We start from the raw sequence: 81,688 nt of genomic DNA, 5'->3' as shown, positions 1-81,688 counted from the left end.
AAAGCTGCCTGGGTAGAAGCATTAGAGACAACAGATCAGCCGACAGCTTTAATTTTAACCAGACAGAACTTAGAGCATATTCAAAAATATCAGGGGCTGGATAACTTCAATAATGGCGGTTATTTTGTCAGCAGTCCAGAAGAGGCAGATACTATGATTTTTGCCAGCGGTAGTGAGGTTAATCTGGCCGAAGAGAGTGCCAAATTATTAGCGGAAAAAGGTATCAAAGCGGCAGTGGTATCAGTACCGGAAAGAAGAAAGTTCGAAAAATATGCAGCAGAACACAAACTGCCAGAAGTTAAATTAAGAGTTGCCATCGAAGCAGGAGTAACAGATGGCTGGTACAGGCTTGTTGGCAGAGATGGCCTGGTTATCGGACTTGATCGCTTTGGCTTAAGTGGCAAGGGTCAGGAAGTAGGAGAAGAATTAGGTTTTAAGGCAGAAAAAGTTGCAGCCAAGATTGAAGCTGCTTTGGAATAAATCTAATCTGCTTTTAAAAAAATATATTAAATCGGGATTAAAAATGATAAAATCCGTCCAGCATCGATCAGTTTAATGATCAGTTGGACGGATTTTTATTCTTTTAGCTCTATTTTGATTTTAAAAAGTATTTAAAATTTATTAAATATAGTACCAGTTTACCAGAGCAATGATTGCTCCCAGCAGAACACCTGCAAATACTTCAAATGGTGTATGGCCGATTAATTCTTTTAAATCTTCTTTGATTAACTGTTTATCATTAGCAAAACTTTTATCTTCAAGATGTTTAATCAGATTATTTAAAACATTAGCCTGCTGTCCTACAGCACGACGAACACCGCTGGCATCGTAGGTGACAATCAAAGAAAAAACAGTCACTATTGCAAATAAGTCAGAACTAAATCCATATTTTAATCCAACTGTGATTGCCAGAGAAGAAACAAAAGATGAGTGAGAACTGGGCATTCCTCCAGAAGTAAAAAAAGTATAAAAATTCATTGGCCTGATAAAAAATATTTTTAAAAATTGAGCTGCAAAAAGTGAAAATAAAGAAACCTCCAGTAATGACATATAATCTCCCCCATATATTTGGATATTATTTTTTGTTCTTTTTCTTCTTTTTGTGTATAATAATAATAGTGCTTTAATATATTTTAACTTATATTTGCTATTTAATGCAAATAAAGGACTGGAGGAAATTATGGACCCATTTAAATATATAAATTCATTATCATTATTTGGAACAGAATCCGGTTATAATCCCGGTCTGGATAGGATAAAAAGTTTACTTGATTATTTAGGTAATCCCCATCAGAATCTAAATATAATTCATATTGCAGGAACCAATGGTAAAGGTTCAACTGCAGCTATTTTAGAAAGAATTTACAGAGAAGCAGGGTATAAAACTGCACTCTATAGTTCTCCTCATTTTTTTCATTTTAATGAAAGGATAAAAATTAAAGGGAAGGCCTGTTCAACTTATGAACTGGCCGAGATTATTAGTGAAGTAAAGAAAGCTGCAGAAAAGTTGAAAAAAGACTGTTTTATAGAAGCCAGTTTTTTTGAAATTGTGACAGCGATTGCTTTTAAATATTTTAAACAGCATGAGGCAGAAATTGTAATTTTGGAAACTGGCCTGGGGGGCAGGCTTGATGCAACAAATATTATTGAGAAACCACTTTTGTCACTTATAACTAATATCAGCCTGGAACACAGAGAATTTTTAGGGGATACAATTGCAGAAATAGCAGCAGAAAAAGCAGGAATTATTAAAGCAAACTCTAAAGTCATTACTGCTGTTAGTCAGCCAGAAGCTCTTAAAGTAATTGCAGCAAAAGCAAAAGCAGAAAATTCCACTTTTATTAGTTTAGATGAGGAATATCAGCTGATCAAAAGCAAAGGTGGTTTAAAAGAAAACATAATCACTTTAAAAAGGAATGGAATCAGTGAAGAATACAAACTTTCTTTATTGGGTGAGCATCAGGCTCGTAATACTGCTCTGGCTCTGCTGGCTGTAAATGAACTAACTTTGGATTTTGAAATAGACAGAAAAGATATTACAAAAGCTCTGAATGATATTTACTGGCCTGGAAGAATGGAAAAAATTTCTGAAAAACCACTTATTATTCTGGATGGAGCTCATAACCCGGCTGCTTTTAAAGAACTGCTTAAAAATATCAGTCATTCTGATTCTGAATTTAATAATTTACATTTTGTTTTATCAGTGCTTAAAGATAAAGATCTCGATGCAATTTTAGATGAATTTATTTATTTTAATATCAGTCCTGAGTTTTATCTAGCAGAAAATAATTCTTTTAGAACAATAAAAATTAAGGATTTAATTGCAAGTATAAAAGCAAAAGGATTTGAATATCAGAGTTATAATAATTTAATAAAGGCCAGTCAGGCTGCTTTAAAGAAAGCTGAGTTAGACGACTTAATAGTTGCGGCTGGCTCGTTCAATACAGTTTTTGAAGCTGGAATTGAATTTATGTCAAAAAATATTAGAGGTGGAGAAAATGAATAAAAATGAAAAAGGATTTTCTTTAGTTGTGGTAGTTATTTTTATGTCAATAGCTGCTTTATTTATTGGTTATTTAATGGGTAGTTATTTAATTTCTTTTCTGGTAGAAGAAGACTCTACAGATATGGCAGATCAGGAGCAGAACTCAGCTGCCGTCAGTCAACAGCTTCCAGAAAGAAGTGAGGAGAAAGCTGAAGAAACAAATAATAATAAAAATAATCTTACTGCCCCCAGTGAAGAAGAATTAAAGATTGCACCTAATCAGAAAAGTCAAAATGAAACCGAATCAGACTCTGCTTCAGAAAATAATCGAGAAGAAACAACAATCAATAACAGTGATTCTGCTCAAAATGAAGAGACAACAGCTGGTTTTGGAGTCCAGATTGGAGCTTTTTCAAATTATAATAATGCTCTTTCTGTAAAGGAAACTGTTACAGAAATGGGTTACAGAGTTGTAATTACAGATTCTAGCCCGCATCAGGTTCAGGTAGTTGGCTATGAAAGCAGAGCTGAAGCTGAATCAGCAGCGGCAGACCTGGAAAAAGAAGGTTATGCTGGATTCATAGTCATTCGTGAATAAAATCTTTTTCTCAAATAGTGTTGTTCTTATTTAACAATTGGTATATAATAATTTATGGTTTGCATTCTAAATCAAAATTTATAGTAAAAATTTCCATTATAAATTTTCTTAGAAAAAAATATATAAGGGGTGAAATTATATAGTGAAGGCTTTGACTTTTAAACAGGGTATACATCCTGAATATAATAAAGATTTAACCAAGGATAAACCCTTAAAAAATGCTAAACGTCCTGAGGAAGTAATTATTCCTTTAAAGCAGCACATAGGTGCACCACTAAAAGCGCTTGTCAAAAAAGGCGATCAGGTAGATCTTGGACAAAAAATTGCTGATAGTGATAGTTTTGTCTGTGCTCCTATTCATGCTTCTGTTTCCGGGACTGTAAAAGAAATTAGAAAAGTAACAGATCCAGGTGGAAATATTGTTGATGCTGTAGTTATTGAAGCTGCAGAAGAAGACAAGCTTAATTCTGGACTGGAAAAACATGATAGTTTAGATCAACTTGATTCAGCTTCCATTAGAAAAATTATCAGAGAGGCAGGAATAGTGGGTATGGGAGGAGCAATGTTTCCAACCCATGTTAAGGTTTCAATACCGGATGATAAAGAGGTTGATTATGTAATTTTAAATGGAGCAGAATGCGAACCTTATCTGACAGTTGATCATCGAGTGATGGTAGAAAGACCAAAGAGTATAGTTTTTGGTTTAAAAGCTTTAATGAAAGCAGCAGATGCTCCAAAGGGTATTATTGGAATTGAAGAAAACAAACCTGAGGCAATAGAAAGTATGCAGGATGCTGTTGCTGAGGAAAATAATATTGAAGTTCAGACATTAGAAACAAAATATCCACAGGGTGGAGAAAAAATGTTGATTGAGGCAATACTCGGAAGAGAAGTTCCTGCTGGCGGCCTGCCGCTAGATGTTGGTGTTGTTGTAAATAATACCTCAACAGCAGCAGCGGTTGCTGATGCAATTAGAGATGGAAAACCACTTTACGAAAGATCCATTTCAATTACAGGTAGAGGGATTAACTCTCCTCAGAATTTAATTTATCGGATTGGTACAAATATTGGTGATCTGGTTGAAGAGGCCGGCGGCTTAAAAGAAGATGCTGCAAAAGTAATAACAGGTGGACCAATGATGGGGGCTGCTCAGAAGCATTTAAATGTTCCCGGTGTTAAAGGTACATCAGGTATTCTTGTTTTAGTTAGAGAAGAGGTAGAAAATTACGAACCATCTCCCTGTATTAACTGTGCTAAATGTGTAGATGCCTGTCCGATGTTTTTGATGCCAACACAATTGGTTAATTATGCCAAAAATGATATGGTAGATGAACTGGAAGAATGGCAGGTTTTAAGCTGTATCGAGTGTGGTTCCTGTTCTTTTGTCTGCCCGGCTAAAATACCTCTGGTACATCATCTGCGTCTTGGTAAGGCACAGGTTATGGCGAAAAAAAGAGAAGAGAATTAAGGAGGATAATCAATAATGAATAATGAACTAATTGTAACATCCTCACCACATGTCAGAGCCCGTGATTCAGTTCAAAAAATCATGTGGTCAGTTGTTATTGCTCTGCTGCCAGCAGTTTTTGCTGCTGTTTATTTCTTTAAAGCAAGAGCAATTTCAGTAATTCTGACAGCTGTTGCTGGTGCGGTTTTAACAGAATACATATTTCAAAAAATAAGAAAGAAACAAATTACTCTAAAAGATGGGAGCGCAGTAGTAACCGGATTACTGCTGGCACTTACTTTACCACCTGCTATTCCACTCTGGACAGCTTTTTTTGGTTCAGTAGTAGCGATTGGACTGGGAAAACAGGTTTTTGGTGGGATAGGTCAAAACCCATTTAATCCGGCTTTAGTCGGAAGAGCTTTTTTAACAGCTGCCTATCCAGTTTTAATGACCACCTGGACTGTAGATGGTGTTTCTTCTGCAACTCCTTTGAGTCAGATGAAAATGGATGGTATTTCTACAGACTCCTGGAATCTTTTTGTGGGTCAGATTGCTGGTTCTTTAGGAGAAACATCAGCTCTGGCACTTTTGCTGGGTTTTGCTTATTTATTATATAAGGGTTATGTTAACTGGAGAATTCCACTGGCAATGGTTGGAACTGTATTTCTAGGTAGCTTTGCTTTTGGAGCAGATCCAATTTTTCATCTTTTTGCAGGTGGATTGATGTTAGGTGCTTTATTTATGGCAACTGATATGGTTTCCAGCCCGACTACAAAGCTGGGGCGCTGGATATTTGGTCTTGGTGCAGGGCTTTTAGTTGTAATTATTAGACTCTGGGGTGGATATCCTGAGGGTGTAATGTACAGTATTTTATTAATGAACACAGCAGTACCATTAATCAATAGATATACCAGACCTCGCAGTTTGGGAGAGGTGAGATAAATGGAAAAAAATAGTACAAGAAATTTGATTCTTACTCTTGCTGCAATTGGTATTATATCAGCACTGCTTTTAACTTTTGTTTATGAGTGGACAACTCCCTATATTCAGGCCAATCAGGCTAAAGCTCAAAAACAGGCAATAAACGAAGTTTTACCAAATGTGGAAGAGGTAGAAGAAGTAGAGAAAAACGGAAATGTATTTTATGAAGGCTATGATAACAATGGTAACCGGATAGGTGTTGCATTTAAGAACAGCGGTGGTGGTTACAATGGTATGATTGAGGTTATGATTGGCGTGGATCTCAATAATGAAAAAATCTATAAGATTAGTGTTTTAAATCATCAGGAAACTCCTGGACTTGGAGCCAGAATAACTGAAGATGATTTTAAATCTAATTTTGTCAACAAACCTTTTGGAGATTATACAGTTGTAAAAAAACCTCCAACAGAAGATACACAGGTGGAAGCTATTGCCGGAGCAACAATTTCTTCTGAAAGTATTACTAAAGTGATTGAAAATGGTCTTGATAAAATAACTGAAGCATATGGAGGTGGGAATTAATGTCTTTAGATTTAAAACAGATTGTTTCAGATTTTAAAAATGGTCTCTGGGCAGAAAACCCAATTATTCGTCTGGTAATTGGTATGTGTCCGACTCTCGCCGTAACTAATACAACAGAAAATGGTTTAGCTATGGGGCTGGCAACATCTTTTGTTCTAGTTTCTTCAGAAATTGTAATATCTTTAATTAAAAAATTAATTCCAGCCAATGTTAGAATACCAAGTTACATATTAATTATTGCAACTTTTGTAACCTTTGTGGATTACTTTTTGAAGGCGTTTTTTCCTGGAATAGCTGCTTCATTAAGTATTTTTATTCCACTTATAGTGGTAAATTGTCTAATTTTAGGCCGTCAGGAAGCCTTTGCTTCTAAACATTCAACTCCAAGAGCGATAGCCGATGGAATTGGAATGGGGCTTGGTTTTACCTGGGTACTTGTTCTGCTGGGAGCAATTAGAGAATTATTTGGTATGGGTTCCATTTTTGGTTTTACTCTCTTAGGAGAATGGTATCGTCCCATGGTAATTATGGTACTTCCTGCTGGAGCTTTTATCACCCTGGGAATTTTAGTTGGAATTATGAATCAGATCAGCAGGGAGGGTAAATAATGGAAGAATTCACACAGATATTATTATTATTTATTAGTACTGTTTTAATTAATAATTTTATATTAGTTAGGTTTTTAGGGATCTGTCCCTTCTTAGGTGTATCAAAACAGGTTGAAACAGCATTCAGTATGGGATTGGCAACAACATTTGTTATGACTTTAACTGCTGCTGCAACCTGGTTAATTAATACTTTTATTTTAGAAGCATTTAACTTACCATTTTTGCAGTATGTCTCATTTATTATTGTAATTGCTTCTCTGGTTCAATTTGTAGAAATGTTTATTAAAAAAACAAGTCCGGTTTTATATAAAGCACTGGGAATTTTTCTGCCTTTGATTACAACCAACTGTGCAATTATGGGTCTGGCTTTACTGATTCCTCTCAATGGGTACAGTTTTATTGCCAGTGTAGTCTTTGGCTTTGGTGCCGGGGTTGGTTTTACTCTGGCAATTGTATTAATGGCAGGATTAAGAGAAAAACTAGAATTTGGCGATGTGCCGGGAGTATTAAAAGGTGTGCCGGTTACCCTGATCATTGCGGGTATTATGGCTATGGCTTTTATGGGCTTTTCCGGTCTCATCTCAATGTAGTGGAGGTGGCAGTAAATTAAATGAATCCAACATATTTATATTCGTTAATTAGTATGGGGGGGATTGCAGCTTTTTTAGCAGCTGGCTTAGGTTTTGCCTCTGAGCATTTCAAAGTTGAGCAGGATCCCAGAGTCGGTAAAGTCGAAGATGCGCTTCCCGGTGCTAACTGTGGAGCCTGTGGTTATGCAGGTTGTGAAGCTTTTGCAGAAGCGGTAGTCAATGGAGAAGCTCCTGTAGGAGGCTGTCCTGTTGGTGGAGATAAAGTAGCATCTGATATCGCTGATATTATGGGTGCCGATGCAGGTAGTTCTGATAAAGTAGTTGCTGAATTATTATGTGGTGGTGGTATCAAAGAAACGACTAAGTCCGGGAAATACCAGGGCATTGAGACCTGTAAAGCTGCTCATTCAGTTAATGGTGGCGAAAAAGAGTGTCAGTACAGCTGTCTAGGTTTTGGTGACTGCGAAGTTGTCTGTCCCTTTGATGCTATTGAAATGAGTGAGAACGGTTTACCACAGATAAATTATGATAAATGTACGGGCTGTGGAAAATGTGTAGAAGAATGTCCTCGTAATGTTCTGATGCTGGCACCATTATCAGGACAAACTCACATTAGATGTTCCTCCCATAATACAGGGAAAATTGTCCGTAAAACATGTGAAGTTGGTTGTATTGGCTGCAGCCTCTGTGCAAAAGTTTGTCCGGTTGATGCAATCGAAATGAAAGATAATCTGGCAGTTATTGATTATGAAAAATGTGTTAACTGTGGTAAATGTGCAGAGAAATGTCCTACAGGAACAATTGAGTTCCAGGGAAGATGGATCGAAAAAGTCGAAATCAATGATAAATGTGTCGGCTGTACACTCTGTGCTAAAGCATGTCCTGTTGATTGTATAGATGGAGAAGTCAAAAAACTGCACGAAATTGATCAGGAGAGATGTATTCAGTGTGGACTCTGTTATGAAGCCTGTAATGTTGATGCAGTTGATATATTTTATAAAGATGAAAATTAATAGCTGAGTACTTTTAAACCCGTCCTTTTAAAAGGGCGGGTTTTTTGATAGTGCTCATAGTGTGGACATCAGAGGTGAAAGATGTTAAAATATATAGTAATGGTAGTAAAATAGAAATTAGTGGTGAATTTAATTGAAAATAACAGATATTTTAACATTATATGATAAAATTTTAATTGTCTTCGTAATAATTTTAAGTCTCGTTTTATTATTAATTCCTTTTTATTTTTTTGGCGGCTCGGCTGAAGGTGAAGAATTAATTCTAAGGGTTCAGCAGGGAGATGAATTGATAAAAACTGTGGCAGTGGCAGATAGTTACCAGGAGCCAATAATTTTTAAAGTGCAGGGTCCAATTGGAGTTCATACGATAGAGGTTAATCAGGGTCGGGTCAGAGTCAAGGAAGCTCCAGCAGATGATCCACTTAAAATCTGTGAAAAAACGGGTTGGATAGATAGAGAGGGTCCAATTATTGTTTGTGTACCTAATTCATTGAGTCTCTGGCTGGAAAGTACAAACTCAGATATAGACGGAATGAGCTGGTAGGATGAAAAAAACAAAAAAAATTGTAGTAATTTCATTATTAATTTCGCTGGGATTAGTTTTACATCTAGTTGAGAGTTTTTTTCCACTTTCAGCAGTTGTGCCAGGAGCAAAACTTGGTCTGGCTAATATTGTATCTTTAATTGCGATTTCTTTACTTGGTTTTGGTGCTGCTTTTCAGGTTGTGATCTTTAGAGTTGTTCTCGGTTCTCTACTTGCAGGGACTTTTATGACAATTAACTTTTATCTTAGCTTTAGTGGGGGTATTTTAAGTTTTCTTTTAATGTATCTTGCCTATTATTTTTTAAAAGATTATTTTTCTTTGATTGGAATCAGTATAATTGGAGCTGTTGCACATAATACGGCTCAAATTACTGCTGCTTATTTTATTATTGCTAATCGAGGAATATTTTATTATCTTCCATTTTTAGTTCTTTTAGCTCTGCCTACTGGCTTAGGAGTAGGCCTGGTCAGCTTTTTTACTCTTAAACATTTACCGTACTCAATTACTGGGGGTAATTTTAATGATAAAAAAAGCAAATAATATAAAAAGTGATCTTAAATTGGTTTTAGCATCAACCTCTCCCCGGAGAGAAGAAATTTTAACTCAATTAAATTTAAAGTTTACTATTGTACCTTCAAAAATTGATGAATCTAATTTTGATTACAGCAATCCAGTGGAGCTGGTAAAAGTTCTGGCAGAAGAAAAGGCCAGTTCAGTTTCCCAGCTGGTAGAGGATGCAATTATTATTGCTGCTGATACAGTAGTGGTACATAATGAACAAATTCTCGGTAAACCGAACAGTAAATATGATGCAAAAAAAATGCTGAAAAGACTAAGTTCAGATCAACATCAGGTTATAACCGGGGTGGCTGTTTTAAATTCACGTACTGGTGAGAGTTATATTGATTATAATATAACTGAGGTTAAAATGACTTCTTTAACTGAAAATGAAATAAATAATTATGTAGAAACGGGAGAACCTTTGGATAAGGCTGGGGCTTATGCAATTCAGGGTTTTGGCGGACTTTTTATTGAAGAAATAAAAGGGTCCTATTATTCGGTGATGGGACTGCCTATTCATCAGCTTGCTAAATTACTGGAAAAATTTAATTATGGAATCCTATAAGAGAAAGGAGTTTATTTTTGATGGAAGGTCTACAGACCAATTTTACCATCAAAGAACTACCAGCAGAGGAGAGACCGAGAGAGAAATTATTAAAAAAAGGAAGTAAATATTTATCAACTTCAGAACTGCTGGCTTTAATTATCAGGACTGGCAATAAGGAGAGGACTGCTGTAGAACTAGCTCAGGACCTATTAAGTTTTTATGGGGGACTGGAGGGGCTGTTGGATTTAAGCTGTGAGGAACTACAAAAAATTAATGGTATTGGCACTGCCAAAGCTGCTCAGATTAATGCTGTGACTGAACTCAGCCGTAGAATATCTGCTTTAAAAAATCAAAAAAGAGATCTGGTAAGCAACCCGATTCAGGCTGCGGAACTTTTGGCTGGAGAAATGCGTTTTTTAAAACAGGAAGTATTGCGTGTTATTTTACTTGATGTCAAAAATAAAGTGATAGCTGTTCCTGAGATTTCGAGGGGGGGACTTTCAAGTTCCATCGTTCATCCGCGAGAAGTTTTTAAAGAGGCGATTAGACGCAGCAGTGCGGCTATGATTTTAGTTCATAATCATCCCAGCGGTGACCCAAGCCCAAGTGCCGATGATATCAGTATTACCAAAAAACTGGTAAAAACAGGAAAGATAATTGGGATAGAGGTCATGGATCATATAATTATTGCTGGAGATAAATATTTAAGTTTTAAAGAGAAAGCTTTGTTTTAATTTTGAATTTATTTTATTAATTTTAGTCTATTTTTATATAATTTGAAAGGGGTTTTAAGTAAATGGTTTTTAAATTTTTAAGTGCACCATTCTCAAGGGATATGGGTGTAGACCTTGGGACAGCAAATACACTGGTTTATATCAAAGGTAAAGGGATTTTAATTAGAGAACCTTCTGTGGTAGCTCTAAAAAAAGATAAGCAGGAAGTACTTGCTGTTGGTGATGAAGCAAAGAGGATGATTGGTAGAACACCTGGTAATATTATTGCAGTAAGACCAATGAAGGATGGGGTTATTGCAGATTTTGATGTAACTGAATCAATGCTTCGTTATTTTATAACTAAGGCTCATAAAAGAAGTAGGATGGTCAGGCCAAGAATAATTATCTGTGTACCTTCTGGTGTAACTGAGGTTGAAAAAAGAGCGGTAATTGATGCTGCAGTTCATGCCGGAGCCAGAGAAGCATATTTAATCGAAGAACCTATGGCGGCAGCAATTGGAGCTGGGTTACCGGTACATGAACCAACAGGTAATATGATTGTTGATATTGGGGGAGGAACTACCGAAGTTGCAGTTATTTCTCTGGGAGGAATTGTTACCAGTCGCTCAATCAGAATCGGTGGAGATGATATGGATGCTGCAATTGTTCAGTATGTTAAGAGAAAGTATAACCTGATGATTGGCGAAAGAACAGCTGAAGAAATTAAAATTGAGATTGGTGCTGCTTTTAGTGATAATCCTGAAGGAGTAAAAGAAATCAGAGGGCGGGACTTAGTTAGTGGTCTGCCTAAAACTATAGAAATTAATGGGGCGGAAATTCAAAAAGCTCTGGAAGAACCGGTTGTTAATATCATTGATGCAGTTAAAATGACACTAGAAAAAACACCACCTGAGCTTGCTTCTGATGTAATGGATCGTGGTATTATCTTAACTGGTGGAGGTGCTTTATTACAGGGTCTTGATAAATTACTGATTGATGAGACTCAGATGCCTGTACATATTGCAGATGAGCCTCTGGATTGTGTTGCAAAAGGAACCGGTATTGCTTTAGAAGAAATTGATTCTTTGAAAAAGATCTTAATTACACCCAAAAAACTATCATAGGGGGTGTACCTGTTGTTTAATTTTAACAGGAATACTTTAATTGCAGCAGTTTTAATTATTATTTTAATTTTCTTATTTTCTTTTCTTTATTTTAATGAACTCCAATTTTCTTTTATTAGCTGGTTAAGTGATATTATCTATAATACAATTACTCCTATTCTTAATGTGGTCCATCATCTGGTAGAAACCATACAAAGTTATTTTACCACTTTATTTTCAATTGATGAAATAAATCAGGAAATAAAAAATCTGCGTCAGAAAAACGGTACTCTGGAAAGGCAGATACTTTTTTTGGAAAACATAAATAGAGAAAATAAACGTTTACGAGAACTGCTTGGTTTTAGTGAAAAAGTAGATTATCAGATGCAGGGAGCGGAAGTGATTGCAAACTCTCCTTCAATCTGGGAAAAAACTATAACTATTAATCGCGGCAGTAGTGATGGATTAAAAGAAAGAATGCCTGTTATTAGCTATCAGGGCTATCTGGTCGGAAGAATAGATCATCTGGGTAGTCATTCCGCTCAGGTTAGATTAATTACTGATCAGGACTTCGTAGTTGGAGGGATTATCGCCAGAACAGAATCCAGAGAAATAGGTCTGGTGAGAGGTAGTGGTCGTGATGATCAACCCAATATAATGGATAATATAGCCTGGGATGCTGATCTAGAAATCGGTGATATTGTATTAAGTTCAGGTTTGTCAAATAATTTTCCTTCCGGTTTGAAAATAGGTGAGGTTATAGAAGTTGAAACTGATAATTATGGACTTTCCCAGAAAGCTGAGATAAATTTATTTATCAATGATATTACTCTGGAAGAAGTAATGGTAATTAAAAATTTTGATCAGAAAGCCAGCAGTGAAGCTAAGGTTCAGGAAAATGAATCAATTGAGGAAAGTGAAAAAGATGAGAATATTACAAGCTAAAAAAATTAAAGCTACTAATTTGATAATGGAGAGTTTAAATTGAAGAAATATCTTTTTAATATTTTAATATTAGTCATTCTTTTGATCTGTCAGCTAACTATAGCTATCATTTTCCCATCCTTAAAACTGGTACCGGATTTTATTTTAATCTATATTGTAATTAGAGCTATAATTTTTGGTGCAAAAGATGCTATGATTTATGGGGCCATTGGTGGTATTTTTCAGGATGTTTTTTTAACATCTTTTATTGGCTTTTTTACACCGGTTAAAACTGCTGTTGCTTTTCTGGCAGCATTATTATCAGGACGTTTTTTTCCGGAAAACTTATTAATTCCACCCCTGGGAGTATTTATGGCAACGGTGGTTCACGAATTATTATATCTGCTGCTAAAAGAAAATTACTTATTTACTGCTAATTATCTTGTTTTGCTTAAAGAAATAATTTTACCTTTAGCTGCTTTAAATGCCCTGATAACTTTTTTTGTCTACTTAATATATTTTCTCTGGGGAAGGTGGGATTTGAGTGGACAGGCATAAAATTTTAAGAGTAGTTATTTTAGTTATTATTATTATTTTAATGTCCAGAGCCGCTTATCTCCAGCTGGCACGTGGAGATTATTATTATCAACTTTCGGAAGGTAATAGAATTTCTGTAAGACCAATCAATGCCCCAAGAGGTAGAATTTATGACCGACGGGGAGAAATTATTGTTTCTAACAGACTTACCTATAATTTATATTTGATGCAGAATGAAATCCCGCCTGATAGATCAACAAAAGAAATTCTTACTAAACTTTCAGGTTTAAGCAGTCTGGCCGAATCACGTCTCATTTCGAATTATAATAATGCTGAGGCTGATACAGCTGTAGATCCTATTCTTCTGGCTCGCCATTTAAGTAAAGAAGATATGGTAATTATAGCAGAAAACAAAGATATTTTACCTGGACTGCTTGTTAAAGAATCTTCAATGCGAGATTATATTTATCCAACAGAACTGGTTCATGCTACTGGTTATACTGGCGAAATTAGTGAGCAGGAACTTATTTCATATAATGAAGCTGGTTATAATTATCGCGGAGGTGATTTTGTTGGTAAGGGTGGGCTGGAAAAAGAATATGAGTTTTATTTAAATGGTGAACGTGGAGCTGAACAGATTGAGGTTAATAGTAGAGGTCAAAAAATTAAGACTATCGGAATTAAAAAGCCTAAACCCGGTAGTGATTTGGTTTTAAATATTGATTTTTCATTACAGAGCTCGGTTGAAAAACTGTTGCAAGAAAATTATCAGAAATTAAGAGAACTGGCAGCAGAGGATGAAGAAAGGTCAATGCCAACTGGAATTGCTGCTGTAGTAATGGATATTGATACAGGTGGTATTTTGAGTAGTGTCAGTTTACCTGATTATAATTTGAATTTATTTGCTAAAGGGATCAGCAGTAGTGATTATCAGGAACTTGTTAATGATCCTTTAAGACCTCTAATTAACAGAACAACAATGACTGCAGTACCTCCGGGTTCAATTTTTAAATTGGTAACTGGAACTGCAGCTATGGAAGAACTTGGAGTAAGGGCCAATACTACTTTTTATGATTCAAATGGAACTTTTTATATTCCAAACTGGTCAAGACCATTTAGAAACTGGAATCCGGTTGGAGAAGGGAAACTTGATTTTGTTAAAGCAATTGCTCGTTCTAATAATATTGTTTTTTATGAGCTTGGTTATGAGTTATACAAGGAATATAACGGCGAAAAACTGGCAGAATATGCACGCAAATATGGGCTGGGAAGTAAAACAGGTATTGATTTACCTTCAGAAAAAAGCGGTCTGGTTCCAGATGACCAGTGGAAAAGAAATCAGCTAAATGTGGGCTGGTATCCAGGTGATTCGGTTAATCTCTCTATTGGGCAGGGAAGTCTGCTGACAACTCCAGTTCAAATTGCTAGTTTAATTTCTGCTGTTGCAGCTGAAGGACTGGCTTATAAACCGCAGCTTGTTAATAAAATAATAAATGCTGATGGCGAAATAGTTAAAGAATTTAATCCAGAAATTAATATTGATTTGCGTAATCAGATTGACAGTAATGTATTTGCGGCACTTAAGCAGGGGATGTATGATGTGGTAAATAAAAGTTATGGTACTGCCTCCAGACATTTTAGTGATTTTCCTTTAACTGTTGCTGGGAAAACTGGTACAGCTCAGACAGGAGCTTCCAATCATGCCTGGTTCGGTGGTTTTGTTCCTTATGATAACCCACAGATTGCCGTAGTAGTATTTATTGAAAATGGAGATTCAAGTGCTTATTCTGTACCAATTGCCAGAGAAATTATGAAATATTACTTTGGTTTAAAAAATCACCATAATAATAACAAAAAAATCTATTATTACAATAGAGAAGATGATATTGAGTAATTATTCTATTATGTTACAGATATATTCTGGAAGTATTTTAAACAGGTTAGGCAGGATTTTTACTTTTATTAAAGAATATATTTAAAAAGTGTTTAACTGAGGAGAGATCTTATGGCTTCTGTATTTTCGTTTCAGGCAGTTTCAGATGGTATAGTGATGAATTTTCGCGATGGCAGTACCTTTGGTAATATCAAAAAGGCTGTTAGTTTTCATGCTGCTGAAGCTTCTGATTTTTTCACAGGTGTTAACCTGTATTTAAATTTGAGTGGACTGGAATTAGCTTTTGAACAGCTGGAAGAATTAATGGAAATTGTAAAAAACTATAATCAGGTTAATAAAATCTATTTTACAGCCCGAAAGATAAAAAAAGATGAAAAAAAGGACGAACAGTATTCAGATGCAGTTATTATTAACAGAACCCTGAGATCAGGTCAGCGTGTCAAACATCAGGCAAATGTTGTCATAGTGGGTGATGTTAATCCTGGAGCGGAAGTCATAGCGGGTGGTGACGTAATTGTCTTTGGGAGATTGAGAGGTGTAGTTCATGCTGGTGCCGGGGGAAGCAAAAATTCTCAGGTTGCAGCTTTAAAACTGAATCCTACTCAATTAAGAATTGCCTCTTTAATAGCTCGTTCACCTGATGACAGTGATAGTTCTAAATTACAGGCAGAAAGAGCGTTTATTGAAAATGATCAGATTATGGTTGAGAAAATTTAGAATAAATTCAGGGGGGATTGAATTTGGCAGGCAAAACAATTGTTATTACTTCAGGTAAAGGTGGAGTGGGTAAAACTACTTCTTCAGCAAATATTGGTACTGCCCTGGCAATGCAGGGAAATAAAGTTTGTCTGATAGATGCTGATATTGGTCTTAGAAATCTGGATGTCGTAATGGGCTTGGAAAATAGAATAGTCTATGATATTGTTGATGTTGTTGAGAACAACTGCCGTCTGGAACAGGCAATGATTAGAGATAAGCGTTATGATGGTCTTTATTTACTTCCTGCAGCCCAGACGAGGGATAAAACTTCAGTAACACCTTTTCAAATGAAGGAATTAATAGAAAAGTTAAAAGAAGATATGGATTTTATAGTTGTTGATTCTCCTGCGGGAATTGAGCAGGGTTTTAAAAACGCAATTTCGGGAGCGGATAGAGCAATTATAGTTACAACTCCCGAAATATCTGCTGTGCGTGATGCCGATCGAATTATTGGGCTGCTGGAAGCAGAAGGTCTGCGTGATCCAGAAGTTATTATCAACCGGATTAGAGCAGATATGGTTGATCGGGGAGATATGATGGGTATTGAAGATATGATAGAAATTCTCGCCATAGATCTAATCGGGATTGTTCCCGAAGATGAAGGAATTGTGGTTTCTACCAATAAAGGAGAGCCAATTGCTTTAAATGATAATGCTAAAGCAGGTCAGGCATATAGAAATATTGCCCGTAGAATTATGGGTGAGGACTTACCAATGATGAAATTGGAAAAAGATAGTTTTATAACTAGATTTAAAAAATTAGTTGGTTTATCTTAATATAAGGGGGGGAGTAAAATCGATATATTAAAATGGCTCGGTTTAAAAAGTGATGACAAAAAAAGTAAGAGTGTAGCAAAGGAAAGATTACAATTTGTTCTTGTTCAGGATAGAGTAAAATTAACTCCAGATGAAATGGATGCAATGCGTGATGAACTGATAGGTGTCTTAAGTAAATATATAGATGTTGATTCTCAAAAGATTGAGATGGATGTTAAGCGTGAGGATGATATGACAGCCTTAGTTGCGAATTTCCCCCTCAAGGGTTCAAAATAGAGGGGTTGCTCCAATATGAACTGGAATAAAAAATTCCTGCGATATTTGAATTTTAATGTACCACTGGCGGTAATACTTTTGATTATAATTGGTTTTGTCAGCATAAGTTCTGCTGTTGAAATCAATCAAGTTGACAGTGGTGCCTTAAGATTTTTACAGAAACAGGCAGTCTCAGTTGTACTGGGGCTGCTAGTCGTTTTTATTCTGCAGGCTTTTGATTATAAAATTTTTAAAGAATATGCAGCTATTATTTATATTTTGATGCTGCTGATGCTGACTGCAACTATCTTTTTAGGTCAGGGTGTATCCGGAGGAGCTCACTGGATCAGCATTGGAGCTTTTAATCTCCAGACTTCAGAATTATCAAAAATTATGTTAATTCTGGTTCTGGCTGCTGTAATTGATAACAATTCTGATGACATGGGATACTTAAAAGGAATGTTTTTACCGTCAGTTACAGCATTTATACCTTTTGTGCTGGTGATTTTACAGAATGACCTGGGAACAGCTCTGGTTTTATTTTTTATTTATTTAGTGATGCTTTTTGCAGGTGGTGGTAATTTAAAGTATATGGCAGCAGTTTTTGGAGGTGGTTTTTTATTTATTGTTTTACTGATAACCGCTCATGTTATGCTGGATACTCCACTTCCTTTTTTAAAAGAATATCAGTTAAATAGATTAATTGTATTTATTAATCCTAATATAGATCCTCACGGCAGTGGTTATAATATCATTCAATCAATTATTGCTCTTGGTTCAGGTAGGACATTTGGTAAAGGGCTTTTTGCCGGAACTCAAAATCAGCTTAATTTTTTACCGGAGAAACATACAGATTTTATCTTTTCGGTAATTGGAGAGGAGTTTGGTTTTCTGGGTTCAGCAGTTGTAATACTCTTGTTTTTATATTTACTCTGGCAGTTTTTAAATATAGCAGAAAATGCCAGAGACCGCTATGGATATCTGGTTGTAATAGGTGTAATGGCAATGTTTTTATTTCATGTTTTAGAAAATGTAGGTATGACAATGGGAATTATGCCCATTACAGGTATTCCACTGCCCTTTATCAGCTATGGAGGAACTTTTATGCTTACCTCTCTAACTGCAGTGGCAATAGTTATAAATGTAAACTTAAGAAAAAATAAATTAATGTTTTAAATTATGAGGTGGTTTTTTGCAGTATAAGAAAAAAATTATAGAAAATTTATATAAAATATCCAGTCCGGAACGCTACACAGGTAATGAATGGAATTCAATTAGCAAGGACTGGGAACCAGAAAAACTTAAGGTAGCTCTAGCTTTTCCTGATGTCTATGAGATTGGTATGTCACATCTGGGGCTAAAAATTTTATATCATTTAATTAACAGAGAGGATAATATGCTGGCTGAAAGAGTTTATGCACCCTGGCAGGATATGGAGGATTTAATGAAAAAAGAGGATATTCCTCTTTACACTTTGGAGTCCTATCATGAAATAAAAGATTTTGATATTTTAGGTTTTACTTTACAGTATGAAATGAGCTATACCAACATTTTAAATATGCTTGATTTAAGTGGGATTTCTATTTATGCTGATAAAAGAGAGGAAGATGATCCTCTAATAATTGCCGGTGGCTCAACTGTATTTAATTCTGAACCAATAGCAGAGTTTATTGATCTCTTTTTTGTTGGTGAGGCAGAGTCATTTATAATAGATCTTTTAAATAAATACAAGCAGTTAAAAGCTGAGGGTTTAAGTAAAAACAAAATTTTAAATAATTTAAGTAAAATACCTGGAGTTTATGTTCCGTCACTCTATAGTGAAGAGTATGGAGAGCGGGGTGAGGTTTTGTCCCTAAATTCAGCTGCTGGCGTAAAGGGGAAAGTAAAAAAACAGGTGGTTCAGAATCTGGACCAGGCCTTTTATCCAACCGATTTTATAGTTCCTTATCGGGATACAGTGCACGAAAGAGTTGTTTTAGAAATTTCCAGAGGCTGTACCAGAAGCTGCAGGTTTTGTGCGGCTGGTATGGCTTATAGACCAGTAAGAGAAAGAAGTGTTGAGCGCTTAATAGAGCTGGCAGATAAAGCCTTAAAAGCAACCGGATATGATGAGATTTCTCTTACTTCGCTCAGTACTATTGATTATACTGAAGCAAAACAATTGGTTCAAAAAATGACAGAAAGATTTAGTGACAAAATGATTAGTGTTTCTTTATCTTCACTAAGAGTAGATAAATTTTCGGTTGCTCTGGCAGAGGAAGTTAATAAAGTTAGAAAAACAGGTTTAACCTTTGCACCTGAGGCAGGAACCCAGCGTTTAAGAAATGTTATCAATAAAAACATTAGTGAAGAAGATATTTATAGTGCGGCTCGCTCTGCTTTTGAAAATGGATGGTCTAAAATAAAGTTATATTTTATGATTGGACTGCCCACCGAAACTATGGAAGATATTAGTGGTATTGCCGAGATGGCTAAAAAGATAAGAAATATTGGTCAGGAAGTTCGTCGTAACACTAAAAAGAGAATGCGTCGAATTGAAGTTTCTGTCAGTGTCTCAACTTTTGTACCTAAAGTTTTTACTCCTTTTCAGTGGCATCAGATGGATGATATAGAAACAATTATTCAAAAACATGATTACTTACGGGATAATATTAAAGGAAGAAGTTTTTCTTTTAGCTGGAATGATCCCGAACTATCAAGACTGGAAGGTGTTCTTGCCAGAGGTGACAGAAGACTCTCAGCGGTAATCGAATCTGCCTGGAAAAAAGGGAGCCGTTTTGAAGGATGGCATGAGTGTTTTGAGCCAAGAATATGGGGAGAGGCATTTAGGGAAAATGAGATTGATCCCGAAAATTATCTTAGAGAAAGAGGAGAAGAAGAAATTTTTTCCTGGGAAAAACTTGATATAGGAATTCCTAAATCTTTTTTACTGAAAGAATATCAAAACGCTTATCAGGAAGTACTAATAGATGATTGTAGATTTGCTGACTGTCATGGTTGTGCAATCTGTGGTAATTTTGAAGTTGATCTAGAGTTAGTAGGTGGTGGCACAGATGAATTACAGAATTAAATTTGCTAAACTTGAAGATTTAATGTATATTTCACATCTGGAAGTTATTAAAACATTAAGAAGGATTATCAGAAGAGCAGAACTTCCGGCAGCTTTTTCGCAGGGTTATAATCCCCGGATCAATCTTGCTATTGGTCCTCCACTTGCAGTGGGTTTAATCAGTAAAGGTGAGTATTTTGACCTTGAGCTGACGGAAGAATTGGAGGCCGAGGAGCTGTTGTCAAAATTAAACTCTGTCTCACCTGATCATTTGAAATTTTTAAAGGCTGTAGCAGTACCTGATGATATTAGATCTCTTTCATCTTTAGTTGATACTGCTATCTATACCATTAATTTTGAGTATACAGAAGCTAAAAGTTTAGAGACAGAAAAGGAAATGTTAGAAGAATTTATGAGTCAGGACGAAATAATGATTATCAGACACAGAAGAAAAAAAGAAGACAGAAAAATAGATTTAAAGAAAAGAATATTTTCTGCAGAGATAACAGATAAAAATAAATGGAAATTTGCAGTTGTTACAGGGAGTAGAGGAAATGTAAGGCCGGAGGAGCTCAATCGAGCTCTAAGGGACAAATATTCAAAAATAGAAGAATTTTCTCCTCTGCAGGTTGTTAGAGAGGGAGTATTTGTGAGAGATGGAGAAAGTTTTGATCCTCCCTATGCAGAAAAATTCATTGGGAGTTGAGATAGATGAGCAGACAAATAATAATTAATTCGGAATACAGAGAAAGAAGAGCAGCTTTATTAAATAATAATTCTTTAGAAGATTTATTTTTTGAAAGAGATACCTATCATAAAATTGCAGGTAATGTTTATCGTGGACGAGTGCAGGATGTTCTGCCTGGTATGCAGGCAGCGTTTGTTGACATTGGTATTGCCCGTAATGCCTTTATCCATTTAAATGATTTGTATCCTATTTTAAGTAGTGAGCAGAAAAAGAAGTTAAGTCAGAAAAATTTAAATATTAAACATGTACTGCAGCCAGGACAGTGGTTGATGGTTCAGGTTGTTAAAGAACCAATGGGTACTAAAGGGGCAAAGGTTACCTGTAAGATTTCGATCCCGGGTAGATTTTTTGTTTATATTCCATCCGACAATAAAATTGGAATTTCCCGCAGAATTAATGATGATGGTGAAAGAGGACGTTTAAAATCAATTGCTCAGGATTTAAAGAATGGAAAAGAAGGGCTGATTATTCGGACAAATGCCCATGATGAAAGTTATACTAAGCTGCAGAATGATTATAATTTTTTATCGGGAACCTGGAAAAGAATTCGTAACGATTTTTTTCAAAAAAATGATATAGATATTCTTTATCAGGAAGAAGATTTACTCAAAAATTTAATTAGAGATTATTTAGATGAAAATATTGATCGAGTAGTAGTAGATGATAAAAAAGATTACCAGCGTTTAATTGATCTTACATCGGTTTTTGCACCTGACTTAAAAAATAGAATAGCACTTTATCAGCGTAATATACCTATTTTAGCAGCTTATAATATCGAAAAAGAAATAGAAAGCTTGTTGCAGCGTAAGGTCTGGCTAAAATCAGGTGGTTATCTGGTAATTGATCAGACAGAAGCTTTAGTCTCAATAGATATTAATACCGGTAAATTTACCGGTAAGAAAAATCTGCAGGATACAATAGTAAAAACTAATAAAGAAGCGGTTTCGGAGATTGCCCGCCAGATTAAATTAAGGGATATTGGTGGGATAATAATTATTGACTTTATTGATATGAATAACCATTCTGATCAGCAGTCAGTAACTGATCTGCTGGCAAATGAGCTGGAAAAGGATAGAACTAAGACTTCTATTTTAGGTTTTACACAGCTTGGTCTGCTGGAGATGACCCGCAAAAAAGTTCGAGAAGGTTTTGGATCATTGATGCAGAAAGACTGTCCTGTCTGTGGAGGAACTGGTAAAGTTCTATCAGAGTCCACTGTTGCCATGAAGGTTATACGTAAAATTGATGAGATAACAAGCCGCAAAAAATATCCTGCTGTTTCTTTAGAACTACATCCGGAAGTAGCAGCTGTTTTAATTGGAGCTGGTGGAGAAAAGCTGCAGGAACTGGAAAATAAGTTTGGTATTGATATTTTTATCAGCGGCAATGCAGAGCTTAAATATGAGGATATGGTAATTGAAAAAGGAAGCAAAGAAGATCTTCAACCTGAAGTTTTAGATCTGGATGCCGGGGATAGAATAAGCGTAAAGATTGAGGATCAGCATGCCAGTAACGAAAATGCTGGTATTGCAAGAATAGATGGGTACATTATTATTGTTAATGGTGCCGGGAATATGGTAGATAATGAAGTTGAAATTATAATTGATGATATGCATCGCACCTATGCTAGAGCTCATCTGGCTTAATTTAGATAGCAATTTTTTCTGGATATTTATTAATGATTAATAATTTAATCATTTTAGCGAATCCCTTGACTCTGAAGCCGATTTATGCTAGAATTTATATCTGGAGTTATTTATCCAGCCTTCGTTTTGAAGGTGCCAAAACCGCACGGTACAGGTAGTAAAATCTCTTGCAATAAAGGGTGCCTCATCCGGCGAGTCTGAGGTAAGGGAGGTGTAACATATAATGTACGCTATTATTAAAACTGGCGGTAAACAGTACCGCGTTGAAGAGGGTCAGATTATTAAAATTGAAAAGCTTTCTGCTGAGGAAGGCGAAAATGTAGAATTTGATCAGGTTTTAGCTTTATCTGATGATAATGGTTTTAAAGCAGGTTCTCCACTTGTAGATGGAGCTTCTGTAAAAGGAAAGGTAATCGAACAGGGTAAAAATAAAAAGATTGTCGTTTTCAAATACAAACCAAAGATCAGATACCGCAAGAAAACTGGTCACAGACAGCCTTACACTAAGGTTTTAATCGAAGACATTAATGCTTAATTTATCTTATAGATAAGCAGAAATATTAACTTTTAAGTTAGTATTTAACTTTAAAATTTTTAAAAATTTATTTTCTAAGGGGGTGGAGTTAAATGTCCCAGAAGAAGGGTGTTGGTAGTTCCCGGAATGGTCGTGATAGTGAATCGAAACGACTTGGTGTTAAGGAATTCGACGGCGAATTCGTATCAGCTGGTAGTATTTTAGTACGTCAGAGAGGTACTAAATTCAAGCCAGGTTTAAATGTTGGCCGCGGTAGTGATGATACTTTATTCTCCAAGGTTGACGGTTATGTTAAATTTGAAAGAAAAGGTAAAAAGAATCGTCAGATCAGTGTATATACAGAAGATCAGGTAGCAGCTATTGCTAACTAATATTATTGTATAATATCCCTCAGTGCTTTAGGTGCTGAGGGTTTTTTGCTGTTTAATATTTCTGTGATTTTAGGACTTAAATTGCAATTTAAGTCTGCAATTTAAGTTAAACTATTTAATAATTAGCTTTTAAAAACGGAGGTGAATTTGATGTTTATAGATGAAGTAGAATTTAAGGTTAAAGCCGGTGATGGAGGCCACGGTGTAGTCAGTTTTCGTCGCGAAAAATATATTGATCAGGGAGGACCTGATGGCGGTGATGGTGGAGATGGCGGCAGTATTATTCTCAGAGTTGACGAGGGAATGAATACACTTGCAGATTACCGCTACAATAATATTTACAAAGCTGATCGCGGTCAGAACGGTCAGGGTAAAAAAATGCACGGAAAAAATGGAGAAGATCTCTACCTTGAAGTTCCACCGGGTACAATGGTTTATGATGCAGATACTGATCAGTTTCTTGCTGATTTAAAAGAAGCAGGAGATGAGTATACAATTGCAGAAGGTGGAAAAGGTGGTAAAGGAAATGCCAGATTTAAAAAATCAACCCGTAAAGCTCCCCGTTTTTCTGAAAATGGGGCTAAGGGTGAGCTGCGTAAAGTGCGATTGGAGCTTAAAGTTCTTGCTGATGTAGGCCTGGTCGGCTATCCGAATGTAGGGAAATCAACTTTGATTTCTCAGGTTTCGCATGCTAAGCCGAAGATTGATTCCTATCATTTTACAACCTTACATCCCAATCTGGGGGTTGTCAGGTATGGTGAGTATCAATCATTTGTTATGGCAGATATACCAGGTATAATAGAAGGAGCACATCAGGGAACAGGACTTGGTGATGAATTTTTAAAACATCTGGAAAGAACAAGGCTTTTGGTTCATGTAATTGATGTTTCTGGAATTGAGGGCAGAGATCCTCTCGAAGATTTTGAAAAAATTAATAATGAGCTCAATAAATACAATGATTATCTTGCTTCCCTAGAACAGGTTATAGCTCTAAATAAAATTGATCTTGAGGAAGGAAGACAGAATATAGAAACCGTAAAATCTGAATTAAATGATCGCGGCTACAGTGTTTTTCCAATTTCTGCTGCAACTGGTGAGGGCTGTCAGCCCTTAATTTATCATCTGGGACAGCGTCTGGAAGAACTGCCAGAAAGAGAAATCGAAAAAGAGGAAGAGGTAGTAATCAGACCGGATTTTGTTGACGAATTATATATAGATAAGTTAAATAAAGATAAATATGAGATTAGAGGAACTCTGCTGGATTCCTATCTGGAAAAAACTGATTTCAATAATGATGCAGCTGTCCAGAGATTGATGAGGGTTTTAAAGCATTATGGCTTAAATGATATGATGGAAAAAGAAGGTGTCAAAGAAGGAGACACAGTAGTTATCGGTCCTCTGGAATTTGATTATGTGGAGTAAATTAATTCTAAATGTGATAATTTAGTGAAATATAGTATAAATAATTATTTAATAGGAAAGAAGGTGATATAATGTTATCAGGTAAAAATAGAAGTTATCTTAGAGGTGAGGCAAATTCTCTCGATCCTGTAGTGCACGTTGGTAAAGATGGAATTACAGAAGCAGTAATTGAACAATTAGATGCTGCTTTAGAAGATCATGAGCTGTTAAAAATTAGAATTTTAGAAAGTACAGGACGAACAACTCGTTCTGCAGCTGAGGAACTGGCCACAGCAACCGGTGCTGATGTAGTGCAGGTTATTGGAGGTATTGCAGTTTTATTCCGCCAGCGTGATGAAGATTCAAATTTTAAACTTTAAATAACAATTAAACCCGGGGGAGAGTTTCACAGGGAGGAATTTTTATGTCAAAAGTTAAAATAATAACAGATAGCTGTTCTGATTTGCCAGCAGAAATTGTGGACAGTTATGATATTGATTTTTTAAGTATAGAAGTTAACATTAATAACAGAGTTTATTATGATCGCGCTGATTTGCAGCCAGAAGATTTTTATAATTTGATTGAAAAAGAGACTGATGTACCCCGAACATCCAGAATTACTCCGGGCAAATTTTTGGAAGTCTATAAAAAAGGTCTGGCAGAATATGAACAGCTGCTGGTAATTGCTTTCTCTTCTAAATTAAGCGGTATTTTAGAATCAGCTGTATTGGCCAAAAATGAACTGAACAGCGAACAGGAGCGGATTAAAATTATTGACTCCAGAGCGGCTTCTGTGGGACAGGGGCTTTTAGTTTATCAGGCTGCAAAATGGCTGCAGCAGGGAAGAAATTTAGAAACAGTTGTCCAGAATTTAATGGATGATGCTTCTCGACTTGAACATATTTTTGCCGTTGGCGATCTGGAGATGTTAAAGCGTGGTGGCAGAATTTCTAAAACAAAAGCTGTGATGGCCAGTGTTTTGAATATTAAACCAATACTCCATATTCAGGATGGTCAAATCTTACCTCATGATAAAGTCAGAGGAAAAAAAAGAATGATTTCTTATCTATTAAATGAAATTGAGAAGAAGGCTGATCAACCTGAATCGCAAATTATTGCTTTAACTTACTCGCAGAATAAAGAATATGCCTTAAAATTAAAAGATCAAATTGAATCTAGATTTAAACCCCAGGAAATATTTATCAGTGAGATTGGTGCTGCTGTAGGGTCTCACGCTGGACCGGGAACCCTGGCAGTTGTTTTTAAAAATAGCAAAAAAGTTGCAGATCCGGAATTATACTAAATTATATTCTTAAATAAAGTAAAGAGAAAAGTGTGATTAGAGATGGCTATTTTAAATATTAATAATTTAAAAAAAGAATATGGAATTGAAACAGTACTCAAAGATTTTTCACTAAATGTAAATCAGGGAGAATCGGTGGCTTTGATTGGCCCTAATGGTTCTGGTAAGACAACAATTTTTAAAATCATTACTGGTCAGGAACATCTTTCTGAGGGAACAGTTTCGGTTAGAAATGATATTGAGGTTGGCTATCTTGATCAACTTCCTGATTTTAATTCTGAACTCACAATTTATCAGGAATTGGAAAAAGTATTTGCAGAAGTAAAAAAACAGATTAAAGAAATGAAACGACTGGAAGATAAAATTGCTCACCACGGTAAAAAAGCCGAAGAATCTAAATCCCACTCTAATAATCTTAAAGCCACTATGAGTAAATACAGTGCTTTACAGCAGGAATTCGAAAAAGGTATTGGTTATGAATATCAGAGTAAAATTCGTCAGGTTGCAGCTGGTATGGGCTTTGATGAAGAAGAAATCCAGGCAAAAACTTTAGATCAGTTGAGTGGTGGAGAAAAAACACGAGTTGGCCTGGCTAAATTACTTTTAATGGAACCTGATTTGCTGCTTTTAGATGAGCCCACGAATCATCTTGACTTAAAATCTGTAGAATGGCTGGAAAATTATCTTAATTCTTATCTGGGTAGTCTTTTGATTATTTCTCATGACCGTTATTTTCTGGATAATACTATTGAGAGAATAGTAGAGATTAAAAATGGTAAAAATGAGGATTACAGCGGTAATTACAGTTATTATCAAAAAGAACGAAAACGCCGGTATGAACAGCGTCTGCGAGAATATAAAAATCAGCAAAAGAAAATTAAGGAGCTAGAAGATGCGATAGAACAGCTTTATATTTGGGGTCGCTCTCGTGATAGCGAAAAAATGTTTAAAAGAGCAAAAGCGATGGAAAAAAGGTTGGAAAGAATTGACAGATTGGAAAAACCCCGTCTTAAAGGCAGAAAGATGAAGCTGGAACTGGATACTCAAATTAGAGGTGGAGATGATGTTTTATTTGTAGAGGATTTAAGCAAAAGTTTTGCTGATTTGAAACTTTTTGATAATTTAAATTTTGAGCTTCACCGCACTGATAGGGCGGCTATTATTGGTGATAACGGAACCGGAAAATCTACTATTTTACGTATTATTATGGGAGAAATCAATTCGGATCAGGGGAGAGTAAAGATTGGTACCAATGTCTATCCTGCCTATTATCGACAGGAATTTGAAGGATTTAATCCTGAAGATGATCTGATTAGTGCTCTCCAGAGAGAAACAGCTGTTACCAATTCTCAGGCAAGAGATATGCTGGCTTCCTTTTTGTTTACTGGAGAAGATGTTTTTAAAAAAGTAAAACAGCTAAGTGGTGGCGAAAAAAGTAGATTACGTCTGCTGCAGCTGATGAGTGGTAATTATAATTTTTTAATTTTAGATGAGCCAACCAACCATCTAGATCTGGCTTCCCGTGAGGTACTGGAAGAAGCGCTGCAGGATTATCCAGGTACAGTTTTGATTGTTTCTCATGATCGCTATTTTTTGGATAAGGTTGTTGATTATATTTATGAACTTGAAGAAAAGAAATTAAATAAATATTTAGGTGATTACAGTTATTATAAAGAAAAAAAACAGCAGCAAGTTTCTACAGAACAGCAAAAAGAACAGCAGCAAAAAAGCGAGGGAAAACTTGATTATGAGGCACAAAAAGAAGCCCGAAGTCAGGAGTTGAGAAGGCAAAAAAAATTGGAAGAGCTTGAATCTGAAATAGAAAAACTGGAAAAAGAACTTTCACTTCTGGAAACAGAGATGACTGCTGAAAAAAATATTGATGATTATGAACTTCTGCAGCAGTTAAAAGATGATTATCATACTAAAAATAAGAGACTGGAAGAGTTGTATGAGGAGTGGGAACAGCTAATTTAAATTAAACTGAGCATTATGTCGGAATGGGAACCGAATTTTAAAATGTGAGGTAGGGATAATGGAGGATATTTTAGATAAAATAAAAATTAAGGTTGATAATATTAAGATTGCTGAAACTGTTATGCAGCAGTGGCAGCAGTTGTTGGATTTATTGATGGATTTTTCAGAAGCTCAGGACGCACTGATTACCAGCTATCAGGAACCATATTTGCGAATAGAAAAAGGAAGTTCCAATCCAGATAATATTTTTTCTGAGGGTGATCGTTTTAAAGTTGAACAGCTTTATTGTAATCAGGTTATTGATAAGAAAACAGCTCTCGAAATCAACAATGCAGCCAGTATAAAAAAATGGCAGAATTCAATTTATCTGGAAAAGGGTTTAATTGCTTATCTGGGTTATCCGATTTTATGGCCCACGGGCGAGATTTATGGTACAGTTTGTCTCCACGCAAATCAGCAGCTATTTTTTGCTGATTTAGTAAAAAAACAGCTTGGGTTTATAAAAAATTTGATTGAAAGTGATCTGGAGATAATATATCAAAATCATTTAAATATTAGTCTTAGAAAATATTATGCAGAATTAATTGATAATTTACCTGTGGGAGTTATGATTGAAGATCAAAATGGGAAAATTTTAAAGGTTAATAAGGCAATGGAGAAAATTAGTGGCTATGCAAGAGAAGAACTTTTAAAAAGCACAGTCTTTGAAACTGTAGTTCCGGAAGAGCAGGAGCATATAGCTAGAGAAAATATTAAAAAAATTCTGAATGGGGAGCTGATGATTCATGAACTTCCCTCAGCTAACCGCAGAGGAGAAGAAAGATTTATCAGGCTTCAGGAAAGAAAAATAACATTGCCCAACAATGAAGAAGGAATTATTTCAATTCAGAGTGACATTACTGATAAAATTCAAAATGCAGAAAAAATTAAATATGCAAGTTATCATGATAGTCTTACAGATCTTTATAATCGTTCCTATCTTGAAAATAAAATCCAGGATCTGAATCAGAAAAACAAATATCCAGTTTCATTGATTATGGCAGATTTAAATGGATTAAAACTGGTTAATGATACATATGGTCATAATGAGGGAGACAGATTACTAAAAAAAATGGCTGCCATTTTAAAAGATAGCTGTCGTGATAATGATTTGATTGCCCGCTGGGGTGGAGATGAATTTGTTATTCTGCTACCTCAAACTGACGGAGAAGCAGCAAAAAATATAGTAGCCCGGATTAATAAAAAAATTGCCAATACATTTTTAGAATTTGAGGATGGCAGCAGACTACCACTTTCTGCAGCTCTTGGTTATGGGGTAAAAAAGCATTATTTTGAGGATATTTTTGAAATTTTAACTGACGCTGAATCTCAGATGTATAAAAATAAACTGACAGAGAGCAGAAGTATTAAAAGTAATATTTTAAACACCCTTTTAAAAACTTTAAGCGAAAAAAGTCAGGAAACTTCCAGTCATTCTAATAGAATGGCTGATCTAGCCTGTAAACTTGCTCAAAAAATTGCTTTGAGTCAGACTGAAATTAATAAGTTAACTCTTATTGCTAAATTACATGATATAGGAAAGACGGTAATTCCAGAAAAAATATTAAATAAAAAAGATCAGTTGACAGCAGCTGAATGGAAGGAAATTCAGACCCATCCAGCAGTCGGCCATCGGGTTTTAAATGCAACTGAGGAATTTTCTCATATTTCCGAAGAGGTTTTATCTCATCACGAAAATTGGGATGGAAGTGGTTACCCGCGCGGTCTCAAAGGAAAAGAGATTCCCCTACTTGCTAGAATCATAGCAATTGTTGATGCCTATGATGTAATGACTACTGATCAGGTATACAAAGAATCAGTTTCTAAAAAAGAAGCTCTGAGAGAAATTCAGAATAAAGCCGGAAGCCAGTTTGATCCGGAACTGGCAGAGCAATTTATTGAACTTATGTCAGAGTAAAATTTTTATAATAAATGAAGAAAAACCTGCCGAGAGAAGGAAAATCAATCGGACAGGTTTTTCTTGTAGTATAATATTATTTATGTGATAGTTTAATAATATTATCAAATTTAATTAAAGAGCTACTGCACCTTCTTCGCCGGTTCTAATTCTAATTACGTTTTCGATATCAGAAATAAAGATTTTTCCATCTCCAACTTCCCCGGTTTGTACAGCTTCTTTAATCGCTTCAACAATTCTATCTACATCTGTATATTCAACAATTATTTCTACCTTTATTTTTTTACGGAGTCTAATTCGGTAAGTTACACCCCGGTAGGTTTCGGAATGTCCTTTTTGAGCTCCATAACCTTTAATTTCAGTAATGTTTAAACCACTAATTCCTATTTCCTCAAGTCTGTCAATTAATCGATCTGTTTTATCAGGTCTAATAATCGCTTCGATTCGTTTCATTTTAGCTTCCTCCTTTAATTTTGAGCTTTAATATTAACCATAAAGTCCGGATACGATTCTGCACCATGTTCTGAATAATCAAGACCTTCGATCTCATCTTCTTCGGATACTCTCAGTCCGATAACTGAATCAATTACTTTAAAAAGTACAAATCCCAGTCCAAAGGCCCAGAAGAAAACAGCGCCAACACCAATAATCTGGGTAATTAATAAATCAAATCCGCCTCCAAATAAGAGTCCGCCTTCTGTAGCAAAAAACCCAACTGCGATTGTTCCAAAAGCCCCACAGACACCGTGGACAGAAACAGCTCCAACAGGATCATCAATCTGTAATTTATCAAAAAACTCAACCGAGTAAATAACGATAATACCAGCAATTCCTCCAATGATAATAGCGGATAGGTTTCCAACAGCTGCAGTACCGGCTGTAATACCCACCAGACCAGCTAAAGCGCCATTTAGAGTCATACTAACATCAGCTTTGCCATATTTAATCCAGCTGACTATCATTGCCATAACTGCACCTGCAGCAGCCGCCAGATTAGTTGTTACTGCAATTGAGGCGATGGACAAATCGGTACCAGCTACAGTAGAACCAGGATTAAATCCAAACCAGCCAAACCAGAGAATAAAGACACCCAGAGCAGCCATTAAAAGGTTGTGTCCTGGAAGAGCATTCGCGCTACCATCTTTATTATACTTACCAATTCTGGGTCCCAGAACAATTGCTCCCGCTAAAGCAGCCCAGCCACCAACTGAATGAACAACAGTAGAACCGGCGAAATCAACAAGGCCCATTTCTGCTAACCAGCCGCCACCCCAGATCCAGTGTCCTACAACAGGATAAATAAATGCAGTAATCACAACACTGTAAGCTAAGTAGCCAGAAAAGTTAGTTCTTTCAGCCATTGCACCTGAAACAATAGTTGCTGCAGTTGCAGCAAAAACAGTCTGGAAAATGAAGAAAGCTGCAATCGGGATGTCAAGTCCTAAATTTGCAAATGTGTCCTGAAGAAAATAACCTGTATTGCCAATAAATCCATTTCCAGCTCCAAACATAAAGGCGAATCCTACTGCCCAGTAAACTAAAGAACCGGAAGCAAAGTCCATCATATTTTTCATAATTATATTACCTGCATTTTTAGCTCGGGTAAAACCGGCCTCAACCATAGCGAATCCAGCCTGCATAAAGAAAACTAAAAACGCCGCGATTAAAGTCCAGATAGTATCAATTGCAACTGAGTTGGCAGCTGCCTGATCTCCCTGGGCAAAAGCCAGCCCACTAAATAGTATTACCATCATTAATGCCGTCATAATCACCCTAAAAATATCATTACTCATTACTCTACTACTCATAATAATTTCCTCCTCGTGTTAGGTATATGTTAACTATGAGTAGATTATATATATAACTAACATAAAAAGCAAGTGATCTCAGGTTTATATAACAGTATACAGTAATTCAATTAAAAATCTGGTATTGCAGGCAGCTCTAATTTATGGCTGTTAGCGGAAGAAATTTGTTCTATCCTGGCGGCTGTTTCTGCTTCGGCTTCTCCGTCTACAATATAGTAGTCAATTTCTCTATAGCTTAAGCCAATTTCATCTTCATCACTCTGTCCATCCCAGAGACCTGCCGAAGGTGCCTTGGTAATTATTTTCTGGTCAATTCCCATCTCTCGAGCCAATCCACGAACCTCAAGTTTAACTAAATTGCCTAAGGGTGCGATATCTATACCGCCATCACCAAATTTTGTAAAATAGCCAAGTTTGAGTTCACTGCGATTGTCAGTCCCTACAACTAGATAATTATTTAAATTAGCATAGAAATAAAGTAGAGTCATTCTAAGTCGGGGTTTCATATTTGCCAGAGCTAGCTTAAAATTTTCTTGGGCATCCTGCAGCTGCCGCTGACCATTAATTGCTTTTTCTAAATTAATTTCTGAATCACTATTATTTATAGTTTCTAAAAATTGCTGATATGGTTGACTTAGATTTATTTCTTTATATTTTATATTAAATTTTTCAGCATGTTTAATTGCATCAATACGATCCTCTGGACTACTCTGGCAGGGCATAATTAATCCCAGGGTATTATTCGGAAAAGCCTTTTGGCAGAGGAGAGAGGTAACTGAGGAATCAATTCCTCCGGATAGACCAATTACTGCTCCCTGACAGCCGGCTTTATTAACTTTTTCCTGGATCCATTCAACTAAATTATTTTCTATTTCTTTATAATCTCTATCTAACAATTTTAACACCTCATTTTAAGAATTTAATTAATTATCAACATGTAAATTGAGAATAAATATCTAAAAGCATTAACCTCCCAGGAAATATTCAACTGGGAGGCCATTAATTATAGGGGAGTTATTAGTTCTTGTTTCATACTCTTTAAAAAGTAGAAATTTCATTACTCCGATACTCTATTCTCTATTTCATTTTTCAGTAAAACAAATCTTTAATATTCTAATTTTAATTTAGTCTGGCGTTAATTAAAATTTAGTTAGATAACTATCCAGTTCCCACTGGCTGACCTGGGTTCTATATTCATCCCATTCTACTTTTTTAGCTGCTACAAAATGCTCCATCACATGTTCGCCCAGTGCACTCTTAATAACTTCATCTTTTAGTAAAAGTTTCACAGCGTCATTAATATTGCCAGGTAAACTTTCAATACCTAGTTCATTTTTTCGCTCTAATGACATTTCATAAATATTTTCCAATACTTCTTTTGGAGGTTCAATTTCATTTTTAATTCCGTCAAGACCTGCTTTTAACATAACTGCAATTGCCAGGTAAGGATTGGCAGTTGGGTCAGGATTTCTTAATTCTACCCTGGTTCCATTACCACGAGCTGCAGGTATTCTAATTAAAGCACTTCTGTTAGCACTTGACCAGGAAAGATAAACAGGAGCTTCATATCCCGGAACTAAACGCTTATAAGAATTTATAGAAGGATTGGTAATTGCAGCCATTGCTTTAGCATGTTTTAGTAAGCCACCTATATAGTGATAACCAGTTTTACTTAGACCAAGTCGATCATCTTCATCATAAAATGCGTTTTCTCCATCTTTAAATAATGACTGATGAACATGCATTCCTGAACCATTTTCTCCAAAAATAGGTTTGGGCATAAAGGTTGCATGTAAACCGTGTTCATGGGCAATTGCTTTTGTTACAAATTTAAATGTTGCAATATTATCAGCTGTTTTAAGAGCTGGAGCATATTTAAAGTCAATTTCATGCTGGCCGGGAGCTACCTCATGATGTGAGGCCTCAACTTCAAAACCCATTTCTTCCAGAGCTAAAACAATACTGCGGCGGGCGTTGATACCCTTATCAATTGGTCCTAGATCAAAATAACCACCGTCATCATGAGTTTTAGTAGTTGCATCTCCATTTTCGTCTAACTGAAATAAGAAAAATTCAGGTTCGGGGCCAACATTCATATCAAAACCCATTTCGTCAGCTTCTTTTAAAGCTTCTTTTAAAACATTACGGGGACCACCAGAAAAAGGTTTGCCATCAGGAGTATAAACATCACAGATTAAACGTGCAACAGCTCCACCTTCTTCAGGACGCCAGGGAAAAATAGTAAAGGTATCATAATCAGGTCTTAAATACATATCAGATTCCTGAATTCTGGTAAAACCATCAATGGAAGAACCATCAAACATAATTTTGTTATCCAGAGCATCTTCCAGCTGTTTGGCTGTTATTGCAACATTTTTTACTATTCCCAGAATATCAGTAAACTGCATTCTAATAAACTTAACATTTTTTTCCTCTGCCATTTTTAAAATATCTTCTTTGCTGTACTTTGACATTATAATCACTCTCCTAAAATTTTCGTTTTTTAACTTCTGATTTCAGTATAGTGCCTTTTTAATAATTCGTCAATAGAACCGAAATTAGCAAAATAAAGCACGTCAGAGCCGACATAACAGTCTTTGTTAAAAAAATAATTACTTTAAGTCGTATTTTAAATACCTGTATACAGATATAATATTCTTGCGACTGATTCTTGACAATTTTCTAACATTAATGTATAATATACAAAATAAATAATTTAAAAGTTGTGAGAGGGAGGAAAATAATTTTGACTGGTTACAGAGAATCGGATTAGCTGAGAGCCGAGTCCCAGAAAAATTATTTTTGTAGCCTTTGAACTGTAGTTTTGAATAAAGTAGGAACTGCCGGAATCCAGTTTGTTTTGCACCCGTTATCTAGTGCAGAGGTATTGATAATTAATTATATCTAATTTTGGTTCAGTACTTTGAGAGGCTGTTTAAACAGCAAGTTGGGTGGTACCGCGTGAGAGAACTCTCGTCCCGATTAATAGTTTAGCTATTAGTTGAGATGAGAGTTTTTTCTTTATTAGATTATTTTTTATAACATTTATTTTATAATTTTGTATTTCAAAGAGGAGTGAGCAGTATGAGCATTAAGGAAAATGATAGGATAACAGGAGCAGAAATCTTTGTAAAGTCACTGGAAGCAGAGGGTGTAGATACAGTATTTGGTTATATTGGTGCTAAAGTAATTGATATATATGATAAACTCTACGATTCAAAAATTAGGCATATTATGCCCCATCACGAGCAGGGAGGAGTACATGCAGCGGATGGCTATGCCCGTTCGAGTGGGAAAACTGGTGTTTGTATAGCAACCTCAGGACCTGGAGCAGCCAATATGGTAACTGCGCTGGCTACAGCTAATATGGATTCGGTTCCTCTGGTAGCTTTTACAGGGCAGGTTCCAAATACCATGATTGGTACAGATGGTTTTCAAGAGGCTGATATAAAGGGTATTACGATGCCAATTACTAAAAATAATTATATTGTCAATGATGTAGAGGATCTGGCGCGAGTAATAAAAGAAGCTTTTCATATTGCTTCAACAGGAAGGCCGGGTCCGGTTCTGGTCGATATACCTTCAAATATTTTAAAAGCTAAAGCGAAATTTAACTATCCTGCCCAGGTTGATTTACCCGGATACAGCCCAACTTATCGGGCCAATAAACTGCAGTTAAAAAGAGCAGCCGAATTAATTAATCAAGCGGTTAAGCCAGTAATTTATGCTGGAGGAGGTAGTATAATTTCTGGTGCTGATCAAGAGATTAAAGAGCTGGCTCAGAGAGCAGAAATTCCTGTCACAACAACCTTAAATGGAATTGGTATTTTTGATGAAAATTCATATCTTTCTCTGGGAATGCTTGGGATGCATGGAACGACTGAAGCTAATCTGGCAATTTCAAATTCAGATTTGATAATTGCTTTAGGTGCCCGTTTTGATGATCGGGTAACTGGCAAATTAGAAGATTTTGCCGTTAATGCAGATGTTATTCATATTGATATTGATCCAGCAGAAATTGCTAAAATTGTTAAAACTAAAGTTCCAATTACAGCTGATGTTAAAATGGCATTGGAAGAACTTCTCCCCCGGATCAGGGAAGTAAAAAGACCGGGATGGCTTAAAGAAATTGAAGAATGGAGAAAAATTGATCAGCCGGCTGATCCAAAAAAGGCAGAGAAATTACTTCCCTCAGAGATAATAGAAACTTTATATCAGCTAACAGAGGGAAATGCTATTATAACGGCGGGAGTAGGCCAACATCAGATGTGGGCTGCTCAATATTATAAATATTCTAAACCCAGAACTTTTATTAGTTCTGGAGGTCTGGGAACAATGGGATATGGTTTTCCGGCAGCAATCGGTGCCAAACTGGCCAATCCCGATCGGGATGTTTTTGCCCTGGTTGGTGATGGCAGTTTTCAGATGAATATTCAGGAACTGGCAACTGCTGCTAAAAATAGAGTAGCAGTTAAAATTATACTTTTTAATAATCAGTATCTGGGAATGGTGCGTCAGTGGCAGGAATTATTTTACGATAAGCGATATTCTGCAACCTGTCTCCGACGTCAGGAGAACTGTCCACCCCATTGTTCTGCTCCTGGTCAGGATTGTCCGGAAATGATACCAGATTTTATTCAGGTAGCAAAAGGATATGGAATTAAAGGAGAAACAGTAACTGAACGCAGTCAAATTAAAAATGCATTAAAAAATGCCATTAAGGCAAATGAGAGTTATATTCTCAACTTTATGATTGAGGAAGAGGAGAATGTCTTTCCCATGGTTTCGGCCGGTGGTAGTCTTGAAGAAATGATTTTGCGCAAAGATAATAACAACAAATAGGAGGATAAATTTTTATGTCAGATATGTTGGTTAAATTATATGATTTAGAAGCTTTAGAAAATCCGCTAAAATCTTTAAAAGATGATGAGGTTGTAATAAGAAGAGCCATTCCACCTGAAAAAAACTATATTTTAAGCTGGATTAGAGAAAACTTTTCAGAGACTTGGGTTTCTGAGGCTGATATTGCAATGTCAGCCAGTCCTGCAAAAATATTTATTGCGGTTAAAGAAGGGGAGCTTCTCGGATTTGCCTGTTACGACACCAGTGCAAAAGGTTTTTTTGGTCCAACAGGAGTTGGCGAAAAAGCCCGTAAAAAAGGAATTGGAACTTCACTTTTATTGAAATCTATGGAAGCCTTAAAAGAAGATGGCTATGCCTATGCAGTGATTGGAGATGCCGGACCAGTAGATTATTACCAAAAAACATGTTCGGCTCAGGTTATTAAAGGTAGTGGAAAGAGTATTTATCGGGGTATGTTAAAATAAACTGTAGAGATGTCTCTTCCCAGGATTTAAAAAACTATTTATTGATAATTATCAATAAATAGTTTAAGATATAGTTAGCTAGGAATTCTGCAAAACTTTCTCTGTTATAATTAAATATCAGGGGAAGTTTTTTTCTTAAGGAGGGACTAAAATGTTCAGCAGTCTCAAGTTTCGAAAAAGGGACAAATTATTTTTTATTTTTCTCTTAATTGGTTTTTTAATAAAATATAACTATTTTAACTGGTATATTTTTAATGTGCCGTCTCTAAAAATATTACTTTTAAAAAATCTGATTATTTTTATGGCTTTCATCTTGCTTTCTGGTATTATATTGAAAAATAAAAGAAGAAAAATTATAACACTTGTCACTTATCTTATTTTTTCTTTTCTATTTATAGCTAATTTATATTATAATCGTTATTTTGGTAATTATCTGAGTCTGACTGATATGATAATGGGACAGGGTATTAGACCATTTAGAGTATTGACCAGACATTTAATTAATTGGAAGCTTGATCCTTTTTTTATCTTTGATATCCCAATTTTAATATATTTAACTGTAAAATCAAAAGCCGAAACTCCAATTTTAAAAAAATCAGAATTTAGCAGAAAAAATTTACTAAAGAATAATTTTATTTTAGTACTTTTAATAATAATACTTTTTTTTACTCAGCTTATCTACAGCTATAGTTTATTTCCAGCTGACAGTTTAATGGAACTTTTTAATCACAGTACGCCTGCTTTTGTTAATGTCTATGGAATTATTCCTCTTTATCTGGCAGAATATCAGGAACTGAAACATAAGAGTCAGCGGTCCAGAGAAATCTCTAATAAAGATCTGGAAATTGATCTGAGAAAAGTGGAAACAGAAAAGGAATTAAGCAGTGAAGCAGAGCTGGATAATATTAAAAATGTAATTATTATTCAGCTGGAATCACTGGACGCTAAACTTATTGATTATAAATACAATGGTCAGGAAGTAACTCCCTTTTTAAATAAGTTAAAAGATAAGTCTAAATATTTTTCTGATATTTATGCACATCATATTAATGGAAGTTTTGATGCCGAATTTTCTTTCTTTACCTCACTTTACCCAATTAATAGAAATTATACTTTTAGAAGTAATGACATGCGTGAATTTAATACGATAGTTAATGTTCTTCGTCAGGATGGTTATAACACCTATGCTTTTCACGGGAATAAAGAAGGTTTTTTCTACCGGGATAAGGGATATTTAGAAATGGGTTTTGACCGTTTTTACAGTCGAGAAGATTTTTCTGTTAGTGAGGCTGTCATTGGTGAAGATACCTATTTAGGAATTAATGATTATGATCTTTTTGACCAGTCAATTGATTATCTAGACCAGGCAAAAGAACCATTTTTATCAGTTTTTATTACGGTGACCAGTCATACCCCCTTTACTTTTTATCCAGAAGAATATAAAGTAAAAGAGTTCTCAGATATTGAAACCACAATAGTCAGAGATTATTTTAATTCCATGCATTTTGTTGATCATTCACTGGAGATGTTTTTTAAAAAAATTAAAGCAAATTCTATGATGGAGGACACCCTCTTTGTTATTTATTCTGATCATGTAGCTGACATTAATCGAGAGGAGTATAAATCGGGTGACAATTTTGCAAACAACAGAAACATTAAAGAACCTGAGCAGATACCACTTTTTATTTACCATCAGGATATTGAACCAGAAGTAATCAAAAAAAGCGGCACTCATACTGATATTGCACCTACAATTCTTGACATCATGGGTTATCAGGAAAAACCAGAAGGTTTTTTAGGAGTATCTCTTTTAAAAGAAATTGAAAATCCGCTGTTTTTTTTACATGAGATACCTCAGATCATTTATAAAGATCAGCTTTTTATTAGAGTTCCAGCTGGTCCAGAAGAAGAAAGTGAGTTTGAAAAAATTTCCTATAAAAAAAGCACAGGTGATTTAAATGTTGAGCTTCCAGAGAAGGAAAAAGAGCGTTTGAATAATACAATTAATTATATGCAGGAAGTAATGAATAGATTTTTAAGTGAATAATATAAAACTCCTTAGCTGCAAATTAATGTCTGAGGAGATTTTTATTTACTTAAGTTTATGTTATAATATTAATAGAATTTTCGTAAAAATATTATAAGAATTTAAAGAAAGGGGCAAAATATGAAAAAATTCCTGAAAAAGGCCTCGGTTTATCTTTTATTACTACTTTTAATTGCGGCAGGAGTATTTTCTTTAAATTATTTTTTAGGTCACAGACTGACCAGTGATTTGGAGAATGAGATTGAAGAGATTGCTGCAGAAAATAACTATCAGCTCCGCTACTTAAGTATTAAATCTAATCCTCTTTTAAGAAGGGTGGATATTGATACTCTGAGTTTATTAAAAAATAATGAGCAAAGCTATGAAATTAACGGAGCAAAAATAGAATTTAGCTGGCAGCAAATATTTAATTATATAAAAGAAAGAGAATTTTTGACAAAAAAAGATATTAAAGCTGACATAGATAAGTTTAGTTTTTATGACCTACAGCGGAATAACCACTTTGACTTTTTTAATACTGAACTCAGCTATCAGGGGGGGTTTAACTCTGAAGATTTAAAAAAACCGCTGGAACTTATAAAAAATGATCATAAGTTGACAGTTTTAAGTGAAGAATTAAATTATGATTATCCTTTTTACCGTAGTTATGGAATTGATAAAAACAACTGGGAACAAATTTCTACTTTTAACAATTTTGCTTTTGCAGCAGATTATCAGAGTCAGAACAATAGGCTGCTGATAAATGATTTTATGCTTAAAAATGAGTTTATTGATTATGAGCTTAATTTTGAGACTGTTATCGAAAGAAGACTAAATGATACTGGTGCCACCAATCTTGAAACCAAGGCAGAAGACAGTAAAAATCAAAGAGCAGAAGATACTTCAAATAAAACAGCAGCTGATTTTGAGGAAATTGTTATTTACAGTGATCAAGCAGAAAAAATTGTCCTCCAGGAATTAAAAAGCAATTATAGTCTTGCTCTAAATGGCGAGTTTTTAAATATTTCTAAAAATGATTTTTTTAATAAATTTTCGTTTGCGGAGCTAAATCTCGATTCTGATTTTGAAATGTATTTAAACTCTAAAAACAGCAGTTATCAGTTCCAGAAATTTGATCTGGATTTTGATTTGAGTGATTTTCAGCTGGGCCTGCAGGAAAATTTAAGTCAAAGAGTTAATGAAAGCAGTTTTGGTATTTTAGCTCAGAACAAACAATTTCAGCTCAATATTGATTCCCTGAATTATCAACAGAATTACAGTCATCCTCAGGGTAAAAGTCAATTAAACTTAAAATCAAATTTAATTGATGCCGATTTAAATGCTGAATTTAATTTGAATAATGAAATTCCATATATTAGTAATTCGCTGCTTAAATTCAAGTCCAAAAATCAATCTGTAGAACAGTTACTGCTTTTTGCCCAACTTTTATATGGAGATAGTTTTAAACAGGATGATGAAGGTTATTATTATATTGAAAGCTGGGGAAGCCTGGATAATTTGAAGTTTGAATAAAGTTTAACTTTACAACTCAACTTTAAAATGCTAAAATATAAATAGAAAATTGAATATAACTAACGAGGATGGGTGAAATTCCCTACCGGTGGTAAAAGTCCACAAGTCCATTTGGGATTGATCTGATGAAATGCAGAACCGACAGTAAAGTCTGGAAGGGAGTTAGATTATAAATTTATTAATCTAATTTATTTTGTTTAATAATGGGCAAATTTGTTCATTAGTGGGCAAAATTATATTTTGATAAATTTAGTTTAGGTATTTTTGATTATTAAGTCCTTCCAGTACTGGAGGGACTTTTTCTTTTTTAAAGGATGTTTATTAGAAAGAAAAGATTAATAATAACTACTAAAATGAAAAAATTTTAGAAGACTGGGGGTATAAAATGCAAGATTTTTCGATTGATGATCAAAAATACATGGCAAGAGCTTTAAATCTTGCCCGGCAGGGAGAGGGTAGCACTTCGCCCAATCCTATGGTAGGTGCTGTTGTGGTTAAAAATGGAGAAATTATTGGGGAGGGTTTTCATCATAAATATGGTGGTCCTCATGCTGAAGTTTATGCACTTCAAGCTGCAGGAGGTGCAGCAGCCGGAGCAGATATCTATGTCAATCTGGAACCCTGCAGTCATTACGGTAAAACACCTCCCTGTGCTCAAAAGCTTATTGATTCAGGGATAAAAAGGGCTGTAATTGCCATGATTGATCCCAATCCTGAAGTTGCTGGTAGAGGAATAAAAATGTTAAGAGAAGCAGGAATTAAAGTTGAAGTAGGACTATTAGAAGAGAAAGCTCAAAGACTAAATGAAAGTTTTTTGAAATATATTCAAAGTGACTATCCTTTTGTTTATTTAAAAAAAGCTCAGACTCTTGATGGTTATATAGCAAGCAGTACTGGAGATTCCAAATGGATAACTAATTCCAGAGCCAGACTGGAAGGTCACCGACTAAGGCATCGGGTCGATGCAATTATGGTTGGAATTGGGACAGTTCTGGCTGATAATCCTTCTTTAACTGCCAGACTGGAGGCAAAGAATGGAATTGATCCACTTAGAATAATCCTGGATCCAATGCTTGATATTCCAATGGATGCCCGAGTTATCAACCAGAAATCCAGAGCAGATACTTTAATTATCTGTGCCGAAAATTTTCCTCCTGCCAGAGCTGTCGAGGCTCTTGAAAAAAAAGAAATTTTAGCCCAAAAAGAGAAAGTCCAGGTAATGAGTTTTAAAACCGGAGCTGATAATTATTTTAGACTCAAAGATCTCTTGCAAACTCTGCATGACCATAAAATTAGCAGTATTTTAGTTGAAGGAGGAGCCAGATTGAGTCATACTTTTCTAAAAGAAAAGCTGGTGGATAAATTTTATTATTTTATTGCTCCCAAAATTTATGGAGGCAGTGATGGAATTGCTGCCTTTTGGGGCAGTGGCCCAAAAATGATGGCAGATGCAGTAGAGCTTAAGATAATTGAACAGAAAAATTTGGGAGATAATCTATTATTTATAGCCGAAAAGATGCACGATCAGAAGGAAAACTAATTATGGTTAATCTCATTTAACGGGAGGTGTAACTATTGTTTACTGGAATCATTCAGGAAAAAGGATATTTTTTGCGCAGATTTAAAGGCAGTGGCAGCTATCAGCTGGAAATTAAGGCAGATAAAGTTTTAAATAATATTAAAAAAGGGGATAGCATTGCTGTTAATGGTGTCTGCCTGACAGTTGTTGATTTTGGTCAGGATTATTTTAGAGCGGATGTTATGCCGGAGACTCTTAAGGCTACTAATTTAGGTGATTTAAAACAGTCTGAAGCTGTAAATTTAGAACAATCTTTAAAACCGGATGACTTTATTGGTGGTCATTTTGTTACCGGTCATGTCGACAGTACTGCTGCTGTCAGATCAATAAAAAGTGAAGCTAATGCAAAAATTATCAATCTGCAAGTTAATGAGCAGCTTGAAAAATTTATTGTAGATAAAGGTTCTGTGGCTATAAATGGAGTCAGTCTGACAGTGATGGAGATCAAAAGTGGTATTTTAAAAATTTCGCTAATCCCGGAAAGTTGGTCTCAGACAAATCTCTCTCAGCTGGATCCAGGTGACAGTGTCAATATTGAAACAGATATGCTGGGAAAATATGTTTATAAATTGCTTGGAAATATCAGCAATCAAAAAGATGAAAAGTCAAAAATATCAGCAGAATTCTTAGCTGAAAATGGTTTTTTCTAATTTTTAAAATTATCAATAAAACAATTAATCTTTATAGAAATAGTAAAAGCATAGAAATAATAAAAGCAAATATTTGTCCGAAAGGAGAATTGAAATGGATAAAATAGAGGCTGCAGTAGAAGATATTAAGGCTGGTAAAATGATAGTGGTAGTTGACGATGAAGACCGAGAAAATGAGGGTGATTTATTAATGGCAGCAGAGAAAGTTGATAAAGAGGCCATTAATTTTATGATCAAAGAAGCCAGGGGCTTAGTCTGTACTCCATTGGAAAAAGAGACAGTTGATAGCCTTGGTTTACCAATGATGGTAGAAAATAATACCGAAACACACGGTACTGCTTTTACAGTTTCTGTTGATCATAAAGATGTTACAACAGGCATTTCAGCTCAGGAAAGAGCCCATACAATTCAGCAGCTTGTCAGATCCAGTGTAAAAGCAGATGATTTTATGCGTCCGGGCCATGTGTTCCCCTTAATTGCTAAAAAAGGCGGAGTTTTAAGAAGAGCCGGTCACACTGAAGCAGCAGTTGATCTGGCCAGACTGGCAGGGTTAAAGCCTGCAGGTGTAATCTGTGAGATTATCAAGGAAGATGGAGAGATGGGGCGTCTGCCTTATCTAAAGAAATTTGCTAAAAAACATAATTTAAAGTTAATTTCCATTGAAGACTTAATTAAATATAGAAAAGAAAAAGATAAGCTAATTGAAATGGCCGCTGAAGCCAAACTGCCCACAGACTTTGGTGAATTCAGAATCAAAGTATTTACTACCAGAGTTGATGATAAAGAGCATATTGCAATTATTAAAGGTGATATAAGAAATAAAAAAAATGTTCTGGTTCGAGTACATTCTCAGTGTATTACAGGAGATATCTTTGCTTCCAGAAGGTGCGACTGTGGTGAACAGCTGGCAGCAGCCTTAAAGTTAATTGAAACGGAAGGTAGAGGAGTTGTATTATATATGAGGCAGGAAGGACGCGGTATTGGACTTGCCAATAAAATTAAAGCCTATCAACTTCAAGATCAGGGGATGGATACTGTAGAAGCCAATGTGGCTCTCGGCTTTGACCCGGATTTAAGAGATTATGGTATCGGAGCTCAGATTCTTTCTGAACTGGGACTTTCAACTATCCGTCTGCTGACAAATAATCCAACTAAAATTGTGGGGCTTGAAGGTTATGGTCTCAAAGTAACTGAGAGAGTACCATTAGAAATTGATCCTAACCAAGAAAACGAGTTTTATCTTAAGGTAAAAAAAGATAAGATGGGTCACCTTCTGGATTTATAGGTAATTATTTTACCAATTTAGAAGAAACTATTCACAAAAGGAGAATGATAAAATATGAAAAAATTTGAAGGAAAATTAAATGCGCAGGGAATGAAAACAGCAATTGTTGTTGGCAGATTTAATGAATTTATTTCCGGTAAATTGCTTGAAGGGGCAGTTGATGCTTTAAAAAGACATGGAATTGATGAAAATCATATTGATGTAGCCTGGGTTCCAGGAGCATTTGAAATCCCTCTGACTGCAAAGAAGTTAGCTGCCCAAAAAGATTATGACGGGGTAATTGCACTGGGAGCAGTTATTAGAGGTGAAACTCCTCATTTTGATTATGTAGCAGCAGAGGTTGCAAAAGGAGTTGCTAAGGCGGGACTGGATACAGAAAAACCGGTGATTTTTGGTGTGCTGACAACAGATACAATTGAGCAGGCGATTTCTCGAGCAGGTACGAAAGCCGGCAATAAAGGTTATGATGCAGCAGTTTCTTTGATCGAAATGGTTAATTTATTTAAGGAAATTGATTAATATCCTGTAATTTGTTAAATTTATAGACTGAAAAAGTTTGTAATATAATATTTTTAGTTTTATCCTCTTTAGAATTTAGTTGTAATATTTTTCTAAAGGGGATTTTTTTATTGGAAAAATTTTATGATTAATTTTTATTGATTTAAAGAGCAGGATTCGATATACTATAACATGTATAATATTAATAATAAAGGTAGGTTAGAAGATGACAAAAAGATCTTTGAGGAGTTTTTTAAAAGATGAAATCAAAGAGATAAAAATCAATAATTATATAAATGATAAACTCCTAATCATTTTAAATGTTTTATATATTTTCTTTGCAATTTTTTTAATACTCAGTAATTCTATAAATTTAAACAATTTTGCACTTTCTGCAGATACACTGCGGGGAATAATTGTCCAGCTACAAATAATTATATTACTTTATTTAACCTTTAATTTTGCTGCGGGAGGTTTTATTTCTGCACTGATTTTAAATGTTTTTTCTGTTTTTTCCTTTGCCACAGTAATGATTATTAAAAAATCAATCTTTCTTTTACCAGCTCTGATCGGGTATTTGACAATCCTGATTATTATGTATTTGATTTTTGATTATCAGCAGGAAATAAATTTAAGAGTCAACCAGTTAAAAAAAGAAAAGAAAAAGCTGCAATATATGGCTTATTATGATAATTTAACAGAAATAGCTAATAGAGAAATGCTAATTGAAAGACTTGACTATCTTTCTTCTATGTCAGAAACTGAAAAAATTAATTATAAATTAATATTTGTGGATTTTAAAAACTTTAAAAAAATTAATGATTCCTGGGGTTATGAAACTGGAGATTATATTTTACAGGAAATAGCTTTTAGACTTCAAAAGTGTCTGGATGAAAATGATCTTCCAGCTCGATTGGGTGGAGACGAATTTGCTGTAATTGTTCAGCGAGAATTGTCCGAAAAAAATTTAAAAAGATATATTAGAAAAATAAAAAGAGAACTTGAAAGACCATACAGATGTGAAGGTAGAGAAATTACTTTAAACAGTAATTTTGGTGTTTCATCTTATCCTAAAGATGGCAAAAACAGTAAAGAAATTATTAGAAGTGCTGATATAGCTATCTATAAGGCTAAAACTAGTATTGATAAAGAAATCGAGTTTTTTGCCAGAAATATGGAAAAAGACGTTGTAGCCGGAGTACAGATGGAAGATTCTCTTAAAAAAGCAATTAAAGATGAAGAATTTCATTTATTATTTCAACCTCAGTATCAAATCGATGGAGAAAAGTTGAGAGGTTTCGAAACATTAATCAGATGGCATTCTCCAGAACAGGGGACAATTAGTCCAGGACGTTTTATTCCGATTGCCGAAAAAACAGGTTTGATTAAAGAGATTGGAGAATGGGTCATAAAAACTTCCATTAATAAATTTAGATCTCTCAATGGTAGATTTAAAGATGAACCGGTTCTCTCAATCAATATTTCTGTTGTTCAGCTAACAGATCCTCATTTTATCGAGCAGATTACAGAAATTATAAGTCAGGAAAAAATTGAAGGATTTAAACTTGAATTTGAAATAACCGAATCACTTTTTATTTCTGATCAGGAATATGTAATTGATGTTTTATATAAATTAAAAGAACTGGGAATTAGTATTGCAATGGATGATTTTGGAACTGGCTATGCTTCTTTGAGTTATTTGCAGCATATTCCACTTGATATTTTAAAGATTGACAAGGTATTTATCGATTTAATTTCTCAAACCCAGGAAAGTGAGAAGATGATGGTCCCTCCAATAATTGAGATGGCTCATCAGTGGGGAATCAGGGTTATTGCGGAAGGTGTGGAAACTGTAGAACAACTTCATTATTTAGAAGACCATAATTGTGATTATTTACAGGGTTTCCTTTTAAATAGACCCTTGAGTGAATATCAGATATCGCGAACTTTTTGATCGTTAATTTTTCTCTTTTGCAGACTTTTTAAGAGCAGATAGGTAGTTAACAAATAAGTTGATCTGACAATCAAGAAAAGAAAAAAAATTAAACTGGAGTGATTATAATGTCAAATATTAACTGGAAAAAATTACTTAGTGGTACTGATGTAAGAGGTAAGGCAATTGCGACCGAAAATGAAGAAGCTAATTTAACTGCAGAAGTGGCAGTGGGAATAGGATTTTCTTTTGTCAGCTGGCTTAAAGATAATTTAGATCAAAAACAGCAGAAGCTTAAAGTAGCAATCGGTCATGACTCCAGGTTGAGTGCCGAAAAGCTTAAAGATGCTCTTGCCTGTGGGATGGAATTGGCGGGAGCCAGAGTTTATAGTACCGGTTTGGCTTCTACTCCTGCAATGTTTATGTCAACTTTATTAGATGGTCATCAGTATGATGGAGCAATAATGATTACAGCCAGCCATTTGCCCTATGATAAAAATGGATTTAAGTTTTTTACTCGTAAGGGAGGGTTGGAAAAAGAAAATGTTATTGAAATTCTTAACCTGGCAGCTGAGAGAGAAAGTGAATTTTTAAACAGTAAAGCTACAAATCCTGAAGAAATAAATGAAATTGATTTAATATCTGATTATGCTGAACATATAAAAAGTATTATTCGCAAAAATCTAAGCCCGAAGGTTGACCAAAAACAACCCCTTGCTGATTTTAAAATTGTAGTGGATGCAGGAAATGGTTCGGGTGGATTTTTTACTGACAAAATTCTTAAAAGTCTGGGTGCGGATACTGAAGGTAGTAAATTTTTGGAGCCTGATGGTAATTTTCCTAATCATGCGCCTAATCCTGAAGATAAAGAGGCAATGCATTCAATTCAGCAGACTGTGCTTGCAAATGAAGCTGATTTAGGAATTATTTTTGATACTGATGTTGATAGAGCAGCGGTAGTAGACAGCAGTGGTCAGGAAATCAACCGGAATAAATTAATAGCACTGGCTGCAGCTATAGTTTTAGAAAAAAATCCAGGTGCAACTATTGTTACCGACTCTGTAACTTCAGTTGGTCTTAAAGATTTTATTGAAAATAAGCTGGGAGGAGTTCACCACCGCTTTAAGAGGGGATATAAAAATGTGATTAATGAAGCCAAAAGGCTGGAAAGTGAAGGTATTAAGGCACCACTTGCTATAGAAACTTCCGGTCATGCAGCTTTTAAAGAAAATTATTTTCTTGATGATGGTGCCTATCTGGTAGCAAAAGTTCTGATTAAAATGGCTAATTTAAAAGCGGAAGAAAGCAGAAAGATCGGGGATCTTATTTCAGAGCTTAGTGAAGCAGAAATTAAAGAGGAATATAGAATGACAATCCAGCTTGATGATTTTAAGGAATATGGACAGCAGATTCTTAGAGATTTAAAAGATTACATTCAGGATATAGATAACTGGGTAATCGCACCTAAAAACTATCAGGGGGTTAGAGTAAACTGTGGTGATAATGACTGGTTTTTATTGAGAATGTCACTGCATGATCCGGTTTTAGTTTTAAATGTTGAATGTGATAAAAAAGAAAGTCTGGATTATATTTTAGAAAAACTAAAGGTGTTTTTGGATAATTACAGCAGTGTGAATGCTGAAACTTTAAAATAATGTCTTTAAAAGTCAATTATTTATTAGTTTAAAATTTAATAGCTTGTAATCAAGATTTTAAGAGGAGGTAAATAATGAAATACAGATATCTTGGAAACTCTAATTTGAAAGTTTCTGCAGTTGGTCTGGGAACCTGGGCTTATGGTAATGACACATTTGGTAAAGTTGAAGATCAGCAGTCGATTAAAGCCATCCGAGCTGCTGTGGAAGCGGGAATTACTTTGATTGATACTGCTCCAGCTTATGGGGCAGGACACGCTGAAAAAGTTGTTGGGAGAGCAATTGAGGGAATAAGAGATAAAGTAGTTATTGCCACAAAGTGCGGAACTCATCGTGATGGCTCAAAATATGTTAGAGATTTAAGTCCAAAAAGAATCAGAAAAGAAATGGAAGCTTCATTGACAAGATTAAATGTAGAACAGATTGATCTTTATCAGATTCACTGGCCGGATCCAGATACTCCTTTAGAAGAAAGTGTTGAAGAACTTTTAAAGTTAAAAAAGGAAGGTAAATTTAAGTATCTGGGTGTCTGTAATTTTGGAATAGAATTGATTGAAGATATTTCTGAAATGACTGATATAATATCACTGCAGCCACAGTACTCGCTTTTAAAAAGGGATGTTGAAGCAGAGATATTACCCTATTTAGTTGAGAATAATTTTGGTTCCTTGAGTTATGGGACTCTTGGAGGCGGTATATTAAGCGGAAAATATCAAGAAAGACCGGAGTTTGAAGATGAAAAAGATAACAGAGCTGGATTTTATCCCTTTTTTAGAGAAGAAAACTGGCCTCAGACTCGAAGTTTAATCAGTTTACTTGAAGAAATTGCTACTGCTCACAATCAATCTCCTGCTCAGGTAGCAATTAACTGGGCAATTAATAGAGCTGGAATAACTACAGCCTTAGTTGGAGCAAAAACTGAAAAGCAGGCCCGAGAAAATGCTGAAGCATCAGATTTTGATTTAACTAAAGCGGAAATGGATGCTCTGGCAGCAGAGTCGGATAATGTCATTAAAAATTTAAATTATTAAGTATTTTAAAGTCCTGAGTTAATTAACTCAGGACTTTAATACAGTTTAATACAGTTAGAATAATTATATTTTATAAATTATTGATCTTTTTCAGCTTCTTCCTTTGTGCTTTCTTTTTTCTCTTTAGCTGCTTCAATTTTTTCAATTAAGGAAGGAACTTTTTCTATTAATTTATCAAGTGAATTTTTATTTTTTACGGGCATCATTTCTACTTCACTGCCTCTAATAACCAGGATTGCATCAGGCGAAATCTTACAGCCAACTCCACCCCCACCGCCGCCCGATTTATCTTCTTCCCCAATACCTCCACCAAGACCAAAGGAAGCAGTTATTATTGGAATTAACTTTACTTCTCCTACCTCAATTATTTCTCCAACAACTGTTTCAGTCTTCAAAAAATTATCAAGTTTATCATACATTTTTTCCATAACTTTTTCAGTACTTTGCATCAAAATCACCCTTTCTTAGAATTTGATTGATATAAACGCCAGAAAATTTTAAGACTTTTTAACGAAAAGATAAACTTTAATATGTGGTAGATAATTTCTCCAGGTCTAATTTTACCCCCGATTGAACCATCTGCCTCAAAAATCACCTCCTGCCAGTTAACTTCAACTTTAATATTCGGATAATCAAACACTTCTTTAAAAGTATAGTAGTAGGCCAGGAAAAGACCATTATAGTAGGGATCCTCAAAAGAGAATAATAAATTTAATTTTAAATAATCTGCTTTTAATATTTTAATTATATCCAGTATAAATTTAAACAAATGACTAAAATTTTCTTTATTTATCAATTTATAATCAAAATTTAAAGATGATTTATTTTTTGGTTTTTTTACTTTATCGTTTTTAGAAACGGCTTGTTTAATTTTAGATCCGGGAAATTTTCTGGCTTGTTTTTCTGTTGATTTTCTTTTGCTGTTTTTATTAAGTTTAATTCTCTTTTTAAAATTTAAAATTTCAATTAATAGTATTTGATTTTTTCCTGTACTACTAAATTTAATTTTTATAAATATTAATAAGAGAGAGAGGCTGTAAGTAAATTTTTGTTGATATTTAAAACTAAAGCTGTAGTAGTAGGGAATAATAAGAAGAATCAATAGAAAGAAAATTAAGAATATTATAAATAAAAATAAAATCTGAATCAATTTTTTCCCTCCTTTACACAATAATATTATATAGTCCTTTGTATAATGTCTAAAGCCCGAAATAACAGGGCTCATGACATAAATTTTTGGTGACTTCCTCCTTAAAATATGGTATAATATAGTTAGAGATACTAAAAATACCACAAACCAAAAGGAGGAAATCATAATGTCTTTTAATTCTAAAAAGCAATTATCTTTCGGTGATCTTTATCAACAGGCCAAAGATTGGGCTCAAAATGACAAGCCTCAATTCCTTGAAATGCTTGATCAATATCTTGATTTATCTGAATTTATTCCTGCCAATTTCTATACTGCTTACTACAAATATTTTGGTAGAAAAAGAGAATATGATCTAGAATCGATGCTTTCTGCATTTATTCTGCAAAAAATACTGGGAATTCCAACTCTTGTGCTCTTAGTTAATATTTTTGCTTTAAGCAGTGACTTAAGAGATTTCTGTGGTTTTAAATCTATTCCTGATATCTCTCAGTTTTCTCGTTTTAAAACAAAGTTTGAAGACCACTTAGAAGATCTTTTCTATCATCTTGTTGATGTTACTGAACCTCTTTGCAGAAAAATTGATCCTCTAAAATCTGATCTTTTTATCTATGACACAACTGGTTTTGAACCCTATGTGACTGAAAACAATCCTAAATACATAAACAATATCATTCGCAGACTTAAAAACATCTACAGAAACGATAAAAATGTTAATATATATGCTTTCGCTTATCAGTCTATGCCTTCTTCTGCTCAGGTTAATCAAGAGATAAAACAGCTCTACATTAACGGCCATTTCTGCTATGTCTACAAAGCAGGTATTGTCACTAATGGGCTTGGAGTTATCCGTCACATCTCCTTTTTTGATGATGAATTTAAAGATAATCACCCTGAAGTACCTGTTGAGAAAAAATCTGACTCACCTGATGAAGACAAATCTATTGGTGACTCAACTTCTTTAAAACCAGTTTTAGAAGATTATTTTAATCTTCATAATCATCATTACTCCACTTTTATTGCTGACTCTGCCTTTGACAGTTATCAGACTTATCCCTTTTTAATTAAGGATTTTGGCTTTGATAAAGCAGTCATTCCACTTAATTCTAGAAATACTAAATCAGATCTACCACAGCCAGAATACAATGAAAATGGCTGGCCTTTATGTCCTAAAGATTCTTCGTTGCCAATGAAACCTAATGGCTGGTGTCGTGGTAAAAACCGCAGCCCCAGATTTAAGTTTGTCTGTCCTAAAATCAATTACAAGGGTGGTAAAAGAAACTGCTACTGTGAAGAACCCTGCACTGACTCCAATTACGGTAGAGTTACCTATACATATCCTGACCAGGATTTAAGAACTTATCCTGGCATCATTAGAGATACAGATGACTGGATAGACCTCTACAAAAAACGGGGAGTTGTTGAACAGACAATTAACTATTTTAAAGATGCCATGGTTACTGGCAATCTAAAAACTCAGAATCTAAAGAGTATTAAAACCGATGTTTTTCTAGCTGGAATCACTCAGCTTTTAACATTGATCTTAGCTGATAAAATGGATAAACCAGAAAATATTAGATCTTTAAGATCACTAATTGCTTAGAATTTAAATCTTTTAATATCTTTTTTAAAAACCTGTATTCATAGGTTTATTTTGTCATGCCTAATTTTATTAGAACATTTTCTTATTTAATTTTTAAATTCTTAAAATTTAATTCAACCCATTAATTACATTTTTTTACTATTTTTTTTGCCTATTTTGCAAACACCTAACAATAATATTATACATAAAAAAACTTGATTTGTATAGTGATTTTTCTAACATGTTTTGCGGTTAGATGTGATAAAAATCTATTTTTAGTAATTTAATTATTTAAAAAGAAATCTGTTATTTAATAGACATCAACTGTTACTTTCGATATAATAATTTATAGTTATTAAATAATCAGTATTAAGAATAAATTTTAGTGGAGGTAGAGAGTATGGAGTATATTAGTACTAGAGAAAATTACAGAAGTGTGAGTTCAGCAGAAGCCATCAGTCTGGGGATGGTTCCCGCAGGAGGTCTTTTTGTTCCTGAAAAAATACCAGAGTTAAATTTAGATCAAATTCTGGCAAAAAGGGATGCAAATTATCAGGAGCTCGCCAGCTGGGTTTTTGATAAATTTTTAACTGATTTTAGTAAAAAAGAAATTAAAGAAGCTGTTGAGGCCGCTTATAAAGAAGAAAGTTTTCCACCTGCTGCTAAAACACCACTTGTTAAGTTAAATAGTAATACTTTTATTCTGGAGCTCTGGCACGGGCCGACTGCAGCATTTAAGGATATGGCTCTGCAGATCCTGCCCCAGCTGCTGGTCCGCTCAGTTAAAAAATTAGGAGTAAAAAAAGAAATAGTAATTCTGGTTGCAACATCTGGAGACACAGGTAAGGCTGCTCTGGAGGGTTTTAAGGATGTTGAAGGAGTAAAAATAATTGTTTTTTATCCTGAGACTGGTGTCAGCAGAGTCCAGGAAGATCAGATGAAAACAACTGGAGGCAGCAACACAGAAGTAGTTTCTTTAAAAGGTAATTTTGATGACTGTCAGACTGCAGTAAAAAATATTTTTGCAGACCAGGATTTTAAAAAGAAGCTGGAAGCTAATAATTATCAATTTTCTTCAGCTAATTCGATTAACTGGGGTAGACTTTTACCACAAATAGTATATTACTTTAAAGCCTATTTTGATCTTTTAAATAAAACTGAAATTAAGGCTGGCGAAGAAATTAATATTGCTGTTCCAACTGGTAATTTTGGTAATATACTGGCAGCATACTATGCTTATCGGATGGGACTGCCAGTTAATAAATTTATCTGTGCTTCCAATGACAATAAAGTGCTGACAGATTTTTTAGAAACAGGCCTCTATGATACTGAACGTGAATTCAAAAAAACAATTAGTCCATCAATGGATATATTAATTTCATCCAATTTGGAGCGCTTTCTTTTTGAGATAACCGGCCATGATAGTGACAGAATCAATCAGTGGTATCAAAAGTTGCAGCAGGAAAACAAATTTGAAATAGACCGAGAAACTCTGTCAGCAATAAAAGATTTATTTGTTGGTCAGTATTCCACTGAAGATGAAGCCCGAAAAACAATTCGTAATGTTTTTCAGAAGTTTAATTATTTAATTGATCCTCATACAGCTGTAGGAATAAACTCTCTGGTTAAGTATCGTAGTCAGAGTGCTGACCAGAAAAATGCTGTTGTTGACTCTACTGCCAGCCCTTATAAATTTAGCAGAGCAGTTCTGGAATCATTAAAAGAAAAAGATATTGTTAAGGATGAGTACCGAATAATTGAGGAACTGGAACAATTAACTTCAACAAAAATTCATCGTGGACTTGAGGGTCTGGAAACAATGGAGATCAAACATCAGCAAAATTGCAAAAAAGATGAGGTAAAAGCAAAAATAGCAGAGATTTTAAATATCTAATTAACTGGATTGGTGGTCCGGTAATTACAATCTATGGGGTTCTGGCTGGACATTTAAATAGTGCTGGTAATACGCAATCTGCTTTATTCGGTAATCTTTTTTCTCAAAAGTTGATAAAACTTGGTTTGAGCTATCTGCTCGGGGTCTATTTTAAGCTTGGTCTTCTGGGGTTTTTATTGCACTTCCTGCTGATTTTTTGGGAAGAGCTCTCTGGGTTAGCCGCAAATATCTGAGTGATGACTGGATTGAAGAAGTCAATTTTATGATTTCTGAAAGAAGAAGTCAGAATAATAATCCATAATTTTAAAATAAAAAAAGAATAAGCAGGCAATTATTACATATTGCAGTCAGGTTAAATTTTGAAAGGAGAGCTATAAAAAATGGATTTTGTTAAAGCTGAGATCAAAGAAATACCTGATATTATGAATATCATTAAAAATGCCCAAAAATATCTAGAAGAGGAGGGGATAGATCAGTGGCAGAACAATTATCCTAATCCAGAGACTTTAGTAAATGATATTAATAATCAAAATTCATATTTAATTAAAAAGGAGAACAAAATAATTGCTACCGCTGCAATTATTTTCGGAGAAGATCCTACTTATAATTTAATTGAAAACGGGGAATGGATTTCTAAAGGTCTATATGGGGTGATCCATCGAGCAGCAGTTGCACCAGAGTATAGAGGTCGGGGGATTATTTCTCTAATTTTTAAAAAAACATTTCAAATGGGGTTAGATCTTGGGGCCAAAAGTATTCGCATTGACACTCATCAGGATAATAGTTCTATGCAGCGGGCAGTAAAAAAAGCAGGTTTTAAATACTGTGGCATTATTTATACTAAAGATGGTAGTAAAAGACTGGCTTACGAAAGATTAATTGGGAGGTAGTTGATGAAAGATTTAAAATATTTACAGCTTTTAGCAGATCAATTTCCAAATATACCGGCTGTCAGCACAGAAATTATAAATTTAAAAGCGATTTTAAATTTGCCAAAAAGTACCGAACATTTTTTAACTGATTTACACGGAGAAGCTGAGGCATTTAAGTATATGCTGAAAACTGCCTCAGGAGTAATTGAGTATAAGATTGATCAGATTTTTTCTGACAGTTTAACCGATACAGAAAAAAGAGAATTAGCTACATTAATATTTTATCCTAAATCAAAGATGAAAGAACTGCATGCACGAGGAGGAATTCCACCTGAGTGGTATAAAGAGGCCCTGGATTATATGGTCAGAATTTCTCAGGAAGTTTCTTCAATTTATACTCGCTCTAAGGTGCGAAAGGCTCTGCCGGAAGAATTTGCTTATATTATTGAAGAGCTTTTACATATAAAAAAAGGCGATCCCAATAAAAAAGACTATAAGGATCAGATTTTAACAACAATTATCGAAATCGATCAGGCAGAAAATTTTATTATATCTCTTTCTGAATTAATACAGAGTTTTGCAGTTGATAAACTGCACATTATTGGTGATATTTTTGACCGTGGTCCGGCACCTGATGTGATTATGAATGTTTTAAAAAATCACCATAATGTTGATATTCAGTGGGGAAATCACGATATCCTTTGGATGGGAGCAGCTCTGGGTCAGAAATCTTTAATTGCTACTGCTTTAAGAATTGCACTTCGCTATGGTAATCTTGAGTTTTTAGAAGAGGGTTATGGAATTAACATGAGGCCCCTGGCCAGATTCGCCATGAGTAACTATCAAAAAGTTAATTCGGAAATTTTTAAACCTAAGTTAATTGAACGAGAGCTGGATCAGGATGAAATAAATATAATGACCCAGATGCATAAGGCAATTGCTGTTATTCAATTTAAACTGGAAGGACAGCTGATAAAAAAGAGGCCTGAATTTAAAATGAATGAGGCTTTATATTTAGAAAAAATTGACTATCAAAAAGGTATTATTGTTCTTAATGGCAAAGAGTATAAATTAACTGATTCTGATTTTCCAACTATTGATCCCCAGGATCCCTATCGCTTGAGCAGCTGGGAGGAAGAGGTTATAGAACAGCTTCGTTATTCATTTAGAAATAATGATCGATTGAAAGCTGACATACGTTTTCTTTTTAATAATGGCAATATGTACAGAAAATATAATGGTAATTTGCTTTTTCATGGCTGCCTGCCGATGAATGAAGAGGGCAGCTTTTCTGCAATCGAAGTTGAGGGCAAGAAATACAGTGGAAAAAATCTAATGGATTTTTTCGATGATGTTATTCGGCGCAGTTATTCTAATCCGGACAGTAATCATAATTTTAAAGACTGGCTCTGGTACCTCTGGCGGGGTGAGCTGTCCCCATTATTTGGTAAAGAGAAAATGACAACTTTTCTCCGCTACTTTACTGAGGAAGATAAATCGGAGCTTTATCTGGAAAAGAAAAACCCTTACTATCAGGCCAGAGAGAAAGAATATATCTGCAAAAAGATTTTGGCTGAGTTTGGACTTAATCCGGAAACCGGACATATTATTAATGGTCATACTCCGGTAGCAGAAAAAAAGGGAGAAAGTCCAATTAAGGGAAATGGAAGACTATTAGTAATTGATGGCGGTATTTCTGCAGCCTACCATGAAAAAACTGGAATAGCAGGCTATACCTTAACTTATAGTAATACTAAAATGCGGTTGATATCTCATGAACCTTTTATTAGCAAAAAAAATGCCCTGCATAAAGATAGCAGGGACACAATTTCAGCAACAGATGTATTGAGATTTGAGAAACCACAAAAAATAGCTGATACAGATATTGGTAAAAAGCTGGGAGAAGATGTCAAGTATTTAATGCAGCTTCTTACCGCCTATCAGGATGGAATCATCAAGGAAAAATACCCTGGTTAAAATTTTTAAATTACTGTTAAAGTTACTATAGCTTTAGAGATTTATTGCTTTTTAAATATTTAAGAATTTAAATTTTCATAAGTTTCTTCAGCTAAATAAGAACTTCGCACATGAGGACCGGAGGAAACTGATTTAAAGCCAAGTTTAAGAGCTTTTTCTTTAAATTCTTCAAATTGCTCCGGTCTTATATATTCTGCTACTTCAATATTTTTATTTGTAGGTTGAAGATATTGTCCCATCGTTAATATTTCCACCCCAGCTGCCAGCAGATCTTTCCAGACTGCAGTAAGTTCTTCTTCACTTTCTCCAAGCCCAAGCATCATACCTGATTTAATTATTATTTCTGAATCTCTTTCCGCTACCGTATTTAAAACAGTTAGTGACTGCTGATAATCCGCCTGTGGTCTTACCTTTTGATAAAGGGCAGGTACAGTTTCTACGTTATGATTAAAAATTTCAGGTTTTGCCTTAATAATTTTGTCTAAAGCAGCCTGATTATTGTTAAAATCAGGAGTTAATACTTCTACAGAAACTGACGGTGTTCTTTCTCTAATAGCATTAATTACTCTTACAAACTGTTCTGCACCACCATCTTCAAGGTCATCACGGGTTACTGAAGTAATAACAGCGTGTTTAAGCTTTAGTTTTGCAACAGCTTCTGCCACTCTAGCAGCTTCCTTAAGGTCAACAGCTTCCGGTTTATGATGAGTTACAGAACAGAAACGGCAGTTGCGAGTACAGTACTGGCCCAGAATCATAAAAGTAGCTGTTTTTTTGCTGTAACATTCACCAATGTTAGGACAGCGGGCATTCTGACAGACTGTATTTAATTCTAAATTTTTAAGCATATTGCGGGTTGCCAGCATCCCTTTCTGCAGAGGATCTTTTTGACGCAACCAGCTCGGTAATCTTTTGCGAGCATTTTTATTTATCATTATATTACCACCTTTCAGGATTAATTTATCTCTTATAGGTCCACTTTTTACTTTTATATTTTTCTTCAGCCAGTTTTAAAGCCAGTTTTTTTTCTGATTCAGTTAATTTATCTTTTTCTAAATTGATTTCCAGTGCCTGCTCCAGTCCCTGAGCTAAAGCTCTTTTTAGTTTTTTTTCAGAGAAATAATATCCGGCTTTTTTCAATGAGGTTGATTTAGCTGCAAACACTCTCCGGGCTTTTTCTCGCTGTCTTTCAGAATCATAATTTAAAAATTTAAAAATTTTATCTGCTTCAATTTCAAGTGGAAGAGAGCCATGCTGCAAAATTGTATTATTCTTTCTCCTTTGAGCACTTCCAATCAACTTTTTATTATTTAAAATCACTTCATACCAGGATGGAGCATCAAAACAGGCAGCAGAATGACCACGTGGGGCTTTTTGTCCCTTTTCAACAGCTTTTAACTCTGCCTCAATTCCCAGCTGATTTAAGCCAGCAACAAGACCTCTGCTAATCTGCTGATAACTTTTTTCTATAGAATCAGCCAGCAGTTTATAATCTTCTCTAATTACAATACTATAGGTGAGTTCTCTATCATGTAAAATTGCCCTACCCCCAGTTAAGCGCCGGACAAGATCGATTCCTTGCTGCTGACATTTCTCAAAATTAACTTCTTTTCTAGCCTGCTGAAAATAGCCCAACGAAAGAGCAGCAGGTTTCCAACCATAAAAACGTAAAGTGGGAGGAGTTTCACCCTGACTGTGGATTTTCATGATCGCTTCATCAACTGCCATATTATAGTAGGCATCGTTTTTGTTCTCAATTATAAGCCGCCATTTATGCAAAGTCATCACTCCATTATTGAATTCTTACTCTATTTTATTTATCGCTAATTAATATATTCTATTTAAAATATAGAGGTCCTTTTTTTATTTTATCCTTTTATGTACATGTACATGTGCCTGGCACTTGTCATATTATGTATATATTTATCGAAAGATCCTGTTTTTAGGTCTTTTTCAGCATAGTTTAACAAAAATCGGGTGGTACACGGCACCTGGATGTAAATAAGACAAAATTAAAGATTATAAATTCTGTCATTTATAAAAGCTGCCAGAACTATTTTTCTTTTCCTTGTAATTTAAGTCTTAAGAGAATAAAATTAAATTAGAAATTGAGAAAAGCTATAAAATAAATCTGCATTTAAGTGACATAATTTAATAAGAATGGCATAAGCTTATAATCTGCTTTTTCTTAATTTGAACTATTTCAACATAGTTTGACAAAAATCGGGTGGTACACGGTACCTGAACAGGAATTTTGGCCAAAGGAGTATCAGTTATGAAAATTAGTTCTAGAACTAAAAAGATTATTAAGATCTTAATTAAAAATGAGGATTACATTGTGACTGAGAAAATTGCAGAAAGGTTAGATGTCAGCTCCAGAACGGTTTTGAGAGAACTCAAAAAAGTAGAAAAATGGTTGAGAAGTAATGATATTAAATTGGAAAAGAAAAAAGGTACAGGGATTCGCCTGGACTGTTTGCCAGCTGATAAAACCAGAATTGCAGAACTGCTGGAGTTTGAGGCTGTTGACAGACATTTTACACCTGAAGAAAGAAAAATGATTATTCTTTCCGAGCTTTTAAGAGATCAGAGGCCCAATAAACTTTATACTTTTACCAGGATTTGTAATGTCTCTGAGGCAACAATCAGTCACGATTTAGATGAAATTGAAGGTTGGCTTAAAGAATATCAGATCAAACTGGTCAGAAAGCCAGGATTGGGAGTTTTTCTACAGGGTAAGGAGAGGGAGATCAGAAAGGCAAGTATTAATCTGCTCTATCAGAATTTCAATTTGGAAGAAATTTTACTGATGCTTCAGGATAAGTATTCTGAGCCAGAAAAAAAACTGAGAAAAAATATATCAAAAAATAGGCTCTTAAATCTAATTGGACTTGATACAATTAATTTATTAGATGAATATATCAAAAAACTAGAAAACAAAATGAGTTATCAGCTTGCTGATGATGCCTATGCTGCACTGATGGTACACCTGGCAATTGCTTTAAAGAGGATTAAGGATGGTGAACAAATAACTATTAATCCAGAGATACTGGATAATTTAAAAGGGAAAAAGGAATTTCTAATAGCCAGCGAACTTGTTTCTTCAATCGCAGAGGCCTTTAAAGTAGAAATACCGGAAGCAGAAATCGCTTATGTGACAATGCATTTAATGGGGAGTAAAGGTCGTGGTGGAATTTATAATGACGAAATTTCGATGACCGAAGATTACCATCTGGTTAATATAACAAGAAAAATGATTGAAAAAGCGGAAATAGAGCTTGGAATCTATCTTGAAGATGATGAAGAACTTTTAATTGGGCTGGTCCGGCACCTTGAGCCAACAATTAATCGGATTAAGCTGGAGTTAGATATTCGAAATCCTCTTTTAGAGGAAATAAAAGAAAAATATGCTGAGTTATTTGAAGTTTCAAAAAAATGTGCAGCTATTCTGGCCGAAAAAGAAAAAATTGAAGTTCCTGATTCTGAGGCAGCCTATATTGCAATGCATCTTGGTTCTGCTGTGGAAAGAAAGAGGAAGCCACAGCAAAAATATAGAGCAGCAGTTGCCTGTACAAGCGGCATCGGTGCCTCCAGGCTCTTGGCATCCAGACTAAGCAAAGAATTTAAAAATATAGAAGTAACATCTTTAATTTCAACCTTAGATTTTGACAGGCAGGAAATTGAAAATTTGAATCTTGATCTTATTATTTCGACAGTTGCAATCCCTGAGAGTACAGTTCCGGTAATTGTTGTTAATCCTCTCTTAAATGAAAAGCAGCAGCAGGAAATTAGCGATTTTCTCCTCAAAAACAGGGCTAAAAGCCGGAGAAGGAATAATAAAATTACTTTAAAAGAAAAACTGGAAATGATTAATAATTACAATCAGGGAATACTGGAGGTTTTAAATAACTTTCAGTTAAAAAGTAATTATCAATTTCAAAATATAGAAAAATTAATTGAAGATGCTGCAGCTATCCTGGCCGAAAAACCAGCCAAAAGAAATAAAGTTAAAATGGATTTGAATTTAAGAGAAGAAAAGGGAAGTACAGTTTTAAAACATAATCGGATCATGCTGCTCCACTGCCAGAGCAGTGCAGTTAATGAATTATATTTTGCAGTTATTCGACCTGAGAAAAGCTTTGAACTTGAGGCTGAAAATGAAGATAAAACAGCAATAAATCTTGTTGTTTTAATGGCTGCCCCTCTTAAGGGAAGTACTCAGGGCAGAGAAGTTTTAAGTGAAATCAGTCATTTATTAATTGAAAATCAAAATTTTATCGATGCTGTTAATAGCGGCAGTAGGGAAGAAATTTATTATGGACTGGCAGAACATTTTGATTATTTTTTACAACAAAAAAGTACAGTTCAATATCACAAGGAGGAAAATTAAATGCAGAAAAGTAGTTTTCAGAATAAGGTGCAGAATTTTGGTCGTTTTTTAAGTGGGATGGTAATGCCTAATATTGGTGCTTTTATTGCCTGGGGTTTAATTACGGCCTTTTTTATTCCAACAGGCTGGATTCCAAATGAAGGACTGGCAAGTTTAGTTGGTCCTATGATAACCTATATGCTGCCTGTCTTGATAGCTTTTACTGGTGGGCAGATGGTAGCTGGTAAAAGAGGTGGTGTAATAGGTGTTATTGCTACAATGGGAGTTATTGTTGGTACTGATATTCCAATGTTTATTGGGGCAATGATTTTAGGTCCTTTTGGAGGCTGGGTTATTAAACATATTGATCAGCAGTTTGAAGGAAAGATAAAACCTGGTTTTGAAATGCTGATTAATAACTTTACAGCCGGTATTGTTGGTGGTCTGCTTGCAATCTTTGCTTATCAAATTATTGGTCCTGTTGTAAGCAACTTAAATGAAGTCTTACGGGTAGGAGTAGAATTTTTTGTAAATCGTGGTCTTTTACCTCTGGCTTCAATCTTTATTGAGCCTGCAAAAATTTTATTTTTAAATAATGCAATCAACCATGGTATTTTAAGTCCCTTAGGAGTTCAGCAGGTAGAAGAAGCGGGTAAGTCAATCTTTTTTATGCTGGAAACAAATCCTGGTCCCGGACTTGGAATTCTTTTAGCTTACTGGATTTTCTCGGCGGAGGGAATGGTAAAAGAGTCTGCACCTGGTGCAATAATAATTCACTTTTTTGGTGGAATTCACGAAATATATTTTCCTTATGTTTTAATGAAGCCTTCTCTTTTATTAGCAGTTATAGGTGGTGGAGCCAGCGGGATCTTTACTTTCAGACTATTTAACACTGGTCTTGTAGCAACACCTTCTCCTGGTAGTATTTTTGCCTATCTGGCAATGACACCAAGAGGAAATTATCTAGGTGTATTTGCCGGAATATTAGCTGCTACAGCAGTATCATTTGTAATAGCCTCTGTTTTAATTAAAAGGTCTGTTGCCCGCGGAGATACTATGGAGTTTGAATCAGCCCAGTCTAGGGTAAGAGAGCAAAAGGGTAGAGATTTACACATGGATAAAGCTAATAAAAAGTTAAGTGCCTCAGAAGTAAGTAAAATTGTTTTTGCCTGTGATGCAGGTATGGGTTCCAGTGCAATGGGAGCAGGAAGACTGCGTAAGAAGATAAAAGCAGCCGGACTGGATATTGAAGTTGTCAATAAGGCAATTGATGAAATCCCTCAGGATGCTCAGATAGTAATTACTCATCAGAATTTAACTGAACGAGCAAAACAGAAAGCACCTCAGGCTGAACATATTTCAATACAGGACTTTCTGCAGACTCCTGTTTATGATCAGCTAGTAGAAAGACTGCAGGCAGGAGAAGATGATCAAAAAAAGCAGAGTAAAGCAGTAGAAAAAAAAGAAGCTCAGTCTGCTGCTTTCGTCAATCAAGAAATTTTAAAAAAAGAAAATATAAAACTGGGTTTAGACAGTGTCAAAAGAACTGAGGCTATTAAAATGGCAGGTCAGCTTCTTGTTGACAGCGGTTATGTTGACCAGGATTATGTTAATGCAATGCTGGATCGAGAAGAAGAAATGTCAACATATATTGGTCAGGGGGTTGCAATACCTCATGGTGTGGGAAGTGCTAAAAAGAAAATTAAAAAGACTGGAATTTCAATTTTGCAGTTTCCGGAAGGAGTAAATTTTGAAGGTGAGACAGTCTATCTGGTAATTGCAATTGCAGGTGTAGGTAATGAACATCTCAAGATTCTGGCTAATTTATCGGAATTAATAGAAGAAAATACCACAGCTGAAAAATTAAGAACTACAGATGATATTGACTATATCTACGAAGAATTTACACTTTAAAAATATTAATAAATAAGCAGGCTCCCCTGTTTAGAATGTCTTTAAGAGAAGCTCTAAGCGGGGGAGCAAATTAAAATAATTAATAGGGATTGATAATAATGATCAAAACACTAACTTTAAATCCAGCTTTAGATAAAACCATAATTATAGAAAGTTTTAGAATTAATAATTTAAACCGCATCAAAAAAGTACACAAAGATGCTGGAGGTAAGGGGATTAATGTTTCGAAAATGCTTAAAAACTTAGGTCAGCAGAGCACAGCTGCCGGTCTTTTAGGTGGAGCAGCCGGAAATTTTATTATAAATGAAATTAAAAGCTTAGGTATAAAAACAGAATTTATTAAAACTAGTAGGGAAACTAGAACAAATACTAAAATAGTAGATCCAGTTAATAACACATTTACTGATCTTAATGAATCAGGTTCTCCAATTTCTTTCAGACAAATTGAAGAATTAAAGACAAAACTTTTTACTAATTTAAAAACAGATGATATATTAGTTTTAGCAGGTAGTGTTCCAGCTGGAGTTGATAATGATATTTATTTTGAACTCATTAAAGAAGCTAAAAATAGAAAAATTAAAACTATACTGGATGCAGATGGACCACTATTTGAAGCAGGTATAGAAGCAGCACCCACATTAATTAAACCCAATGAACATGAGCTGGAACTTTATTTTAAAAAAGACTTTAAGGATCTAAAGATGATGATTAGAAAAGCAGAAAGTCTCTTAGATAATGGTATTAAAATGATTATGCTTTCTCTGGGCGAAAATGGGGCAGTATTTATTACAGAGCAGGGGAAATATAAAATTGATCCATTAAAGTTAAATGTAAAAAGCACAGTTGGAGCTGGAGATGCGATGGTCGGTGGACTGGCCTATGCTCTGGAAAATAACCTTAATTTAAGGGAAATGATTAAATTTGCAGCCGCTGCCAGCAGTGCAACACTGTTAAGAGATGGTACAGAAATGGGAAGCCTAAAGGATTTAAAAAGGCTCAAAAAATTAATTAGAATCACTGAAATTTAAAGTATCAGTTTTTTTGAAAGTCGGTCCAAAAAATTTTAAAATTTTTGAAGATGATATTAATAATTATAAATAAGAAGGGTGATTAAAGTAATGAAAACAAGAGCAGTTCGAATATATGGTGAAAATGATCTTAGAATGGAAGAATTTGAACTTCCAGAAATTAAAGACGATGAGATTTTAGCTCGAATAGTCTCCAACAGTATCTGTATGTCAACGTATAAAGCTGTAATTCAGGGAGCTCGTCATAAGCGTGTACCTGACGATGTAGCTGAAAATCCAACAATAACCGGTCACGAATTTGCCGGTGAGATCATTAAAGTTGGTAAAAAGTGGCAGGAACAGTTTAAACCAGGGGATAAATTTGCTGTGCAGCCCGCTCTAAATTATAAAGGAAGTCCCTATGCTCCGGGATATTCTTATAAATACTTTGGCGGAAATACTGAATATACAATTATTCCCCAGGAAGTTATGGAACTGGGATATCTTTTAAAATATGAGGGAGAAGGTTTTTACGAAGCTTCACTTTCAGAACCAATGTCCTGTATTTTAGGTGGTTATCACGCTGTTTATCATACAGAAAGCAACAATTATATTCACAAAATGGGAATTGTAGAAGGTGGAAAGCTTGCTTTACTGGGAGCTGCAGGACCAATGGGATTAGGAGCAGTTGATTATGCTCTACATGCAGAACGCAGACCTTCAGTAGTGGTTGTAACTGACATTAATCAGGAGCGTTTAGACAGAGCAGCTTCCTTATTTACTCAGGAAGAGGCAAAAAAGCAGGGGGTTGAACTTCACTTTGTCAATACGGCTGAAATGGAAGATGTGCCAAAAGAATTAAATGATCTGGTTGGTGGTGAAGGATATGATGATGTTTTTGTTTATGCACCGGTAAGAGAACTGGCAGAACAGGGAGATCAAATACTCGGTAAGGACGGCTGCATGAACTTTTTTGCCGGCCCCAGTGATAAGGAACTATCTGCAGAATTTAATTTGTACAATATTCATTATTCCCCAACACATATTATGGGGTCAACTGGTGGTAATGATGATGATATGCGAGAATCCCTTAAAATGTCAGCAGAGGGTAAATTAAATCCAGCTACAATGATTACTCATATTGGTGGCCTGGACAGTGCAGCTGATACAATTCAAAATTTACCAGGAATTCCGGGCGGGAAAAAATTAATTTATACATCAATTGATATGGAATTGACAGCTTTAGATGATTTTACTAAAAAGGGAGAAGAAGATCCCAGATATGCTGATCTGGCAGAAATTATTGCAAAAAATAATGGACTCTGGTCAGCTGAAGCAGAAAAATATTTGCTTGAAAATTTTACAAAATAAGCAAAAGATGATCAAATATTTATAGTATAAAATTAACAGGAGTGAATTATTATGAAAAAGGCAGAATTCATTTTAGAACATGAAGAAGGTTTTCACGCCAGACCGGCAGGAGTTTTTTCGAAACTGGCCAGTAAATTTAAGGCAGATATTGTACTCTTTAAAAATGAAAATCAGGCAAAAGAATATAATCCTAAAAGTATAATCTCGATTATGACTATGGGTGCAACTCAGAATGATAAAATTACCATTCAGGCAGATGGCAGTGATGAGGAAGAAGCAGTCAGTTCGCTGCTTGAACTGGTAGAAAATGATTTTAAATTAGCTGAGTAGAAGGTAACCGAATATCTGGATGGTTTTCCAGATTACGGGGCTGAATTCAGTTGATTAAAATACTATACAGCAACAATAGGCAAAAACCCCTCATTTTGGACAGGTGAGGGGTTTTTGTATTCAAAATAAAATAATAGCTAAAAAAACAACTTTGAAATATTTAGTTTAGAATAAATTTGTTTGATATATCAGTGGGTGTTATAATGAAAAAGTAATTGAAAAAAATAATAAATGAAAAAACTAATGGGAGCTGAAATATATATTATGAAACTTGCCGATCATTTTCAGATTGATTTTAATTCTAAAGCTTCAAAAGAAGCTGTCATTATAGCTGACAATTTAAAAATTACTGTTTTAACCGATCAAATTTTGCGGCTGGAGTTTGACCCGCAAAAAGAATTTGACAGCCGTCCAACACAGCTTATCTGGCAAAGGAAACTTAAATTACCTGATTTTTCTTATCAGCAGGATGAACAGGAGTTATTAGTAGAAACCAGAAATTTAAAATTGAAATATCAAAAAGATAGTAAAGAATTATCTCAAGATAATTTAAAGATAGATATTAAAGCAAATAATGAAAACTGGTTTTATGGAAAGAAAGATGATCAGAATCTTAAGGGAACTTACAGAACTCTGGATGGAATTGAGGGGGCAGTTGAATTAGAAGAGGGGCTGCTTTCAAAATCAGGCTGGACTCTAATTGATGATACAGCAAGTTTGGTTTTTAATGACACTGGTTGGCTGGAGGCTCGTAATAAAGGAGATGAATATCAGGATTTATATTTTCTGGCCTATGGAGATGACTATCAGAAAATATTGAATGATTTTTCTAAACTTACCGGAGATATTCCCCTACTTCCTCGCTGGGCTTTAGGTAACTGGTGGAGTCGGTACTGGGAGTATTCTGCTCAGGAACTAAAAGAATTGATGCTGGAGTTTGAAGAAAAGGAAATTCCACTTTCAGTCTGTATTATTGATATGGACTGGCATCAGGTCGAAAATAAATATACAAGTGGCTGGACAGGCTACAGCTGGAATCGAGAATTTTTTCCAAAACCAAAGGAATTTATTCATTGGCTGCATAATAGAGGCCTAAAAACTGCCCTTAATCTTCACCCTGCTGATGGAGTTCATCCCCATGAAGAGCAGTATCAACAATTTGCAGAATTTATGCAGCTTGACCCCAAAAGTGAAGAGGGAATTAAATTTGACTTGAGTGATCTTGATTTTATCAATGGCTATTTTAAATTTCTTCATAATCCGCTGGAAGATGAAGACGGAATTGATTTCTGGTGGCTGGACTGGCAGCAGGGGACAGACAGTGGTCTGGAAGGGGTTGATCCACTCTGGGGTCTAAATCATCTTCATTATTACGATCTGGCCCGAAATCTTAACAAGCGCAATTTTATTTTTTCTCGCTGGGGTGGTCTGGGGAGTCATCGCTATCCAATTGGATTTTCTGGAGACACAGTAGTCAGCTGGGATTCGCTTAAATTTCAACCGTACTTCACTGCCACTGCTTCCAATGTGCTTTATGGCTGGTGGAGTCATGATATCGGCGGTCACTGTATGGGAACTGAAGATCCTGAATTATATACCCGCTGGCTGCAGTTTGGAGTTTTCAGCCCGATAATGAGACTTCATTCCACCAAAGACCCTTATCTTGACCGGAGACCCTGGGGCCACGGGGCTGAGGTCTTTGAGATTGCAAAGAAATATATGCAGCTCAGACATCAGCTGATTCCCTATCTTTATACCCATAGCTACAGGGCAAAAGAAACTGCTCTTTCTCTAATCAGACCAATGTACTATCAGGAAAAGTCTGAGCCGGCATATTCACTTCCAGATCAGTACTACTTTGGCAGTGAACTGATTGCAGCTCCATTTTTAAAACCGGCTAATGAAATGACCAATCTAAGTCAGCAGACAGTCTGGCTACCTGAAGGAGAATGGTTTGATTTCTTCAGCGGCGAATATTACGAAGGTGATAGCTGGTATCAGATCTATGGAGATCTCTCAGATTTTCCACTATTTGCAAAAGCCGGAGCGATTATTCCGCTGGCAGGAGAAATTAACTTTGGCGACAGCTCCAATCCAGAAAAGCTAAAAGTAGAAATTTTCCCGGGTGCAGATAATAAATTTGAGCTATTTGAAGATAATGGGGCGGCAGCAGAATCTGAGCTAAAAACAGCCAAAACCACTTTCAAAAATAGCTGGCAGCAGGATCTGCTAATTTTTGAGATTGAGCAACTTCAGGGTGAGGCAGAAGTTATTCCGAGAGACCGCTGTCTGCAGCTTAATTTTAGAAATCTTAGAAGTCCTAAAGTTGAGATAAAATCTGATGGCAAAAAAATTGACTTCAAAAGTAGTTATGATCAAAAAGTAGGAACTTTAAAGCTTGAATTTGATTATGATCCAGAAAAAAGTTATCAGATTAAAATAAAAAATAACAATGAATTAATAGATAAAAAAGATTTACGAGTAGATAAAATCAAAAGAATGCTCAAAAACTTTAAGCTGGAAACAGTAGTCAAAACTGAGCTTGCTCAAAGTATAGAAAAAGCTGCTGCCGATAATATAGGAGCAGAATTCTTAGAGCGTTTTGAAGCTGTGCTTTCGAGCTTGCAAATGAAAACTTTAATTGAAATGCTCTACAGCTGCGGCTCAAGCAGAATTAAGAATGCAGATACAGATCAGCTCCTGATTTTTAAAGGTGATTTAGAAAAGATGAGCTTTAACTTTTCTCAGGCTGCTTTAACAAAAGGACATCACAGGGCAGAAATGAAAAGAGAAAAAGAGGAGATCAAAGATTTCAAGCTGATTGATCTCAAAAATATTAACTCAGATCAGTGGAGCTTGGAAATTAATTACACTGATTTTATTAAAGAGAGATTCACCAATTAAGATATTAAAAGGTCACGCCTGCAAAAAATTTGCAGCTGCGTGACCTTTTTGATTTAAGATAAAAGTATGCAACTATTAAAATCCCCTTTTCTGGCCATCCCAGGGTGGTTCTTTTTCTTTTTTAAATTCATCAACTCCCGGTCCCCCAAGATTATTCAGGCGCCAGACTCCATAGATGTAGCTGATTATTAAAACCACTGAAATCGCAGGCCAGCCAAGTATAATATTAACCCAGGCCAGGTTGAGCACAGCTTCACTAAAAAATAGATTGAGCTGAATTGTAAGCCTCAGTCCAAAATAAATTGCCCAGAAAATTGTGACCTCTCTGTAGGCAGGTTTAACATCATCCCGCCAGAACCAAGCTAAAGGCCAGCCCCGACTCAGATGACTCGCCCAGGCTGCAAGGGGTTTTCCGACCAAAAGGGTAATCAGAGCAGCCAGCAAAAATAGGCTTGAAGAAGTAAGGGCAGGTATAAAATAACTGCTGGCATTATTGCTCAGATAGGCCAGGGAAGAAGCAAAAATAACCCCCACAAGACCTCCCAGAGAATACTTCCAGTTTTCTTTTTTGATGAGCCTTCTTGTAAAATTAAATAAAGCTGTAGTTACAGCCAAAATAACTGCAGGCAGCAGTCCAAAAATAGAGTTGCTGACAGCATAAACCAGAGGTGGCAGCAGTGCATCAAAAGTTTTATTTAAAAAAACAGAGCGTAATTCTTCCAGGATTTCTTCTTTATTTACATCCATTTTTGATCGCCCCTTTATAAGTTATTTAAACTTAAGTTATTTATTCTAAAATCATTATATAAAAAAATCTTTACTTAGGCAAAATTAAAAGGGTTTTGTAATTTAATCTTGAACTATTTAATAAGGTTTATCACTATAATGATTAAGGGTGAGGAGTTATGGACTTGAAAACAAATAAAAATCAAATAATTAACATCTTAACTTATCTTTTTTTATTTATGATTGTTCTAATATTAATTTCAAAATTTAATGCTGGGGGTATTAATGATAGAATAGATTATCTATTTGCTTTTTCATATTTTTTGATTTTTTTCATTATCTATGATAATTTCTTAAAAAATACAGATGACCTAAAGAATCTTTTAATCTGGCTCTTACAGGTAGTATTATATGTAATATTTTTGTTTTTAGAATATTATACAGTAATTAAATTCTTTATTCTATTTCAGGTTCTTTTTGGAGTTATCTCCAGCGGTAAGCAGATTAAAACTTTCAAAAAGCAGAACAAAAAAATTAAATACTTAAGTTTTCACGATGAAATGACCGGTCTCCACAACCGCAGGTTTTTTGAAAATAAGCTTGAAGATTTTAATGATCCTGAAAAGCATAATCTCTCAGTAATTATAGCTGATATTAATAATCTGAAGGTAATTAATGATAATCACGGTCATAAAAAAGGAGATCAGTATATCAAATCTGCTGCCGGGCTGTTAAAATCTGAGCTGAGGCAGAAAGATATTATCTGCAGAATTGGCGGAGACGAATTTGCCATTATTTTACCGGATACTGATCGGAAGGATTGTAATAGGATTATAAAAAGAATTAAGACAAAGGTTAAAAGACATCCAGAAAAATTTTTCAGCATTGCTTTTGGTCACATATATGAAAGTCATAAATATGATACTCTGGAAGAGATGATTAATGCTGCTGATCGAAAAATGTATCTTAATAAGAAAAAAGTTAAGAAGAGGCTGAATTTGGATTTAGAAAGAAAAGAGCTCTGTGAGTAATTGCTCTTGAGGAAGTGGTTTATATGAAAAAAATCAAATTAAGATTTTATGGATATTTAAATAAATTTATTAGTGTAGATCAGAGCAAGAATCTTGGGCTTATAGATGATCGTTATTATCTTCATAATTATCGAGGCCGGCAGACAATTAAAGATAGAATCGAAAGTATAGGGGTTCCTCATTCAGAGATAGCTTTGATTTTAAAAAATGGCAGACCAGTTAATTTTTCTTATCTTGTTCAGCCGGAAGATTTTTTCTCAATTTACCCTTATTTTTACAATTTTGAGCTGCAGGAAACTAAAAAACTGCTGCCTGAGTACCCTGGGAAACCAAAATTTATTTTAGATGTTCATTTAGGTAGACTGGCTCGCTATCTGAGGCGTTTTGGTTTTGATACTGCATATAGAAATGACTATCTGGATCGACAGATTGTAGAAATTTCAATTAAAGAAAAAAGAATTATTTTAAGCAGAGATCTCGGCCTTTTAATGAGAAAAAGAGTCAAGTGGGCCAGTTTTATCCGGGATGATGACCCCCAAAAACAGCTAAAAGAGGTATTTGATCGATACAGTTTATCTAATTATTATCAAGGAGAAAGTCGCTGTGTTAACTGTAATGGTGAATTAAAAAAAGTTGATAAAAAGAAAATAGTCGAAAGACTGGAGCCAAAAACAAAGAAATATTATAATGACTTTAGATACTGCAGTAAATGTGACAAAATTTACTGGAGAGGCTCACATTATGAAAAAACGGAAAAACTGCTGGAAAAAATAGCTCCTGATTAACTTCTAATTTTAAATGATTAATAATTTTAAACAGCTGTGTTATAATAAAAGAAAGTAGTAAGTGGAGGTGGCTTAAATGGGTGAATATGTAATAGGTGATATTCACGGAGAAATAGAAGCTTTAAAAACAATCATCAATAAAATTAATTATGACTCGACAGAGGATAAGTTAATATTTCTTGGTGACTATATAGATAGAGGTTCTGATTCCTACCATGTTTATCGATATATTAAAAAACTTGATAATGGAAGCAATATTTTCATTAGAGGAAATCATGAAGAAATGATGATTGATGCAGTTTTGAATAAAAATAACAAGGGGCTCTGGTATCATAATGGAGGCCGGGCAACAGAAAGAAGTTTTCCCAATTATTCAGAGCTGGAAGAGGCCGCTAATTTTTTTGATTCTCTACCTTATCAATATACAGATGGGAATTATATATTTGTTCATGCCGGTATTCGACCTGATCTAAAATTGACAGAACAGTCAGAACACGATCTAGTCTGGATTCGATATAAATTTCTGGAGGCAGAAGCAGAAAATTTTAAAGAGAAAAGAACAATAGTTGCCGGACATACTCCAGTAGCAGAAGTTAAATTTCAAGGAAATAAGATCCTAATGGATACTGGGGCTGGTAAGGGTGGAATATTAAGTGCCATTAATTTAAAAACTAAAAAAGTATATACTTCTGCAGAAAAAAATCCAATTGCTTCACTACTCTTTTAAAACAAAATAAATTAACTTTTAATAAAGAAGCTGGCTCAAAAATAGTATAGTTAATGAGCCAGTTTTAAATTTTTAAACTATTATTCTTCACTTTGAAAAATAAAATTACCGCTAAAGGCATAAAATACAGCAATAATTGGTGCCAGAAAAGATAAGAAAGTATAGGGTATATAACTAAAACCGATATCCATTACATTCTGAATATAAACAGAAACAACTCCCCAGGGCAGGATAGCACAACCGAGAGTTGAGGCAGTCTCCAGAGTACGTGAAAGAACATTATTATTAACCTTCATTTCCTGATAGGCTGGAGCTAGAGTTCTCCCAGGGATAACAATGGAAACAAACATTTCTCCCGTAGCCAGCAGCATAATATAAGCTGAAGTAAGAGAAATTAAAATTAAATCCCTTGGTTTTTTAATAAAGTTAAGCAGTGAATCTAAAATTGATTCTAAAATTTTTGCTTTTTCTAAAATTCCTCCCATTGCGGTTCCGGCCATAATAATAGCAACTGTACTCATCATATTATTAATTCCGCCCTGAGTTAAAAGGCTGTCTAAAAGTTCCATTCCAGTATCAGCCTGATAACCACTGGCAGCTGCATGTAAAATTTCTGCAAAACTTGCCCCCTGAGTTAAAATAGCAAAAAGAGAAGCTGTAAGAAAGCTAATTGAAAGAGAAGCGATTGCAGGCACCTTAAATAGTGAAAGCAAGAGCATTAGAGCAGGTGGTATTAAAGTCCAGAGAGAAATATTAAAATTTTGGCTCAGACTGTTTAAAATTTGATTAATATTAGTCAGATTAGCACCGTTTTCCAGATAGGATGTTCCAATAAAAGCATATAAGCTTAAACTGATCAGAGCGGCTGGGGCTGAGACATAAAGCATAGATTTAATATGTTCAAAAAGTCCTGTGCTGCTCATGGCAGCAGTTAAATTTGTAGAATCGGACATTGGCGAAATTTTATCTCCCAGCATAGCTCCAGAGACAATTGCTCCAACAGTAATTGCTTTTGGAACTCCCAGTCCTTCCGCAACCCCCAGCAGTACAATCCCCATTGTAGCAATTGTTCCAAAAGAGCTCCCAATTAAAATGGAAGTAATGGCTGCCAGAAGAAAGGCGGCCGGTAAAAAGATGCCTGGACTTAAAAGTTCCAGCCCATAGTAAACCATAGTCTGAATAGTACCTGATAAAATCCAGCTGCCAATTACCATGCCAATAATTATTAAAATTAATGAGGCTCCGAGTGCGTTTTTTATTCCATTAATCATTCCATTTTCAATTTCATTCCAGCTTAAACCAAGATAGAGCCCTGCCAGGGCAGCAGTCATTGTTCCCAGGACTAAAGCTGTCTCCAGAACTAAAGCTGTTCTAATCGAAATTAAAATAACGGCAATTACTGACAGTAGAATGATAACTGCAATTTTGGAATCTGGTTTTTTTCTTTTTGCTTTATTCATTTTTAATCAACTTCCTTATTATGTATTTATCTTATTTATAATATGCACATTGTTTATATCATAACTATTTTTTTAATTAAAATCAAATTATTTTAGGATTTTTAAGAAGGCAAATAATTTAAATTTAATCTTGAGTAATCTACTTACTATTAATTTATTAATATTAATCTTATTATAGCATTAGCAGGGCAGGATATTATATCTTTTTATATACAGGAGGTAGATTAGATGAATTATTTATTAGTTGTTTTCATTATTTTGCTAAGTGTTTTGGGTATGACGCTAAATGGGTTGGCTCAGACTGAAATTTCCTATGATCAGCAAATGAATCAGGTAGATACTAAAACTGCTACATTTGCTCTTGGCTGTTTCTGGGGACCTGATGCGTCTTTTGGTGCTCTCGAAGGTGTTGTTAGAACAAGAGTTGGTTATGCTGGTGGAACTACAGAGAACCCAAGTTATAAGATGATTGGTGATCACACAGAAACAATTGAAATTGATTATAATCCGGAGATTATATCTTACAGAGAACTGCTCCAGATTTTCTTTAACAGTCATGACCCCTATAGTCAGGCTTATTCCAGACAGTATGCTTCTTTGATTCTTTATCATAATTCAGAACAGAAGCAAATAGCTCTGGAAATGAAAGAAAAACTGGAGGCTGAAAGCGGAAAAGAAATAAAAACTGAGATTAAAAAATTAGATCGATTCTATCTGGCTGAAGATTATCATCAGAAATTTAGACTTCAACAGCAGGTAGCTTTTAGAGATCATTATTTAGAACAAATGACTATGAAAGAGTTTATTAACTCTCCTTCAGTAACGAAAGTAAACGGATATATTACCGGTAATGGTGAGCGAGATAATATTATAAAAAATATTGCTGAACTTGGTTTAACTTCTGAACTTCAGGAAAGGCTTTTAGAAAAAAATAGTATTGATCCAGCTGAATGTGTAACTTTCTGTAAGACTGAAGATGCGGAAAATGTAATAATTAATGAAGAAGAAAGTGATCAGGAATTAAGAGCCCGCCTTACTGACCTTCAATATAAGGTGACTCAGCTTAATGCAACAGAACCTGCTTTTAACAATCAGTACTGGGATAACAAAGAGCCCGGTATTTATGTAGATGTTGTTTCAGGTGAGCCTCTTTTTTCTTCAACCGATAAATTTGAATCTGGTTCTGGTTGGCCCAGTTTTACCAAGCCGCTGGTTGAAGATAATCTAGTTGAAGTTGAAGATAACTCACTCTGGATGACCAGAATAGAAGTAAGGTCCAAAAAAGCAGATTCTCATCTAGGGCATGTATTTGCAGATGGCCCGGGGCCAACAGGTTTGAGATACTGTATTAATTCTGCGGCTTTAAGATTCATTTCAGCTGAAGATCTGGCTGAAGAAGGTTATGAGGAATATAAAGATTTATTCTAAAAACTAATGTACAGGTATGTACAGGTACCGTGAACAACCCGATATATAAGTTATTTTGTCGAAAACACGTTAAATTCAGCAAAATAAAATAAAAAGCTACAAAAACTGACAGGTGCCGTGTACCTGTCAGTTTTTGTGATTATTTGTCATTTGAAATTATTTTTAAAAGTATTAAAATTACTCAGCAATTTGAAAAGTTGGAACATTTTCTTTTTCCCTGGCAGCATCAATCAATTCTTTAACCCGTTTGACATCTCCCTCTTCAAATTTGGAGAGATCATCATGATTGTTGATTGATTCATAGATTTTATCAAAATTTTCATAACTGATACCAAATTCTTTTTCATCACGATCACTTTCATCTCCGCGGCAGCCACCTGTAGGGGGTCTATTGATAATTTCTTTCGGAATTCCTAAAACTTCTGCCAGTTCCCAGACCTGAGTTTTATTTAAATCACCAATTGGTCTCATATCTGTTCCACCATCACCATAAAGAGTATAATATCCGGTTAGAATTTCACTTTTATTACTGGTTCCCATAACTACATAGTTCTTTTTCTCAGCAATATAATAGAGAGTCATCATTCTTAATCTTGTTTGGATATTCTGTTCTGCCGGATTTGGAGTGGGAATTTTGGTCTGAGGCCAGTGATTCTGTTCATTTTCTTCAATGTCTATGTTCTTTAAGGTATTTTCAAGAGGTTTATTAATTTCCTTCATATTTACCTTAAGAGTCTCTATATCAAACTTATCAGCCAGCAGCTCAGCATATTCTACATCTTTAGTGATTGTACCATTTGCTGGTAGCATAACTCCCAGAACATTTTCTCCAAAAGCCTTTTTAGCAAGAGCCCCAACAACAGAGGAATCGATCCCTCCACTAAGTCCAACTACAACTCCATCAGCATTTCTTGCTTCAACCTGTTCCTGCATCCATTTCTGAATATCGTCTGCTAAATTTTCATCAATCATTTTTACTATTACCTCCCAGAGAAAGTAATTTTTTATCTTTTAAGATTAATTCCACTATGGATTATAGGAAAGATTAGAAGTTGTGTCAAAATATATAGACTCAAAAATAAAATTTATAAACTATTAGCTATTATTAAAGCATTAATACTCTAAAATAATCTCATTAAGTTAATCTAACTTGCAAATTGATACTGTATGATATTTATTTATTTTTATAATTATCAGAAAATTTAAATTAAGAATTCAAACTTTTTGTTCTGTTTAAAAAGGAAATCATAAACAGTTAAAGAATTATATAAGTAACAGGTAATAAAGATTTTGAAGCCTGTAGATTTATTAATATTTTAATAATTGTAAAACAGTTAAGGTTTCTAAATTATATTTTGAAAGGAGGATTTTTATGAACTTTCAAATTGAGGAAATTTTACTGGAGCTGATTCAGGGAGATATAACAGATCAGAAGGACATTGAGGCTGTAGTCAATGCAGCAAATGCTCAGTTAAAGATTGGAGGAGGAGTTGCCGGTGCTATTCACAGAGCGGCTGGGCCCGAACTCGAAAAAGCCTGCAGAAATCTGGCACCAATAAATCCAGGAGAAGCAGTTATAACAGAGGCTTTTCAGCTGCCAAATCAGTATGTAATTCATACTCTGGGTCCTGTTTATGGTCGTGATAAACCAGAAGCTGATATACTTGGCAGATGCTATAAAAATTCTTTGAAACTTGCTGCAGCCAATAGAATTAAAAGTATTGCTTTTCCTGCAATTTCTACGGGTGCTTTTGGCTATCCTACAGAAGAGGCTGCTGAAGTAAGTATAAGAACTGTCAAAGAAATGGCATCAGAATTAAAAAATATTAAGATAATTAGATTTGTACTTTATAATAAAGATGATCTCAGAACATTTGAAAGTCAGGCGAATAAGATTTTAACTCAATAAGATAAAACTTGCAGACGGGTGGGGGTCGCACTTCAATTATCTAAGGAGGAATATATGCTAGATCTCAATATACCAGGATGTAAAAATCTAAAAGTAGAAAAAATTGTTTTCGACCTTAATGGAACTTTAGCCTGTGATGGTAAACTAATAGCAGGGGTAAAAGAGAGCATCAACAGGCTGTCAGAAGAATTTGAAATTTATATTCTAACTGCAGATACACTTGGAAATGCAGAAAGTTTGCTTCGGGATCTAAAGGCAGAAGTGGTAATAATTGAAGGTAATGATGGCAGCAAATTTAAGGCTGATTTTGTAGAAAAACTGGGCAGAAAACGGGTTATAGCTGTTGGTAATGGCAATAATGATGCTCAGATGCTTAAAAACGCTGAGCTGGGGATAGCAATTATCGGTCCTGAGGGTACTGCCAGGGCTGCACTCCTGGGAGCAGAATTAATTAGTAGAGAGATTAATGACGTTTTTGATCTAATTTTTAATCCGGACCGGATTAAGGCAACTTTAAGAAAATAGTTTGACCAATTTAAGACGGCATAAAAGGGAGGTTAATTGTGTCAGAATTGATTGATTTAAGTTATGAAATTTATAACGGAATGCCTGTATATCCAGGGGATATAGAAGTTGAGCTGGTTAATAATAAGAAAATTGTCCGCGATGGTTACTGTAATCATAATTTAAAAATTGGAATGCATGCCGGGACCCATCTTGATTTACCGGCTCATATGCTGGAAGATGTTCGTAATGCAGCTGATATTTCTCTTAATTCAATTTCTGGTCAGGCGAAAATGATCTATGCTGTAAGTAAAGAGGTTATTAATCTAAAGGATATATATAAATCTGTTATAGAAAAAAATGATATTGTTATTATTTATACAGGTCTGGAGAAGGAATATGGAAATAAACAATATTATAGTAAGCATCCTATCATTTCCGAAGAATTTGCTGATTTTTTAATTGCAAAAGAAATAAAACTGCTGGGTTTTGATATGCCATCACCTGATTACAGCCCATTTAAAATACATCAAAAATTTTTTGAAAATGATATTTTTATTCTCGAAAATCTCTGTAATTTAGAAAAACTGCTGGGATTAAAATCATTTAAAATTTTTGTTTTTCCCCTTAAAGTTAGAGCTGAAGCGGCTCCCTGTCGAGTTGCAGCAGAAATTTAGATTTGACACTCAAAAAACAATCTGCTAAACTATAAAATGTAGTTTTAAATTTAAATAATTGGATTATATGACTGGCGGATAAATATGGATCTAACCATAGGGGAATATAATCTTTAGTAAATCGCCCGCCTGGATATTGAGTAATTCTTTATCCGGGGGGCGATTTTTTTGTTTTTATATAGATTTTAGACTAAAAGAAAGCTAATGTAATCTAATTTACAATTACGCTCCTACAACAAAGCATAGTAAAATACTCAGGATTTGACGTTGGTAATTTTTTCTGCTAAGATTAGAATGAAATTCAGCTTAAAAGATGAAAATCAATTTACTGGAAAGGTAGGATAAATTTGCTTACTCATAAATATCTTTTAAGCAGCCAATAAGATTATAAGACTAAAAGAGGAGGATTTTTAATGGATTTTGATACTTTGGAATTAAAGGGTCAAAGATGGGAAGAAGAAATTGATGTTAGAGATTTTGTTCAGCAAAATTATACTCCTTATACAGGAGGATCAGATTTTTTAGAGGGGCCAACCTCAAGAACTGAAGATCTCTGGCGGCAGAGTTCCGAACTTTTAAAAAAAGAAAGAGAAAATGATGGTGTTCTGGCCATTGATACAGAAATAGTTGCAGATATCAACGCCTATGATGCCGGTTATATAGACCGGGATAAAGAAATAATTGTTGGACTGCAGACCGATCAACCCTTAAAGAGAACCTTAAACACCTATGGTGGGATCAGAATGGCCCGTCAGGCAGCAGAAGCTTACGGGGAAAAGGTAGATCCCGAAATAGATGAGATTTTTACTAAATATAGAAAGACCCACAATGATGGAGTTTATGACGCCTATACTCCAGAAATTAGAGAGATCAGACGTTCCGGGGTAATTACCGGTCTCCCTGATGCTTATGGCCGTGGTAGAATAATTGGTGATTATAGAAGGGTAGCTCTTTACGGAGTCGATAGACTGATTGAAGCCAAAAAAGAGGATAAAGCCAATTTAAAAAGTCCGATGACAGAAGAGACTATTCGTCTGCGGGAAGAGGTTAGTGATCAGATTAAAGCTCTGAAAAAGTTAAAGGGGCTCGGGGAAACCTACGGCTGTGATCTATCACGTCCGGCTGAAAATGCAGAAGAGGCGGTACAGTGGACCTATCTTGCCTATCTGGCTGCAATTCAGGAAAATAATGGTGCTGCAATGTCCTTTGGGCGGGTGGCAGAATTCTTTGATATTTACATTGAACAAGATATTGAAGCTGGTAGACTGACTGAAAAAGAGGCTCAGGAAATCATTGATGATTTTGTGATTAAACTGAGGCTTGCCCGCCAGCTGAGGACTCCAGCCTACAATGAGCTTTTTAGTGGTGACCCACTCTGGGTGACAATTGTACTTGGTGGAATCGGAATTGATACCAGACCTTTAGTTACTAAGACCAGCTACCGTATTTTAAACACCCTTTATAATCTCGGTCCGGCACCGGAACCAAACCTGACTGTTCTCTGGTCAGATAAGCTGCCTGAGAGTTTTAAAAACTACTGTACAAAGGTTTCTAAAGATACAAGCTCATTGCAGTATGAAAATGATGATTTGATGCGCCGCAATTTTTCCGATGATTACGGAATCGCCTGCTGTGTATCAGCAATGACACCGGGTAAAGATATTCAGTACTTTGGTGCTCGCTGTAATCTGCCTAAAACCTTACTTTACTCACTCAATGGTGGTAAAGATGAGAAAACAGGAGCTCAGGTAGGACCAGAATTCAAACCCTATGAGGGTGAGGTTTTGGAATATGATCAGGTGATGGAAAACTTTGACCGCTTCCTCGACTGGTTGAGCGAAAAATATGTAGATGCCTTAAATATTATTCACTATATGCACGATAAATATGCCTATGAGGCGGTTCAGATGGCCCTTCATGATACAGAAGTTCAGCGAATTATGGGCTTTGGAGTGGCAGGACTTTCAATAATTGCTGACTCTTTAAGTGCTATTAAATATGCAGAAGTTAAGCCGATTAGAAATGCTGAAGGGATGATCATTGATTTTGAAATTAACGGTGATTTTCCTAAATATGGTAATGATGACGATCGGGTTGATGAACTGGCTGTAGAAGTAGTTAAACTCTTTATTAATAAATTAAAACAGCATCAGCTTTATCGGGATGCTATTCATTCAATGTCAGTGCTGACTATTACCTCAAATGTAGTTTATGGTAAAAAAACAGGTGCTACTCCAGATGGTAGAGAGGCAGGAGAGGCCTTTGCTCCGGGAGCAAATCCAATGCACGGCAGAGATACTTCAGGTGCTTTAGCCTCACTAAACTCTGTGGCTAAAATTCCATATGAGTACTGCCAGGATGGTATTTCTAATACCTTTTCCATAGTGCCAAAAGCACTGGGTAAATCTGAGGTGGCCCAGGTTAAGAATCTAACTTCGATTCTGGACGGTTATTTTGGTCAGGGTGCACATCACTTAAATGTAAATGTTTTAAAGCGCGAAACTCTGCTTGATGCGGTTGAGCATCCGGAAGAGTATCCACAGCTCACTATTCGAGTTTCCGGTTATGCAGTTAACTTTATTAAGCTGACAGCTGAACAGCAGCAGGAAGTAATCGCGAGGACTTTCCATAAAAGTATTTAATGGTAGATAGGTACCGGTTACTTGGAGATTATTTCCAAGCACCCGGTACCATCAACCACAAAGGAGGTTAAAATGGCTGAAGGATATATTCATTCCACTGAAAGTATGGGCACTGTTGATGGACCGGGAATCCGCTTTGTTGTTTTTACTCAGGGCTGTCCCCTGCGCTGTCAGTACTGCCATAACCCTGACACCTGGAAGTTAAAGGAAGGAAAAAAAGTTAGTACAGAAGCACTGATGGAGAAAATAAGAAAGATCAAACCATATATTGAACGCTCCGGTGGTGGCCTCACAATTTCTGGTGGTGAGCCGACAATGCAGCCAGAATTTACTATTGATCTCTTAAAAAAGGCAAAGGAAGAGGGGCTGCACACGGCCATAGATACATCTGGTTTTGTGGACCCGGAAAAATTTAAGAAATTTCTGCCCTATCTGGATCTAGTACTCCTGGATATTAAGACAATGGATGATCTGGTTCACCAAAAATTAACCGGAGTCAGCAATCAAAAGACTCTTAAATTAGTAGAGTTTCTGGAGAAAGAAGAACAGCCTTACTGGGTCAGACAGGTTATTGTACCTGGAATCACAGATGATCTAAATAAAATGAAAAAATTTGCAGAATATCTGCAGCCAAAAGAATATTTAAAAAAAATTGAACTGCTTCCCTACCACGAATTAGGTAAATATAAGTGGGAAAATTTAGGGCTGGAGTATAAGCTGGCTGCTGTAAAACCACCTTCTGAAAAGAAAATGGCAGAGCTGAATGCTATTTTTAAAAACTATAAAATTAATATAGCCTGAACAGCCTGAAATAAGCTGTTTTGTCAAACTTTCTAAATTCCCCGATTGAGAGTATTCTTAATCGGGGCTTTCTGTTTTTATGTCGAAATTTATGTTATAATGATCTAACACTAAATTAAACTTGAATTCGGCAAGTAAAAATACCGAATCCAGTTATGATAGTCTTTAAACAGTAAATCTAGTTCAAATTTTTTTGAATAAAAAAATAGAATCTCCTCTTGGTTTTATGGTAAAATGTTTTTAGGACAAAAAACCATACCAAAACCAAAAAGGAGATTCTGATATGAGTTTACCACAAAACAACAATAAAATAAATAGTTTTAACAAATTAAATATTCCAGCTAAATTTGATAGTGATACTGTGTCTAGTTGTCCAGCCTTTTCTTATCTGGAAGCTGCTAAATCCTGTATAGATTTTAAATCTTTAATTTCAGATAATATTAGCTATCAAAAAGCAG

General features: G+C 35.1%; 73 protein-coding genes, 2 riboswitches and 2 other annotated features. Of the genes, 61 read left to right on the top strand and 12 right to left on the bottom strand.

All coding sequences use genetic code 11. The annotated features are described in order from the left end of the window. On the top strand, positions 1–480 hold a 480-nt coding region (locus tag BW929_RS09470; RefSeq protein ID WP_327077774.1), incomplete at its 5' end, for a transketolase-like TK C-terminal-containing protein. A gap of 141 nt (positions 481–621) precedes the next feature. On the opposite strand, the gene BW929_RS09465 is transcribed toward BW929_RS09470, so the two are convergent. Further along, entirely contained in the window at positions 622–1,050 is a 429-nt protein-coding gene (locus tag BW929_RS09465; RefSeq protein ID WP_076545247.1) for a divergent PAP2 family protein, read from the bottom strand. Between the two features lie 130 nt (positions 1,051–1,180). On the opposite strand from BW929_RS09465, the gene BW929_RS09460 reads away from it, so the two are divergent. From BW929_RS09460 to BW929_RS09315, 30 genes are all read left to right on the top strand, one after another. Further along, positions 1,181–2,506, top strand: a complete 1,326-nt coding sequence (locus tag BW929_RS09460; protein ID WP_076545246.1) for a bifunctional folylpolyglutamate synthase/dihydrofolate synthase — start codon at positions 1,181–1,183, stop codon at positions 2,504–2,506. Beyond that, positions 2,499–3,083 (top strand): SPOR domain-containing protein, encoded by a 585-nt coding sequence (locus BW929_RS09455; RefSeq protein WP_076545245.1) that lies wholly within the window; start codon positions 2,499–2,501, stop codon positions 3,081–3,083. Before BW929_RS09460 ends, BW929_RS09455 begins: the two co-directional genes overlap by 8 nt. Before the next feature lie 142 nt (positions 3,084–3,225). Continuing rightward, entirely contained in the window at positions 3,226–4,551 is a 1,326-nt protein-coding gene (gene rsxC / locus BW929_RS09450; protein ID WP_076545244.1) for an electron transport complex subunit RsxC, read from the top strand. A gap of 15 nt (positions 4,552–4,566) precedes the next feature. Beyond that, positions 4,567–5,475 carry an RnfABCDGE type electron transport complex subunit D gene (locus tag BW929_RS09445; protein ID WP_076545243.1) on the top strand — a complete coding sequence of 303 codons (909 nt, stop codon included), beginning with the start codon at positions 4,567–4,569 and terminating at the stop codon, positions 5,473–5,475. After that, the gene (locus BW929_RS09440; RefSeq protein WP_076545242.1) at positions 5,476–6,036 is read left to right on the top strand and encodes an RnfABCDGE type electron transport complex subunit G; all 561 of its coding nucleotides are present in this window, start codon (positions 5,476–5,478) and stop codon (positions 6,034–6,036) included. Next, positions 6,036–6,644: an electron transport complex subunit RsxE gene (gene rsxE / locus BW929_RS09435; RefSeq protein ID WP_076545241.1), complete on the top strand. Its 609-nt coding sequence runs from the start codon at positions 6,036–6,038 to the stop codon at positions 6,642–6,644. The genes BW929_RS09440 and rsxE overlap by 1 nt, the downstream gene beginning before the upstream one ends. Continuing rightward, entirely contained in the window at positions 6,644–7,234 is a 591-nt protein-coding gene (gene rsxA / locus BW929_RS09430; protein ID WP_076545240.1) for an electron transport complex subunit RsxA, read from the top strand. The genes rsxE and rsxA overlap by 1 nt, the downstream gene beginning before the upstream one ends. A 20-nt stretch (positions 7,235–7,254) precedes the next feature. Next, positions 7,255–8,247 (top strand): RnfABCDGE type electron transport complex subunit B, encoded by a 993-nt coding sequence (locus BW929_RS09425; protein WP_076545239.1) that lies wholly within the window; start codon positions 7,255–7,257, stop codon positions 8,245–8,247. Between the two features lie 133 nt (positions 8,248–8,380). Next, positions 8,381–8,791 (top strand): NusG domain II-containing protein, encoded by a 411-nt coding sequence (locus BW929_RS09420; protein WP_076545238.1) that lies wholly within the window; start codon positions 8,381–8,383, stop codon positions 8,789–8,791. Position 8,792: 1 nt separating this feature from the next. Further along, the gene (locus BW929_RS09415; RefSeq protein WP_076545237.1) at positions 8,793–9,332 is read left to right on the top strand and encodes a Gx transporter family protein; all 540 of its coding nucleotides are present in this window, start codon (positions 8,793–8,795) and stop codon (positions 9,330–9,332) included. Next, on the top strand, positions 9,313–9,918 hold the full coding sequence (locus BW929_RS09410) for a Maf family protein (protein ID WP_076545236.1): 606 nt from the start codon (positions 9,313–9,315) through the stop codon (positions 9,916–9,918). The genes BW929_RS09415 and BW929_RS09410 overlap by 20 nt, the downstream gene beginning before the upstream one ends. A gap of 20 nt (positions 9,919–9,938) precedes the next feature. Next, positions 9,939–10,634 (top strand): RadC family protein, encoded by a 696-nt coding sequence (gene radC, locus BW929_RS09405; protein ID WP_076545235.1) that lies wholly within the window; start codon positions 9,939–9,941, stop codon positions 10,632–10,634. A gap of 62 nt (positions 10,635–10,696) precedes the next feature. After that, positions 10,697–11,737: a rod shape-determining protein gene (locus tag BW929_RS09400; RefSeq protein WP_076545234.1), complete on the top strand. Its 1,041-nt coding sequence runs from the start codon at positions 10,697–10,699 to the stop codon at positions 11,735–11,737. Between the two features lie 12 nt (positions 11,738–11,749). Beyond that, positions 11,750–12,661: a rod shape-determining protein MreC gene (gene mreC, locus BW929_RS09395; RefSeq protein ID WP_076545233.1), complete on the top strand. Its 912-nt coding sequence runs from the start codon at positions 11,750–11,752 to the stop codon at positions 12,659–12,661. Positions 12,662–12,700: 39 nt separating this feature from the next. Next, entirely contained in the window at positions 12,701–13,198 is a 498-nt protein-coding gene (gene mreD, locus BW929_RS09390; protein ID WP_076545232.1) for a rod shape-determining protein MreD, read from the top strand. Continuing rightward, positions 13,185–15,071 (top strand): penicillin-binding protein 2, encoded by a 1,887-nt coding sequence (mrdA, locus tag BW929_RS09385; protein ID WP_076545231.1) that lies wholly within the window; start codon positions 13,185–13,187, stop codon positions 15,069–15,071. The genes mreD and mrdA overlap by 14 nt, the downstream gene beginning before the upstream one ends. A 111-nt stretch (positions 15,072–15,182) precedes the next feature. Beyond that, positions 15,183–15,788, top strand: coding sequence for a septum site-determining protein MinC (minC, locus tag BW929_RS09380; RefSeq protein WP_076545230.1), 606 nt, complete (start codon positions 15,183–15,185; stop codon positions 15,786–15,788). A 23-nt stretch (positions 15,789–15,811) separates the two neighbouring features. Further along, entirely contained in the window at positions 15,812–16,606 is a 795-nt protein-coding gene (gene minD / locus BW929_RS09375) for a septum site-determining protein MinD (RefSeq protein WP_076545229.1), read from the top strand. An 18-nt stretch (positions 16,607–16,624) separates the two neighbouring features. Next, the gene (gene minE, locus BW929_RS09370) at positions 16,625–16,882 is read left to right on the top strand and encodes a cell division topological specificity factor MinE (protein WP_076545228.1); all 258 of its coding nucleotides are present in this window, start codon (positions 16,625–16,627) and stop codon (positions 16,880–16,882) included. 15 nt (positions 16,883–16,897) lie between these two features. Then, positions 16,898–18,037, top strand: coding sequence for a rod shape-determining protein RodA (gene rodA, locus BW929_RS09365; protein ID WP_076545227.1), 1,140 nt, complete (start codon positions 16,898–16,900; stop codon positions 18,035–18,037). Between the two features lie 16 nt (positions 18,038–18,053). Then, a complete protein-coding gene (locus tag BW929_RS09360; protein WP_076545226.1) occupies positions 18,054–19,931 on the top strand; it encodes a TIGR03960 family B12-binding radical SAM protein in 1,878 nt (625 codons plus the stop codon). Continuing rightward, positions 19,915–20,616 (top strand): TIGR03936 family radical SAM-associated protein, encoded by a 702-nt coding sequence (locus BW929_RS09355; protein WP_076545225.1) that lies wholly within the window; start codon positions 19,915–19,917, stop codon positions 20,614–20,616. The genes BW929_RS09360 and BW929_RS09355 overlap by 17 nt, the downstream gene beginning before the upstream one ends. 5 nt (positions 20,617–20,621) lie before the next feature. Beyond that, a complete protein-coding gene (locus BW929_RS09350; RefSeq protein ID WP_076545224.1) occupies positions 20,622–22,304 on the top strand; it encodes an Rne/Rng family ribonuclease in 1,683 nt (560 codons plus the stop codon). Positions 22,305–22,433: 129 nt separating this feature from the next. Next, positions 22,434–22,513: a sequence feature (ribosomal protein L21 leader region), on the top strand. 14 nt (positions 22,514–22,527) lie between these two features. Next, positions 22,528–22,839 carry a 50S ribosomal protein L21 gene (gene rplU / locus BW929_RS09345; protein ID WP_076545223.1) on the top strand — a complete coding sequence of 104 codons (312 nt, stop codon included), beginning with the start codon at positions 22,528–22,530 and terminating at the stop codon, positions 22,837–22,839. A gap of 92 nt (positions 22,840–22,931) precedes the next feature. Further along, entirely contained in the window at positions 22,932–23,210 is a 279-nt protein-coding gene (rpmA, locus tag BW929_RS09340; protein ID WP_076545222.1) for a 50S ribosomal protein L27, read from the top strand. 150 nt (positions 23,211–23,360) lie between these two features. Continuing rightward, on the top strand, positions 23,361–24,632 hold the full coding sequence (obgE, locus tag BW929_RS09335) for a GTPase ObgE (RefSeq protein WP_076545221.1): 1,272 nt from the start codon (positions 23,361–23,363) through the stop codon (positions 24,630–24,632). 71 nt (positions 24,633–24,703) lie between these two features. Continuing rightward, a complete protein-coding gene (yhbY, locus tag BW929_RS09330) occupies positions 24,704–24,991 on the top strand; it encodes a ribosome assembly RNA-binding protein YhbY (protein WP_076545220.1) in 288 nt (95 codons plus the stop codon). A 44-nt stretch (positions 24,992–25,035) separates the two neighbouring features. Further along, positions 25,036–25,914 carry a DegV family protein gene (locus BW929_RS09325; RefSeq protein ID WP_076545219.1) on the top strand — a complete coding sequence of 293 codons (879 nt, stop codon included), beginning with the start codon at positions 25,036–25,038 and terminating at the stop codon, positions 25,912–25,914. Between the two features lie 42 nt (positions 25,915–25,956). Then, complete coding sequence (gene abc-f, locus BW929_RS09320) at positions 25,957–27,891, top strand: ribosomal protection-like ABC-F family protein (protein WP_076545218.1); 1,935 nt, start codon at positions 25,957–25,959, stop codon at positions 27,889–27,891. A gap of 58 nt (positions 27,892–27,949) precedes the next feature. Further along, positions 27,950–29,848 (top strand): HD domain-containing phosphohydrolase, encoded by a 1,899-nt coding sequence (locus BW929_RS09315; protein ID WP_076545217.1) that lies wholly within the window; start codon positions 27,950–27,952, stop codon positions 29,846–29,848. A 114-nt stretch (positions 29,849–29,962) separates the two neighbouring features. Here BW929_RS09315 and BW929_RS09310 read toward each other — a convergent pair whose 3' ends face one another. The 4 genes from BW929_RS09310 to glnA form a co-directional block, all read right to left on the bottom strand. Then, entirely contained in the window at positions 29,963–30,301 is a 339-nt protein-coding gene (locus tag BW929_RS09310; protein ID WP_076545216.1) for a P-II family nitrogen regulator, read from the bottom strand. Between the two features lie 14 nt (positions 30,302–30,315). Beyond that, positions 30,316–31,656, bottom strand: a complete 1,341-nt coding sequence (locus tag BW929_RS09305; RefSeq protein ID WP_076545215.1) for an ammonium transporter — start codon at positions 31,654–31,656, stop codon at positions 30,316–30,318. 110 nt (positions 31,657–31,766) lie between these two features. Then, positions 31,767–32,552, bottom strand: coding sequence for an NAD(+) synthase (gene nadE / locus BW929_RS09300; protein WP_076545214.1), 786 nt, complete (start codon positions 32,550–32,552; stop codon positions 31,767–31,769). Between the two features lie 243 nt (positions 32,553–32,795). Continuing rightward, positions 32,796–34,130: a type I glutamate--ammonia ligase gene (gene glnA / locus BW929_RS09295; RefSeq protein WP_076545213.1), complete on the bottom strand. Its 1,335-nt coding sequence runs from the start codon at positions 34,128–34,130 to the stop codon at positions 32,796–32,798. Positions 34,131–34,372: 242 nt separating this feature from the next. Next, positions 34,373–34,640: a binding site (T-box leader), on the top strand. Positions 34,641–34,740: 100 nt separating this feature from the next. Here glnA and ilvB point away from each other — a divergent pair. The 11 genes from ilvB to BW929_RS09240 all read left to right on the top strand — a co-directional run bounded on the left by ilvB (position 34,741) and on the right by BW929_RS09240 (position 49,173). After that, positions 34,741–36,498 (top strand): biosynthetic-type acetolactate synthase large subunit, encoded by a 1,758-nt coding sequence (ilvB, locus tag BW929_RS09290; protein ID WP_076545212.1) that lies wholly within the window; start codon positions 34,741–34,743, stop codon positions 36,496–36,498. A 14-nt stretch (positions 36,499–36,512) separates the two neighbouring features. After that, positions 36,513–36,983, top strand: a complete 471-nt coding sequence (locus tag BW929_RS09285; RefSeq protein ID WP_076545211.1) for a GNAT family N-acetyltransferase — start codon at positions 36,513–36,515, stop codon at positions 36,981–36,983. A 151-nt stretch (positions 36,984–37,134) separates the two neighbouring features. Further along, on the top strand, positions 37,135–39,030 hold the full coding sequence (locus BW929_RS09280; protein WP_076545210.1) for an LTA synthase family protein: 1,896 nt from the start codon (positions 37,135–37,137) through the stop codon (positions 39,028–39,030). Positions 39,031–39,150: 120 nt separating this feature from the next. Beyond that, complete coding sequence (locus BW929_RS09275; RefSeq protein WP_076545209.1) at positions 39,151–40,542, top strand: hypothetical protein; 1,392 nt, start codon at positions 39,151–39,153, stop codon at positions 40,540–40,542. Between the two features lie 54 nt (positions 40,543–40,596). Continuing rightward, positions 40,597–40,713: riboswitch (FMN riboswitch) on the top strand. A 214-nt stretch (positions 40,714–40,927) separates the two neighbouring features. Further along, a complete protein-coding gene (gene ribD / locus BW929_RS09270) occupies positions 40,928–42,082 on the top strand; it encodes a bifunctional diaminohydroxyphosphoribosylaminopyrimidine deaminase/5-amino-6-(5-phosphoribosylamino)uracil reductase RibD (RefSeq protein WP_076545208.1) in 1,155 nt (384 codons plus the stop codon). 35 nt (positions 42,083–42,117) lie between these two features. Beyond that, the gene (gene ribE / locus BW929_RS09265) at positions 42,118–42,771 is read left to right on the top strand and encodes a riboflavin synthase (protein WP_076545207.1); all 654 of its coding nucleotides are present in this window, start codon (positions 42,118–42,120) and stop codon (positions 42,769–42,771) included. A gap of 94 nt (positions 42,772–42,865) precedes the next feature. Next, the gene (locus BW929_RS09260; RefSeq protein WP_076545206.1) at positions 42,866–44,056 is read left to right on the top strand and encodes a bifunctional 3,4-dihydroxy-2-butanone-4-phosphate synthase/GTP cyclohydrolase II; all 1,191 of its coding nucleotides are present in this window, start codon (positions 42,866–42,868) and stop codon (positions 44,054–44,056) included. 54 nt (positions 44,057–44,110) lie between these two features. After that, positions 44,111–44,575: a 6,7-dimethyl-8-ribityllumazine synthase gene (ribH, locus tag BW929_RS09255; RefSeq protein ID WP_076545205.1), complete on the top strand. Its 465-nt coding sequence runs from the start codon at positions 44,111–44,113 to the stop codon at positions 44,573–44,575. Positions 44,576–44,780: 205 nt separating this feature from the next. Further along, the gene (locus BW929_RS09250; protein WP_076545204.1) at positions 44,781–46,508 is read left to right on the top strand and encodes a putative bifunctional diguanylate cyclase/phosphodiesterase; all 1,728 of its coding nucleotides are present in this window, start codon (positions 44,781–44,783) and stop codon (positions 46,506–46,508) included. Between the two features lie 107 nt (positions 46,509–46,615). Beyond that, a complete protein-coding gene (locus BW929_RS09245; RefSeq protein WP_084566156.1) occupies positions 46,616–48,142 on the top strand; it encodes a phosphohexomutase domain-containing protein in 1,527 nt (508 codons plus the stop codon). A gap of 74 nt (positions 48,143–48,216) precedes the next feature. Further along, positions 48,217–49,173, top strand: coding sequence for an aldo/keto reductase (locus BW929_RS09240; protein WP_076545203.1), 957 nt, complete (start codon positions 48,217–48,219; stop codon positions 49,171–49,173). Positions 49,174–49,250: 77 nt separating this feature from the next. Here the strand turns inward: BW929_RS09240 and BW929_RS09235 are convergent, their stop codons facing one another. Continuing rightward, positions 49,251–49,622, bottom strand: a complete 372-nt coding sequence (locus tag BW929_RS09235) for a GerW family sporulation protein (protein WP_076545202.1) — start codon at positions 49,620–49,622, stop codon at positions 49,251–49,253. Between the two features lie 5 nt (positions 49,623–49,627). Then, positions 49,628–50,323, bottom strand: a complete 696-nt coding sequence (locus BW929_RS15255; protein WP_076545201.1) for a hypothetical protein — start codon at positions 50,321–50,323, stop codon at positions 49,628–49,630. A 166-nt stretch (positions 50,324–50,489) separates the two neighbouring features. Between BW929_RS15255 and BW929_RS09225 the strand changes: the two genes are divergently transcribed. The 4 genes from BW929_RS09225 (at position 50,490) to BW929_RS09210 (ending at position 56,645) form a co-directional block, all read left to right on the top strand. Further along, positions 50,490–51,923, top strand: a complete 1,434-nt coding sequence (locus BW929_RS09225; protein ID WP_076545200.1) for a transposase — start codon at positions 50,490–50,492, stop codon at positions 51,921–51,923. A gap of 379 nt (positions 51,924–52,302) precedes the next feature. Next, positions 52,303–53,796, top strand: a complete 1,494-nt coding sequence (gene thrC / locus BW929_RS09220; RefSeq protein ID WP_076545199.1) for a threonine synthase — start codon at positions 52,303–52,305, stop codon at positions 53,794–53,796. A gap of 380 nt (positions 53,797–54,176) precedes the next feature. Further along, a complete protein-coding gene (locus BW929_RS09215; protein ID WP_076545198.1) occupies positions 54,177–54,686 on the top strand; it encodes a GNAT family N-acetyltransferase in 510 nt (169 codons plus the stop codon). Positions 54,687–54,689: 3 nt separating this feature from the next. Then, on the top strand, positions 54,690–56,645 hold the full coding sequence (locus BW929_RS09210) for a fructose-1,6-bisphosphatase (RefSeq protein ID WP_076545197.1): 1,956 nt from the start codon (positions 54,690–54,692) through the stop codon (positions 56,643–56,645). A gap of 59 nt (positions 56,646–56,704) precedes the next feature. On the opposite strand, the gene lipA is transcribed toward BW929_RS09210, so the two are convergent. After that, complete coding sequence (gene lipA / locus BW929_RS09205) at positions 56,705–57,580, bottom strand: lipoyl synthase (RefSeq protein WP_076545196.1); 876 nt, start codon at positions 57,578–57,580, stop codon at positions 56,705–56,707. Positions 57,581–57,605: 25 nt separating this feature from the next. Further along, entirely contained in the window at positions 57,606–58,424 is an 819-nt protein-coding gene (locus BW929_RS09200) for a lipoate--protein ligase family protein (RefSeq protein WP_199505802.1), read from the bottom strand. A gap of 496 nt (positions 58,425–58,920) precedes the next feature. On the opposite strand from BW929_RS09200, the gene BW929_RS09195 reads away from it, so the two are divergent. From BW929_RS09195 to BW929_RS09170, 6 genes are all read left to right on the top strand, one after another. After that, a complete protein-coding gene (locus BW929_RS09195) occupies positions 58,921–61,035 on the top strand; it encodes a BglG family transcription antiterminator (protein WP_076545194.1) in 2,115 nt (704 codons plus the stop codon). Further along, positions 61,036–62,928 (top strand): PTS mannitol transporter subunit IICBA, encoded by a 1,893-nt coding sequence (locus BW929_RS09190; protein ID WP_076545193.1) that lies wholly within the window; start codon positions 61,036–61,038, stop codon positions 62,926–62,928. Between the two features lie 98 nt (positions 62,929–63,026). Beyond that, the gene (gene pfkB, locus BW929_RS09185; RefSeq protein WP_076545192.1) at positions 63,027–63,956 is read left to right on the top strand and encodes a 1-phosphofructokinase; all 930 of its coding nucleotides are present in this window, start codon (positions 63,027–63,029) and stop codon (positions 63,954–63,956) included. 90 nt (positions 63,957–64,046) lie between these two features. Next, positions 64,047–65,306 carry a zinc-binding dehydrogenase gene (locus BW929_RS09180; protein ID WP_076545191.1) on the top strand — a complete coding sequence of 420 codons (1,260 nt, stop codon included), beginning with the start codon at positions 64,047–64,049 and terminating at the stop codon, positions 65,304–65,306. A 51-nt stretch (positions 65,307–65,357) separates the two neighbouring features. Next, positions 65,358–65,636, top strand: a complete 279-nt coding sequence (locus tag BW929_RS09175) for an HPr family phosphocarrier protein (protein WP_076545190.1) — start codon at positions 65,358–65,360, stop codon at positions 65,634–65,636. A gap of 231 nt (positions 65,637–65,867) precedes the next feature. Continuing rightward, complete coding sequence (locus tag BW929_RS09170) at positions 65,868–68,540, top strand: glycoside hydrolase family 31 protein (RefSeq protein WP_076545189.1); 2,673 nt, start codon at positions 65,868–65,870, stop codon at positions 68,538–68,540. A gap of 75 nt (positions 68,541–68,615) precedes the next feature. Here BW929_RS09170 and BW929_RS09165 read toward each other — a convergent pair whose 3' ends face one another. Then, positions 68,616–69,287 carry a DUF3159 domain-containing protein gene (locus BW929_RS09165; protein WP_076545188.1) on the bottom strand — a complete coding sequence of 224 codons (672 nt, stop codon included), beginning with the start codon at positions 69,285–69,287 and terminating at the stop codon, positions 68,616–68,618. A gap of 164 nt (positions 69,288–69,451) precedes the next feature. On the opposite strand from BW929_RS09165, the gene BW929_RS09160 reads away from it, so the two are divergent. From BW929_RS09160 to BW929_RS09150, 3 genes are all read left to right on the top strand, one after another. Further along, entirely contained in the window at positions 69,452–70,297 is an 846-nt protein-coding gene (locus BW929_RS09160; protein WP_076545187.1) for a GGDEF domain-containing protein, read from the top strand. A 23-nt stretch (positions 70,298–70,320) separates the two neighbouring features. Then, positions 70,321–71,082 (top strand): Mut7-C RNAse domain-containing protein, encoded by a 762-nt coding sequence (locus BW929_RS09155; RefSeq protein WP_076545186.1) that lies wholly within the window; start codon positions 70,321–70,323, stop codon positions 71,080–71,082. Positions 71,083–71,158: 76 nt separating this feature from the next. After that, on the top strand, positions 71,159–71,809 hold the full coding sequence (locus BW929_RS09150; RefSeq protein ID WP_076545185.1) for a metallophosphoesterase family protein: 651 nt from the start codon (positions 71,159–71,161) through the stop codon (positions 71,807–71,809). Positions 71,810–71,889: 80 nt separating this feature from the next. Here BW929_RS09150 and nhaC read toward each other — a convergent pair whose 3' ends face one another. Then, positions 71,890–73,269, bottom strand: a complete 1,380-nt coding sequence (gene nhaC / locus BW929_RS09145; RefSeq protein ID WP_076545183.1) for a Na+/H+ antiporter NhaC — start codon at positions 73,267–73,269, stop codon at positions 71,890–71,892. Between the two features lie 228 nt (positions 73,270–73,497). Between nhaC and msrB the strand changes: the two genes are divergently transcribed. Beyond that, positions 73,498–74,697, top strand: coding sequence for a peptide-methionine (R)-S-oxide reductase MsrB (gene msrB / locus BW929_RS09140; RefSeq protein WP_076545181.1), 1,200 nt, complete (start codon positions 73,498–73,500; stop codon positions 74,695–74,697). A 177-nt stretch (positions 74,698–74,874) separates the two neighbouring features. On the opposite strand, the gene nadE (BW929_RS09135) is transcribed toward msrB, so the two are convergent. Then, complete coding sequence (gene nadE, locus BW929_RS09135) at positions 74,875–75,669, bottom strand: NAD(+) synthase (protein WP_076545180.1); 795 nt, start codon at positions 75,667–75,669, stop codon at positions 74,875–74,877. A 400-nt stretch (positions 75,670–76,069) separates the two neighbouring features. On the opposite strand from nadE (BW929_RS09135), the gene BW929_RS09130 reads away from it, so the two are divergent. The 5 genes from BW929_RS09130 (at position 76,070) to pflA (ending at position 81,230) form a co-directional block, all read left to right on the top strand. Continuing rightward, complete coding sequence (locus BW929_RS09130) at positions 76,070–76,606, top strand: macro domain-containing protein (protein WP_076545178.1); 537 nt, start codon at positions 76,070–76,072, stop codon at positions 76,604–76,606. Positions 76,607–76,624: 18 nt separating this feature from the next. Continuing rightward, complete coding sequence (locus BW929_RS09125) at positions 76,625–77,131, top strand: HAD family hydrolase (RefSeq protein ID WP_327077772.1); 507 nt, start codon at positions 76,625–76,627, stop codon at positions 77,129–77,131. A 38-nt stretch (positions 77,132–77,169) separates the two neighbouring features. Next, on the top strand, positions 77,170–77,787 hold the full coding sequence (locus BW929_RS09120; protein ID WP_076545175.1) for a cyclase family protein: 618 nt from the start codon (positions 77,170–77,172) through the stop codon (positions 77,785–77,787). A gap of 57 nt (positions 77,788–77,844) precedes the next feature. Beyond that, positions 77,845–77,929: riboswitch (ZMP/ZTP riboswitch) on the top strand. Positions 77,930–78,200: 271 nt separating this feature from the next. Next, a complete protein-coding gene (gene pflB / locus BW929_RS09115) occupies positions 78,201–80,429 on the top strand; it encodes a formate C-acetyltransferase (protein ID WP_076545174.1) in 2,229 nt (742 codons plus the stop codon). Between the two features lie 72 nt (positions 80,430–80,501). Next, positions 80,502–81,230: a pyruvate formate-lyase-activating protein gene (pflA, locus tag BW929_RS09110; RefSeq protein ID WP_076545172.1), complete on the top strand. Its 729-nt coding sequence runs from the start codon at positions 80,502–80,504 to the stop codon at positions 81,228–81,230. The last annotated feature ends 458 nt before the right edge of the window (positions 81,231–81,688 follow it).

This window comes from Halanaerobium kushneri, from assembly GCF_900156285.1.
GTDB lineage: Bacteria > Bacillota > Halanaerobiia > Halanaerobiales > Halanaerobiaceae > Halanaerobium > Halanaerobium kushneri.
The sequence above is the reverse complement of the archived record's forward strand: the minus strand, read 5'-3'. Positions and strand labels throughout refer to the sequence as shown.

Coding starts and splice junctions, on each gene's coding strand:
- BW929_RS09245 (WP_084566156.1), top strand. CDS start 46,616: ATGTCAAATATTAACTGGAAAAAATTACTTAGTGGTACTGATGTAAGA.
- rplU (WP_076545223.1), top strand. CDS start 22,528: ATGTACGCTATTATTAAAACTGGCGGTAAACAGTACCGCGTTGAAGAG.
- BW929_RS09235 (WP_076545202.1), bottom strand. CDS start 49,622: ATGCAAAGTACTGAAAAAGTTATGGAAAAAATGTATGATAAACTTGAT.
- BW929_RS09250 (WP_076545204.1), top strand. CDS start 44,781: ATGACAAAAAGATCTTTGAGGAGTTTTTTAAAAGATGAAATCAAAGAG.
- BW929_RS09325 (WP_076545219.1), top strand. CDS start 25,036: ATGTCAAAAGTTAAAATAATAACAGATAGCTGTTCTGATTTGCCAGCA.
- BW929_RS09165 (WP_076545188.1), bottom strand. CDS start 69,287: ATGGATGTAAATAAAGAAGAAATCCTGGAAGAATTACGCTCTGTTTTT.
- ilvB (WP_076545212.1), top strand. CDS start 34,741: ATGAGCATTAAGGAAAATGATAGGATAACAGGAGCAGAAATCTTTGTA.
- BW929_RS09180 (WP_076545191.1), top strand. CDS start 64,047: ATGAAAACAAGAGCAGTTCGAATATATGGTGAAAATGATCTTAGAATG.
- BW929_RS09130 (WP_076545178.1), top strand. CDS start 76,070: ATGAACTTTCAAATTGAGGAAATTTTACTGGAGCTGATTCAGGGAGAT.
- BW929_RS09210 (WP_076545197.1), top strand. CDS start 54,690: ATGAAAGATTTAAAATATTTACAGCTTTTAGCAGATCAATTTCCAAAT.
- BW929_RS09415 (WP_076545237.1), top strand. CDS start 8,793: ATGAAAAAAACAAAAAAAATTGTAGTAATTTCATTATTAATTTCGCTG.
- BW929_RS09215 (WP_076545198.1), top strand. CDS start 54,177: ATGGATTTTGTTAAAGCTGAGATCAAAGAAATACCTGATATTATGAAT.
- rpmA (WP_076545222.1), top strand. CDS start 22,932: ATGTCCCAGAAGAAGGGTGTTGGTAGTTCCCGGAATGGTCGTGATAGT.
- thrC (WP_076545199.1), top strand. CDS start 52,303: ATGGAGTATATTAGTACTAGAGAAAATTACAGAAGTGTGAGTTCAGCA.
- glnA (WP_076545213.1), bottom strand. CDS start 34,130: ATGTCAAAGTACAGCAAAGAAGATATTTTAAAAATGGCAGAGGAAAAA.
- BW929_RS09150 (WP_076545185.1), top strand. CDS start 71,159: ATGGGTGAATATGTAATAGGTGATATTCACGGAGAAATAGAAGCTTTA.
- BW929_RS09410 (WP_076545236.1), top strand. CDS start 9,313: ATGATAAAAAAAGCAAATAATATAAAAAGTGATCTTAAATTGGTTTTA.
- lipA (WP_076545196.1), bottom strand. CDS start 57,580: ATGATAAATAAAAATGCTCGCAAAAGATTACCGAGCTGGTTGCGTCAA.
- BW929_RS09310 (WP_076545216.1), bottom strand. CDS start 30,301: ATGAAACGAATCGAAGCGATTATTAGACCTGATAAAACAGATCGATTA.
- BW929_RS09275 (WP_076545209.1), top strand. CDS start 39,151: ATGAAAAAATTCCTGAAAAAGGCCTCGGTTTATCTTTTATTACTACTT.
- rsxE (WP_076545241.1), top strand. CDS start 6,036: ATGTCTTTAGATTTAAAACAGATTGTTTCAGATTTTAAAAATGGTCTC.
- BW929_RS09195 (WP_076545194.1), top strand. CDS start 58,921: ATGAAAATTAGTTCTAGAACTAAAAAGATTATTAAGATCTTAATTAAA.
- BW929_RS09315 (WP_076545217.1), top strand. CDS start 27,950: ATGGAGGATATTTTAGATAAAATAAAAATTAAGGTTGATAATATTAAG.
- BW929_RS09225 (WP_076545200.1), top strand. CDS start 50,490: ATGTCTTTTAATTCTAAAAAGCAATTATCTTTCGGTGATCTTTATCAA.
- yhbY (WP_076545220.1), top strand. CDS start 24,704: ATGTTATCAGGTAAAAATAGAAGTTATCTTAGAGGTGAGGCAAATTCT.
- msrB (WP_076545181.1), top strand. CDS start 73,498: ATGAATTATTTATTAGTTGTTTTCATTATTTTGCTAAGTGTTTTGGGT.
- BW929_RS09240 (WP_076545203.1), top strand. CDS start 48,217: ATGAAATACAGATATCTTGGAAACTCTAATTTGAAAGTTTCTGCAGTT.
- BW929_RS09305 (WP_076545215.1), bottom strand. CDS start 31,656: ATGAGTAGTAGAGTAATGAGTAATGATATTTTTAGGGTGATTATGACG.
- rodA (WP_076545227.1), top strand. CDS start 16,898: ATGAACTGGAATAAAAAATTCCTGCGATATTTGAATTTTAATGTACCA.
- nadE (WP_076545180.1), bottom strand. CDS start 75,669: ATGATTGATGAAAATTTAGCAGACGATATTCAGAAATGGATGCAGGAA.
- nhaC (WP_076545183.1), bottom strand. CDS start 73,269: ATGAATAAAGCAAAAAGAAAAAAACCAGATTCCAAAATTGCAGTTATC.
- BW929_RS09425 (WP_076545239.1), top strand. CDS start 7,255: ATGAATCCAACATATTTATATTCGTTAATTAGTATGGGGGGGATTGCA.
- BW929_RS09175 (WP_076545190.1), top strand. CDS start 65,358: ATGAAAAAGGCAGAATTCATTTTAGAACATGAAGAAGGTTTTCACGCC.
- abc-f (WP_076545218.1), top strand. CDS start 25,957: ATGGCTATTTTAAATATTAATAATTTAAAAAAAGAATATGGAATTGAA.
- BW929_RS09355 (WP_076545225.1), top strand. CDS start 19,915: ATGAATTACAGAATTAAATTTGCTAAACTTGAAGATTTAATGTATATT.
- BW929_RS09280 (WP_076545210.1), top strand. CDS start 37,135: ATGTTCAGCAGTCTCAAGTTTCGAAAAAGGGACAAATTATTTTTTATT.
- BW929_RS09445 (WP_076545243.1), top strand. CDS start 4,567: ATGAATAATGAACTAATTGTAACATCCTCACCACATGTCAGAGCCCGT.
- BW929_RS09190 (WP_076545193.1), top strand. CDS start 61,036: ATGCAGAAAAGTAGTTTTCAGAATAAGGTGCAGAATTTTGGTCGTTTT.
- BW929_RS09465 (WP_076545247.1), bottom strand. CDS start 1,050: ATGTCATTACTGGAGGTTTCTTTATTTTCACTTTTTGCAGCTCAATTT.
- minC (WP_076545230.1), top strand. CDS start 15,183: ATGGCTTCTGTATTTTCGTTTCAGGCAGTTTCAGATGGTATAGTGATG.
- rsxA (WP_076545240.1), top strand. CDS start 6,644: ATGGAAGAATTCACACAGATATTATTATTATTTATTAGTACTGTTTTA.
- pfkB (WP_076545192.1), top strand. CDS start 63,027: ATGATCAAAACACTAACTTTAAATCCAGCTTTAGATAAAACCATAATT.
- BW929_RS09455 (WP_076545245.1), top strand. CDS start 2,499: ATGAATAAAAATGAAAAAGGATTTTCTTTAGTTGTGGTAGTTATTTTT.
- ribD (WP_076545208.1), top strand. CDS start 40,928: ATGCAAGATTTTTCGATTGATGATCAAAAATACATGGCAAGAGCTTTA.
- ribH (WP_076545205.1), top strand. CDS start 44,111: ATGAAAAAATTTGAAGGAAAATTAAATGCGCAGGGAATGAAAACAGCA.
- BW929_RS09170 (WP_076545189.1), top strand. CDS start 65,868: ATGAAAAAACTAATGGGAGCTGAAATATATATTATGAAACTTGCCGAT.
- BW929_RS09400 (WP_076545234.1), top strand. CDS start 10,697: ATGGTTTTTAAATTTTTAAGTGCACCATTCTCAAGGGATATGGGTGTA.
- radC (WP_076545235.1), top strand. CDS start 9,939: ATGGAAGGTCTACAGACCAATTTTACCATCAAAGAACTACCAGCAGAG.
- BW929_RS09460 (WP_076545246.1), top strand. CDS start 1,181: ATGGACCCATTTAAATATATAAATTCATTATCATTATTTGGAACAGAA.
- BW929_RS09440 (WP_076545242.1), top strand. CDS start 5,476: ATGGAAAAAAATAGTACAAGAAATTTGATTCTTACTCTTGCTGCAATT.
- BW929_RS09285 (WP_076545211.1), top strand. CDS start 36,513: ATGTCAGATATGTTGGTTAAATTATATGATTTAGAAGCTTTAGAAAAT.
- pflA (WP_076545172.1), top strand. CDS start 80,502: ATGGCTGAAGGATATATTCATTCCACTGAAAGTATGGGCACTGTTGAT.
- BW929_RS09260 (WP_076545206.1), top strand. CDS start 42,866: ATGGATAAAATAGAGGCTGCAGTAGAAGATATTAAGGCTGGTAAAATG.
- obgE (WP_076545221.1), top strand. CDS start 23,361: ATGTTTATAGATGAAGTAGAATTTAAGGTTAAAGCCGGTGATGGAGGC.
- pflB (WP_076545174.1), top strand. CDS start 78,201: ATGGATTTTGATACTTTGGAATTAAAGGGTCAAAGATGGGAAGAAGAA.
- BW929_RS09155 (WP_076545186.1), top strand. CDS start 70,321: ATGAAAAAAATCAAATTAAGATTTTATGGATATTTAAATAAATTTATT.
- BW929_RS09350 (WP_076545224.1), top strand. CDS start 20,622: ATGAGCAGACAAATAATAATTAATTCGGAATACAGAGAAAGAAGAGCA.